Origin of the sequence: Shewanella putrefaciens, from assembly GCF_016406305.1 — a bacterium.
GTDB lineage: Bacteria > Pseudomonadota > Gammaproteobacteria > Enterobacterales > Shewanellaceae > Shewanella > Shewanella putrefaciens_C.
This window is the reverse complement of the sequence record NZ_CP066369.1, coordinates 971543-1086885: the sequence shown is the minus strand read 5'-3', so window position 1 is coordinate 1086885 and position 115343 is coordinate 971543. Positions and strand designations below refer to the sequence as shown.

104 protein-coding genes, 2 pseudogenes and 1 riboswitch (1 of these 107 cut by a window edge) are annotated in these 115343 nt (G+C 46.7%); of the genes and pseudogenes, 50 read left to right on the top strand and 56 right to left on the bottom strand.

Features of this window, described 5'->3' with window-relative positions; all coding sequences use genetic code 11:
* A protein-coding gene (locus tag JFT56_RS04720; protein WP_198782558.1) for a YcxB family protein crosses the window boundary here: on the top strand, positions 1-282 show its 3' portion. It extends 213 nt beyond the left edge of the window; only the last 282 of its 495 coding nucleotides appear in the window; its start codon lies beyond the left edge, outside the window; its stop codon occupies positions 280-282.
* A gap of 126 nt (positions 283-408) precedes the next feature.
* Here JFT56_RS04720 and JFT56_RS04715 read toward each other — a convergent pair whose 3' ends face one another.
* Complete coding sequence (locus tag JFT56_RS04715; RefSeq protein WP_198782557.1) at positions 409-972, bottom strand: acetate uptake transporter; 564 nt, start codon at positions 970-972, stop codon at positions 409-411.
* A gap of 735 nt (positions 973-1707) precedes the next feature.
* Between JFT56_RS04715 and JFT56_RS04710 the strand changes: the two genes are divergently transcribed.
* From JFT56_RS04710 to JFT56_RS04690, 5 genes are all read left to right on the top strand, one after another.
* Positions 1708-1953 carry a hypothetical protein gene (locus JFT56_RS04710; protein ID WP_198782556.1) on the top strand — a complete coding sequence of 82 codons (246 nt, stop codon included), beginning with the start codon at positions 1708-1710 and terminating at the stop codon, positions 1951-1953.
* Positions 1954-2317: 364 nt separating this feature from the next.
* Positions 2318-3178, top strand: a complete 861-nt coding sequence (locus tag JFT56_RS04705) for a MipA/OmpV family protein (RefSeq protein WP_198782555.1) — start codon at positions 2318-2320, stop codon at positions 3176-3178.
* Positions 3179-3183: 5 nt separating this feature from the next.
* Positions 3184-3597, top strand: a complete 414-nt coding sequence (locus JFT56_RS04700) for a DUF3019 domain-containing protein (protein WP_198782554.1) — start codon at positions 3184-3186, stop codon at positions 3595-3597.
* Positions 3597-4310, top strand: coding sequence for a response regulator (locus tag JFT56_RS04695; protein WP_198782553.1), 714 nt, complete (start codon positions 3597-3599; stop codon positions 4308-4310). The genes JFT56_RS04700 and JFT56_RS04695 overlap by 1 nt, the downstream gene beginning before the upstream one ends.
* A 9-nt stretch (positions 4311-4319) precedes the next feature.
* A complete protein-coding gene (locus JFT56_RS04690; protein WP_198782552.1) occupies positions 4320-5588 on the top strand; it encodes an ATP-binding protein in 1269 nt (422 codons plus the stop codon).
* A 100-nt stretch (positions 5589-5688) separates the two neighbouring features.
* On the opposite strand, the gene JFT56_RS04685 is transcribed toward JFT56_RS04690, so the two are convergent.
* Complete coding sequence (locus JFT56_RS04685; protein WP_198782551.1) at positions 5689-5994, bottom strand: DUF1289 domain-containing protein; 306 nt, start codon at positions 5992-5994, stop codon at positions 5689-5691.
* A 164-nt stretch (positions 5995-6158) separates the two neighbouring features.
* Between JFT56_RS04685 and JFT56_RS04680 the strand changes: the two genes are divergently transcribed.
* Positions 6159-6695: a DUF4136 domain-containing protein gene (locus JFT56_RS04680; protein WP_198782550.1), complete on the top strand. Its 537-nt coding sequence runs from the start codon at positions 6159-6161 to the stop codon at positions 6693-6695.
* A gap of 97 nt (positions 6696-6792) precedes the next feature.
* Here JFT56_RS04680 and cysM read toward each other — a convergent pair whose 3' ends face one another.
* Positions 6793-7671 carry a cysteine synthase CysM gene (gene cysM / locus JFT56_RS04675; RefSeq protein WP_198782549.1) on the bottom strand — a complete coding sequence of 293 codons (879 nt, stop codon included), beginning with the start codon at positions 7669-7671 and terminating at the stop codon, positions 6793-6795.
* Between the two features lie 212 nt (positions 7672-7883).
* On the opposite strand from cysM, the gene cysP reads away from it, so the two are divergent.
* The 4 genes from cysP to JFT56_RS04655 all read left to right on the top strand — a co-directional run bounded on the left by cysP (position 7884) and on the right by JFT56_RS04655 (position 11935).
* The gene (cysP, locus tag JFT56_RS04670) at positions 7884-8891 is read left to right on the top strand and encodes a thiosulfate ABC transporter substrate-binding protein CysP (protein ID WP_198782548.1); all 1008 of its coding nucleotides are present in this window, start codon (positions 7884-7886) and stop codon (positions 8889-8891) included.
* Positions 8892-9086: 195 nt separating this feature from the next.
* Positions 9087-9932 carry a sulfate/thiosulfate ABC transporter permease CysT gene (cysT, locus tag JFT56_RS04665; RefSeq protein ID WP_198782547.1) on the top strand — a complete coding sequence of 282 codons (846 nt, stop codon included), beginning with the start codon at positions 9087-9089 and terminating at the stop codon, positions 9930-9932.
* A 9-nt stretch (positions 9933-9941) separates the two neighbouring features.
* Entirely contained in the window at positions 9942-10808 is an 867-nt protein-coding gene (gene cysW, locus JFT56_RS04660; RefSeq protein WP_198782546.1) for a sulfate ABC transporter permease subunit CysW, read from the top strand.
* Positions 10805-11935, top strand: coding sequence for a sulfate/molybdate ABC transporter ATP-binding protein (locus tag JFT56_RS04655; RefSeq protein ID WP_198782545.1), 1131 nt, complete (start codon positions 10805-10807; stop codon positions 11933-11935). Before cysW ends, JFT56_RS04655 begins: the two co-directional genes overlap by 4 nt.
* Before the next feature lie 155 nt (positions 11936-12090).
* On the opposite strand, the gene JFT56_RS04650 is transcribed toward JFT56_RS04655, so the two are convergent.
* From JFT56_RS04650 to JFT56_RS04640, 3 genes are all read right to left on the bottom strand, one after another.
* Positions 12091-13596, bottom strand: coding sequence for an AAA family ATPase (locus JFT56_RS04650; protein WP_198782544.1), 1506 nt, complete (start codon positions 13594-13596; stop codon positions 12091-12093).
* A 105-nt stretch (positions 13597-13701) separates the two neighbouring features.
* Entirely contained in the window at positions 13702-14847 is a 1146-nt protein-coding gene (locus JFT56_RS04645; protein WP_198782543.1) for an HlyD family secretion protein, read from the bottom strand.
* Between the two features lies 1 nt (position 14848).
* Positions 14849-15229 carry a DUF3302 domain-containing protein gene (locus JFT56_RS04640; RefSeq protein WP_198782542.1) on the bottom strand — a complete coding sequence of 127 codons (381 nt, stop codon included), beginning with the start codon at positions 15227-15229 and terminating at the stop codon, positions 14849-14851.
* Between the two features lie 261 nt (positions 15230-15490).
* Between JFT56_RS04640 and purT the strand changes: the two genes are divergently transcribed.
* The 7 genes from purT to JFT56_RS04605 all read left to right on the top strand — a co-directional run bounded on the left by purT (position 15491) and on the right by JFT56_RS04605 (position 24187).
* Complete coding sequence (gene purT / locus JFT56_RS04635) at positions 15491-16666, top strand: formate-dependent phosphoribosylglycinamide formyltransferase (protein ID WP_198782541.1); 1176 nt, start codon at positions 15491-15493, stop codon at positions 16664-16666.
* Positions 16667-16961: 295 nt separating this feature from the next.
* Positions 16962-18686, top strand: coding sequence for an RluA family pseudouridine synthase (locus JFT56_RS04630; RefSeq protein WP_198782540.1), 1725 nt, complete (start codon positions 16962-16964; stop codon positions 18684-18686).
* Between the two features lie 16 nt (positions 18687-18702).
* Positions 18703-20163 carry a DUF3142 domain-containing protein gene (locus JFT56_RS04625; RefSeq protein ID WP_198782539.1) on the top strand — a complete coding sequence of 487 codons (1461 nt, stop codon included), beginning with the start codon at positions 18703-18705 and terminating at the stop codon, positions 20161-20163.
* On the top strand, positions 20153-22432 hold the full coding sequence (locus JFT56_RS04620) for a hypothetical protein (RefSeq protein WP_198782538.1): 2280 nt from the start codon (positions 20153-20155) through the stop codon (positions 22430-22432). Before JFT56_RS04625 ends, JFT56_RS04620 begins: the two co-directional genes overlap by 11 nt.
* A 789-nt stretch (positions 22433-23221) precedes the next feature.
* Positions 23222-23485, top strand: coding sequence for a hypothetical protein (locus JFT56_RS04615; protein ID WP_198782537.1), 264 nt, complete (start codon positions 23222-23224; stop codon positions 23483-23485).
* Between the two features lie 141 nt (positions 23486-23626).
* Positions 23627-23959: a hypothetical protein gene (locus tag JFT56_RS04610; RefSeq protein WP_198782536.1), complete on the top strand. Its 333-nt coding sequence runs from the start codon at positions 23627-23629 to the stop codon at positions 23957-23959.
* A 27-nt stretch (positions 23960-23986) separates the two neighbouring features.
* Complete coding sequence (locus JFT56_RS04605; protein WP_198782535.1) at positions 23987-24187, top strand: hypothetical protein; 201 nt, start codon at positions 23987-23989, stop codon at positions 24185-24187.
* Positions 24188-24430: 243 nt separating this feature from the next.
* On the opposite strand, the gene JFT56_RS04600 is transcribed toward JFT56_RS04605, so the two are convergent.
* The 5 genes from JFT56_RS04600 to JFT56_RS04580 all read right to left on the bottom strand — a co-directional run bounded on the left by JFT56_RS04600 (position 24431) and on the right by JFT56_RS04580 (position 28755).
* Positions 24431-25384: a D-2-hydroxyacid dehydrogenase gene (locus JFT56_RS04600; RefSeq protein ID WP_198782534.1), complete on the bottom strand. Its 954-nt coding sequence runs from the start codon at positions 25382-25384 to the stop codon at positions 24431-24433.
* Between the two features lie 45 nt (positions 25385-25429).
* Complete coding sequence (locus tag JFT56_RS04595) at positions 25430-26083, bottom strand: outer membrane beta-barrel protein (protein WP_198782533.1); 654 nt, start codon at positions 26081-26083, stop codon at positions 25430-25432.
* Positions 26084-26139: 56 nt separating this feature from the next.
* A complete protein-coding gene (gene djlA, locus JFT56_RS04590; RefSeq protein WP_198782532.1) occupies positions 26140-26928 on the bottom strand; it encodes a co-chaperone DjlA in 789 nt (262 codons plus the stop codon).
* Between the two features lie 70 nt (positions 26929-26998).
* Positions 26999-27676 (bottom strand): N-acetylmuramate alpha-1-phosphate uridylyltransferase MurU, encoded by a 678-nt coding sequence (gene murU, locus JFT56_RS04585; RefSeq protein ID WP_198782531.1) that lies wholly within the window; start codon positions 27674-27676, stop codon positions 26999-27001.
* Positions 27673-28755, bottom strand: coding sequence for an aminoglycoside phosphotransferase family protein (locus JFT56_RS04580; protein WP_198782530.1), 1083 nt, complete (start codon positions 28753-28755; stop codon positions 27673-27675). The genes murU and JFT56_RS04580 overlap by 4 nt, the downstream gene beginning before the upstream one ends.
* 116 nt (positions 28756-28871) lie before the next feature.
* Between JFT56_RS04580 and lptD the strand changes: the two genes are divergently transcribed.
* The 7 genes from lptD to JFT56_RS04545 all read left to right on the top strand — a co-directional run bounded on the left by lptD (position 28872) and on the right by JFT56_RS04545 (position 37928).
* Positions 28872-31166 (top strand): LPS assembly protein LptD, encoded by a 2295-nt coding sequence (gene lptD / locus JFT56_RS04575; protein ID WP_198782529.1) that lies wholly within the window; start codon positions 28872-28874, stop codon positions 31164-31166.
* A 241-nt stretch (positions 31167-31407) separates the two neighbouring features.
* Positions 31408-32712, top strand: a complete 1305-nt coding sequence (gene surA, locus JFT56_RS04570) for a peptidylprolyl isomerase SurA (RefSeq protein ID WP_198782528.1) — start codon at positions 31408-31410, stop codon at positions 32710-32712.
* A 6-nt stretch (positions 32713-32718) separates the two neighbouring features.
* Complete coding sequence (gene pdxA, locus JFT56_RS04565; protein WP_198782527.1) at positions 32719-33705, top strand: 4-hydroxythreonine-4-phosphate dehydrogenase PdxA; 987 nt, start codon at positions 32719-32721, stop codon at positions 33703-33705.
* A gap of 15 nt (positions 33706-33720) precedes the next feature.
* Positions 33721-34527 (top strand): 16S rRNA (adenine(1518)-N(6)/adenine(1519)-N(6))-dimethyltransferase RsmA, encoded by an 807-nt coding sequence (rsmA, locus tag JFT56_RS04560; protein ID WP_198782526.1) that lies wholly within the window; start codon positions 33721-33723, stop codon positions 34525-34527.
* A 55-nt stretch (positions 34528-34582) separates the two neighbouring features.
* Entirely contained in the window at positions 34583-34963 is a 381-nt protein-coding gene (apaG, locus tag JFT56_RS04555; RefSeq protein ID WP_198782525.1) for a Co2+/Mg2+ efflux protein ApaG, read from the top strand.
* A 21-nt stretch (positions 34964-34984) separates the two neighbouring features.
* Positions 34985-35809, top strand: a complete 825-nt coding sequence (locus JFT56_RS04550) for a symmetrical bis(5'-nucleosyl)-tetraphosphatase (RefSeq protein WP_198782524.1) — start codon at positions 34985-34987, stop codon at positions 35807-35809.
* A gap of 97 nt (positions 35810-35906) precedes the next feature.
* On the top strand, positions 35907-37928 hold the full coding sequence (locus JFT56_RS04545; RefSeq protein ID WP_198782523.1) for a methyl-accepting chemotaxis protein: 2022 nt from the start codon (positions 35907-35909) through the stop codon (positions 37926-37928).
* 191 nt (positions 37929-38119) lie between these two features.
* Here JFT56_RS04545 and JFT56_RS04540 read toward each other — a convergent pair whose 3' ends face one another.
* From JFT56_RS04540 to rplU, 7 genes are all read right to left on the bottom strand, one after another.
* Complete coding sequence (locus JFT56_RS04540) at positions 38120-38536, bottom strand: DUF3718 domain-containing protein (RefSeq protein WP_198782522.1); 417 nt, start codon at positions 38534-38536, stop codon at positions 38120-38122.
* Between the two features lie 222 nt (positions 38537-38758).
* Positions 38759-39241, bottom strand: a complete 483-nt coding sequence (folA, locus tag JFT56_RS04535; RefSeq protein ID WP_198782521.1) for a type 3 dihydrofolate reductase — start codon at positions 39239-39241, stop codon at positions 38759-38761.
* Positions 39242-39271: 30 nt separating this feature from the next.
* Positions 39272-39745: a threonine/serine exporter family protein gene (locus tag JFT56_RS04530; RefSeq protein WP_198782520.1), complete on the bottom strand. Its 474-nt coding sequence runs from the start codon at positions 39743-39745 to the stop codon at positions 39272-39274.
* Complete coding sequence (locus JFT56_RS04525) at positions 39742-40503, bottom strand: threonine/serine exporter family protein (protein WP_198782519.1); 762 nt, start codon at positions 40501-40503, stop codon at positions 39742-39744. Before JFT56_RS04525 ends, JFT56_RS04530 begins: the two co-directional genes overlap by 4 nt.
* Positions 40504-40530: 27 nt before the next feature.
* Positions 40531-41697 carry an Obg family GTPase CgtA gene (gene cgtA / locus JFT56_RS04520; protein WP_198782518.1) on the bottom strand — a complete coding sequence of 389 codons (1167 nt, stop codon included), beginning with the start codon at positions 41695-41697 and terminating at the stop codon, positions 40531-40533.
* 215 nt (positions 41698-41912) lie between these two features.
* Positions 41913-42167, bottom strand: coding sequence for a 50S ribosomal protein L27 (gene rpmA, locus JFT56_RS04515; RefSeq protein ID WP_007650346.1), 255 nt, complete (start codon positions 42165-42167; stop codon positions 41913-41915).
* Between the two features lie 14 nt (positions 42168-42181).
* Complete coding sequence (gene rplU, locus JFT56_RS04510; protein ID WP_007650348.1) at positions 42182-42493, bottom strand: 50S ribosomal protein L21; 312 nt, start codon at positions 42491-42493, stop codon at positions 42182-42184.
* 274 nt (positions 42494-42767) lie between these two features.
* Here rplU and ispB point away from each other — a divergent pair, with 274 nt between their 5' ends.
* A complete protein-coding gene (ispB, locus tag JFT56_RS04505; RefSeq protein WP_198783494.1) occupies positions 42768-43739 on the top strand; it encodes an octaprenyl diphosphate synthase in 972 nt (323 codons plus the stop codon).
* 74 nt (positions 43740-43813) lie between these two features.
* Here ispB and ung read toward each other — a convergent pair whose 3' ends face one another.
* Positions 43814-44479 (bottom strand): uracil-DNA glycosylase, encoded by a 666-nt coding sequence (gene ung, locus JFT56_RS04500; RefSeq protein WP_198782517.1) that lies wholly within the window; start codon positions 44477-44479, stop codon positions 43814-43816.
* Positions 44480-44649: 170 nt separating this feature from the next.
* Here ung and JFT56_RS04495 point away from each other — a divergent pair, with 170 nt between their 5' ends.
* Positions 44650-45204 carry a type II secretion system protein gene (locus JFT56_RS04495; protein WP_198782516.1) on the top strand — a complete coding sequence of 185 codons (555 nt, stop codon included), beginning with the start codon at positions 44650-44652 and terminating at the stop codon, positions 45202-45204.
* Between the two features lie 75 nt (positions 45205-45279).
* Positions 45280-45603: a DUF3144 domain-containing protein gene (locus tag JFT56_RS04490; protein ID WP_198782515.1), complete on the top strand. Its 324-nt coding sequence runs from the start codon at positions 45280-45282 to the stop codon at positions 45601-45603.
* A gap of 65 nt (positions 45604-45668) precedes the next feature.
* Here JFT56_RS04490 and JFT56_RS04485 read toward each other — a convergent pair whose 3' ends face one another.
* Positions 45669-46283 (bottom strand): LysE family translocator, encoded by a 615-nt coding sequence (locus JFT56_RS04485; RefSeq protein ID WP_198782514.1) that lies wholly within the window; start codon positions 46281-46283, stop codon positions 45669-45671.
* 349 nt (positions 46284-46632) lie between these two features.
* Here JFT56_RS04485 and JFT56_RS04480 point away from each other — a divergent pair, with 349 nt between their 5' ends.
* Positions 46633-47178, top strand: coding sequence for a thioredoxin family protein (locus JFT56_RS04480; RefSeq protein ID WP_198782513.1), 546 nt, complete (start codon positions 46633-46635; stop codon positions 47176-47178).
* Positions 47179-47342: 164 nt separating this feature from the next.
* Here the strand turns inward: JFT56_RS04480 and JFT56_RS04475 are convergent, their stop codons facing one another.
* Complete coding sequence (locus tag JFT56_RS04475; RefSeq protein WP_198782512.1) at positions 47343-49946, bottom strand: TonB-dependent receptor plug domain-containing protein; 2604 nt, start codon at positions 49944-49946, stop codon at positions 47343-47345.
* Between the two features lie 366 nt (positions 49947-50312).
* Between JFT56_RS04475 and JFT56_RS04470 the strand changes: the two genes are divergently transcribed.
* The 3 genes from JFT56_RS04470 (at position 50313) to JFT56_RS04460 (ending at position 55399) form a co-directional block, all read left to right on the top strand.
* Positions 50313-51776 carry a sigma-54 interaction domain-containing protein gene (locus tag JFT56_RS04470; RefSeq protein ID WP_198782511.1) on the top strand — a complete coding sequence of 488 codons (1464 nt, stop codon included), beginning with the start codon at positions 50313-50315 and terminating at the stop codon, positions 51774-51776.
* Between the two features lie 171 nt (positions 51777-51947).
* Positions 51948-53396 carry a cytochrome c oxidase accessory protein CcoG gene (ccoG, locus tag JFT56_RS04465; RefSeq protein WP_198782510.1) on the top strand — a complete coding sequence of 483 codons (1449 nt, stop codon included), beginning with the start codon at positions 51948-51950 and terminating at the stop codon, positions 53394-53396.
* Between the two features lie 407 nt (positions 53397-53803).
* A complete protein-coding gene (locus tag JFT56_RS04460) occupies positions 53804-55399 on the top strand; it encodes an AMP-binding protein (protein WP_198782509.1) in 1596 nt (531 codons plus the stop codon).
* A 71-nt stretch (positions 55400-55470) separates the two neighbouring features.
* Here JFT56_RS04460 and JFT56_RS04455 read toward each other — a convergent pair whose 3' ends face one another.
* From JFT56_RS04455 to JFT56_RS04440, 4 genes are all read right to left on the bottom strand, one after another.
* Positions 55471-57315 (bottom strand): ABC transporter transmembrane domain-containing protein, encoded by a 1845-nt coding sequence (locus JFT56_RS04455; protein ID WP_233095597.1) that lies wholly within the window; start codon positions 57313-57315, stop codon positions 55471-55473.
* A 217-nt stretch (positions 57316-57532) separates the two neighbouring features.
* Positions 57533-58090: a heme utilization protein HutZ gene (hutZ, locus tag JFT56_RS04450; protein WP_198782507.1), complete on the bottom strand. Its 558-nt coding sequence runs from the start codon at positions 58088-58090 to the stop codon at positions 57533-57535.
* A gap of 51 nt (positions 58091-58141) precedes the next feature.
* Positions 58142-58594, bottom strand: coding sequence for a heme utilization cystosolic carrier protein HutX (gene hutX, locus JFT56_RS04445; RefSeq protein ID WP_420136021.1), 453 nt, complete (start codon positions 58592-58594; stop codon positions 58142-58144).
* 149 nt (positions 58595-58743) lie between these two features.
* Entirely contained in the window at positions 58744-60843 is a 2100-nt protein-coding gene (locus JFT56_RS04440; protein ID WP_198782505.1) for a TonB-dependent hemoglobin/transferrin/lactoferrin family receptor, read from the bottom strand.
* A 269-nt stretch (positions 60844-61112) separates the two neighbouring features.
* On the opposite strand from JFT56_RS04440, the gene JFT56_RS04435 reads away from it, so the two are divergent.
* From JFT56_RS04435 to JFT56_RS04405, 7 genes are all read left to right on the top strand, one after another.
* Entirely contained in the window at positions 61113-62093 is a 981-nt protein-coding gene (locus JFT56_RS04435) for an energy transducer TonB (protein WP_198782504.1), read from the top strand.
* A 73-nt stretch (positions 62094-62166) separates the two neighbouring features.
* Positions 62167-62916: a MotA/TolQ/ExbB proton channel family protein gene (locus JFT56_RS04430; protein WP_198782503.1), complete on the top strand. Its 750-nt coding sequence runs from the start codon at positions 62167-62169 to the stop codon at positions 62914-62916.
* Entirely contained in the window at positions 62913-63350 is a 438-nt protein-coding gene (locus tag JFT56_RS04425; protein WP_198782502.1) for an ExbD/TolR family protein, read from the top strand. Before JFT56_RS04430 ends, JFT56_RS04425 begins: the two co-directional genes overlap by 4 nt.
* 10 nt (positions 63351-63360) lie before the next feature.
* Positions 63361-64341, top strand: coding sequence for a hemin ABC transporter substrate-binding protein (locus JFT56_RS04420; protein ID WP_198782501.1), 981 nt, complete (start codon positions 63361-63363; stop codon positions 64339-64341).
* 56 nt (positions 64342-64397) lie between these two features.
* On the top strand, positions 64398-65414 hold the full coding sequence (locus tag JFT56_RS04415; protein ID WP_198782500.1) for a FecCD family ABC transporter permease: 1017 nt from the start codon (positions 64398-64400) through the stop codon (positions 65412-65414).
* A gap of 10 nt (positions 65415-65424) precedes the next feature.
* Positions 65425-66246, top strand: a complete 822-nt coding sequence (locus JFT56_RS04410) for a heme ABC transporter ATP-binding protein (protein ID WP_198782499.1) — start codon at positions 65425-65427, stop codon at positions 66244-66246.
* A gap of 94 nt (positions 66247-66340) precedes the next feature.
* A complete protein-coding gene (locus tag JFT56_RS04405) occupies positions 66341-66703 on the top strand; it encodes a DUF2956 domain-containing protein (protein ID WP_198782498.1) in 363 nt (120 codons plus the stop codon).
* A gap of 66 nt (positions 66704-66769) precedes the next feature.
* Here the strand turns inward: JFT56_RS04405 and JFT56_RS04400 are convergent, their stop codons facing one another.
* Entirely contained in the window at positions 66770-67093 is a 324-nt protein-coding gene (locus JFT56_RS04400; protein ID WP_198782497.1) for a winged helix-turn-helix domain-containing protein, read from the bottom strand.
* A 311-nt stretch (positions 67094-67404) separates the two neighbouring features.
* Between JFT56_RS04400 and JFT56_RS04395 the strand changes: the two genes are divergently transcribed.
* Positions 67405-67956 (top strand): DUF924 family protein, encoded by a 552-nt coding sequence (locus JFT56_RS04395; protein ID WP_198782496.1) that lies wholly within the window; start codon positions 67405-67407, stop codon positions 67954-67956.
* A 128-nt stretch (positions 67957-68084) separates the two neighbouring features.
* Positions 68085-68936, top strand: a complete 852-nt coding sequence (locus tag JFT56_RS04390; protein ID WP_198782495.1) for a substrate-binding periplasmic protein — start codon at positions 68085-68087, stop codon at positions 68934-68936.
* 15 nt (positions 68937-68951) lie between these two features.
* On the opposite strand, the gene JFT56_RS04385 is transcribed toward JFT56_RS04390, so the two are convergent.
* From JFT56_RS04385 to JFT56_RS04375, 3 genes are all read right to left on the bottom strand, one after another.
* The gene (locus tag JFT56_RS04385; RefSeq protein ID WP_198782494.1) at positions 68952-69389 is read right to left on the bottom strand and encodes a universal stress protein; all 438 of its coding nucleotides are present in this window, start codon (positions 69387-69389) and stop codon (positions 68952-68954) included.
* Positions 69390-69600: 211 nt separating this feature from the next.
* Positions 69601-70032 (bottom strand): universal stress protein, encoded by a 432-nt coding sequence (locus tag JFT56_RS04380; protein ID WP_198782493.1) that lies wholly within the window; start codon positions 70030-70032, stop codon positions 69601-69603.
* A gap of 100 nt (positions 70033-70132) precedes the next feature.
* Complete coding sequence (locus JFT56_RS04375) at positions 70133-70516, bottom strand: STAS/SEC14 domain-containing protein (protein ID WP_198782492.1); 384 nt, start codon at positions 70514-70516, stop codon at positions 70133-70135.
* Positions 70517-70728: 212 nt separating this feature from the next.
* Here JFT56_RS04375 and JFT56_RS04370 point away from each other — a divergent pair, with 212 nt between their 5' ends.
* The gene (locus JFT56_RS04370; RefSeq protein ID WP_198782491.1) at positions 70729-72153 is read left to right on the top strand and encodes a coniferyl aldehyde dehydrogenase; all 1425 of its coding nucleotides are present in this window, start codon (positions 70729-70731) and stop codon (positions 72151-72153) included.
* Between the two features lie 271 nt (positions 72154-72424).
* Complete coding sequence (locus JFT56_RS04365; RefSeq protein WP_198782490.1) at positions 72425-73033, top strand: TetR/AcrR family transcriptional regulator; 609 nt, start codon at positions 72425-72427, stop codon at positions 73031-73033.
* A gap of 21 nt (positions 73034-73054) precedes the next feature.
* Here the strand turns inward: JFT56_RS04365 and JFT56_RS04360 are convergent, their stop codons facing one another.
* From JFT56_RS04360 to JFT56_RS04315, 10 genes are all read right to left on the bottom strand, one after another.
* A complete protein-coding gene (locus tag JFT56_RS04360; protein WP_198782489.1) occupies positions 73055-73861 on the bottom strand; it encodes a CsgG/HfaB family protein in 807 nt (268 codons plus the stop codon).
* Entirely contained in the window at positions 73861-74256 is a 396-nt protein-coding gene (locus JFT56_RS04355; RefSeq protein WP_198782488.1) for a curli assembly protein CsgF, read from the bottom strand. Before JFT56_RS04355 ends, JFT56_RS04360 begins: the two co-directional genes overlap by 1 nt.
* A 10-nt stretch (positions 74257-74266) precedes the next feature.
* On the bottom strand, positions 74267-74677 hold the full coding sequence (locus JFT56_RS04350) for a curli production assembly/transport protein CsgE (RefSeq protein WP_198782487.1): 411 nt from the start codon (positions 74675-74677) through the stop codon (positions 74267-74269).
* Between the two features lie 259 nt (positions 74678-74936).
* Positions 74937-76625, bottom strand: coding sequence for a sensor histidine kinase (locus JFT56_RS04345; RefSeq protein WP_198782486.1), 1689 nt, complete (start codon positions 76623-76625; stop codon positions 74937-74939).
* Between the two features lie 52 nt (positions 76626-76677).
* Complete coding sequence (locus JFT56_RS04340; RefSeq protein WP_198782485.1) at positions 76678-78159, bottom strand: sigma-54-dependent transcriptional regulator; 1482 nt, start codon at positions 78157-78159, stop codon at positions 76678-76680.
* Positions 78160-78283: 124 nt separating this feature from the next.
* Positions 78284-79483 (bottom strand): FtsX-like permease family protein, encoded by a 1200-nt coding sequence (locus tag JFT56_RS04335; RefSeq protein WP_198782483.1) that lies wholly within the window; start codon positions 79481-79483, stop codon positions 78284-78286.
* Positions 79484-79493: 10 nt separating this feature from the next.
* Positions 79494-80804, bottom strand: a complete 1311-nt coding sequence (locus JFT56_RS04330) for an ABC transporter permease (protein ID WP_198782482.1) — start codon at positions 80802-80804, stop codon at positions 79494-79496.
* An 11-nt stretch (positions 80805-80815) separates the two neighbouring features.
* Positions 80816-81556 (bottom strand): ABC transporter ATP-binding protein, encoded by a 741-nt coding sequence (locus JFT56_RS04325; RefSeq protein WP_198782481.1) that lies wholly within the window; start codon positions 81554-81556, stop codon positions 80816-80818.
* Between the two features lie 92 nt (positions 81557-81648).
* Entirely contained in the window at positions 81649-81912 is a 264-nt protein-coding gene (locus JFT56_RS04320) for a hypothetical protein (RefSeq protein ID WP_198782480.1), read from the bottom strand.
* Positions 81913-82006: 94 nt separating this feature from the next.
* Positions 82007-83269, bottom strand: coding sequence for an efflux RND transporter periplasmic adaptor subunit (locus JFT56_RS04315; RefSeq protein ID WP_198782479.1), 1263 nt, complete (start codon positions 83267-83269; stop codon positions 82007-82009).
* Positions 83270-83603: 334 nt separating this feature from the next.
* Here JFT56_RS04315 and pyrC point away from each other — a divergent pair, with 334 nt between their 5' ends.
* The 4 genes and pseudogenes from pyrC (at position 83604) to JFT56_RS04300 (ending at position 86101) form a co-directional block, all read left to right on the top strand.
* Entirely contained in the window at positions 83604-84635 is a 1032-nt protein-coding gene (gene pyrC / locus JFT56_RS04310; RefSeq protein WP_198782478.1) for a dihydroorotase, read from the top strand.
* A gap of 130 nt (positions 84636-84765) precedes the next feature.
* Positions 84766-84852: pseudogene (locus JFT56_RS20080) on the top strand (steroid delta-isomerase); the annotation flags it as partial.
* Between the two features lie 183 nt (positions 84853-85035).
* Entirely contained in the window at positions 85036-85329 is a 294-nt protein-coding gene (locus JFT56_RS04305) for a DUF3144 domain-containing protein (protein ID WP_198782477.1), read from the top strand.
* Between the two features lie 259 nt (positions 85330-85588).
* Complete coding sequence (locus tag JFT56_RS04300; protein ID WP_198782476.1) at positions 85589-86101, top strand: hypothetical protein; 513 nt, start codon at positions 85589-85591, stop codon at positions 86099-86101.
* A 209-nt stretch (positions 86102-86310) separates the two neighbouring features.
* Here JFT56_RS04300 and JFT56_RS04295 read toward each other — a convergent pair whose 3' ends face one another.
* The 15 genes from JFT56_RS04295 to JFT56_RS04225 form a co-directional block, all read right to left on the bottom strand.
* Entirely contained in the window at positions 86311-86532 is a 222-nt protein-coding gene (locus JFT56_RS04295) for a hypothetical protein (protein WP_007645213.1), read from the bottom strand.
* 343 nt (positions 86533-86875) lie between these two features.
* On the bottom strand, positions 86876-88378 hold the full coding sequence (locus tag JFT56_RS04290; RefSeq protein WP_198782475.1) for a diguanylate cyclase domain-containing protein: 1503 nt from the start codon (positions 88376-88378) through the stop codon (positions 86876-86878).
* Positions 88379-88594: 216 nt separating this feature from the next.
* On the bottom strand, positions 88595-89554 hold the full coding sequence (locus tag JFT56_RS04285; RefSeq protein ID WP_198782474.1) for a glucosaminidase domain-containing protein: 960 nt from the start codon (positions 89552-89554) through the stop codon (positions 88595-88597).
* A gap of 205 nt (positions 89555-89759) precedes the next feature.
* Positions 89760-90143, bottom strand: a complete 384-nt coding sequence (locus tag JFT56_RS04280) for an MAPEG family protein (protein WP_198782473.1) — start codon at positions 90141-90143, stop codon at positions 89760-89762.
* Between the two features lie 71 nt (positions 90144-90214).
* Complete coding sequence (locus tag JFT56_RS04275; RefSeq protein ID WP_198782472.1) at positions 90215-91042, bottom strand: cobalamin-binding protein; 828 nt, start codon at positions 91040-91042, stop codon at positions 90215-90217.
* Between the two features lie 16 nt (positions 91043-91058).
* Positions 91059-92096: a DUF2235 domain-containing protein gene (locus JFT56_RS04270; RefSeq protein WP_198782471.1), complete on the bottom strand. Its 1038-nt coding sequence runs from the start codon at positions 92094-92096 to the stop codon at positions 91059-91061.
* Positions 92097-92793: 697 nt separating this feature from the next.
* Positions 92794-93141 (bottom strand): hypothetical protein, encoded by a 348-nt coding sequence (locus JFT56_RS04265; RefSeq protein ID WP_198782470.1) that lies wholly within the window; start codon positions 93139-93141, stop codon positions 92794-92796.
* 900 nt (positions 93142-94041) lie between these two features.
* Positions 94042-94665, bottom strand: coding sequence for a cob(I)yrinic acid a,c-diamide adenosyltransferase (cobO, locus tag JFT56_RS04260; RefSeq protein WP_198782469.1), 624 nt, complete (start codon positions 94663-94665; stop codon positions 94042-94044).
* Positions 94666-94680: 15 nt separating this feature from the next.
* Entirely contained in the window at positions 94681-96216 is a 1536-nt protein-coding gene (locus JFT56_RS04255; protein WP_198783493.1) for a cobyric acid synthase, read from the bottom strand.
* Positions 96217-96396: 180 nt separating this feature from the next.
* Positions 96397-97032: a bifunctional adenosylcobinamide kinase/adenosylcobinamide-phosphate guanylyltransferase gene (gene cobU / locus JFT56_RS04250; RefSeq protein ID WP_198782468.1), complete on the bottom strand. Its 636-nt coding sequence runs from the start codon at positions 97030-97032 to the stop codon at positions 96397-96399.
* Positions 97029-97817: an adenosylcobinamide-GDP ribazoletransferase gene (locus tag JFT56_RS04245; RefSeq protein ID WP_198782467.1), complete on the bottom strand. Its 789-nt coding sequence runs from the start codon at positions 97815-97817 to the stop codon at positions 97029-97031. Before JFT56_RS04245 ends, cobU begins: the two co-directional genes overlap by 4 nt.
* Positions 97818-97938: 121 nt before the next feature.
* Positions 97939-98991: a nicotinate-nucleotide--dimethylbenzimidazole phosphoribosyltransferase gene (gene cobT, locus JFT56_RS04240; RefSeq protein WP_198782466.1), complete on the bottom strand. Its 1053-nt coding sequence runs from the start codon at positions 98989-98991 to the stop codon at positions 97939-97941.
* Between the two features lie 78 nt (positions 98992-99069).
* A complete protein-coding gene (locus JFT56_RS04235) occupies positions 99070-100218 on the bottom strand; it encodes a FecCD family ABC transporter permease (RefSeq protein ID WP_198782465.1) in 1149 nt (382 codons plus the stop codon).
* Positions 100215-101096, bottom strand: a complete 882-nt coding sequence (locus JFT56_RS04230; RefSeq protein WP_198782464.1) for an ABC transporter ATP-binding protein — start codon at positions 101094-101096, stop codon at positions 100215-100217. The genes JFT56_RS04235 and JFT56_RS04230 overlap by 4 nt, the downstream gene beginning before the upstream one ends.
* 105 nt (positions 101097-101201) lie before the next feature.
* Positions 101202-101393, bottom strand: a riboswitch (cobalamin riboswitch).
* A 207-nt stretch (positions 101394-101600) separates the two neighbouring features.
* Positions 101601-102338 (bottom strand): histidine phosphatase family protein, encoded by a 738-nt coding sequence (locus JFT56_RS04225; RefSeq protein WP_198782463.1) that lies wholly within the window; start codon positions 102336-102338, stop codon positions 101601-101603.
* A gap of 276 nt (positions 102339-102614) precedes the next feature.
* On the opposite strand from JFT56_RS04225, the gene metH reads away from it, so the two are divergent.
* Positions 102615-106349, top strand: a complete 3735-nt coding sequence (gene metH / locus JFT56_RS04220) for a methionine synthase (protein ID WP_198782462.1) — start codon at positions 102615-102617, stop codon at positions 106347-106349.
* Between the two features lie 935 nt (positions 106350-107284).
* Here the strand turns inward: metH and JFT56_RS04215 are convergent.
* Positions 107285-110140: a choice-of-anchor Q domain-containing protein gene (locus JFT56_RS04215; RefSeq protein ID WP_198782461.1), complete on the bottom strand. Its 2856-nt coding sequence runs from the start codon at positions 110138-110140 to the stop codon at positions 107285-107287.
* Positions 110141-111141: 1001 nt separating this feature from the next.
* Here JFT56_RS04215 and JFT56_RS20075 point away from each other — a divergent pair.
* A pseudogene (locus tag JFT56_RS20075) lies at positions 111142-111876 on the top strand (PAS domain-containing protein); the annotation flags it as partial.
* Between the two features lie 111 nt (positions 111877-111987).
* Positions 111988-112464 (top strand): methyl-accepting chemotaxis protein, encoded by a 477-nt coding sequence (locus JFT56_RS20070; RefSeq protein WP_420136020.1) that lies wholly within the window; start codon positions 111988-111990, stop codon positions 112462-112464.
* A 256-nt stretch (positions 112465-112720) separates the two neighbouring features.
* Here JFT56_RS20070 and JFT56_RS04205 read toward each other — a convergent pair whose 3' ends face one another.
* A complete protein-coding gene (locus JFT56_RS04205; protein ID WP_198782459.1) occupies positions 112721-114814 on the bottom strand; it encodes a hypothetical protein in 2094 nt (697 codons plus the stop codon).
* Positions 114815-115343 lie beyond the last annotated feature (529 nt).

Here is a 115343-nt window from a genome sequence, read left to right as displayed (position 1 = left end):
GTGAAGTACCACAAGGCGTGGTGGCTGATGCGTCAGATGATGAGCAAAGCCGCAAGCAATGAAGTGACATTAACCATTGATGAGCAAGGTATTCGAACTCACTCTCGGTATGTGAATAGCCAAATTCGGTGGACAGACATAAATAAGATCAAAGAAACCGCAAAGGGGTTCTTACTCACCCACAAAGCGGGTACGAGTTATGTCTCTTCAAGTTGCCTAGATGCCGCCACCATTGCCTATATGAGGTCAAAAAACCAAGATTCAGTGTCCAACTCAATTTAGCCGTTATGAACTAAATTAGGCTGGATAAACTCAGTAAAGCAGTGCTCCCCACATCTCACCCACAAAAAAGGCTGATAAGTATCAGCCTTTTGTCTATCGCTTGCCCAGTCCTCAATCATCTTGAGGTTATTTTTTCAATTCACCAACGGGTAAAATGGTGCGGCCATATTCGTTATTCAGCACTTGCGCCATCGCAAAATAAATCGCACTCGCACCACAAATGATCCCTTCAAAGCCCGCTATCGTGCCGATCAAAGCACTGCCGGTAAAATCACGGGCAGCCAGCAAGAAAAATAGCAGAGTCAACGAAGCAAACACAAATTGCTTAGCCCTTGGGTAACGCAATGATCCTACAAACATAAACGCAGTAAAGATCCCCCAAAGCGTTAAATACCATCCCATAAAATAGGTTGGGCTCGCGGCAATGCCTGCATTTGGCATCAAAATTAATCCAACCAAGGTCAACCAAAATAAACCATAGGACGTAAAAGCCGTTGTTCCAAAGGTATCGCCACGCATAAAACACATAATACCCACAATGACCTGGCCAAGACCGCCGTAAAAAATGCCCATCGCCAATATCATGGCATCGATGGGGAAATATCCAGCATTATGAATATTTAGCAGAATGGTCGTCATACCAAAGCCCATTAGACCTAATGGTGCAGGATTTGCCAATTTTGTCGACACTAGAGCTCTCCGAGAGATTTTTAACCAAAATATCAATACGTTACAAAGCGCATTGATACAATAAATTAACGAAAGTGACGCATTCTATTGAACAGTTGAACTATTAGCAATGAAAACATACAAAGTTAAAAATCAAGATTTAAACACAATAAATTCAATAACATAAATTAATTAACTTTTAAAAATTGGCTTAATTCAAATTAGCCATAAAATTAATCTTTTAAGATTCAATAAACTATAAAAAACCTCACTAAAGAGTGAGGCATATCAAGCTTTAGCGGGCAAATTTGCACTAGCTCAAAGTTCAATTATTTGCGCATAAATAAGCTAAGACTAAAGCGCCACAAAAACAGCGTAAATTATTAGCTTCATCCCAATATTGAGAGAAGAGTGAGATAAATCCTACTTTAAACAAATTTTCATCAATATCCCTGAGTTCTACGACATCCCCCATAGCAAGTAATCTCAGAAAGAAGGCCCACTGCAAACTTGGGACAGCAAACTTGGGTATATATCAGTATCAACACTTGAATTAGGCTGAGCGAGCAGAGATTAAAGGGCGGAGGCAAGAGGGATAACTCCTTGCCCGCTATAGGGAATAAGACTTAGCAAACTCACTCGCAATTATTTATATCCAAAAAATAATAGCAGTGATAAATTGCTGCTGTTGACGCAGTAAAATTGAGAAAACAAATCTTAGTCTGATGTTAACAATCAATAACTAAAGGAAATAAAATGAAGACGTTATCTACTATTATCACTCTGTCGGCCTTATCGGCCTTAATCAGTTTTGCAACCCTTGCCGATGAATCGACCCTTCCCCCCGCTCCTGCAAGCGACATAGCGCAACTGACTGAGGTTTGCCAACAGATGGCATCTGAAGATCAAGTCGAAAATGCCGAATTAAAGCAATACGTGCTCGATTGTGTGAATGACCAATTAACTGAAATGGGTTATCAAACCGTAAAAGAACTCAATTAAGACTATTCACCCCATTCCTTTAGCGTAGTCTCCTGCTTCGGTTTTCAGCGCTTTTTGTAACGCCATTCACCTATCGAATGGCATTACTTATTTCAACAATCCTCATTTTTCACATCTTTTCAGTTACACTTCACCGCACACAAAGCCATATAATTAACATTTGCAATTAACCGCACGACAGCCCGCAAATAAAGCATTTAGTGCTTTTTAAGTTGTCTTTCAAATGATTACAGCATCTACATTTCAGCTATTTATATGATATCTGTATCATTTTGCATCCCTTCAGGTGAAAGCACTGTCGAATTCAGCATAAAATGCTAATCTGTTTCCCTCTGATAACAACCTCAATCCCAAACGCTAAATCATGTATCGTATTTTAATTATCTTATTGACCAGCCTCTGTTTGCCTTCTATTGGAATGGCGAAGGACTCCTGTGCGACAAAAGATGAATGTATAGAGATGCGGAATTGGGATTTAGGCGTTGCCGTTGGTTGGGGACAAAAAACTAACCCATTAAGGGATTTCGACGATATTCCCGTCTTTTTTATTCCCTCAGTGGCTTATTATGGCGAACATTGGTTTTTCGATAATGGCAATGTCGGTTATAACCTGACCGAACAAAACGATTTTAGCCTCAACTTAGTGACAAGCTATAGCTTAGATAGAGCCTATTTTTACCGTTGGGATCCCTCCAATATCTTTCTTGCCCGTAGCACACAGGAGCAGGCTAACTTTAAAGCCGCTAGCTCTTTGAGCAGTGAGCCCGATCCGGTATTTAATTCACTCGAGTCGCGGAACTTCACCATGCTTGGTGGTGCCGAAGCCTTTATCTATAGTCAGTTAGGTACAATTCGATTGGCATACACCCACGATATGTTTAATGTGCATAACGGCTCTGAAGCGCAAATAAAGTGGACCTATGTTTGGCACCCTGATCGCTGGATTATCGACTTGTCACTGGTGTTTGATTGGAAGAGTGAAAATGTAGTGGACTATTACTATGGTGTTCGCCCAAGCGAAAACGCCTACTGGAGTGAACAGTACCAAGCGGATTCGGGTTGGAACCAAGGTGCAGAAGTCACGGCACGCTATATATTAACAGACAACTGGGATCTGCTATTGGCAGTTCGCTACACTCAAATTGCCGATGAAATTGCCGCCAGTCCCTTGCTCGATGAAGACTATAGCAGCACCTATTTTGTTGGCGCAGCCTATAGGTTTTAACATTAGTGGCTCATCCTCGTATTAGCTTGCTTTGCGGATTAGGTCTAAGCCTCGGCTTGATGGGCCAAAATGTTGCACAAGCCGCCTCGAGTGATGTTTCCAGTCTTAAGTTAACACCCGAAATATGCATCACAGGCGCCGATGAACAAGCCTGTGAGATCCGAGTCGAATTACGTTGGGAATCCCACCACAACGAACTGATTTGTATCTTGTCAGATAATGCCGATTACCCTAAGTGGTGTAGTGATACACCCGAACAACAAAGCATCAGCTTAAATGTGAGCACCTTGACCGATATCCATTTCGTCTTGGTGAGCAAGGAAAGCAATCAAACCTTGGCAGGTGCAAAACTAAAAATCACGTCAACCTCGCAGCCTCAGGTGCGCAGACGTTACCGTAACCCTTGGAGTTTATTTTAATGACGAACCCACAATCACCCCACAGAGTGTTATTGGTTGAAGACGATGTCCGTCTTGCGAATTTAATTGTTGATTACTTGAAATCCCACGGCATGCACGTTGAAGTGGAACGCCGAGGCGATACAGTATTAACACGCTTACTCAACTACAAACCCGATATCATCTTGCTAGACATCATGCTGCCAGGCATGGATGGCCTTAGCCTATGTGAAAAATTACCCGACTACTTTGCCGGCCCCATCTTACTGATGAGCGCACTAGGTTCGAGTGAGGATCAAATCAAAGGATTAGAACTCGGCGCCGACGACTATGTAGTAAAACCCGTCGATCCCGCACTCTTAGTCGCACGGATCAACAACTTACTGCGCCGCCAAAACCAACCGCCTCAAGCCGAATCCCATTGTTTAACCTTTGGAAAACTGAGCATAGATCCCCACACCCATGCGATTAGACTCGATGATAAAGAAGTCGATTTAACCAGCCATGAGTTCGAATTGCTCTGGTTACTGGCCTCACAGGCGGGACAAGTGCTAAGCCGTCAATATATCTACCAATTACTGCTTAATATTGATTTTGATGGGAAAGATCGAAAGATTGATGTGCGCATCTCAAGACTTCGCAAAAAACTCAACGATAATATTGAGACGCCATTTAGAATTAAAACCGTTTGGGGCCAAGGCTATCTCTTTGCTCCTGAGGCCTGGAATAACTAAGCCACAACAGTGAAACGTCTCTTTATCAGTTTATATTTGTTACTTAGCCTCAGCTTTCTTGGCATAGGGTGGACACTCGACAGCCTATGGCAGAAAAATGTCGATGATAACAATGCACTCGATGCACCATTCGTTGCACTCGCGCAGCTCTTGGCACAGCTACCTCAGGATACTCGTAAAGCGTATCTTGAGGCGCTGCCGGCTAATCCAGAACTGCCTTTAAACCTGCTCGATGCCGACCAAGTTGCCTTAGCCAAGGACCAACAACTCAGTCCAAATCATGTGGTGACCACCACCACGAACGATGCCGAGCAGTTTCAATTTATCATGGTTGGCGATCAAGTATTGATGGCGGGACCTTTAGATATAGATCCTAGGGCTAACCTACGTAACTTATTCACTTTATTCTTTTATCTGTCACTTGCCCTCGTCGCGCTAATTTGGGTTGGCCCCCTTTCTCGGGACTTAAGCATACTGCGTAAGGCCACAAAGGAATTTGGTGAAGCAAAGTGGGATACGCGCATAACCCTGTCGAATCGCTCCCAAGTCAAACCCTTAGCCAGCACCTTTAATGAAATGGCGCGCCATATCAGTGCCCTAATTGAGAACCAAAAACACCTCTCTAATGCGGTATCCCATGAGATCCGGACGCCACTGGCAAGGCTCAAATTCGCCCTTGCACTTATGCCCATGTATTGTCAGCCGGATTCTGACGAACAAAAGCGCCAAGATTTCCTCAATGAGATGCAACTCGATATTAAGGAAATGGAAAATCTGCTCCACGAATTATTGACCTACGCCAGCCTAGAATCCCAGCGGGAAGGAATTCAACTGGATGAGTACGATCTGATCCAACTGGTAAATCAAACCATTAAACGCCTAGAGAGCTTAAGCTCGCTCCCTATTCACCTGCAAACACAGCTCAGTACCTTAGCCCTTATCGGTGAGCCCGCCTTAATCGAGCGCGCCCTGCAGAATTTAGTCACTAACGCTCAACGCTTCGCCCGCACAGGTATCAACATTGAAGTCACCCAAACCCAGCAGAAGGTCAGCTTAAGTGTGAGCAATGATGGAGAACCTATCCCAGAGATCGATTTACCCAAAGTGTTTGAACCTTTTTACCGCAGTCAGTCGGTACAAAATGGCAATAAAGGGCATGGATTAGGATTGGCGATTATCAAACGTATAATGCAACGCCATCAAGGGGATGTGACTGTGGTAAGCAACCCGCAACAAACACGCTTTAGCCTAACGTGGCCGAAGAAGCGCAAATTCTAGTCAGAGTGAGGATGGATCAAGTAACAGCCTGCGATAAATATAACGGGAAATGTAAACGGCGAGTTCAGCGGGTTATCTAACTTAGACGTTACCCAACATCTCAATCTAGCTCGAAGTCACCAAAGTCTAAATCTGTGCTGCTCTCTGGCTCAAAATTCAATTGCGGATTTAATGCCGCCCTCTCCTGCGCTATTTGCAGTTGCTGCGCCTTGATCGCTGCCAGTTGGCGACGACGCTTACGCTGATTACAGAGGCGGATCACATCGTACTTTTGTGCATCGGTGAAACTCAGCCAATTAAAGCGTTCATCACGGCTACGCAAACAACCTTTACAATAGCCCCGCGCATCGGTTGCACACACACCGATACAAGGGCTGGGGATCTCAAAAAAGGCTAACTGTTCCATGATGATAGAGCTTCTCTGCCATAATTCATCTGCATTAATCGGAGCGTATTGAACTTGCCGTTAAATTAACGCTAAAAATTCAACACTCTTATCTAAAGTACTTGCAGGAACAAGCTTAATCAAGGCACATTGAGCAGAGTTTGTACAACTTTTGGAGCAATATCATGGGATATCGACACTTTATTAACCTACTCCTCGCAGTCGCCCTATTAAGCGCTTGCAGCAGTAAACCTAAAAACGATTACGACCTCAATTACGACTTCAGCACATTGCACAACTTCACCCAGCTTACACCAGCGTCAACGGACGATCCCTTAAGTGCTCAACGGATCCAAGTTGAAATCAACACCCAATTGCGCCAAAAAGGCTTTGTCGAAAATCCCTCAGCCCCCGATTTTAACGTTGCCTACGCCCTACTCACCCAAGATAAACCTAAGGATTCGGGCCTTTCTATTGGCTTAGGAACAGGCACCTTCGGCCACTCTGGTGGCATAGGAGTCGGCACTAGCGTCGATGTTCCTATTGGCAGTGATACCGCAAAAATACAAACGATTCAGATAGATATTATTGACCCTAAGACCAACAAATTAATTTGGCGAGGCAGCGACAAATATGACTTCGACGCAGGCGGTAATGAAAAAGCCCAAGACACAGCCAAAGCCGTCAGCCGGATTTTAGCGCAGTTCCCACCGAAAAAATGATCGCGTTTGAAAGGTAAAAATGGGCGTATCTCGCCCATTTTTAGTTATCGATAAAGCACTCATATCAGTATGTATGCTTAGAGAAAAAGTCTATAACTCAGGAAAAAAGCCCCGACGAAAGGTAACGATCGCCCCGATCACAGACAATCGCCACGACCACAGACCCCGGATATTGTTTAGCAATCTCCAGTGCCGCAAACACGGCACCACCCGAACTGACTCCGGCACAAATCCCTTCCTCTCGCGCTAAGCTTCTCGCCATAGCTTTTGCATCTTGCTCTTCAATATCCATCACTAAATCAACCCAGGAAGCATCAAAAATCCCAGGCAAATACGCCTGCGGCCAACGTCGGATCCCAGGAATAGCACTGCCATCGGCGGGCTGAAGGCCAACGATTGTGATATCAGGATTACAACTTTTAAGGTATTTAGACACCCCCATTATGGTACCTGTCGTCCCCATACTTGACACAAAGTGGGTAATTTTACCTAGACTCTGTTGCCAGATCTCTGGGCCTGTCGTGAGGAAATGCGCATGAGCGTTATCTTGGTTATTAAACTGATCCAGCACCTTACCTTTGCCTTCACTTTGTAACTGCAGCGCCAAATCCCGTGCGGTTTCCATATTATCCACCAGCATGAGTTCTGCGCCATAGGCTTGCATCGCATCCTTACGCTCCTGTGTCGAGTTGTTCGGCATAATCAGGATCATCTTATATCCTTTGATTGCCGCCGCCATCGCCAGTGCAATCCCAGTATTGCCACTCGTTGCCTCAATAAGCGTATCACCAGGGCTTATTTCTTGGCGAAGTTCGGCCTGAATGATCATATTGAGTGCAGGGCGATCTTTAACTGAACCCGCGGGATTATTGCCTTCCAATTTTAACAGTACAGTGGAAGTACCACAGTTAAGCCGCTGCAAGCGAACCAGCGGAGTTTGCCCGATGCAGGCTTCAATTGTCGGAAAGTCAGACACTAGGATTATCCTTTACTTGATAAAAACAGCTAAGCGATAGCCTATTCTAAGTCGGTTACCACTGACAAACACGGCGAATACTGCTTATAGCATAAAATAAATCGCTCATAGTTATTCAAATTAGTTCTATTCAATTGGCTTTTTATAAACAATTAGTTCTATTACTCTAGGTGCCATAACGCTGACAAAATTGCCAGATTAAGGAGTTAAAAATGTCCGTAAAATTGATAAAGGCCCTGCTAGGAACCCTCATTCTGGGAACCTCACTCAATGTGACTGCCGCAGATCAAACCCTGCTTAATTCCTCCTATGATATCGCCCGGGAATTATTCAATGCCTACAACCCCGTTTTTGCCAAACATTGGGAAGAGAAAACAGGTAAAACCGTCGAGATTAAACAATCCCATGCAGGCTCATCAGCGCAGGCACGCTCAATTCTGCAGGGATTACCCGCAGATGTGGTGACCTTTAATCAAGTGACAGACGTACAAGTTCTGCACGATCGCGGTAAATTGATCCCGGAAAATTGGCAACAATTACTGCCTAACGCCAGCTCACCTTACTATTCCACCATCGCATTTTTGGTGCGTAAGGGTAACCCAAAGCAAATCAGCGACTGGGGCGATTTAGCTAAAGATGACGTTAAGCTGGTCTTTCCTAACCCAAAAACCTCTGGTAATGCCCGCTACACTTATTTAGCCGCATTAGGTTATGCTCAGAAAAACCATGGTAAAGATAATCAGGCTGAACTGGATCAATTCCTGAAAAAATTCCTCGGTAATGTCGCAGTTTTTGATACAGGCGGCCGCGGGGCGACCACCTCCTTTGTTGAACGTGGGATCGGTGATGTATTAATTACCTTTGAATCGGAAGTGAACAATATTCGCCAGCAGTATGGTACGGACGATTACCAAGTGGTTGTACCAAAAACCTCGATTCTGGCAGAGTTCCCCGTTGCTGTGGTTGAAAAAAATGCTAAGCGTAATGGGACACAGGAACTCGCCACTGAGTATTTGAATTATCTCTACAGTGAAGAAGCGCAGCGCCTACTGGCAGGATTCAACTATCGGGTACACAACGAAAAGGTTAAAGCTGAGTTTGCTAAGCAGTTCCCTACGGTTGATCTGCTGACAGTCGAGCAAATCATCGGTGGTTGGGATAATGCCATGAAAACGCAGTTTGCTAACGGTGCAAAACTCGATGAGTTACTCAAGCGATAATCCCAGCTTGGTATTGTAGAAGATTAACGTTGCAACCCGGGCTAAGTCCCGGGTTAAGCAACTTTAGGGTGTTTATTGGTGTTGGTTCCCAAGCGGTGAAGACGACTGCAATCGCCTTTAACTCAAACAACAGTTTAGTAATGGCAAATGTATCGTATTGGTTTAACGCAATTAACCTGATCGGGTGATTATTCTGTGATTTTTAATAACGGGCGTTTACGCCATAAGCGGGTTCTTCCCGGTTTTACCATCAGCTTAGGTGTGTCCCTGCTGTTTGTCAGCCTAATTCTATTATTGCCGACCACAGGCTTAATCATGCAGACCAGTTCAATGAGCTGGTCCGAATACTGGGGCGTGATTGCCGATCCCAGAGTGGTTGCCAGTTACCGAATCACCATACTATCGGCGCTCGCGGCATCATTATTTAACTGCCTTTTCGGATTATTACTCGCATGGGTACTCGTGCGTTATGAATTTCCCGGCAAACGCATTTTAGATGCCTTGGTAGATTTACCCTTTGCCTTGCCGACCGCCGTTGCCGGTATTACCTTAGCCACCCTTTATGCGGAAAACGGCCAAATCGGTAGTCTATTAGCAGAATGGGGCATAAAAGTTGCCTACACCCCGCTAGGCATAGTGGTCGCGATGATTTTCACCAGTATTCCCTTTGTGGTTCGTACAGTACAACCCGTTCTCGAAGAGTTATCCCACGAGGAAGAAGAAGCGGGAATGACGCTTGGCGCCTCGGATCGTTCGGTATTCTGGCGGGTTATTTTGCCCTCCCTTTGGCCAGCATTAATGATTGGAACGGCACTGTCTTTTACCCGCAGTCTGGGTGAGTTTGGTGCAGTGATCTTTATCGCTGGCAATATGCCTTATATCAGTGAAATCACTTCGTTAATGATCTTTGTCCGCCTACAAGAATTTGATTTTGCAGGTGCCAGCGCCATTGCCTCAGTGGTTCTGATGACCTCGTTACTGCTATTACTGCTGATAAACCTGTGGCAGGCGCGTTATCTGCGCCGCATTCATGGACGATAAGGAGCGAATATGAACTCATTTAAACCCTTAAGAGTCGGTGAAGCGCCCCTGATCAAATGGAGCCTTATTACCCTCGCCGTGCTCTTAGGCTTGCTATTGTTGCTATTGCCGTTGGTGAGTATTTTTCAGCAAGCGTTTGTCGGAGGTTGGGAGCGTTATATTGGCCACCTAACTCAGCCGGATTCGCTGCATGCGATTGGTTTAACGCTGATGGTGGCGGCACTGACAGTACCGATCAATTTAGTGTTTGGCGTCATGTTGGCGTGGAGCGTGACTCGCTTTGAATTCCCCGGTCGCAAATTACTTATCACGCTGATTGATATTCCATTTGCGGTCTCCCCGGTCGTCGCAGGTTTGCTCTATTTGCTGCTCTATGGCAACAGTGGCTGGCTGGGCGAATGGCTCTATGAGCACGATCTGCAGATCATGTTTGCTTGGCCGGGAATACTATTAGTGACCATTTTTGTCACTTGCCCCTTTGTGGCCAGAGAACTGATCCCATTGATGCAACAACAGGGCGCATCGGAAGAAGAAGCAGCAGTGATCCTCGGGGCGTCATGGTGGCAACTCTTTCGCCGCGTGACCCTACCCAACATCAAATGGGCACTGATTTACGGTGTGATCCTCACCAATGCCAGAGCCGTGGGCGAATTTGGTGCCGTTGCAGTCGTGTCTGGCAACATTCGCGGCGAAACCAATACCTTACCTTTACATGTGCAATTATTGTATGAAGATTATCAGGCCGAAGCCGCCTTCGCGAGCGCGTCATTACTGGCCCTGATCGCCCTATTTACCCTAATGCTAAAAGCCGTAGTGGAATGGCGGCAACAACGCAGTTTAACCGCCAATGACAATAAAGAGCAGAGCCAACTATGAGTATTCGTCTTACTAATATTTCCAAGAAATTTGGCCAATTTCAGGCGCTTTCCCCACTTAATCTCGATATTCAAGAAGGGGAAATGATTGGTCTGCTGGGACCATCAGGTTCAGGCAAAACCACACTGCTGCGGATTATTGCCGGTCTTGAAGGAGCCGATAGCGGCCAAATTCAATTCGGCAACCGAGATGTCACCCAAGTGCATGTGCGTGAAAGACGCGTGGGTTTTGTGTTTCAAAACTACGCGCTGTTTCGCCATATGACGGTCGCCGATAACGTCGCCTTTGGACTCGAAGTCATGCCGAAAAAACAAAGGCCTTCGGCGGCAGAAATTCATAAGCGAGTGACACAACTGCTAGAAACAGTACAACTAGGCCATCTCGCACAGCGCTATCCCGAGCAACTCTCGGGTGGACAAAAACAGCGAATAGCGTTGGCCCGCGCACTCGCTACCCAACCAGAAGTCTTGCTACTGGATGAACCCTTTGGTGCCTTGGATGCTAAAGTGCGTAAAGAACTACGCCGCTGGCTACGCAGCCTGCATGATGAATTGAAATTCACCAGCGTGTTTGTGACCCACGATCAGGATGAGGCGCTTGAGCTTTCAGATAGAGTGGTAGTGATGAGCAATGGTCATATAGAGCAGATTAATACACCTGCTGAGCTATACTCACACCCCAATAGTCGCTTTGTGTTTGATTTTCTTGGTAACGTCAATGTCTTTGAAGCCAGTTGGCAACAAAAACGTTGGGAAAATGGTCAAGCATTTTTAACACCTCCAGAACAGCAAACACTACAGCAAGATGGCGTGCTCTATGTTCGCAGTCACGAATTAGCGCTGTCAAATAAGCCCAATAGTCAGGCCAATTTGCCGTTCAATATTGTCGCCATGACCCCCATTGGCGCCGAAGTAAGACTGGAATTAGCCCCACACGGCTGGCATAGCGAAGAGCTGTGGGAAGCCAAATTCACTCACCATAATCTGCAGGAGCTCGGGTTGCAAAAAGGCAGTGTAGTTTACGCTACCCCAAGAACAGCTTACTTCTTTGGTGCCCAGGGTGAGAGTTCACCGACGCGTCTCAACTGGCCATTTCTGGCACCGGGCAGTCTCGCCTTCGACATCTAAATTTCATTCTGAAAGAAATCAGCAGCATTGGCGGTATCACTGGGCAGTGATACCGCTAAGATTCAAACTCATTAGAGAGATATTGTCGCCCAAAACACCAAAGCACTCATGCCAAAGCACTCATATCAAAGCACTTATGGAATGAAGCAGCGCTCTTATTCATGGGCATTAACGGTTCGTCCTGCGGCCCATTGTCTAAGCGCATTAATTTTATCGCTCATGACCACAGATAAAGGCCGAGTCTTACTGAGTTCTTCGAGTAGTAACAGCTGATCGACACCGCGCTCGACACTTCTTGCGGTATACATAGCGGCGATAACAGCTTGCTCGATTTCGGCGCCGGAAAACCCATGACTACGGGCCGATAACTGGGCGAGATCTAAGCTCGCCACATCGATTCCGCGGCGCTGACAGTGAATTAAGAAGATAGCTTTGCGTATCGCTTCGTCGGGTAAATCGACAAAGAAGATTTCATCCATCCTGCCCTTTCGCATCAGCTCTGGCGGCAAAGCTTGAATATCATTGGCAGTGGCGACCACAAAGACTTCAGATTTACGCTCCGCCATCCAAGTGAGTAAAGTGCCGAGTATTCGCGTCGATGTGCCCTCATCACTGCTACTGCCGCTTAAGCCTTTTTCTATTTCATCTATCCAAAGCACACAGGGCGACATCATGTCGGCGAGAGCCAGTGCGTTTCGCAGGTTCTTCTCGGTTTCGCCTATGTATTTGTTATATAAAGCTGCCATATCGAGTCTGAGCAAGGGCCGCTGCCAGACGCCCGCAACCGCCTTAGCCGCTAAGCTCTTGCCACTGCCCTGAACGCCAAGCAGTAATATTCCCTTGGGCATATCCAGCACTGTGGGCACATCCTTGGTATTTGTTAACCCAGTATCATGCTTGACAGCTGCGGTGGGTGAGCGCTGTTTAAGCCATTTTTTGAGATTATGCAGCCCTGCTATCTCGGAGAAATCACTGGTGTCATATTCAAATTGCAGCACGCCATTTAAGTCGAGTAACTGAAACTTAGCTTTATTGATCGCATCGATATCCGACGAGGTAATAGCGCCATCATCGACTATGGCTTTGCGTACTAGACGGCGGGCATCATCTAAAGTCACGCCCCGCAAATTATCGGCTAATTTGACCACAGCAGCATCATCGACCAATAACGGCGTGCCTTGGTTACGAATATTATCGACTTCGAGGTAAATCAAGTTTTGCAATTGCACAGTGCTTGGCAAGGTTAAGCGAAAATAAGCGCAATAACGTTTTATTTCGGGTGGGATTTCAAAGGCATGGCTCACCAGCACTAAGGTATGCTGCAGTGTATCGTACTCGAGGGCGATTTCTTTGAGTAAACGGACATTCTTAGGGGCATCAATCACAAAGGGATGGAAGTCGCACAGCACATAAATCCCCTGCTGTGGCGTTGCCTTAATCTGCCCTAACAGTTCTGTCGGCTCGCTATTAAACTTTTGCGCCGCCATGGGTTTATCGACCCGGGCTAAACCTTGGGTAATACTCCAAGTAAACACTGGCTGATACAGTACATTTGCGACCCGTTTAAGCAGCTCGACTACGCGATATTCTTCATAGGTTTCAATAACCACTATCGGTGTATTAGAGCGCAGCACTGAGGTTAAATCGCGAATATCTTGCATACTTGTATATCCATTAGCTGTGATTAAACGGAAATGTTATATAAAAAAGTCCAGCGAACTGGACTTTACAAAATATACAACCAAATTAACTCAGTTTTTAATGCATTAATGTCCATCAAAAAACAAATAATTCAGCCAACCTTGCATCCTCAGTAATACTTTACGCATCACGGCCACATGGTGGAAATGTTCAGTATAAATAGCAATCTGCCCAGAAACACCGGCGGGGAATTGTTTACGTATCGCATCATCTTCAATATCAATCAGCACTATCACTCGGCCATTTTTAAAAAGCTGATCCGATGATTGCAGCGCGCCGCTCATTTGAATTTCACCTTCAGCCATAGCGGGTAATATTTTCGCCACTTTCCCCTTAAAGATTTGTCCGGGCGCGGCATCCAAAATGACTTCGGCTTCATCGCCCTCCTGCAAACGCAGTAAGGAATTCTGCCAAAACGCCCCCGCAAAATACCGCTCCTCGTCGGGAATAAAGCTCATCACTGGGCGTAAAGGTAAAGGTACGGCCATAGCACCCACACGCAATGCCATTTGGGTGACCATGCCATCGGCCGGTGCACGCACCACGGATTGCGCTAGCTCATAGAGGGCAACGTCTAAGTCCGCTTGCAGGCCAGCCACTTTCGTATTTACACCATCAATATTAGATTCATAGGCTAATCTAACTCGCAGCTCTTCGGCATTCGCGACAGTCAGTTGTGCCTCGGAGGCTAAGTACAATTGACGTCTATTATCGAGTTCCAATTCAGTAAATGGCGAATTCGCACCGCCCTTTTTGCGACCCAATTCATAACGCTCGAAGGCGGATTTATTACGGTCTTTATCGGCCCTTGCACGCTCTACATTTGCCTTGGCCGATTCCCAGGCTGCGGCAAGTTGTGGCACTTCAAGTTCGGCTTCCATCAAAGCGGCACGTTTACGCTTTACCGCGGCTTCAAAGGGAATAGGATCGAGACGAAACAGCACATCACCCTGTTTTACCGGCATATTAGGTTTGACTTCAACCGAAGTGACCAAGCCCTTAACCGCAGGTGTAATCGGAATTGTGGCAAAATACTCACGGGAGAAACGGGAATAAGGGTGGTTATAATTCATCACCAGTAGCAAAGCGCCAATAATGAAGACGCCCCCCAACACCGCCGTAGGGACAGTCCATTTGTTCATTGGAATTTTAAAGACTTTAAAGACAACAATACAAATGGCGGCATAGGTAAGTATGAGTAATAAATCCATGTTATACCTCTACTTTATTGCTAGTTTTAGCATCAACAACCGACGCAGGTGTCGACTCTAACTGCTGCAGGCGGGACTGTAACTCTGTCACTGTTTGCCTTAGTGCCTCAACATCATCCTCTAATGCTTGTTCACGCTTCATAACTGTATTAAATCCCCATCCACGGTCTTCCCGATATAAAGTTGCCCAGATCCATAAAAATGGCCAAATGGCATGCAAGGTAAATAAGCTAACCCAGCCTGCAATATGGAGTGCATCCTGCTGGGGATGATTACGCTTTTTTGCAATTTCATAGGGAATATCATGAATGGCAATCACACCATAAAACATGATAATAATGACAAACAAAAGAACACCTAACGCAAAATAATCTAAGAACATAAAGGCTCCTTGTACTAATAATATTGACTCCACACCCTAGACTAGTGGATGAAAACAAAACTCGCTATAAGTAAATTAATAACCACTAAGTTAATCGTCACAATATCAGATAAATATTTCTATTTTTATTTAGATCTGGCACACAGTTGTCGATTTACACCATGATCATTAAGGTATGTTCAAGCTAAACTAACGCCACGATTGTGCCCTAGAGCGCAGCTATAAAACTTAAAATCCCTACAACCTCAAAGGTGTTTACACATGATAGGTACTCCCTACACTGAGGGCGCCCGGCGCGCCATGTTGCTCGGCTGCGGTGAACTTGGCAAAGAAGTCGCCATTGAACTGCAACGCTTAGGTGTTGAAGTGATTGGTGTTGACCGTTACGCCAACGCCCCCGCTATGCAAGTCGCCCATCGCTCCCATGTGATCAATATGCTCGATGCAAGTGCATTAAGGGCGGTGATCGAATTAGAACAACCGCACTTAGTCATCCCCGAAATTGAAGCGATCGCCACCCAAACCTTAGTGGAAATGGAAGCCGAAGGGGTGAATATTATCCCAACCGCCCGAGCGACTAAACTTACTATGGACAGGGAAGGCATTCGCCGTCTCGCCGCAGAAACCTTAGGTTTACCGACATCACCCTATTTTTTCTGTGATACTGAAACCGACTTTAATCAAGCAATTAGCAAGATTGGTGTGCCCTGTGTGGTCAAGCCAGTGATGAGCTCCTCGGGCAAAGGCCAGAGCGTTATTCGCGATATCACCCTAAGCCATAAAGCATGGCAATACGCCCAAGAAGGCGGCCGTGCCGGCGGTGGCCGCGTGATAGTCGAAGGTTTTATTCCCTTCGATTATGAAATCACCCTATTAACAGTGAGTGCAGTCAATGGCATTCATTTTTGTGCGCCCATAGGCCACAGACAAGAAGACGGCGATTACCGTGAGTCGTGGCAGCCACAGGCCATGTCCGATGAAGTGCTCGCAAAATCCCAAGCCATTGCCAGCAAAGTAGTCGAAGCCCTTGGCGGTTATGGATTATTTGGCGTAGAGCTGTTTGTTAAAGGCAATGATGTGTATTTCTCCGAGGTCTCGCCTCGGCCCCACGATACAGGCTTAGTCACACTTATCAGCCAAGACCTCTCGGAATTTGCCCTGCATGTTAGAGCCATTCTCGGCCTGCCCATCCCCAACATTCATCAGCATGGCCCAAGCGCCTCGGCAGTGATTTTGGCCGAAGGCACCTCAAATAATATCCGCTACCAAGGGATTGGCGCGGCATTAGAAGCGGTTAATACTCAGCTTAGACTCTTCGCTAAACCCGATATCGATGGCCGTCGCCGTTTAGGGGTAGCGCTTGCCCGTGATATCGATATCGACAGCGCCGTGAATAAAGCACTCGATAGCGCCAGCAAGGTAAAAGTGATTTTTTAAACACTTAACCGCTTTACATAGGCTTTAAGCACAAGCAAAAAATCAAAGGGAAATGGGCTGCAACGCCATTTCCCTTTTTCAACACTGAACTGTCTCTAGAACCGTACCAATAAAAAGTGACCCACCCAAACCGACAGAGTAAACTAACGCCCTTGTCTTACAGCCTTCCTTTGCAAGCAAAGCAAGTCTTTTGACCTAACGTTTTATTTAGGCTATTGATTTTTAAGTCCGTAACTTAATTCGAACATCGCCTAAAACTCATCAGTAATAGAAACCAATAGTAGTAGAAACCCAAATGCATCTTCAACCTTCTTGCTTTACCTCTTTTGTTCAAGCCATTGATGCCTATGCCCTGCCGCAACGTTTTACTTTTCCTTTCTATTACGAGCCACATCCGCTGTGCGTTATCGCCGCCGAAGAATTACAACAACACCTTGAGACTCAAAGTGATTGGCAACATAACTTTGGCCTCACGGGTGAGCTAACGGGCGCCATAGGCAAGATGTTTGGGGTGTTGCTGGTGCAAAATCCGCAGGGCGAAGTGGGCTATTTGTCGGCATTTTCGGGCAAGTTGGCCGAGCAAAACCATTGGCCACGCTTTGTGCCGCCCGTGTTTGATATGCTGGCGAAGGATAACTTTTTCCACGCCGAAAACCTGCAAATCAATAAACTCAATCAGCAATTAGCGGCTTTAGAAATTCATCCCGATATTCCTCGTCTTAACGCGGAACTGATCACTAAGCAAACCCAAGCCGAAACTCAACTCGCCGCCCACAGACAATTGATGATAGCAGGCCGTAAGTCCCGTAAAACGCAGCGCAGCCAGCTCGCAAACCAACTGACAAGTGCCCCCAGCGATGAAAAACAGCGTGAAAACGCCGCCATCGAAGCTAAACTCAGCCAAGAAAGCATCAATGAAAAAAATCAGTTAAGGGATATAAAACATTATTGGGATCAGCAGATTAATACCGTTAGCCAAGCCCTAAGTCAACTCACAGATAAGCGCGACGCCTTAAGACAAGAGCGCAAACAGCTCTCGGCGGCTCTGCAGCAGAAGCTATTTGAGCAGTATCGTTTTTTGAATATTCGCGGCGCAGAAAAGAGCCTTAACGGCATATTTAAAGGCACAGTTGAGCTAACGCCGCCCGCAGGCTCGGGGGAATGTGCCGCTCCTAAGTTGTTACATTACGCCTTTAAACATGGCCTTAAACCATTGGCGATTGCCGAATTTTGGTGGGGCGCACCGCCAAAATCGGAGATCCGCCGACATAAGCAGTTTTATCCCGCCTGTCTGCGAAAATGCCAACCTATTCTAGGGCATATGCTCCAAGGGCTCGACATAGATGATAATCCTCTGCTTATCAATCCCGCCGAGGGTAAAAAAGTGGCAATCCTCTATCAAGATGATGCTATGGCGATTGTGAATAAACCCGCCGAGTTTTTATCCGTACCCGGTAAAGAGATTGAAGATTCAGTGTATGCGCGGATGCGCCAAGCCTTTCCCCATGCCACTGGCCCACTTATCGTCCATCGGCTCGATATGTCGACCTCGGGATTAATGGTGATCGCGCTGACAAAAGATGCCCATAAACAGCTACAAAAACAGTTTATCCAGCGTACTGTCACTAAGCGTTATGTGGCACTGTTAGACGGTATTCCAGATCAGGTGGCAGACCTGCAGACGACGGGCCACATATCTTTGCCCCTGCGTGGTGATTTAGACGACAGGCCGAGGCAACTGGTTTGTCAGGAGTTTGGCAAAGTGGCCCAAACCCATTGGGAATTGAACCATATAGATAAAAATACGCGCCAAACCCGCGTGTATCTATCGCCTAAAACGGGCCGAACCCACCAACTCAGAGTGCACTGCGCCCACACTGAGGGGCTAAATACGCCCATTGTTGGCGATGATCTCTATGGCAAGCGCGCCAATCGTCTGCATCTTCATGCCGATTTATTGTGCCTTGAGCACCCGGTCAGCCGTGAACAACTGCGCTTTCAAGTCGCCTCTGATTTCTGATATTGATACTAGTAACATGGGCAATCTGATTAAAAATATTCGCCAAAATCAAGGATTATTATGTGCTTTGTTGAGCGCAATCCTATTCGTGTGCGCCTGCCAGCCAGCGGCGAAATCCAGTAACCTAAACACCAGCCCAAATGCCCGTGACTCTGAGTCCACTTCAGCCCCCATCCATATTCACGCCCAACTCGCACAGGAAGTCTATATCTGGCAGCGCCAATGGCGCGCCGCCAACCAAACTGCCTTAGTGCAAAGCCAAGGGGCATTTCAAGGATTGCGCATTTTAGCCCTGCAGGCCCACCCTAAACCCAATGGCGCGGACATTTGGTTTGAGGTTGCAGTCAATCATGCTTGGCTACAAGCCGATCCTAGGCCTAAAGTCGCCGTGATCCGCTTAGATGGCCAACTCAGCCATTTAAATGACGAAGAGGTGATCAATAAAATCAGCCAACTACTTAACAGTTGGCAGACAAAAGGCACCCACATCGCTGGTGTTGAAATCGACCACGACAGCGCCAGCAGTAAACTCCCCGCCTATCGGGATTTTCTAAAAAAGCTTAAAGCCCAGTTACCAGCAGAGCTCAAACTCAGTATTACCGCGCTGCCCGCCTGGCTGAGTAGCGCCGATTTTCCGCCGTTACTCGGCACTATCGATGAACTGGTGTTGCAAATTCACAGTGTAAGTGATCCGCGCCTCGGACTGTTCGATGCAAATCTTGGCTGGCAATGGGTGCAGCAACTCTCAAATATCAGCACTGTGCCCTATCTTATTGCACTCCCCACCTATGGCTCGGCGGTGATCAGCACAGCTTCAGGTTATCAAGTGGAGAGTGAAACGCCGCTGCGGGATAAGACTCGCTCCCCAGAAACAGTACAAGAACTGCAAGCTAACCCGGCGATTTTGCACGCTTTTGTGCAGCGCCTAGAGACTGCCGCAGATGATAGGCTCAGAGGTATTATTTGGTTTAGGCTGCCCCTTGAAGGTGATAAGCGCGTTTGGCCACTCAACACGCTAATCGCGGTGGCCAAGGGCGAAAAACTCAGTGCCAGCATAGAATTAGCGATTCTGGACGATAACAAAATCGCAGCCCAAGGTGGCACAGCAACCGCAAATCCCCCACAGCTAAGCATAAATACACAGCTTGGTTTAAATACACAGCTTAGCCTGAATACTCAGCCGCGACTCTTTCGGCTCGCCTTAGTAAACAAAGGCAATATTGCAGGCGATCTGCCCAGTATTGTGTCCCTAGCAGCAAAGGCTTGCAGCGGGTATGATGCGCAAAATAGTTACCGAGTCACGCCAAAGCCAGGGCTATTAGAGTGGCAATTAAGAGCTGAAACCCCAGAGCCTTTTGCGCCATCGGCGGCTAATCCAGTTTTAAAAACAACGACTAAACTCAACCCCGGTGGCCAAAGAGTGATAGGCTGGGCCCGTTGTGAGTCATTATCTTTACAGGGAATTTATGCGCAATAAGCCAAAATCATCGTCCACTATCACAGCATCCAATCGGGCTTTTATGCTTAAAAAGACCACCTTCATCTGCCTCAGCCTATTTTCCCCTATGCTCCTCGCCTGCGGCCCCGATTTCCCTTTGCAATTGACCCAGGACAGGCAGAGTCATCTCAGTTATTTACCGCAAACGGCCTTTAGCCAGCAGTTAATGTCCCTCGCAAAACCTTTACCTTGGCAATTCCAAGATGCGCCAGCCGCACAGGAATATCTATGGGATGAAGTGCATAGTCGTTACTTATCCCAAACCCGCGCCTTTGAGCATACTGAACTGAATGAGGCCCATTTGGCCTTAGTCAATGCCCTACGTGATGCCCCTAGCCCGATTGCAGCCGAGCAAATCGCCGCCGAGCTAAATGATGCCCTCCCACAGGCTCTAACATGGTACACCTTAGGGGCGGTCGCTTTTGATGCAAAAGACTACGACAGAGCGAGCCGCTATTTTAGTAAAGTGATTGAATTACCAGAACAAGAGCGTGCCGGACGCAGCCTGTGGGCGCTCTATTCACTCTCTCGTATTGAGCTTATCTTAAGTCAAACGTCAACGGATCCCGAGCATGCTAATCGCGCCACGGCCTATCTGACCCAACTGCAAACTGAAGTCGCTCGGGGCAGCGCCGATCCGCTCCGTTTAAGCCTCGCGAGCCTGGGGGAGCAGGCCTATATTTTGTTGCACCAAGGCCAGCCTTTAATCCAAGTTTCCCCTGCTGAATATGAGCAGCCCAAGATTGAAGTTGCACTAAACCCTGCCAACTTAGATAAGGTCATTGAACTCTATGCAACCCAAGCTGCACAGGGTGACAGTGGTGGCTATGATTCGCTCTTGATGTTAAGTCGCAGCTTAATGGCTAAAGACATTACCGAGCTAAAAATCCTGTTACAACAGGCAAGTGTGCAGCAATTATTGATCGCCTACTGGCAAAGCAGCACTAATGAATTTGCCTTTGACGGCCAACTGTCGGATATGGGCTTAAAGGTGGCCGAGATCCTCAAGGTATTTCCAACCGATGGCATGGTGCTCACCCAGGGTGATACCTTGGCGGCTATCTATTACCAACTCGGGGATTATGCCAGTGCAGAGCGCCTCTTAGCACTCGCTCAGCCGAGCGGCCTCACCTGGTGGCTTAGGGCAAAATTGATGCTACAAAAGGGCGATCAAGCTGAAGCGGCTAAGGCCTATGCAGAGGCTATTCGTCACTTTCCCCAACAAACCGAAACAGGCAAGCCTAAGGGCGATGCTAACCAAACCCAGCAGCAGGCAATTCAGGCCGATACAGAGCAAGCAACCTATTGCCGTATTCGCGCCGAACAAGGGGTATTATCCCTTGAGCGCGGTGAGTATATCGATGCCCTACGCCAGTTACTCGCCAGTGGCGATGAGTACTGGCAAGACATAGCCTATGTGGCTGAGCGCGTACTGACTACGGCCGAGCTTAAAGGCTTTATCGACACACAGGTGCCGTTGATCGCATTTGAATACCCACAGGATAGTGATTGGTACGATAATATCGAGCCTATTAACAATCGCTTACGCTACTTGCTCGGCCGTCGATTATTACGTGAAGGCGCCATCGAAGAGGCGCCAGCTTACTTCCCCAACCCGAGTTTGAACGCCAGTGCCCAACACTATGGCAGAGCGCTCACGACCGCTAAGGCCACAACCGGCATAGAAAGCGCTAAGGCCTATTGGGTAGCGGCAGAACTTGCCCGTCATCAAGGGATGGAAATATTAGGGTTTGAATTGGCGCCCGATTACTCAATCTACCAAGGGGTGTTTGACCTAAGTGATTGGAATGAACCGAGCAAACTGGCCGAACAAGAACAACTGCGGTTAAACGCCAGCCAAGCCATTCCCGATAAACGCTTCCACTACCGCTATACCGCGGCGCAGTTGGCCGATAAAGCCACGGATTTCGTGCCCCATAATAGCCAAGCCTACGCCGCACTGCTTTGCCAAGCAACGGGTTGGATACTATATCGAGATCATGAGCTTGCCACGCGTTACTATCAAAAATACGTCGCCAATGGACCCTTTGTCCCTTGGGCTGAAAACTTTGGCTTACAGTGTGAAACGCCTGATTTTGACAGTGCCGCCAAACGGCAGCGGGCGAATAGCATTGCCAAGTGGAATGCCATCTACCATAAGCTGAAAAAGCCTGCGGCCTTAAGTTTTGCCGTTATCGCAACACTGCTCGGGGTTTACGCATGGCGCAGAAGAAAACGTAAACAGTAATAATGCGAAGCGCCTTTCTTGTATGCCCAAAGAAAGGCGCTGGTACTAAACTCTGAATCGAATAGTTCACCGCGCACATTGCCATTAAACATTTCATTCAGGCATAAAGCTTTTTACCCAAAGCAAGATTTCTGAATAGTATACGACGTTATACACATTGCCACTGTTTCCCCAGTGACACGCCATAAACTCATCCATGAGGGCTCGACGGCGGCATCTGCAACACATGGAAGTGTAAATGCCGCGTTCACATGGATGTGAAAGAGCGGCTATGCCGCCAACGGTCACAGTTGCAACAATGCCAATCTTAACGACTATTGAACTGTTCATCCGGCTAAAAGCTTTTTGCCTCTTTCCTCGTTAGCAGAGTGGCATCTAGTTAACTCCAACATCAGAACATTAACCCAATTTTAGTAATGCTACAGAGTTCTGGGCTTATCAGTTATCCAACCGTAATTACGTAAGCCGATGAGAAAGCTAAAACGATATCAATTGATAGCATTTTCTTTACAATGCAAGGGTTATTGATTACGCATTGGCACCTGTCTCACAACGTGATAATATCTACTTTGTCACATAAAAATGATCACACCAAATTAAGTATATCTAAATTAAGGATAATTAGATGAAGTTACTATCAAAAATTTTTTTACCAGTGTTCTATTTTCGTCTTCTGCATTAGCTATTGATAATTACCATGTCGAGTGTAACTCCTGTGTAACTGAGGCGCAATTTATCCAATCTGCTAAGGATAATGCCATAAATAGAGCAACCATATACGTCAATGTGATGAACTTTGAGAATTATGAAATAGAAAAATATAGAGTCTATAAAAAATCAAAAACAGTATGCGATCCAAATGGTAGAGAACCAGATGGTGAAGGTGGCTTTATTCATGATTGTTGGCTTGAAAAAACTTTGACTGCAGAAAAAATAAATCTAACTAATACTGAGTTAAACTTATTTACAGATTTAGCCGATGGAGTTAACGAACTTAAGAAAGAAATATCACAGAGAAGTATTGAAGTCCCAATAGACGTATTACCTAGTTGATTCGATATTACTGCTGCATCATACAAGGGAGAACGCGTTATAAATTACTACGATTCTCTGTCATACTTTGACAGCTCAATTGCTAGTAAATACTTAATTGCTTTTGATGCATTATTTAAAACGGTTTCAGTAGGCATAACTATGAATGCACCAGCTGTTAAATTTACTTTTCCAGATAAAACTGAGGCTTATGCTGTTTTTGATTTTGTTGATTCTGATGGTGTTGCCCATTTTAAGTTCATAAAAATTATAGGTGAGAATGGATTAGAGATTGACTTAACAAAAGATAATCCATTCAAAAAGAATTATGATGTTTCAGGAATGTCACTCACGTCATGGCAATCGCTTTTAACTGCGTTTAAAGCTTACGGGTTAGCTGTAGATGTTGCAAATACAGCAACTGTTCCTAAAGGCATTATTACAATTATTGATTGTTCTAAAAGCCCTGGACATGAGTGTAAGAACCCAATTTAATTTGCATGAAAACAAAAGGAATTTATTATGATGTTAAGTCCAGTATTATTTATTATGACTGTATTGCCATTTATGATTATAGTCGGCGTGTTGGGTTACTATCTAGGTAGAAGAAAAACAAACACACCTGTTATCACGGCTATTTTGGGTGCTATTGGCGGAATACTTCCACCTCTAGGCCTTATATACCTCATGCTTTTAACACTTAAAAATGATATTGAAAAATAAGTCTGTTTATTACTAAAATAGGTTGACCATTTTTATTAAGCCAGTTGGAATTCCTGACTGGCTTTTTCATGCACTTCGTTTGTTTTTTACTCCCTGCCTCCCCGTAAATGTATTTCATATGTAATATATTTTATATCTAATCTCAATCATCTACGTTAGTTCAATACTCTAACTCGTTAATGTCCAAAAACATGCTGTGTATTCTTTAAAACTTACAGATTACGCTAGTGCCAAAAAGGTGAGTTAGGGATTCACCCAATTAACTCGCTCGCCAGCTAAATAAGCGCTGAAATTTGCCGTCGCAATATTCAATAAGTTCTGCCGCGCTTCCTTGGTCGCCCAGGCATTATGGGGAGTGATACTAATATTGGGTGCATGTAACAGCGGGTTATCCGCACTGGGCGGCTCGGTTGACAGCACATCCACGCCGGCATAGAGCTTACCTCGAGCCAATGCACTGGCTAATGCGGCCTCATCGATTAATCCGCCCCGCGCCGTATTGATCAATAACGCCTTAGGTTTTATCAACCCAAGGGTTTGTGAATTGATAAATCGTTCGGTTTGCGGTGTGAGCGGACAATGCAGCGAAATAATATCGGATCCACCAAGCACAGTATCGCGCTCGGCCCACATGATACCTTGGGGTAAATCGGTAAGAATAGCACGGGTATTCACTAACACCTGCATGCCAAAGGCAAGGGCAATTTTTGCGACCTGCTGACCAATATCCCCATAACCAATTAGGCCCAAAGTCTTCCCCTTAAGCGATTGCAGCGGCGTTAGGGTAAAACAAAAATCCTTGCCATTCGCCCACTGGCCATCGACAACGGCTTGATGGTGGGCGGCAACGGCTTGGGTGTGGTGTAAAATATGGGCAAATACCATTTGGGCGACGGCATCGGGACCGTAGGCCGGCACATTAGTGACAACAATACCGCGCGCCTTTGCGGCCGCTAAATCCACCACATTTGTGCCCGTTGCCAACACACCTATGTATTTCAGCAGCGGCAGTTGGGCTAACGTGTCGGCATTAAGCGGTGTCTTATTGGTAAAGATAACCTCGGCGTCCCCTGCTCTAGGGATAATCTCGTGGTTGGCGGTGCGAGGAAAACAGGCAAAATCCCCCAATTCACTGAGGCCATGCCAACTCAAATCACCGGGATTTAAGGTTTCACCATCAAGAACGACTATCTTCATGCCGCTACTTCTCCTTTAGGACAACTTATACAATAACACGCTCATCTAAAAGCTGACTTTCAGCCCAAGATTGGCCTGCGCCTGCCACATTAAATCCGACGTGACATGCCATAGGCATTCGTTTTCATTACAAAAAAGCGTATTGTCACTGTTAATAAAAGTAGCGTACCCCCGGATATCAGCGAACAACGCAAAATTCGAGGTGAGGTTATATTCAACACCCCCACCGATTCCCATGGAAAAACGCGTTTCGGTTGACCAATCATCAGGCATCATGCGAGTGACCCCCGCACTGGCGGTGATATAGGGCAGCAAATCACCACGAGGGAAATATAAAGTCCCACCTAAGTGGATGTAATCTAAGTCTAATGAGGTTAAAAAATCCGGAGTAAAGAGCCCGCCACTCTTCAGCTCTGAGGATTGACGGCTGTAGAGCAGATACATATTGCCAGGATCATTAGTGTTAATCCCCAGTATAAAGCCATAATGGCTCGACTCTTCGACCCCGATTTCCTGTGTATTGTCAGTCTCTTGGTTATTATCATCGAGTTGATTGATTTCAAACTGGCCGCCCCCAAAACTGTAGCCACCGAAGGGAGCAATAAACATGTCGGTCTTCTCGGTCTTAGCCTCTAACGGCAAGGCGAGCGTGGCAGGAAGTAAACTTGCAATAACGAACAACCAGTTAGCGTATTTCATCTTAAATCCTTATGATTATTAACTATTCCTTACGTCGACAAAAGCTAACCAGATGGCTAACGCATTCCGCGCTCCGATTTCACCCTGTCATACGCAGCCTGAATATCCTGAGCCTTACGATTGGCCAGCTCCATCATCTCCGGCGGCAAACCTTTGGCGATTAACTTATCGGGATGGTGTTCATTCATCAACTTGCGATAGGCCCGTTTCACCTCTTGATCGCTCGCATCTAAGGTGATCCCCAGTAAGTCATAGGCGTCGGTAATAGAGGTTTTATTACCGTTTGAAGTCTGATGGAAACGATACTCCGCCTGCCAACGCTTGAGTAATTCATCCAGCTGTTCACGACCATAACCGAGTTCTTGGGCCACCGTCATTAGGATAGCTTGCTCCGCGGGATCAAGCTCACCATCGGACAGTGCTGTTTGGATCTGGATCTCAATAAACATCTGCACCAGCTCTTTTCGCCCCATGGTCACGGCACGAAATGCCTGTAGGCTGCTGCGCAAATCAAAGTCGCTTGCCTTCCCCTGTCGAAAAGCCTGTTGCGCGTCTTTACGGGCATCACCCGTAAGACGCAATTGATCCATTAACAGCGTCGCGATCCGGATATCGGTTTCTGTGATATGCCCGGATGCCTTAGCGACATGGCCCATCACCGCAAAGGTGGTATTAAAGAAAATACTCTGGCGATTTTTCGCCTGTCCAAGAATGTGTTTAAAACTCCCACCGCCGCTGCCACGCTTATCGTAAAGATGCCCAAGCCATAAACCTAACAAGGCGCCAAAGAACCGACCAAACATAAAGCCAATCACAAAGCCAAAAAACTTACCCCAAAGCCGCATCTTATTTCCTGATTTTAATAATGTATTTAATATCTCTACCCAATATGCTGGGATAAGCTAACCGCTCGATTTACCCGTTATTTTGCAAGTGGGATTCGAGCGCTTGCAGGCGTGAAAGCGTGCCGACATCACACCAAAGCCCCTTAAACATGGCGCCGCTGACTCGCCCCTGAGCCATTTGAGCCCTCAGCAGAGGGCCTAAAGCAAACGCGCCCTCGGGCGTGTCGTTGAACAACCTAGGATGGTAAATTCCCATCCCTGAGAAGGTGTATTTAGTCTCGCCCTGCTCATGTACTCGATTGTCCGCTAAGGCAAAATCCCCATTGGGGTGCTGCTCAGGGTTAGGCACGAGCCAAAGATGAGCTAAGGCATCATCGATAAGTGGTAATAATGGCGGCAAAGCATCGATAAAAACATCGCCATTGATCACTAAAAAGGGAGCATCATTTCCACCTTCACACAACAGGGGTAATGCCCGTTTAATTCCACCACCGGTTTCCAATGCCGTGTCTTCGGCACTGTAACGAATATTCACCCCAAAGGCACTGCCATCGCCTAGGGTTTCAAGGAGTTTATGCCCTAGCCAAGCATGGTTAATTACTATATCGACAATACCTAAAGCCGCAAGCTTTTCAATATGATAAATAATGAGGGGCTTGCCTAATACCGGCACTAAAGGCTTAGGCACAGTATCGGTCAACGGCCTTAAACGCTCGCCCCTTCCCGCCGCAAGGATCATGGCTTTCATCGATTTTCCCCTTCGCCTCTTGCGGCATTAAATGCCGGCAATACCCGTGCCTGCAGCCATGCCGCCAGCGGGGCTAATTCACTATAAGTCTGCGCGATATCGACAATGTAAGTTAAGGTCAGCGGGATATCGGCCATATAGGCGGGTTTATTATCTCGATAATGCAAACGAGCAAAGATCCCCGCCGCCTTGATATGACGCTGCAGCCCCATCAAGTCAAACCAACGCTGATACTGCTCGAAACTGACATCCTGCGGGATAAACCCATGTTCTAGGGCTTGCCGATAATGTTGTGCCATTAAGTCCGCAACCATTGCCTGCGGCCAGCGGACATAACAATCCCGCAGCAGGGACACTGCATCGTAGGTTACGGGACCGATGACCGCATCTTGGAAATCGATCACACACAGCTGGTCATTCTGCAGCATAAGGTTACGACTGTGAAAATCGCGGTGCATTCCCACCTTAGGTTGAGACAGGGCATTATCCACCAAAATATCAAAGCTTTGGATAAGTAAGTCCTGTTCGCTCAAGCTTAATTCAAGCTGCAAATGCTGGCCTAGCAGCCATTCGGTAAAAATACCTAATTCACGGCGAACAAAGGCCTCATCGTATAGCGGCAGGGCCTGATCCATTCCAGTATCAGGGTTTGTGCTATCAACCACAGCGGCAATTTGCGGTAATAATGCCAAGGCGCGGCGATAATAATCGCCGACATTCAACGGCGTTAGCACAGATAACAGCTGGGTATCACCGAGATCGCTGAGCAACATAAAACCTTGCTCGGCATCGGAGGCGATGACTTTTGGCACTGTCAGCCCCGCGCTCGCATAGGCATGAGATAGGGCAATAAAAGGGGCGATAGGCACAAGCTTGGGCGGGGAATCGGCGGCAATGTAGCTCGCATCCGCCGTGGTTATCCGAAAGTAACGTCTAAAACTCGCGTCACCTGAAATCAACACTGGGGTCACATCGCAGGAAAAATAACGGTTCAGCCACAGGTTTAGGGAAATAAATCTCGGATCGGATAAAGTCATTTCATGGCTCTTAAAGAAAAATTGCTTTATTATAGCTGGCATATAATTTGGAAACAGCTAAGAAATTGAGAGATTTATTTAGCGATGTTGCACTTGTATATTGCAACTTTCCCCGTCGATACTTGTCCAGACTAAGAAATCATAATCATTGACCTAAGATGCAGATCCGTTACCTTCTGGCCCTGAGCCTGTTACCGCAATTAGTCCTGGCAGACGAATCTCCAACCGCAACCGCATCCCAATGCATAATCGAACCGCCAGTACCCCGAATCGTATCTCAACCCGGGATGGACGCGGCTGACCTAGATACCATTCGGATTATTTCCGATAGAACTAATGCCGAAATGGGTAAGCAAGCAATTTTTACGGGTGATGTCGTATTTAGCCAAGGCGACAGACACATAGCTGCCGATGAGGCGATTCTCGATCAAGCCACTGAACAATTCGATGCCAATGGCAATTTAGTCTTCCAAGACAGTAACTTCACAGTTACCGCAGAGTCATTACAGGCGCAAATGCGCTCTAATCGCGCCACCCTTAAAGGTGCCCAATATTGGCTCCATGGTCAGCAGGTTCACGGCGATGCCGACAAACTGCAAATTACCATGAATAACAATTTGATCCTCACTAATACTAACTTTACTACCTGTCCACCGGACAATGTCTCTTGGTTGCTTGAAGCCGAGAAAATCAAGATCAATAGTGAGGAAGAATGGGGGGAGATTTGGAACGCAAAGCTGAGGGTCGGCGGCGTTCCGGTATTTTATATCCCCTATATGACAGTCCCTGTATCCGATAAGCGTAAGTCGGGCTTCCTCTACCCAAGCTTTAGCACTAGCACCACCAATGGCTTTGAAGTCTCGACACCCTATTACTGGAACATCGCCCCTGAGTATGATTTAACTTTTACGCCTAACTACATGACAAACAGGGGCTTATTTACAAAAACCGAGTTCCGTTATCTCACAGGTGAGGCCCAGAAAGGTCGATTGAATTTTGAATATCTGGGGAATGATGAACTTATCGATGGCAGCCCGAATCGCTATCTGTATAACTGGCAGCATCAAGGCGCGATAGACAAAAACTGGCGCGTGCAAGCCAACTTTACTGAAGTTTCAGATAACAACTACTTCAATGACTTAAAGTCCGACGTCAACCGCGCCACAGACAACCAATTGTCCCGTATTGGTGAGGTCAGTTACTTTGAGCGTAACTGGGATATCAGCACCCGAGTACAGGATATTAAAGTCCTCGGCGAAGATGAAAAGCCTTACCAAGTCATGCCGCAGGTGAATTTTAATTATCGAGCCGCCGACTTCTGGAAAAATCTCGACTTTGGTTTTAATTCAGAGCTAACTAACTTTTCCCATCAGGATAGCGACGTCAACACGGCGACGCGTATGCACATGGCACCTAGCGTGACCCTGCCCATCCATGGTCCTTCCGGTTCGTTCACTAGCCAAGTGAAACTGATGCAAACAAATTATTGGCAGCAGAATAACGACCCAACTGAAGAGTTAGATGAATCGGTCAGCCGCACTATTCCGCAGCTGCGACTCAACGGCCAGATCAACTTCGAACGTTTTACAGAACTGTTTGAGCAAAACTACCGTCAAACACTCGAACCACAGTTCCAATACCTTTATGTAGGTTATGAAGATCAGCGTGGCATTGGCATCTATGATACCGCCCAATTGCAGGACGACTACTTTGGTCTGTTCCGTGAAAACCGTTTCTCAGGCCTTGACCGTATTGCCGATACCAACCAAGTCACTCTAGGTGTGACGACTCGCCTATTAGACGATCATAGCCAAGAAGTGACTAAATTCAGCCTAGGGCAAATTTTTTATCTTCAAGACAGTAAGCTAGGTTACGAAGATAATATATTCGAGCAAAATCAATCAACATCTGTACTCGCAGCCGAGTTGGATACCCGTCTTAGCCATGACTGGTTCTTAGGTGCTGCCATCCAATACGACACCAATACCAGCGATAACAAGAAGACCGAAGTCACCTTAGACTTCCGCCCAGAAGCCAATAAGTTACTGCAACTGAGCTATCGTTATGTGCCCGATTTATTGAACTCAAATACCAATGATTTAGTGAATATTTCCCAAGCGGGTATTCGCGGTGCGTGGCCAGTGACCGACAACCTCTATTTTGTTGGCAACTGGTACTATGATCTCAATGAAAGCCGCAGTGTCGAAACCTATACCGGCTTCCAATATGAATCCTGCTGCTATGCTGTCCGCCTCAGCTATCACTACCGGATCAAAACCAATTACGATGACAACATAGGCTCGGCCACCATTGATGACAGAGAACAATTTGAAAGCGGTGTCTACTTAAACATCGTCATCAAAGGACTCGGTAGTTCAGGCCCATTAGGCGTGACAGATATGCTCAATGACGGCCTATTTAACTACAGAAAACCGCTTTATCTGAGGAATTAGCAAAGAATTGTGATAGATTGCTGAACCTCAACTAGGACTGAGAGTCCAAACAGGTTAATGAAAGCAGTGCGACGCCCTAGCCAATAGGGAACAAGGCCAAGTTTAACCGCCGAGGTCGCACTCTTTTTGAGTCGCCAGCAAAATAACACTGAGGCAACTCGCTGTAATTTCGATATAAATGGTAAAGTTAACTTAAATAAGCCGTCGAACCTGACCTTAGAATGTGCCAAGGATTTTGTGGATGAAACCCAGTAAACATCTGATTTTTGCTTTATTTGCACTCGCCATCAGCCAACCTACATTGGCCGCGCCACAGCAACTCGACCATGTTGCGGTCCAAATTAATGACGGTATTGTGCTCGAAAGTGAAATCACTAACATGATCGACACAGTTAAAGCCAATGCCAAAGCGGCAAATCAGTCGCTACCGTCCGACAGCGCTTTACGTACCCAAGTTATTGAGCGCTTGATCTTAACTCGCCTACAACTGCAAATGGCGGATCGTATCGGTCTGCATATTGGTGATCTACAACTAGACCAAGCCATTGAAAACATTGCCCGCGAACAAAAAATGTCCGTGGCACAGATGCAGCAGAAGATCGAAAGTGAAGGCTTAAGCTTTAGCCAATACCGTGAGCAACTACGCGAGGAAATCACCCTAGGTGAAATTCAACGCATTCAAGTACAACGCCGTATTCAAGTTTCACCACAGGAAATTACTAGCCTAGTTAAACTTATCCAAGAACAAGGTATGAAGGATGTGGAATACCAAATCGGCCACATTCTGATTGACGTGCCAAGCAATCCCACCAGTGAACAGCTGGAAGCCTCAAGCAAACGTGCCAACATCGTCTTGGAACGTTTAAAGGCAGGTGAAGATTTCCGTCGTACCGCTATCGCATCTTCTTCGGGCCCTAAGGCACTGGAAGGCGGTATTTGGGATTACATGAACATCAACGAAATGCCAACCCTGTTCGCTGAAGTGATCAACGGTGCGAAAACCGGTGACATTATAGGCCCAATCAAGAGTGGTGCGGGTTTCCATATCATCAGGATCATGGATGCACGTGGTCTACAAACCAAAGAGATTGAGGAAGTCCGAGCCCGTCATATTCTGCTCAAGCCATCCCCAATTCTGTCTGAAGACCGCGCTAAAGCCATGCTGGAGCAGTTCCTAAAACAAATCCGTTCGGGTGAAGCCAAGTTTGAAGACTTAGCCCGCCAATACTCAGAAGATCCCGGTTCTGCAACCAAAGGTGGCGAACTGGGCTGGGCGGAGCCAAGCATTTATGTGCCTGAATTTGCGCAAACGCTCAATAGCTTAAGCCCAGATCAGATCAGTGAACCCTTCCGTACCACCCACGGCTGGCATATCACTCAGTTAGAAGAGCGCAGAAAAACCGATGCCACGGATCAGTTCAACAGCAACCGTGCGCACCAATTGATCTTCCGTCGCAAATTTAATGAAGAACTGCAAAACTGGCTAGACGAAATGCGTTCTGACGCATACATTGAAGTCTTTGCGCCTGAGACCAACCGAGGTTAAGTAGAATTGACCACTAAACGTATTGCCGTTACCCCGGGTGAACCTGCTGGTATCGGCCCCGATTTAGTCGTACAACTGGCTCAGCAGGCTTGGCCCGCTGAGTTAGTCGTTTGTGCGGATCCCGAATTATTGGCAAGTCGTGCAAAACGACTCGGCCTGCCAGTGGCTTTTCGTCCCTATCTGCCAGATCAAGCGCCAAGGCCCCAAGAGGCCGGCACCTTAACCATAGCGCCATTCAAATTAGTCAGCCAGGCTATATGTGGTCAACTCGATGAGCAGAACAGTGCCTATGTAGTTGAAACCCTTCGCTATGCCGGTGAAAAAAACATGAGCGGCGAGTTTGATGCCGTTGTCACTGGCCCTGTACATAAAGGGATTATCAATCAAGCAGGCATTTCCTTTAGCGGCCATACGGAGTTTTTTGCCCACCAAGCAAATTGCCCCGATGTGGTAATGATGCTGGCGACACCGGGATTGCAGGTAGCGCTAGTCACCACCCATATTCCGCTGGCCTATGTGGCAAAGGCGATTACACGTCAAAGATTGCACCATATTATCAAGATCTTACATGCCGACCTTATTAGTAAATTTGGCATTAGCTCACCTAAAATCTATGTCTGTGGGTTAAATCCCCATGCGGGTGAAGACGGACATTTAGGGCGGGAAGAAATCGATGTGATCATTCCAGCACTGAATGAGTTAAGGGAAGAGCATCAAATGAATATTGTCGGCCCATTACCGGCCGATACCCTATTCCAACCTAAATATCTACGGGACGCCGATGTCGTTTTGGCCATGTACCATGACCAAGGGCTTCCCGTTCTCAAGTCACAGGGATTTGGCAAATCGGTAAACATCACCTTAGGTTTACCCTATATTCGTACCTCGGTTGACCATGGTACGGCGCTCGATCTCGCGGGTACAGGCAAGGCCGATATCGGTAGTTTTGTCTGTGCTCTGAATAAAGCCATTGAGTTATCCTCAAAAAACTAAACGATTACATTATTAATGAGCAACAAAGTACATTTAGGCCACACGGCCAGAAAGCGTTTTGGACAAAACTTCTTAACCGACGGCAATGTGATTAACCGCATTGTGGGCGCTATCGCCCCCGATAATGACCATGTGATGGTGGAAATCGGCCCGGGCCTTGGCGCCCTAACGGAGCCCGTCGCACTCGCAGTCGATAATTTAACCGTAGTGGAATTAGACCGCGATCTGGTTGAACGCTTGCACCAACATCCGGTTCTTAAGGATAAGTTGACCATTCACCAAGGCGATGCCCTGCAGTTTGATTTTAGTCAGCTCAGCGTTCCTGGTAAAAAACTCAAAGTTTTTGGTAACTTGCCCTATAACATCTCAACACCTCTAATGTTTCACCTGTTCGAATTTGCCGAGCAGATTGAAACCATGCACTTTATGCTACAAAAGGAAGTCGTCCTACGCTTATCGGCAAGCCCAGGTTGCAAAGCCTACGGCCGTTTAACTGTTATGGCGCAGTACTTTTGCCAAGTTGTGCCCGTACTGGAAGTCCCGCCCCACAGCTTTACGCCAGCCCCTAAGGTGGACTCTGCGGTTGTACGCCTTTTACCCTATGCAGAAAAGCCTTTCCCATGTAAAGATGTGAACGTGCTGCGCCAGCTTTGCACTACTGCATTTAACATGCGCCGCAAGACGTTACGCAATAACCTCAAACATATGCTGAGCGATGCAGAATTTGAGCAATTAGGCATAGATCAAAGCCAGCGACCAGAGCAGATCAGCGTCGAGCAATATGTGGCGATGGCAAACATGGTATGTGATAAAAGAGCTTAATTAGGCTAAGAATGTTGGGCACAACTGAGTGCCCAACCTCATTGCAGGAATGAAAATGAGCGCATTGGATACCTCTATTCGAGTCGAAGTCAAAACTGAGTATATTGAGCAACAATCCTCCCCCGAGGATGAAAAGTACCTCTTCAGTTACACCATCACCATTATTAACCTCGGCGATCAAGCGGCAAAACTTGAAACCCGCCATTGGATCATCACCGACGCCAATGGCAATATCAGTGAAGTTCAAGGTGCAGGCGTTGTGGGTGAAACCCCAACAATTCCCCCGAATACTGCCTATCAATACACCAGTGGCACTGTGCTGGATACGCCCCTTGGCATCATGCACGGCACTTATGGTATGGTCAGCGAATCGGGTGAACGCTTTCAAGCGATCATTAAACCCTTCCGTTTAGCAACGCCTGGTCTATTACATTGATTTAGCTGTAGAAAGGATATTGTGGCCCATTATTTTGTTGGTGATGTTCAAGGCTGTTTCGTCGAATTACAGAGATTACTCGCCAAAGTCGACTTTAACCCATCCCGAGATGAACTCTGGGCTGTGGGCGATCTTGTTGCGCGGGGCCCAGACTCCTTAGCCACCTTGCGCTATTTTCAATCCCTCGGCGATTCGGCCAAAACCGTATTGGGCAACCATGATCTGCATCTGCTCGCCCTCCATGGCAAATTAAAACGGGATAAACCCAGCGATAACCTCACTCCCCTGCTCAATGCACCCGATATCGATGGTTTGGTTGATTGGCTGAGGCAACAACCGCTCATGCGGGAATTACCCGAACAGCGAGTCATTATGACCCATGCGGGCGTTCCGCCTCAGTGGTCACTCGATATTCTCAGGCAAGAATCGGCACTGGTCAGCCATGCCCTCAAACAAGCTGATTACCTTGAGGCTTTAATAGGTCAAATGTATTCAGATATGTGCGATCGCTGGGACCCGACGACATTAGGCCTCAACCGATTATGTTTTTGCATTAATGCGCTCACCCGCATGCGCTATCTCTATGTGGATGGGCACTTAGACTTTGCCTGTAAGCAACCCCCTGAGGATTGCACGAACCCACAGTTACGCCCTTGGTTTGAATTTACATCGCCGCTACGTCAAAGCCACACACTCGTCTTTGGCCACTGGGCTGCCCTGATGGGGAAAGTCAACGATCCCCAATTAAAAGCGTTAGATACGGGGTGCTGCTGGGGTGAACACCTCACCCTATGGCATCTTGAAAAAGACCAAAAAATTACCCAAAAAAGGTTAAAAAAGAGTTAAACTAAAGCCGGCTTTGGTCGATAAACGACTGTGCGCCTAAGTCCTGAATTTTATAATCTTTTCATTTGGAAAAATATAATAATAACCGGAGTATCCTATGAAAGTTAATGTAGCCACCAGAGTTATTGGCGGGTTTAGCATTGTTACGCTTTTACTTGTGTTGTTAGGATTTACTTCCTATCTAACCAATATAAGCCTCAAAGATAGTTCGGCAATGATGCAAGAATTAAGCTTGCCAGCGCTTAAGGCGACTAACCATCTCACCGAGAGTTTAAGTGAGCAACAGCGTCAGGTTCTTATCGCCTATCACGCCCCCAAAGCGGCTAATATTCCCGATATTCGTCGGGTATTCGATGACCATAGCAGCCAATTTAAGAACGAGATCGTCAATCTCACCCAATTGGTCAAAAGCCAAACAAATTTACCTTCCCTTATCTCGCAACTGAGTGACAGCTTCTCCGCCTTCGAGCGCGATAGCCTAGCGATGTTCACCGAACGCGAAGCGGCCCTGAGCAAGCAAGAACAATTGATTGGCTTGAAGAAAAAACTCGAGAATGCCGCAGATGATGCCTCCTCGGTTCTCCTCGATGTGATCGATCTTGAAACCAGTCAAAATCCAGATGCCCAGAGCCTTGCGGCATCGGCAAGTGCTATGGACACTAGCCTTGGTAATCTCATTACCACAATTGCCGATTTAGTCAGCAACGATGAAATAAGTAAGCATGAGCTGATTTCAAAGGAACTCGAATACACCCTAGGCGAAACTAAAAATAGGCTCGAATATGTTAATCGCCATGCCGAGGGTATCGTTGATACCGAGACCTTAGAATCCATTAACCAAGATATAGGTAAAGTGCTGGCCCTCTTCGAAGGGCCAAACTCGATGCTGCTACTGAAATCAAGCCAATTAAAACACACTCAAACATCGAACAATCAACTGAGCGTCATTGAAAAAGATGTAAAAACCATCAACCGTAATATGGAAGATGTCAGTAATAACATCGAGTCGGTTGCCGCCAATATGAGCCAAGAAACCATAGCTAAAATTGATACGGCAAGTTTTAGAACCATTATCGTGGTGTTGATCGCGATAGTCGCAGCCATTATTATCAGTATCGCCGTGGTTAACCCATTAAAACGCTCACTAAATCAAGTGAATAATGCGCTTAATGTCTTAGCCTCCGGTAATTTAACCCACAAGCTAGACGACTCTGGCCACGATGAGTTTGCAGAACTCGCTAAAAACTGTAATCGCCTGGTAGATAGCCTACGTGGGTTGATTATTGGCATCCTAGATCGCTCGAACCAACTGGCCGCGGCAGCAGAGCAAACCTCAGCCATCACAGCGCAAACCACCTCTGGCATCCAAGAGCAAAAGAGCCAAGTTGACCAAGTCGCTACGGCAACCACAGAGCTAAGCTCGAGTGCACAACAGGTTTCATTAAGTGCCGATCAGGCGCTGGAACAGATCAAACAAGCCGATCAAGAAACCCAGCATATGCGCGCCATCGCCGAAGAGAACAAACGCACTATCTTGGCCCTCGCCGACGAAGTAGCCAAAGCGGGCCTAGTGATCAACAAAGTACAATCCGACAGTGCCTCCATAGGTTCGATTCTCGATGTGATCCGCGGTATTGCCGAGCAGACTAACCTGCTAGCACTCAATGCGGCGATTGAAGCGGCGCGAGCCGGTGAACAAGGACGCGGCTTTGCCGTGGTGGCAGATGAAGTACGAAGCCTTGCCTCTCGCACCCAAGTCTCTACCCGTGAAATCCAGCAAATGATTGAAGTGCTGCAACAGGGGGCAGAGCAGGCCGTAGCCGCCATGGACATGGGACGCGCCCAAGCAAACGCCTGTGTGGAAAAAACCGAGCAGGCCAACTTAGCCCTGGAAACCATCAGCCAGTCTGTGCATAAGGCCTATGATTCGGGCACCCATATTGCCCATGCGGCGCAGGAACAAAACCTTGTAAGTCAGCAGGTATCCGAGAAACTGGAGCATATTGCAGCCATTTCCGAAGAAACCGCCATAGGTGCCGACCAAACGGCTCAGTCGAGTCATCAGGTCGCCAAATTAGCCGAAGAGCTGCAAGCCTCAGTCGGTGAGTTTAGAGTCTAACCACTACTATCAAAGAAGGGCCGCGATGCGGCCCTTCTTCTTTAGCCACTCGCATTACCGAACACCAGACCTTTGTGTGTTTTTCAGACATAAAAATGCCGAATAAAGATTCGGCATTTAATTAAGATGGTTTTAACAGGCCAATAACCGGGTAAAGATATCGATGGCTTGTCTATTCGCAGGGATAGCGATTATTCTTCTTCGCCACCCGCAGCGGCACCTAAACGTTCTTTAATAGCCGCAGTGATTGGGCTAGCGCCATGGCCATTACCCTCTGCCCAGGCTTGAATCGTCATACCGTCCGCTTCGGGAACACTCAGTTCAGTAACCGACAGACGCTTCGCCACAAACTCACCGGCATCGTTTGCATTCGCGCCATAGGCTGTACGCAACAGGCTCTGACCATCACAGCTGATACCGCTATAAATCTGACGTAATTTTACGCGGCTTTCTTTTAACTTTTTACGTAAACGGTTTTTATCGTTCGCTTTTACATAGTCGCAGATACTGGCGACTAAGGGATCAGCTTCAGCGGCTTTTGCCGTTGCTGGAACAGAAACATAGCTAAAACCGATGAGTGCAGCCAAGGCTACAGGCATAAGACGCATCCGATACTCCTTAAATACTTTCTTATAATTTTGTTATCAATTTTGTATGGTCTACATAGATATCTAACGGATATTAGTCTCGTTGGTATTAGTATTTGGCGCTTAACCTAGATAACCCAGTTCAGTTATTCCGGTTTTACCGATACTCAATGCCCAACAACATCTAATACCTTAGACATATTGACAATCCATACGCACAGGGTACACAACAGAGCAGCTAATTTAACATTTTTTTGTCAAATTGATAAAGCGATATTCCAGCCCATCGGCATTTATACTCGATAAGGATTCCGTTTCCTGCCAATGCTCCTCATTCCATTCAGGGAAATAGGTATCGCCTTCAACCTCTAAGTCAATTTGAGTTAAGTAGAGGATATCAGCCTGGGGCAACACTTCGGCATAGAGCTGTCCACCGCCGATCACAACTAATTCTTCACAATCACCTGCAGCTTGCTTTGCCGCCTCGAAGGACGTCACACAAGTGACCCCTTCAATCACGAGGTCAACTTGACGCGAAATCACTATGTTATGTCGTCCAGGAAGGGGTCTACCTATGGATTCAAAGGTTTTGCGCCCCATCACCACGGGTTTGCCTAAGGTCATTGCTTTAAAGTGGCGCAAATCTTCTGGAAGATGCCATGGCATTTTATTGTTTTTTCCAATGACTCGATTGTTTGCCATCGCGGCTATCATAGCAATGCGCATGCTCACTCCTGTGTTGTGGGGATATTAGAATTATTGAATAACGGGACGGGTCCTAAAATACAGCAAACTCGGCAACGCGAGCCCAACCGATAAAGCACCCAAAATAAAGACAGTTTTTAAACCATTACTGATCACTTGCCCCGTCAACTCTTGACTCACCTGCGACTGGGCCGTCAACTGCACTAAGGCAATCACAGTATTAAAGGCGTAAGTACCAGGGATCATTGGAATAATGGCCGCGACAGCGTACATCAAAGGGGGGGCCAGATGACGCTTTGCAAATCCGATAGTGATAGTGCCTATGATCGCCGCAGCCGCAAAGGTTGCCCACTCAATAGGCAGACCAAATTGCAGCATTAAGGTACGCGAGCTGTGTCCTATCGCTCCGGCTAAGGCACAGTAGGGTAAAAAACGCTTGGGCACATTAAAAACCATGGCAAAACCCACGGCCGGAATAGCGGAAAAGAAAGCGTCATGGAGCAGTATCGTCAACAATTCCATCATAGAAAAATCCCGCCAAGTTGCATCGCAATGGTAATGCCAATCACGGATGAAACCGTCAGCAAGGTCGCGTGCCCCCAGCGGGAGATACCTACGTTCATATGCCCTTTCACCATATCCGAAATCGCATTAATCATCGGAAAACCCGGCACTAGCATCAACACACTGGCGGCCATGGCGGACTGCGGAGTTTCGCTTAGGGAAAACAGATACCCAGTTTGAGCAATTAAACTTGTCACAAAAGCGGTGACCGCAAAGTTGACCAGTAAATTAAAGTGACGTTTAGCAATCGCGAGACGAACCGACATCCCGACTGCCGAGGCAAAAAAAGTGATCACACTTGCCGCGATATCACCGCCAAATAGGTGACAAAAGCTCGCACAGGATAAACCTATCATAACGATGACGAGCAATGGAGGGTAAGTTTTAGGCTCAATGCGGGCAAGACGCTTACGGACCTCATTCGGCCCATATAAGCCCTTTTCGGCCAATAAGCAGATGCGTTGCAATTCACAGACTATAGTCATGTTAATACCATGCTCACGAATACGCCGGGTTGTTGTGATGCAACGACCGTGAACCAAACTGGTTAACACAAGGGAATTTGAAGAAATGGAAAGCTCAACGCTGGCAAGGCCCAAAGCCTGACCTAGGCGCTGACTGATTTCTTCAACTAAATCAGATTCTGCACCGTAGGCCAGTAACAGTTGTGCTACGCGCACAACCTGCCGAGTAATATCATTTTGAGTATCAGCGTACACGGCGTTCTCAAAACTAAGACATGAGTATTATCTTTGGTAGATCACTTCTACATCGTAGTCGTCATCATCAAAGTCGTCATCGAAATCATCATCATAATCTTCATTAATGGAATCAAGATTGGCTTGATGATAATTATCCCACTTGAACTCGACTTCATCGTCAGGATTAACTTCATTGTCTTCAGGTGGAAGACTCATAATATAATCCAGTAACTTCAAGGCTAGCTCTTTGGTGCCTTCGCGGTTATAGGCAGAGATAGTATAAACATCGCCTTCCCACTCTAGCTCTTTAACGATGCGCTCAACCTTCTCTTGCAGCTCTTCTTCGAGCAGCAGATCGGTTTTGTTAAAGACCAACCAACGCGGTTTACTCGCCAATTTAGGGGAGTACTTTTCAAGCTCACCCACAATGGCACGCGCCGATTCAACCGGATCGGTTCCATCGATGGGTTCAATATCAATGATATGCAGTAAAATGCGGCAACGCTCAAGATGCTTTAAGAAGCGAATACCTAAACCCGCACCTTCGGCCGCACCTTCGATAAGACCGGGAATATCGGCAATCACAAAACTCTGGCCAGGACGCGGATTGACCACACCTAAATTGGGGACCAAAGTCGTGAAGGGATAATCGGCAACTTTAGGCGTAGCACGGGACACGGCACGAATAAAGGTCGATTTACCCGCATTAGGCATACCGAGCAAGCCCACATCGGCAAGCAGTAATAGCTCAAGCTTTAAGCTACGGACCTCGCCGGGTGTACCTAAGGTCTTTTGCCGCGGGGCACGGTTGGTACTGCTCTTAAAACGAGTATTACCTAAACCATGGAAACCGCCCTTAGCCACTAAGAGTTTTTGGCCATGGGTGGTCAAATCACCGAGCACTTCCTCAGTATCATGGTCAATGGCACGGGTTCCCACAGGGACCTTTAAGATCAGATCTTTACCGCTGTGACCAGTACAATCACGGCCTCGACCATTTTCACCGCGCTCAGCCATGTGAAAACGTTCGAAGCGGAATTCGATTAAGGTGTTGAAGTTTTCATCGGCCTGCAGATAAACACTGCCGCCATCACCACCGTCACCACCATCAGGACCACCATCAGGTACATATTTTTCGCGTCGAAAACTTACGCAACCGCTACCGCCGTCGCCCGCTTCGACCCTAATTACTGCCTCATCGACAAACTTCATACTTACTCCTGGCATCGCTGAATGAGGGAATTATACCGTCTAACTTCATCGGTCGCCAAAAAACTCGAGATACTTTGCTCCCAATCTTACCTGCCAACACCCTCAATCCGGTAATGATTTACCAAATTCACCATTGATGCAGTGTAAATAGAAGCATAAAAAACAGAAAGCCCCACCAATGGCGGGGCTTTAACAGTATAAGCTAGGTTCGAAAATTAAGCTTCGATGCTAATAAACTTACGGTTATTAGGACCTTTAACTTCGAATTTCACTTTACCGTCGGTCAGAGCAAACAGAGTGTGGTCACGACCAATACCCACGTTTACACCAGCGTGGAATTTAGTACCACGTTGACGAACGATAATGTTACCAGCTAGAACTGATTCACCGCCAAAGCGCTTAACACCTAGACGTTTACTTTCTGAATCGCGGCCGTTACGAGTAGAACCGCCAGCTTTTTTATGTGCCATGAGTTAGACTCCTATTATGCGTTGATAGCAGTAATTTTAACTTCAGTGAACCACTGACGGTGGCCCATCTTCTTGTCGTGGTGCTTACGACGACGGAACTTAACGATAGTTACTTTCTCGCCACGACCATGACTTACTACTTCAGCAACGACTTTACCGCCAGCTACTAAAGGAGCACCAACGTGCACAGTTTCACCGTCAGCGATCAATAAAACTTGATCGAATTCAACAGTTGAACCAGTTGCAACTTCTAATTTCTCTAAACGAACTGTGTGGCCTGGGGCTACACGGTGTTGTTTACCACCACTTTGAAAAACAGCGTACATAGCTATTTTACTCCGATATTCCTAACACGCTGGCTCGCACTTTGGGGAGGCAGGGCGCTACAAAAACTTTATTGACAATGGGCGCGGAGTTTACGCGAAGAATCTATTTCTGGCAAGCCCTAATTAGGAAAGAATAAAAAAAGGCCGGAATAACTCGCACATTAGTAGTGCTAGTGCTGTCATATGTCGGAATTTTAGGTAAAATTCATTCTATATAACACGTGAGCCTAAAATAGAGGCCGGGTACGTAATGGCCCCACAACCAGAGTCTATTATGGATTTAAACGCTATTCGTCAACTGGCTGACACTGATATGCAAGCAATCAATCAGCTGATCTATAAACAGCTTGAATCAGATGTCGCCCTGATTAACCAGCTAGGTTTTTACATTATCAATGGTGGTGGTAAGCGTCTTCGTCCTCTACTGTCGGTACTCGCTGCCCGCGCAGTGAATTACGAAGGCGAAGCACATTTAAAACTCGCTGCCATTATTGAGTTTATTCACACTGCATCTTTACTACATGATGATGTGGTCGATGAATCAACCCTAAGACGTGGCCGTGAAACCGCCAATGCCTTATTTGGCAATAGCGCCAGCGTATTGGTTGGCGACTTCCTCTATACCCGTTCATTCCAGATGATGACCGAACTCGATAGCATGCGAGTGCTGCGGGTATTAGCCGATACCACCAACGTACTGGCTGAGGGTGAAGTGTTGCAGTTAATGAATTGCAATGACCCAGACACGACTGAAGCTAGCTATATGCGGGTGATTTACTGCAAAACGGCCAAGTTATTTGAAGCGGCCACTCTGCTTGCGGGCGTGTTGGCGGGTGCAACAGCAGAGCAAGAAACCGCCTTAGGCGACTACGGTAAATATTTAGGGACCGCCTTTCAGCTTACCGATGATTTACTCGATTACACCGCCGATAGTGAAGAGCTAGGTAAAAATATTGGAGACGATCTGGCCGAAGGTAAGCCAACGCTGCCACTCATCTATGCTATTGCCCATGGTACAGACGAAGAGAAACAGCTTATCCGCCACGCTATCGAGCAGGGTGATGGTACCCAAGCGATCGATAAAATTGTGGCCGCATTACATCACTGCGGCGCATTAACTTATACTCAGCAAAAAGCCATTGAAGAATCTGAAAAGGCCATTGCGGCACTCGCCGTATTACCGGACAGTGATTTCAAAGAGGCGTTAGTTTCCCTCGCCAAGATATCGGTTGATCGTAATCATTAATCAACACGCTTTAGCTTAGTCACATAAAAAGGCCTTGCTGAGCAAGGCCTTTTTATTATTTTGTTTTCTGGGTTTTAAACTTGCCACTCAATGGGCGCTTCTCCCCTGGCAGCCAGCAACTGATTCACTTTGGAAAAATGGCCACAGCCAAAAAAACCACGATAAGCGGATAGTGGTGATGGGTGCGGCCCCGATAACAGCTGGTGCTGAGGCGCAGTGATCACTTTGCCTTTTTTTATCGCATGGCTTCCCCAGAGCACGAAAATAATCGGCCGTTCCTGCGCATTAAGCAGCTTTAACGCTTCGGTAGTAAAGGTTTCCCACCCCGCATTGGCATGGGAATGGGCTTGGCCCTGCTCAACGGTTAATACCGTATTGAGCATTAAGATCCCCTGCTGTGCCCATTGGGTTAAATCACCATGGTTGGGAATATGAAACCCGGAAATATCATTGGCCAATTCTTTGTACATATTGGCGAGTGACGGTGGCGGTTTAATGCCTCGTTTCACCGAGAAACACAGACCGTGGGCTTGATTAGGGCCGTGGTAAGGGTCCTGACCAATCAGCACTACTCGCACATTTTCTAAGGGTGTTGTTTTAAATGCATTAAAAACATCTTCCTTGGGAGGGTAGATCACTTTACCCAATTGCCGCTCTTGATTTACAAATGCAATAAGCTGCTGGTAATAGGGTTGAGCGCATTGATTTTCAATAAAATCATGCCAAGTCGAAAGAGTCACCGTTATCATCCTCAAATTTCAATGTGCTTAGCTTAAAAGTCAGTGGCGACAATGACAAGCCAAGCGTTATTTTATTGTGGGTTCTCAATCAATAAGAGATGATTTTGATTTAAAAACAACAAGATTAAATGCTATAGTGCCGCCAACTATATATTGTCAATTTGTATCGTATGTCCACTCCAAAATTGAGCCAGCAGTATCAATCGGGTTTCACCTTAATTGAACTCGTAGTGGTGATCATAGTCCTCGGCATTTTGGCCGTTGTTGCTTTGCCTAAATTTATCAATGTGCAGCAAGATGCTCAAATCTCGACAGTAAAAGCCACAGGTGGCAACTTTAAATCGGGAATAAATTTGGCACACTCAGTCTGGGCTGTAAAAGTCGGCTCAGGCCCTAAAGAAGATTTACCCGTATTTGGCACAGCGCAATCCGAACAAGTCGATTTCAACAGCTTTGGCTGGCCTGCACAGCATTATATTTACGGGAATGAAGCCTCACCCGCTTTGGACAATGTAGAAGATTGCATCTCAGTATGGGAAGTGCTATTCCAAAACGCCCAGCCCAGCGTCTCGCGCCTTAATGAGGATGTCGCAGAAACCGACTACAAAGCCAGCTATATCAACCCACATCAATGCACTTACTTTTATCGGGCCAATGACAAACTGTCAGTCTATTACGACTCTAGAACGGGCACAGTAACAACCGACCTAGATCCCAATAGTTGATACTTAGCGATTCCTTCTTAGATTAATTAAGATAGAATCGTCCATCAGAATGTATTAATTTTCAGAGTGAGCACTATGACGGACGCGAGCAACACCACCATTTTTGAACTTGCCGATCAATTTATTGCCTTAGCCAACCAACTAAGCCAGCAGGAAGGAGATGTAGGTAAAGTCGGCACTGCACTGCGTTTTGCGGCGGCACGTTTTAATGCCTTCGAAGCGGCAATTAAATCTGCGGATTTAGGCGCAGAAAAAGACAGTGCCCTAGAATGGTTTAGCGGTGAATACCGCGAAATGCTCAATGATAATCTGGAAGACCATATCGCCAACCCACCCGTGATGCAGGATACATCGGCTAGCGCAGTCAACGATGATTCAGTACAAATGTTTAAGAGTTAATGGGCTTTCCCCTATACCGCAACATACTAACCTAAACGCCATCGATGGTGGCGTTTAGGTGCATATCAAAGGGTATAAACGACCCTTAACGCCAACAATATCAATACTATCCCCGAAAGCTTATCGATAAGCCCCGCTTTTTCCCGCAATTTAGGCAATACACTCGAGTGGGACAAAACTAATGCTATTAAGGTATACCAGAGCCCATCGACCACTAGGGGCGTTAACACTATAAGTGCTTGTCCGGTAAAACTATCTGCCACCATCACAAACTGGCTAAACAAGGCTAAAAAGAACAGCATAATCTTAGGATTGAACAGCGAAATAGCAATGCCATCACGGGCGGCGGTCAGTGTATCCGTGGCCTTCCCTGCGGCAAGTTTTGCCTGCATTCCACCGTTTGAGCGCAGCGCTTGGATCCCCATCCACGCCAGATATAAAGCGCCAAGAATAGCGATACCATTGAATATCAAGGGTGCTTTTTTAAGGACAACCGCAAGGCCCAATAGGGTCACTAGGGCATAAATTCCAATCCCAATGGAATGGGCCCAAGCGCAGACTATGCCCTTGCCCCGCCCACCACCTAAGGTATGGCGCACTACCATAGCTAAACTCGGCCCGGGTGACATAGCCCCCAGGCAACAAATAGCCAATAACCCTAACCAAGTACTAAAACTCATCCATATGCCTTTAAGAAATAAAAGTGCCTTTAAGGAATAAAAAGGCCCTCCAAAGGGCCTTAAACTAGGTTGCTATTCTAACATCGCCCCATCGAAGCGTTAACTCTAATCGGCGCAGTCTGTCGTCAATAGCGCTATTGGGGATGATAAAAAATCCGGAGACCTTTATTTTCACGCTGTACCTGCCCAAGCTTACAAAGAGTGCGCGATAGGCGCAAAAGCACAATTGCAACTGAATGCGTCAAAGGACTGATGGGCTCTCATCTGCGAATAATCCGATAAATTCACGCAGATTTAAGCTGTTAGCGACTAAGATAGCGCTTAGGCTATGGCAATTCTATGGACATTTATGGGCACTATCACTCTTATCAGTCTGGTTATTCTCTGCTTATTACTGGGCGCAATTCTATTACTGCTCTGGCAGCGACAAAAAGGCAAAGCCATTCCCCTAGCCGTGGTGTTTGTGTTGGGATTTTTTGCCCTAGGGCTCGGCGCTATCATTGGATTTGTAAATAAAGGCGAGGATTATCAAGCCTATCAAAAACTAAAATGGCACAGCCTAGCGCCGGAGAAAATCGCCCCTCTGGTTGCCCAAGGCTATACAGTGTTTGTCGATATCACCTCTGATTGGTGCACTATTTGTCAAACCAATAAAGCCGAAGTGACCCACAGGGAACAAATTGTCAATGCCTTGATGGCCGACAACATTATCCTGATGCAAGGCAACTGGAGTGAGGCCAACAAAACGATTGAGAACTATATGCGCCATGAGGGTATCCCCGGCACACCCTACAATAAGGTTTATGGCCCGGCGGCCCCCAATGGCATAGTGCTTCCCTCCAAACTCACCATTGCCGACGTACTCAATGCCATAGCTGCGGCAAAAGCTGGCTAACTTGCAATAAAAAAGGCTGCAGGGCAGCCTTTTTTGCTTACTTCACTTCAAATTTATAAAAGCGTTATTTCTAGAAAGGTGGGTTAGAAATTGCCTCTATAAACGGTTCTCACTTAAAAACAATTCGCACTTAGAAACGGTTTGTACTTAGAAACGGTTTGTACTTAGAAACGATAGTTCACTCGGCCATAGTAGTAGCCGCCGTTATAATCGAATGGTCCACTCTCATAGTACACACCACCCAATTGACCATAGGCGTAATCATCACCCATTTTTAGCTGTTGTGCTTCTTGGTCGAATAGGTTGTTAGCCCCCAACGCCAACGTTAGCCCATCGAGTAGTTCATAACTGACTTCAAGATCAACCGTCACAGCGGCATCAGCGACCTCAGAACCCCAATCAGAGGTATCATCGGCATGGGTTGCATAGTATTCGCCATAGTAGTTTCCACGCAGTGACACAGCTAACTTATCCCAAGACTGGACCCAGGTTAAGGTTGCACGGTGGGCAGGAATACCATCCTCCAATCGACGCACTTTGCCTTCATCTGTGGTCTCAGGATCGTATTTATCAACGCTAGTATCGGTCCAGCCATAGGCAAGACTGAACTTAGCATTACCCGACAACATTTCCGCATCATAGGAGGCTACGATATCAATACCTTGAGTTGTGGTATCGAAGTCGTTGGTGTAATAACTCACCCCTTGGATTAACTCAGGAAACTCAACCCCCGCCGCTCGCAGTGCATCATAATCTTCTGCTTTTACATCGATTTTGCTCGACTGGGCAATACGGCCCTCAACGGCAATGTTGTAGTAATCGACGGTTAAGAAAAAGTCTTCATACTCGTATACTGCGCCTAACGCATAGCTGACAGACTCTTCGGGCTCTAACACTTCTCCGCCATAGAATGCCGCCAATGGGTCTGTGGGTGGAGCGATAAAGGTTTGGATCAATTCGCCCTCAATAATCGATGTCTGTGTATTGATGACATTTTCTTGTCCCACTGTTGGCGCTCTAAAGCCCGTACTGTGTGAGGCGCGCAGTGACAATGCATCCGTTGCAGCATACTGGGCTGTCAACTTGTAATTTAACGTGTCACCGAAGGTCGAAAAGTCTTCATAACGCAGTGCGACCCCCACTAACCAGTCATCGCTGAGATAGGCTTCTAAATCCGTATAAATACCAATATTGTGACGGGAATTTTTACCGGCAGACTCAGGGCCAAAACCTTTAAATCCATGCGCACCAATGTTGAAACCTTGATCGGCATAGGGTCCGGCAATCCATGAGGCTTCATCACCTTGGGTTATCTCAAAAGATTCATTACGCCATTCAAAACCAGAAGCAAAGCTAATGTCTTCGATTCCACCTAAAGTAATAAAACGCGAGAAGTCGAGGTTAACGGTAGTTTCAACTTGCTCATAGGCACCAGTGTCGAAATCGATTGGGGTGTTTAAGCCTAATGATGGATTTAACGAATTTTTAAGACCGAAGCTGGCTTTGTTGCCGCCTGTACCAGCACTGAAATCGTAATTCCACTCACCGATATCGCCCTTTACACCAGCGAAGAAGGACATATCTTCAATAGTTCCAGTGAACTGCGGTGTATAACCACCGGGGAAAATTTGGTTCATGGCAAAACAATTTGGATCGGCAACCATGGCCTTATATGCATCAGTATCTAAGACGTTACCATCCGCATCGGGAATACCATCACCGTTAGTGTCAATCTTAGGAATGGGAACCACCCCACAGCTGGATTGATCTCCATTGACGGCACCGACTAACAGGGTTTGGCCACCATCGTTGGAGTACACATTACTGCGGTCCTGTGGATAACGGTAATAGAATCCCCCCACCGCATCGCGGGATGACAGGTTGCCGAAGGCGTAGGCGTGCATATTGGCATTAATGTCTAAGCCTGAATTGATAAAGACCGAATAGTCATCATTAATTTCAGGATTGCCCCACACTTGAGCGGGATCATTAATGGCGCTATTACCTTGTTCGGCTAAGTTAGCCGCATCGGGACGCTGCACACTACGGCTAGTCGCATCGGCATTTTTATATTGAAAGCTTAAGTTAACAAAACCATTATCGGTCAGCGGTAAACCAACATCGCCTTCTACCGTTGTCGTCGCACCATCACCTTCGTAATACTCACCCTGAGTCACTGTGATAGAGCCACCCTCGGAATTATCTTTTAAAACAAAGTTCATAACCCCGGCAATCGCATCCGAGCCGTACTGCGCAGCAGCACCATCTCGTAGCACTTCAACTTGTTTCAATGCTGAACCAGGAATAACAGAAATATCAGGGCCTTGGGCGCCATCGTTAATCCCACCACCCTGGAAGGCAATCACAGCAGCACGGTGGCGACGCTTGCCATTGACTAACACTAAGGTGCTGTCGGATGGCAGACCACGTAGGTTAACGGGACGAACTAAGGTTGCGGCATCGCTGATAGGTTGAGCGCGCGAATTGAAAGAGGGAATAGAAGTGACCAACATGTCTATCATATCGGTCGAGCCATTCTTCCTAAGATCGTCACTGCTAATGATATCAATAGGCACGGGGGAGTCACCGATCGAGCGTGGAGCCGCACGGGAACCTACAACCGCAATTTTCTCGACATTGTCATTTTTAACTGCGGTATCATCTTCTTCTGCCATTGCCTGCGGGCTTATCAAACTACCAGACAGTGCCAGGGTGATTGCCAGACTCACTGCACTCAGTCCAAACTTTTGCTTTTTTGAGGTCATCATTCTTCATCCCAACTGCTTATTATTTTTAGAATAACTGACCTGCTCGCCCCAATTTTGATCCCTAAAATCGGTAACTGCGGTCAATATACGTTATTTACATAACGGAAACATTCTTATAACAAAAGAAAAACATTCTCCAGCGAAAAATACAACCTTTGGGTAGTTGAAAATTTATTTTGTTTGATATCAATAACCTAAAGTCTAATATTTTTTACAGTCAGCAACCCCGTAAATGTTTTTAGCTCAGGATTACAAAGCAACTCACCGCATCCAGGATAAGCGCTATAAAACCAATCGATCGCGATATATCGCGAGTCGCATCAGCAGCGTATACTCATGCAGTAATCCACAACTTTGGTCCACCCCATGACGCCAGCATACGAACCCAAGCAAGCACTGGATAAACATTTTCTGCCGGAGAACCAATTACTGCTCAATGCCGTAGGTGAAGGTATTTATGGTTTTGATTTAAATGGAAATGCTGTCTTTATCAATCCGGCAGCCGAGCGCATGACAGGCTGGAAGAATGAGGAGCTACTGGGTAAAAACATCCACAACTGCCACCACCATAGCCATGCCGATGGCAGCCATTATCCCCAAGAGGATTGTCCGATTTACAACACCTTGAAGGATGGTATTACCCGTGAAATTACCCATGATGTGTTTTGGCGTAAGGATGGCAGCAGTTTTCCCGTACATTACAGTTCAACCCCGGTTTACCGTGATAATAAGCTCATTGGCGTAGTCGCGATATTTCGTGACATTAGCATTCAAAAACAAACCGAGCAGTCACTACGTCAAGCTCTAGCCCAAGTACAGGCACTCTCGGAACGACTCGCCTCTGAAAATCATTATCTACAAGCAGAGTTGGCAGACAAAACGGGTGATGTGGATATTTCAGGCAATAGCGCCGTCATTCGCCATATGATCCAACAATTGCATATGGTCGCGAATACCGACAGTACAGTGTTGATTTGCGGCGAAAATGGCACAGGAAAAGAGTTAGTAGCCCGCAACTTACACCAACTCAGTCGCCGTAAAGATAAACCGATGATCAGTGTTAACTGCGCCGCATTTTCGGCCTCCTTACTGGAAAGCGAGCTATTTGGCCACGAGAAAGGGGCATTTACCGGCGCCACGAGTCGCCGCAAAGGTCGCTTCGAGCTGGCCCACCAAGGCACCTTGTTCCTCGATGAAGTGGCCGAATTAAGCCTAGAAGCCCAATCTAAATTACTCCGAGTCATCCAAGAACAATCCTTCGAACGCCTTGGAGGCAGCGAAACCATCCAAGTGGATATTCGCTTAGTCGCCGCTAGCCACCATGATCTGCTCAAGCGGGTCGAACAGGGATTATTTCGGATGGATCTCTACTACCGCTTGAATGTATTCCCAATTCAAGTACCGCCGCTACGCTCTAGGCTCGATGATATCCCCGAACTCGTCGGCCATATACTGCATAACCTCAATCGAAAACTCGGTAAAAAAATTCTCGGCGTCAGCCAAAAGGGATTACAACAATTGATGGCCTATACTTGGCCAGGTAATGTGCGCGAACTGCAGAATATTCTCGAACGCGAGGCCATTCTCTCCCAAGGGGAGATACTGCATATTCATACTATGCCCACGGGCAACGTCACAGCAAGCCATTCACATCTTCAGCCACAGACTCTAGCGGAAGCAGAAGCGCTCCATATAGAACAAACGCTTAAGCGATTAAACTGGCGAATATCTGGCCCAGCGGGCGCCGCAAATGTACTAGGTGTGCCGCCGAGTACCTTAAGATCTCGAATGAAAAAACTGGGGATCCAGCGCCTATCGAATAGCAATTAGCTCACATCTATTCACACATCCACGATATATCGCCATTTAGCGATATATCGTGACAATTCAAAAGAATAAATATCATTTTATCGCTAAATATCAATAAATTAAGTTAATTTCATTCTTGGCCTGCCACTTGCTATAGGGGTTAAATCTTATTTAAGTCGTTAGGACCTCGATATGCCAAAGAGTGAAATAACCCCGAATGCGAACGCCACCCCTCCCTCAGCCAAGCACTATATTCCGATAAGGGACATATCAGCTCCACCCAACACAGCAGTGAATCACTCAAGTCGCATTCATTTCCGTGAGCAAAAAGGCTACTTTCAACGTCTTAGAACTATGATGAACAGCCTATTAATAGTGCTGTTTTTTGCATTGCCATTTATCTCCATCGATGGCCGCCAAGCGATACTCTTAGATGTGGACAAACAGCAATTCTTCTTTTTTGGGATCACACTCTGGCCACAGGACTTTACCCTGCTAGCGTGGATTTTTATTGCTGCCGCCTTCGGCCTGTTCTTTATCACAGTCTTCTGGGGCCGAGTCTGGTGCGGATATCTTTGCCCGCAAACCGCATGGACCTTTATCTTTGTGTGGATAGAGGCCCGTATCGAAGGCAACAGCAATAAGAGAAAACAACTCGACAAAGCGCCTTGGTCTGGCAGTAAAATCGGCAAACGCAGTGCAAAGCACTTACTCTGGGGGCTCGCCGCCCTGCTCACGGGCTGTGGTTTTATTAGTTATTTTATTCCTGCCCGCGAACTCTATCTGGATATATTCACCGGCAATGCCAGTTTCTGGGTCACGGCTTGGGTGTGGTTTTTCGCCCTTTGCACTTACCTCAATGCGGGTTGGATGCGTGAGCAAATGTGCTTACACTGCTGCCCATATTCACGTTTCCAAGCCGTCATGTTCGATGCCAATACTAAAACCGTCACCTATGATGCACAGCGCGGTGAGACCCGTGGCCCCCGAAAACGTAAACAAGAAATCCATCCCAATGAGCATGGGCTAGGTGATTGTGTTGACTGCAATTTATGTGTGGAGGTTTGCCCAACAGGCATAGATATTCGCAATGGCTTGCAATACGAGTGCATCAACTGCGGTGCCTGTGTCGATGCCTGCAATGAAACTATGTTGAAATTCGATTACCCACAAAATCTGATTGGTTATATCAGTGAAAACGAGCTTAAGGGGGGTTCCCATTCCTATTGGCGTTCACCGCGTTTTATCGGTTATGGTGCAGCCGTTATCATAATGCTGGTTGTTATAGGCTTAGACTTAACAAGCCGCAGTGAAATTCAACTTAACGTTATTCGTGATCGCCAGAGTCTCTACCGCGAAACGGTGGATAATAAAGTCGAAAATACCTACCAACTGAAAATTCGTAATAAAACGCAGCAAACCAAGCAGTATCAAGTCGCAGTGCTGAGTGAAATGCCCTTTAGCCTGATTGCCGAACCTATTATTACCTTGGCCGCAGGCGAGCAGTCTGAATATCCAGTAACAGTATTGGCGGATAAGGCGGCGATTCCCTCTGGGCGGAAAATAATCCAATTCTCAGTGACGGATATTCAAGAACCAAAGCAACAGGTTAGCCAAGAAACCGGATTCTTTAGCCCCTAGCACTAACTCCAAACAATCCAGATTAACCTAAATCGGCGCTTGGGGAATAAACCTAAGCGCCGTAAACCTAAGATCCATAAACCTAAGCGCTGTAAACCTAAGCGCCGTAAACTCAAGCACAGATTTAACTCAGCATTAACTTCGTATCTGCACCGTTCCTATAAAAAATCCCCGTAAAACCGCGACTAACCCCACTTAACAACACGTCAAAAAGCTCAAACTTAAGCTATAGTTAAGCCCTAAGCTTTAGAGTAAAAAGGCTATTTGTTACAAAAAGATACCATTATTGGCATAGTGAATTTTTTCACGATAAACGTTGACCTCTAGTCCCAACAGCCTCTAATCTAAACATCTGTTTAATTCCAAAATAATAACAATTAATAAACATCATTTTGAGGTAGTTCAGCATGGCATACGATCAAGACTCCCAACTCAAACTCAACTACTCATCACTCGTCGATCTGATCGAGAAAACCAGTCTGCGTTATGGCGATAAACCCGCCTATGCCTGCCTTGGTAAATCCAGCAGCTTTAATGAGATAGAACGCGATTCGCGTTACTTTGCCGCCTATTTACAGAATAAAACCAACCTAAAACCCGGCGATCGTATTGCCATTCAATTGCCCAATATCACCCAATTTGTCATCGCGGCCTACGGCGCACTCAGGGCGGGCCTTATCCTAGTTAACACTAACCCACTCTATACAGAACGTGAGCTTATCCATCAGTTCAATGATTCAGGAGCTAAAGCCTTAGTCGTGTTATCCGATCTATTGCCCACCCTAGCTAAGGTCATCGACAGCACAACAATAGAGTTCGTTATCTCAACCCACCCGCTGGATTTGATCGACCCACATGTACAACCTAAAACGGGCCTTAAGAATGTGGAGTTTTGCCAAATCTTAAAACAAGGGGCCGAACTGCCCTTCACCCGTTTAGCCCCTAAGCTCGATGATCTCTCAGCCCTGCAATATACAGGGGGCACAACCGGGTTATCCAAGGGCGCCATGTTGACCCACGGTAATATGCTTGCCAATGCCGCCCAGGTAAAATCCCGCATTGGCAGTGTGATCACCGAAGGCGAGGATATCTTTGTTGCTCCGCTGCCGATTTACCATATTTACGCTTTTATGGTGAATTTAGTGCTGTATTTCGAGTGTGGCGGTTGCTCGGTGTTAATTCCAAATCCGCGAGACATTGGCGGCTTAGTGAAAACCCTGGCCAAATATCCCTTCACTGGGTTTGCTGGCCTCAATACCCTGTTTGTCGCCCTATGCCACCAACCCGAATTTAAGGCATTGGACTTTAGCCACTTAAAAATCACTATCTCGGGCGGCACCGCACTCACGGCCGCGGCGGCCAATGTTTGGCAACAAACCACGGGCAATATGATCAGCGAAGGTTATGGATTATCTGAAACTTCACCGGTCATTTCACTCAATGCCCCCGGTTACCAGAAGCTTGGCACTATTGGTAAACCTGTGATTGGCACTGAGGTTAAACTCTTAGATGAAAACGACGTTGAAGTGCCCTTAGGTACGGCAGGGGAACTCGCCGCCCGCGGCCCTCAAGTGATGCTGGGATACTGGAATAATCCGCAGGAAACCGCCAATGTCATGACCGCCGACGGTTTCTTTAAAACCGGGGATATTGCCATTGCAACCGCTGAAGGTTTCCATCAAATTGTTGATCGTAAAAAGGATATGATTATCGTCTCAGGCTTTAACGTCTATCCCAACGAAGTGGAAAACGTCCTCGCTAGCCACCCAAATGTGATCGAATGTGCCGTGGTGGGAGTCAAAGATGAACACTCGGGCGAAGCGGTCAAAGCCTTTATCGTACTCAAGGAAAATAACCAAGATCAGCAACAGGCTAAGGAGGCCATTTTAGCCTATTGCCGCGAGCAACTAACGGGTTACAAGATACCTAAAATGATCGAGTTTATGGCGCAATTACCTAAGAGCACCGTCGGTAAAATTCTACGCCGCGAACTTAAAAACTAATGGCACTCCTACCCAGTAAGCGGCTCATTTGAGTTAACTCAGAATCCTAGCTTACTGGGTTTCATTTACGCTCAATCATTCAAAACGTTGCCTGTGGCCTCTTCGGTCAGTAGCTGTAAATTGGCAAACTCACGGTATAACGCATTGGTTTGCATCAACTCTTGGTGGCGACCGCAGGCAACAATCTCACCCTTGTCGAAGACAAAAATCCTATCGGCATTGATTACCGTCGATAGGCGATGGGCAATAATCAAGGTGGTTTTACCCGCCATCAAAACATCCAGCGCTTGCTTCACTTTTTGCTCGCTCAGGGCATCTAAGGCGCTGGTCGCCTCATCGAGTAATAATATGGGTCTGTCGGCTAAAATCGCCCGCGCTATGGCAATCCGCTGTTTTTGTCCACCAGAAAGTCGCACGCCACGCTCGCCTAAATAGGTTTGATAACCCTCAGTAAATTCGCTAATAAACTCATGGGCACGGGCCGCAATACAGGCATCAATCACCTCCTGCTCGGTCGCATCGACTCGGCCATAACGCACGTTTTCAAGTACGCTGGTCGCAAAGATCACTGAATCCTGCGGCACTAAGGCAAATTGCGCCCGTAGGTCCTGCGGAGTTAAGTTCGCAATATCTATGCCTTCCAGTCGAATACTGCCAGCACTAGGCACATAAAAGCGCTGCAACAGCTGGAACAAAGTGCTCTTACCCGCGCCACTTGGACCGACTAAGGCAACCCGCTCCCCCGCAGCAATGGCCATATTGAGCTGTTTTAGCACTAAGGCATCCTGCTCTGGATAGGCAAAATTGAGTCCTTCAATGACTAACTCACCACTCACCTTGGCGGGTAAAGTCACAGGATGTGCCGCAAGGGGAATATCCACTGGGGTTTCCGCCAATTCGATTAAACGTTCCGCGGCGCCCGAAGCCCGCTGGATCTCGCCTATCACTTCACTAATGGTCGCTACAGCGCCCGCGACCATCACAGCGTAAAACATAAAGGCCGATAGCTCACCGCCCGTCATCTTACCCGCCATCACATCGTGGGCACCGACCCAAGTCACCATGGCAATCGCGGCGATACTTAAAAACATCACGGATGAAATCAGCAAAGCACGGTAACGAATGCGGCCACTTGCTGCGGACATCACATCTTCGACGCGGGAATGGAATAAACTGCGGTCTTTATCTTCATGGCCATAGGCTTGTACCGTATGGATTTCATGGAGTGTTTCATCGACATAGGCACCGAGATCCGCAACCCTGTCTTGGCTTTCACGAGCTAAAACACGTACCTTGCGCCCGAAAAATCCCACAGGCCCCAGCACTAAGGGCACAGCCAAGAGCACTAATAGCGTCATCTTAACGCTGGTTATGCCCATCATCACTAGGCCACCTATGACTGTCACTCCCGAACGCAACGCCATGGAAAGGCTGGACCCCACCACGGTTTGTAATAGCGTTGAGTCAGCGGTAAAACGGGAGATCACCTCCCCTGTGCGTACTTTGGCATAGAAGGCGGGTAATAACTTAAGCATCTGATTATAAACAGCGAGGCGAATGTCTGCACTGACCCGCTCGCCCAGCCAAGTCATCAAATAGAAGCGGCAAAACACAGCGGTGCCGCTGACGGCGGTAATGACCAGCACTAGGAGGATAATTTCATTGAGCCGCTGCGCGTTATCCCGCACAAAGCCCTCATCGACCATCAAACGCACGCCTTGCCCCAGGGACAACCAAGCGAGTGAGCCAATCAATAGGAATAGCACTGCCGCGGCGACTTTCCATTTGTAGGGTTTAAGAAAGCCTGCAATCCAAGGTAGTACGGCTCTTTGCCGCGCCGAGGTAGCGAGTGTTGGTTTAAGGGAACTATCAGGCAAAGCGCTAGATAATGGGTTATCCGCCTGTGATGGCTGCATTTTGATGGGTTCGGGTGATTTTACTCTTGGCTCGGCCACTGTGACATCCTTTAGGGGTAATCGTAAAGCCGCTAACCATGCCGCTTTATGGTTAACATGCGACCTGCTGCGGTTAAATTCAAGGGCTCAGGCGGGTGTTACTGAAGAAGGATAAAATAAACCCGCAGCGAATGCGGGTTTATTTAGCTCGCTTAAGCGAGAAACTTAAGTGAAAAACTTAAGCGACTTGCACATTTTCTGGGGTTTTGGGTGTGCCATGGTGACCGTCACGCTGCCAATTTACATCGAGCAATTCGGCGCCAGTTAAGCTAAAGGCTTGACCAAAACCTTTAACATAAAGCCCCTTGTGTGGTGCCAGTTTGTAGAGGTTAAAATCGGTCAATGTCGCAAGGTTGTCCGACATTTCTCCAAAGCGCGCCGATAGCACATTCACACCCTTACTAAAGGCTGGCGTGCCGCGGGGAATCGCCTCGGCCACGGCATCAAAGGTCAACCGCTTACGAGCAAATACTGTTTTTGCGGCGGTTTCATCTTCGACTAACATCACAGAGACCTTAGATGAGAGCTTTAAGTTATGGCCATGGCGGGCAAGATCGCTCACCAAAATATAGAAACCATCATCGGCCAGTGCGAAGGGCGCATAACTCGCATTGGGTTGACCTTCGGCGTCTATGGTGGCCAGTTGCAGGGTTTCGCGCTGTTGCTTAAAGGCTTCAATTTCGGGTAGTAACTTGTCCCTTAGGCGCTGTTCCTGCTCGGTGATTTCAGGCTTCATTGGTTATATTCCTTAAAAACAATACGTTAATGTTTCAATTTAGAGAGCGGCTTATACCGCGGCAAAGGTGGTTGCAAGTGCCTTAAATTGGCGAACCTGTTCAGGGAACAACGCTCTTTGCTTATCACGGCCCAAATACACTTTGAACACCACCTCACCTTCGCTGCCGAAGAAGTTGATCGAATGGCTCTCGCTCCCCCTAAAAGGACGGCTGATCAAGGCGATACCCCGCATCCCCTCTAATTTGAGGTGGCCATGCAGACCATCTCCCTTGCTGTAGAGGTTGTAATAACCGTGGGCATATTTCCCCTTAGGAAAATCTCCTTTAAATTCAAATACACTGCCAGAAAGCATCACTATTGTGGTAAGCGTCCCCCACTCGGGTAAGGCTTGCAATAATGTATCTAGCTGAGTTAAAGGCACAAACACTACTTGCCCCGGCGGCAATGCGGCAACCACTTCCATCTCTGGGAGCCCTAGCTCGCTGGCAAGCTGCGCTGGCATTAAATCGGCTTGTAACTCAAACTTTTGCCTCAGCTCTGCCTGTTTTTCAAGCTGGGCTGGGGGTACATTGGGATTTTTCGGCGCACCAAGTTCGGGTTCTGCCCCAGTATCTTGTATCGTCTGCATTCGTTTTCTCCTGATGGCTTGGCCTAGAACATATAACGTGCCGATAATTTCATATTACGGCCCGGTTGATACAAGGTTTGCCAGGCCTGCTGATATTTCTCATCACCAATATTTTCAATGGCAAAATCGACTCTCACGCCGGACATCACGCCCATTGTGGGTTCCCAGGCAAGGTAGACATCCCAGAGGGTGTAATCATCGTACTCTGCCACGCTATGGCCATCGGGGGTGTTCGACTGCGTTGCCACATAGGTCACCCGTGTGCCCAGTTTCATATCGCCATCCATAATGCCTTGGGATAAATCGACATTAAATTTATTGGCAGGTATGCCTTCGATAGCATCGCCCGATTGACGGTCTTCACCATGGGTTTGTCCGTAGTTCATCGCTAGGCGAGTCTGGCCTATACGGTAACGCCCGCTCACCTCAAAGCCCGTTAACTGCGCATCTTCGACGTTATTCCACGAGGTTGTTTGCTCAAACCCTGGAATACCATGCCAAGGATTAGACACTTGCTGCACAATAAAATCGTCCACGTCGTTGCGGAAGATATTGAACGTTAACGCCAGCTCATCATCGCCAGCGAGATCACTGAAACGCAGATCCGCTTTGATTTCTTTATTCCGTGCGGTTTCAGACTTTAAATCTGGATTGGTCGCAAAGGTGTTACACAGACCTTGGGGTAAAAATCCGGGAATGGGTGGAATACAGTAATGGGTCCCACTTGAGAACATCTCTTCCACCGTTGGCGCTCTAAATGCTTGATCATAACGCGCGCTTAGGGTCAACCAAGCTTGGGTCTGCCAAATCAGTCCGAGTGAGGGGGATAACTCATTGTCATCGGAGGATAAGTTCAAATTATTACTGTCAGTCTTAAAGCTGTCGTAACGCAATGCTCCATCGAGGCTCAAGGTCTTAGTCAGCTCGATATCGGCCCGGGTAAAAGCGCCCCAAACCTGGGTCTCACCATCGATATTCCCCGGACGCTGACCCGCCTGCCCCTTATCGTCACGAACGGTTTCGATAGTATCGCGGTAGCCATCAACACCATAGGTCAGCTTAATATTCCCTACCTGCGAGCTGTTATTTAAGTTAACACCAACGGTGCGATATTCAGTGCTATCTAGTTGATTTTTAGTGACTCTGTCTTCATCGTAGTCGGTGCTGTTCCAGTACACTTGCACCTTAGTATCTAGGTACGGATTGTTGACAGGATGCAAACTGTAGTTAAGGGTCACGTTTTGATCGTCAGTCTTACGACGCACTAAGGGCACAGAGCTACTCACGGCAGCCGAGGGATTGCTGGGCACTAATTCATTGGACTTGTTCACCCTTGCCGACAATTCCAAGCGCGAAGCCTCATCGGCCTGCCAACCAAACTTGGCTAAACCACTGCTGCCTTGGGAAGCACTGTTATTTAGGGTTTCGTCATTGCCGGTTTTGATGTCGTTGGAGTCGTAATAGGAACCATTAAGCAGCCAATCGATAGTGGCTTGCTGACCGTAAATGGCGCCACTGGTTTTAGTACGATCGCCATTAGTTTCATAACCTTGCTTAAGATAACCGCCGAAACTTTCCTCTGGGGTTAAAAAATCCTGCGCCGACTTAGTATTCTGGGCGACGACGCCCCCAAGGGCACCGCTGCCCCACAAACTGCTAGCGGGACCACGCAGCACTTCGATGGACTTGAGTAATTCAGGGTCCATAAAATAGGAACCTCTGTGGCCTGAACTGGTATTTTGTCTCGCACCATCAATCGTTTGGAGGACTCTATCACCACTTAAACCACGGATCTCAACTCCCTGGGATGATGCCCTAGGTCCATTGGTGACATTGATATTAGCCTCATTCTTAAGGGCATCGGCCACGGATGTGGCTTGAGCAACGGTGAGCTGTTCTTCGCCGACGACGGCGACGCTACGACTGGTTTCCGAGGCTTTTTCGCTGATCCTAGTTGCGCTGACTAACACTTCGTCAAACTCGGTTGCCACGGTTTTATTATCCGCCTCCTGTTGAATAACAGGTTGAACACTTTCCGCTGCCGCTAACGTAAAACTTAACGCCGTAAAACTTAGCGCCGTACCACTCAGTGCCATCGCGATCACTAACGGCTTTTTTCTCATCTCTTCATCCTCAAGTGATAATTTGTAAGCTCAAACCAATTCAATTGCGCACCACTTTGCCTAGGTATCAAGCTCTCAAAGTAATGCTACTGAATGACTTTGCTGTTTTTTTAAGCGCCCATTCGAGCAATTGAAGGCACTCTACCTGAGACAATTAAATAGATCAAATAGAAATCATTATCATTTGCGATCTTATTTATATTGCAGTATCTTAATTAGCAAAATGGCTTTAAGCGTCGATAGGCCGATTTTCAGGAGAAGAGATTGCAGTGACACCGAAACGATATCTGGCCTTTGGCGTATTAACGATTGCCATCCAAACTGGGGTTATCGCCTCGCAGCCTGCTACAACGCTGCTAATGTCTGACTCGCCTATGACGTTACAGAGGGTGATGTTACAGAAGGTGACGTCACAGAGGGCTGCGTTACAGGACACAGGCATCAATCGCGTTAGCGTTAATTTTGCCACCGCAGTCAAACAGGCCACACCTCAAGCCAGTGTGGCTCCCATAGCGCAGACTAAGCCGCAAGTGACAGCTATCTTCCACGCCAAGGCAAAAGCGGTACTTAAACCAGAGGCCAAACCCACACCTAAACCTGAAGTGAAAACTGCACTTAAATCTGAGTCTAAACCTGCACCTAAGCCAAAAACTAAGCCAGAAACTAAGCCAGAACATAAGCCCGAACATATGCCTGAGCCTGTCGATAACGCAGCGAACAGCGGGATAAAACCGCCTAAAGAATTAAGCGCAGCGGCAACGGTTCAACTAGCTGATATCGCTGAGGTTAACAGCCGTTCTGCAGATAAAGAGTTAACGCCAAGCCCTGTGGCAACAGAGACGTTAATAACTGAGATAACAGAGGCGCTAATAACTGAGACAACAGAGACGCTAATAACTGAGATAACAGAGGAGCCCCCCATTAGCCAAGCCGCAGTCAGCAGTGCCCAAACCCAGAGTCTAAAAACTCCCATAGTCGAGTTGGCTAAGCCAGTGTTTACTTCACCACCTCCCCAACCCACTTACCCACGGATAGCACGCAAAAAGGGATTAGAAGGCACGGCGACGATTGAGGTGATGTTCAATGAACTCGGTGAGCAACTGGCACTCAAGTTAGTGAAAAGCTCAGGTTTTAGCCTGCTCGATCAAGCGGCGCTCGATGCGGTAGAAACCTGGCAATTTGAAGCGCCAGCCCCAAGGCTAGCAAGCCACTACAAAGTCAGAGTCCCGATTCGTTTTGCACTCAACTAGCCTGACTTAGCAATACTTTTTTGCCCTTAAAACGAGTAATCAAACTGAAATAACCCATGATTGGAGAGGCTTAATGCCCATGACAGATTTTTCTTCTTTACATTCACAACTTGGCGTACTGACTTGGCCGCTATTGTTATGTGCATTTCTGGCACTCATGATCTGCCTCGAGCGAAGTGCACTTTTCTTGCACCAAAGCGCACTTGTTATCCTGCCGAAAAAACAGGCTTGGGTAAAAAATCTACGCAGTTCAACCTCACTGCCCAACACCGACAGCGTTAACGCTTTGATAGCGCAAACCAGTGCCCAGCAGGATCTGCTCGCCCGCGGCGCCACCCTGTTATTGAAACAAGTCCACCAGCCCAAAATATTGCGGGAAGAATTACTGAGCCTATGGCTCAACAAACAGCAGCGGGATTTACAAGCTGGTTTAAAGCTGTTGCAGGTGATAGGCATTATTAGCCCATTACTGGGCCTGCTCGGCACAGTATTAGGACTGATAGATATGTTTGCCGAGCTTGGACAATCCGAGGGCCCTGTAACCCCTGCACAACTGAGCGCCGGGCTAGGACTTGCCATGAATACCACTGCGGCTGGACTGATTATTGCCGTTCCCGCAATTACCGCCGCCCATCTATTTGGGATCTGGGCCCAAGGTCAATGCCAACGCGCCGCCCATGTACTCAATCAGCTCAATCTTTGGTTAGCGGGTGTAGAAGAAGTGTCACTCGATTCCAATCATTATCAGGCCTTCGCTCGCATTGACAAGGCAAAGGCTGAGGGCCCCACAGCGCTTAAGACCAATATAGGGTCACAGGCATGATAAGCACCGATAAATCCTCCTTTTCTCGGGCGGGCATAACTCCGGCAGAATCGTTACCGAGTATCGATTTAACCGCATTAATCGACATTATTTTTATCGTATTAGTGTTTCTACTCCTAACGGCAAACAGCCAATTACTGAGTCTGCCCGTTGATGTGCCCCAGAGTTCGAGTGCCGCTATCACGGCCCTAGAGAACAAGCCTTCTATTGCCATCAATATCATGGCGACCTCGCCCCATTGGGCGATTGATGGTGAACCCTTTAGTGACTTAGCCAGCTTTGGCGCCGCATTTGAGCAGCGTTTCAAATCCATGCCAGAGGCCAGCATCATCATTGCCGCAGATAAAGCCGCGCCCGTGGAGCCCTTGATGCAATTGCTTGCCCTATTACAGACACAGGCCATAGGCCAGACTCAAATTTTAATGGAGCATTAGGAGTTTAACTATGTTGTTTCAAGCGATCCGCTTCCCCTTAAACAGAACCTTAAGAGCCCTTAGGGATATGTCTACAAATAATATTAATCCATTGAAAAAATGGAAATTAACCATAGCTATTATCGCAGTATGTGTATCGGCTAATACCTTTAGTGCAGAATCTAATACCTTTAGTGCAGAATCTAATACCAGGCTCGTTAGCGCAGGCGCTGGGGTGACTGAGCTAGTGCTGGCCCTCGATGCTGGTAGCCAACTCGTCGCCATAGACTCCACCAGCCTTGTCCCCGAAAACTTGGGCCATATTGCCAAGCTTGGTTACCATAGAATGCTCTCCGCCGAGGGGATTATCGCCCTCTCGCCAACGCTGGTGATTGGCTCGGATGTGATGGGGCCAGAAACCACCCTCAAGGTGCTGCAGCAGGCACAAATCCCAGTAGTGCAATTACCCGCGACCAAGGATGAAGCCCAACTCCTAAGCAATATCGATACCTTAGGCGACCTACTCCAGCGCCAGCAAAACGCCACTAAACTAAAGCAAGATCTTCAGGGGCAGTTGCAGAATTTAGCGCTGAAAAAACAACAAATCAGTGGTTCCAACCATCAACCCAAAATCCTCTTTATGCTCCTGCAAGAGGGCCGAGGTGCGCGGGTCGGGGGCAAAGGCACCGCCGCTGACGCCATTATTGCGCTTTCAGGGGCAAGCAATATCGCCGACTTTGATGGCTATAAAACCCTATCCCAGGAAGGCATTTTGTCTTTACAACCCGATCTGATTTTACTGTCAAAGCGCAGCGATAAACCGGACGAGCAAAGCAGCCAACAAATAGCCCAAGAATTGCTGAAGGAAATGCCGCTACTCGCCCATACCCCTGCGGGTAAAAATGGTCATATTCAAACCCTGACACCGCAAGCCTTACTCGGTGGTTTAGGGCTCAGCGCCATTAACGCCGCCGACACCCTTGCCAACAACCTACTCAGTCAAGGCCAGTAATTTATGCTGGCAATAACAGTACAAAACCATTCGCCCCATGGGAAAGGATAACTAAGATGTTGCTCAATCGCTGGCTCTGGCCCAGTCTACTTGCACTGCTCGGCTTAAGTTGCCTTCTCTCGGTCAGTACTGGCCCCGTAAGCATTAGCCTAATCGACGCCTTAAGTGCGGTGTTTAACTGGGCCACCCAACAAAATGTTGGCAATATTGCCCCCCATGAACAGCTAGTGATCAACAATGTCCGCTTACCTAGAACACTCTTGGCAATGGCGGTCGGAGCCACACTCGCCCAGTGTGGCGCGGTAATGCAGGGGCTTTTTCGCAATCCCTTGGCCGATCCCGGCATTATAGGCGTGTCATCCGGCGCGGCACTGGGCGCCGCCCTTTGTATTGTGTTGCTGCCCAATGCCAGCCCATTAATGATCCCCATGAGCGCCTTTGCCTTAGGGTTAATCACGACTCTGGTCGTCTATCGCCTCGCCAGCAGTCCAACGGGTACCTCGGTCGTATTGCTATTATTGTCAGGGGTCGCCATAGCGGCACTGGCGGGTGCGGGCATAGGGGTTTTAACCTATCTTGCCAGTGATATAGCGCTGCGTGATTTAACCCTTTGGCAGATGGGGACAATTGCAGGGGCACAATGGATCTATGTCTGCCTATCTTTAGTCACCTTAGCCCTGATCAGTTGGCGCTTTCGCCAAGATGCCACTGCGCTCAATGCCTTACTCCTTGGCGAGGCCGAGGCCAGACACCTAGGGATAGATGTGGACAGGCTTAAACTAAGGCTGATTTTACTCTGCGCCTTAGGCGTGGGGGTGAGTGTGGCCGCTACCGGGATTATCGGCTTTATTGGCTTAGTTGTACCGCATTTAGTGCGCATGATGTTAGGGCCCGATCATAAACGACTCTTACCTACCAGTGCACTTTTAGGCGCAGCCCTCTTAGCGCTGGCCGATATCGGCGCCCGCGCCTTCTTGCCCCCAGCGGAGTTACCCGTCGGACTTGTAACCGCACTCCTTGGTGCACCTTTCTTTATTTATTTACTGCTACAACAACGTAGCAAGTTAGTCTGAGTCTCTATTTATGATAACCACCCATTCAAGTCGAGCACATTCAGCCATCAATCCAGCGCCCGACCTTAAGCTCAGTGTCTGCGGTCTTAATATTTCTATTGGGCAAAAAAGCGTGCTTAGGGATATTAATGTTCAATTTCAATCTGGGGCTGTCACGGCCTTGCTTGGCCCCAATGGTGCGGGAAAATCCACTCTACTTAAGGCATTGTGCCAAGAGATAAAAGCGCCCTCTTCGAGTATAAAACTGGGTGATATTCCCTTAGGTGATTGGCCAAGGGCGGTGCTGGCAAAATCCTTGGCAGTACTGCCGCAGCACGCCAGCCTTACCTTCCCTTTTACTGTGTCAGAAGTGGTGTCCATGGGTTTGTATCCCTTAACCCTCAATCACCAAGAGGGTGAAACTCTCGTTGCCGAGCAACTCGCAAAAGTGGGCTTAACTCATCTTGCTAAGCGCAGTTACCCAACCCTATCCGGCGGTGAAAAACAAAGGGTGCAGCTAGCGAGGGTATTAACTCAACTTAGCCAATCGCCCTTTCCCCCCATACTGTTACTGGATGAGCCAACCTCGGCATTAGATCTTGCCCAGCAGCACAGAGTGCTGGAATTGGCCCAGCGGTTAGCCAATGAACAGGCTTATACTGTGGTCTTAGTGCTGCACGACCTTAATCAAGCCGCCCGTTATAGCGATCAAATTCTGGTGTTAAAACAAGGGCAAATAGTGAGTGAAGGCAAGCCTAGTGAGGCATTATCGGTTAAGACCATACGCCAAGTTTGGGATTACGAACCTGTGTATGTTCCCGCTCCCAAGGGGGGACATCCGCTAATTTTTTAGTGAAATGAAGATATTGGCCCTGAGTTTTATCTCAGAATACGGCTATAATCGGCGCGAGTAGACTTTTAGCCCTTAGCGCCCAAGTAGAAAGTAGATGAAACCCAATATCTCAACCGAAACTCAGCAAGAGGCCTTAGCCGCAGCCAAGGCCACCCAAAAACCGGGGCAAACTAAAGAACAAACTAAACTCATCGCCCAAGGGATTGAAAAAGGCATAGCCGAATACAAGAAACTTCAAAAAGCCAAAGCCCGCGAACGGGATAAGTTCCGTAAACAACAGTTAAAAGCAAAATCGCGCACTGCAGTTGAAGACGAAGATGGGAATACTTTTACCGAACATCTTGCTCCCCAAGGCCAGTTTACCCGCGCTACTTGGGTTGCCATCGCACTCTTACTCTTAAGTTGGATTGGATTTGCAGCATATTACTGGATGGCAAACCCCGCCACGGGCGGCTAGCCAAGCCTCAATAGCTGTTCCTAATTACGCTACGTCGCAGGCACGCCATTAACTCTTCCCTAACGGTTAGTTATTGGCGGTTATTCCAATAAGATCAGCAATCTCTGCCATATGGGTGTCAACCCAAGCACTGCTGATCGGCCCCCAAGTCACCACTCGGTAGTAGCCCGCATTATTACGATTCCCCTCCTGCACAAATTCGACACTGATACCTATATCCTCAAACGCCGCAATGGCATCCTGTAATGTACGCCGCGGCATACCCGTTAACTTATTGAGTGATAATAGATTATGGCGGTCATCATCCATTAAATGCGCTAAATAGAGCTTACGCAAAAACGCCTTATGTTGCTTTGAAACCTGCGGTGAAACTGGCTGAGAAAGTGGCATAGGATGACTCATTAAAAAACCAAGGGAACTAGCATTAAAACTACTTGATATTCAGTCAATAAGGCAATAGCCAGCATTAAATTGTTGCCCTTTTTTCCATAGTAGATACATACAATTCATACCTACAGCGAATCCATACAACTTAACAGTTTGCGACACTCACATTAGGCGCCGGGTGTTCACTTAACAAAGCTTCGCTCGTCCAATAAAACAGTCTATGACTCCGAGGGGAAATTTTAGCAAAAGCTTGTATTCTCCCCCCAATCGCTGTTATTCATAGGACAAGTCTCCCGGGTAGAAAGAGTACTAACATGAACCAGACCATCACCGCAGATCAAGTGCTTAGCTTTTGGTTTGAGGAAATCCCTGCCAAATATTGGTGGATAAAAGACGCCGACTTTGATGCACAGATCAAAGCGCGTTTCGAGGGCGTTCTGCAACAAGCCAAACGGGGCGAGCTCGCGCATTGGCGTATAACGCCACAGGGGCGATTAGCCGAGATTATCGTGCTAGATCAATTCTCACGTAATATTTACCGCGATACCCCCGCCGCCTTCGAAGCCGATGCCATCGCCTTAGTGCTCGCCCAAGAAGCCGTCGCCCAGCAGGCCGATTTAGCCCTTAAACCTAAGCAGGTTCCCTTTCTCTTTATGCCCTATATGCACAGTGAATCGGCTGCCATTCACCAAGTGGCGGTAAAACTTTTTAATCGTGAAGCGGCGCAGGCTAACCTCGAATTTGAACTTCGCCATAAGGCAATTATCGATAGATTTGGCCGTTACCCCCACAGGAATAGCATTTTAGGCAGAGAATCGACTGCCGCTGAACAGGCCTTTTTAACTGAACCAGGCTCATCCTTTTAATGCTGAATATTTGAATAAATTGAGTTGAGGCACGCCTATCACGCTACACTTATCCAAGTGAGCCAAGGAAAGGCGTAGCGAGTCTCAAATACAGCAGCTTCTGAGCCCCGTGGAGGTGTTAGTCATTTATGTTCCATAATAAAGTTATCTCCAATCGCTCAAATATTTCCCCTAATTATTACAAATTGCTAGGGTTACTCGCCCTATTCAATTATCACATTAGCCAAGCGACCGAACTTAAAATTGGAGTGAGTCTCTCCATTCCCCCCTATGTGATCCAAGAGACTAACAGTGGGCTCGAACTCGAGCTGCTCCATCAAGCATTTGCCGTCAAGGGGCATAACGTTTCAATTCAATATCTCCCTCTTGCCCGCACTTTCCATGAATTAAAGGAAGGAAAACTCGATGGCATTATCAATATTAAAGAGGGCATGATAGATAAGGTCTTTTACTCGGATGTCGCCATCACCTACCAAAACTGTGCCATCGCCCTTGAAAATAAAAACTTTAATATTAATAGCATAGATGATTTACATACCCTAAAAGTGGTCGCTTTCCAGCGTGCTTCATTTATGCTCGGGGAAGAATTTTCCCGCATGGCTAAGGCCAATAGCAGTTATCAAGAACAGGCACGGCAAATACAACAGGTATATATGTTGATGAAACATAGGGCCGATGTGGTTGTGATGGATAAAAATATTTTCAAATACTATTTAAAACAGGCCTACCTTCAAGGAAAACTGACCGAAAAGGAAATGAAGCAAGTTGCTGTATGCAATAAAATATTCCCGCCAACTGAATATCGTTTCGCCTTTTTAGATGCCCATATTCGGGATGATTTTAATCTGGGTCTCAAACAAATAACGGAGAATGGTACGTTAGCCGCGCTGCAGGCAAAGTATCAACGCCTACTGTCCCTAGACAATGAGGCGTCAAGCACGGTAGTGGATCGTGCCATCCTTAAAAATGACCCGCTCTAAGGGCTAGTAAATCATTTATTTAACAACCAGAACCGGGCATTTGGCCAATTTGACTATGTCTTGACTTACATGGGGCTTAAGAAAATCGGCTAACCCACTACAACCATGGCTAGCAATCACCACCATACCCACATCGGCGGATTCAGCCAAAATTTCCTCGCTCACATCACCATGGCGAATAACGGTTTTAATGCTTAGTCCTGCGGCTAAATCCCGTTGCATTTCCTGTTGTAATGTCTGCATTTTAGCCTCAACAAACGTCGCCAAAGCCTCTTCTAGTGAGGCTGGTGTCTCCACGGCAACTCCGTAAAAATGCGCACTTCGAGACGGGCTAGTCACATGTAACAATCGAATATTCACTTGATAAAAGTTAGCCATTTCAACAGCATATTTAAGTGCATGGGCAGCGGTTGCTGAAAAGTCCGTAGGGCATAACACTTCTTGAGTACGCATAATCATATCCATCCGGTGAGTTGTTAAGTTGGCCAATCCTAGGGATAGAACCTGTCTATTTTGCACAAAATAGCACTCTTTTATAGCAGTAAGCTAGGTTTCCCACTCGGACGCATCGATTAGTTATTCTTTAGTAATCAAAAACAAAGGGCGCTTTAGCGCCCTTATACTATCGATATCCACTACAAAAGATATCCGCTACAAACTCGTTTTATTTAACAACGAGCACTGGGCAGGCCGCACTGTTTGCTACCGCTTCGGCAACATTAGTGTGTAGAAAGTGGGAAAGCCCGGTACGGCCGTGGCTTGCAATCACCACCATACCAACATCTTTGCCCTTCGCCTCCTCCAAAATTTGCTCGACGGGATCGCCCCGACGGATCAAGGTGGTAATTGGCAGTTCAGTTTTCAGCCCCGCGAGTAACGCCTGCATCTTAGTCGCAGCAGCCTCTTCCATACTCTTAGCAAGTTCCTCTGGGGTGATAGATAAAATCATAAAATTCTCATCACCCATAGGTTGTTCGACCACGTGTAAAATTTTTAGCCCTACATGATATAGATTTGCCATTTCAATAGCATATCGCAGAGCATGGGCCGCAGTTTCAGAGAAATCTGTGGGCCAGAGTATTTGACCTGTACGCATAATCTTGACTCCTTCTATGGCGCTAATGGAATGCCGAGTTGTTTGCTGTTAAGGGATTCAGTTAAAGAGCCCTGTAAAGGGGCTCAATTAAAGGGATTCGCTAATCTTTTAACCAAGCGACCGCATCACCTTTATCCACAAAAAACTTCACCTCGGCGGGCGTAAACCAATTTGCCAATTTCGCCATGACTTCCTGCAGGGTTGTCTTACCGACTATGGCAATTTTCTCAAAATGACGAACGTGCTTCACTCCTAATTTTAGATCATCCCAAGCTGCCTGTAATTCCCAGCCATCGAGCTCAGTCACATCCACTAGGGCATAAATATCAGGGTCTTTCACACCTTCCAGTGCGGACTCTAGCACTGGCACCATCATCTCGTAATCTTGATGGGTTAACTTTCCGACGGCCTTAAAGGCAACAAAAAAATCATCATCACCATATCGTTCGATACCGATAGAAATTCCGTGTTTTAACAATGTCATAGATACTCCTTGTCTAACAAATTACTCCATAAGTGTAGAAGCTAAGCCCCTGAAAAGTTGTGATCTTGTTCATAAATGCACCAGATAGCTTGCACTGACTCACTAAGCCAGTTAGGATAAACCGACTAATCAGTCGGTTTATCCATTGAACCGATACACAGTTAAATTGTGCATATTATTTGCCGCTCACCCCGATATCTGGAGCAACCACAATGAATATGGCCAGCAACTCTGCTAATGTTTCGCCGCTCACAGCGTTACTCCAGCATCAACGCCTAAGTTACCTCACGAACCCCAATCCCGATTATGACACCCGCCATGGGCAATTAACTCGACTGAAAGCGGCGGTACTAAAATATCAAGTCCCTCTAGTGACGGCATTGAGCCAAGACTACGGCCATAGATCCCAAGATGACAGCCTGATCTCGGATATTATGCCTGTGATCAACAATATCAATTACAGTTTGAAAAACCTCAAAAAATGGCTCAAACCTAGTGCGCGCCATGCGGGAATTTTGCTCGCCCCAGCAAGGGTAACAGTGCACTATCAGCCACTGGGGGTTGTCGGTATTATTGTGCCGTGGAACTTCCCCGTTATGCTGTCAATTGGCCCGCTCGTCACCGCCATCGCAGCGGGCAACCGTGCCATGCTTAAATTGTCAGAATTTACCCCGGCAACCAATAAGGTGATAACGCAATTACTGGCCGAGGTGTTTGAAACATCCCATGTGGCTGTGGTCGAAGGTGAAGCCGATGTCGCCGCGCAATTTTCAGCCCTGCCCTTCGATCATTTACTCTTTACCGGCTCCACCACAGTCGGTCGCCATGTGATGCGCGCCGCGGCCAATAATCTCACCCCAGTGACACTCGAACTCGGTGGAAAATCCCCAGTCATTATCGCCCCCGATATGCCGCTTGAGATAGCAGTTGAGCGAATGATTTATGGCAAGTGTTTGAATGCAGGACAAATCTGTGTAGCCCCAGATTATGTTCTATGCCCTAAAGCCAAAGTGCATGAGTTTATCGCCGCCTACAAAGCTAAATTTAATGCCATGTACGGCGCAATTAACCACAACAAGGACTACGGCAGCATTATTAATGCACGTCAATTTGATCGCCTGATGACAGTGCTAGAGGATGCTAAGGCCAAGGGAGCCAGTATTATCTCGGCGACGGATGAAACCATAGACAGTACTAATCGCAAGCTCGCTACCCAGTTAATCATCCACACCAGCGAAGATATGCTATTGATGCAAGAAGAAATATTCGGCCCCTTATTGCCCATTATCGGTTATGACTCGCTAGATGAGGCGATTGAATATATCAACCAAAGGGCAAGACCCTTAGCACTCTATGTGATGAGTTTCGATGAGCCAAGCCAGCAAAAAATCCTCAAGCAGACCCACTCGGGTGGCGTTTGCATTAACGAAACCGTGTTCCATGTGGCGGCGGATGACGCGCCCTTTGGCGGCATAGGCCCATCGGGCATGGGGCACTACCACGGTAAGGAAGGTTTCTTAACCTTTAGCCACGCCAAAACTGTGCTCAGCCGTGGCCGCTTCAACACGGGTAAATTTGTGCATCCACCCTATGGCACTTTTATCCAACGTATGCTGATGAAACTGTTCCTGCGTTAATCCACCTAAATAACTGCTCCTAAGTATGCTACATCGCAGGGTATCGCACGCAGGCACGCCATGAACTCTTCCCTGAGGGCTCCACCGCGCCAAATGCATCCATACACAAAAGCCAGTTCGCCCTCCATGGCTCTCGTTCGCAGCATATCGCTATGCGATGCTCACCATGGCGCAGAGGGCCTGCTTAGCGACACCCTGCTCGACCTATAAAGTCACCCACAATTCGAAACGGCTATTTAAGAATAAAAACCAGCCGATAGTGAGAAAGCCAATGCCGGATAACCCATTAAAAGTAAAAATAAATAAACCCATAACGGATAAGCGACAGGCGATACTCGATACCGCCTTGGCGCTCTTTGTCAGCCAAGGGTTTCATGGTACATCGACCGCATCCATCGCTAAACTTGCGGGGGTGGCAACGGGAACCCTGTTTCATCACTTCCCCACCAAAGAAGCCCTAATGGAATACCTATTCCTAGCAATAAAACAAGAGTTTGCCGATGCCTTGCTGTTAAACACACCCACAAGCACGGATCTGAAACACAATGCCCATCAGCTATGGCAAAGTGCCATTGATTGGTCGCTGGAAAATCCAGTCAAACAGCTGTTTTTTCAACAATATTCTATGTCGCCCATGATTGCCGCTAAGGTGCGCGATCAGGCGATGAATAGCATCCTTGGCTTTATTAGCGAACTGATAAAACAGGGGCAATTGATGGGGTTAATTGCCTATTATCCTATTGAATTAATGTTAGAAAATTGCCATGGCCAATATCTAGCTGCAACACGTTTCTTTATCGATAACCCGCACCTAGGCGCCAACCCTGTGTACCGCGATGCCAGTTTTGAACTCTTCTGGAAAGCGATGGGAGCGGATTAAAACCAACTGAACTCTTGCACGCTAGCTCTGGCTTAATTCCAGTGCTTTTTCGGCTGGCTGCGCCATTTGGGTTGGGCTCCAGTAGCCTTGCTTAATGCCCTTATCAATCAGCTCAGCAACTGCTAATTCAATGGCTTGCAATACACAAAATTGTACAGGTTCATTTGTCGTGAAGCCCACTTCGGCCTCGGCGAGTCGGTTTAAACTGGTGAAACGGAATAATCCTGCGCGCATTTCCTGGGATAGGACCCGCTTACTGGTTGAAACTGACATCATCACTTTCCCCGTGTGCACATCCACGGCCCGCAGGTAAATAGTCACCAGATCCTCGCGGTACATTTCCGATGCGCTAATACCGTAGTATTCAACGCCGGCGCCGCCCGTACTCGTGTTAGTCTCATAACTGATAATCCCGCCTTCAAGCAATAATCTTGCGGTAGATAACACGGGCACTTCATCTACCTTAGTCCCGTTCTGCTTGTTACTTATCTTGCGCTCTGTGAGTAGATTCTGTAACCCTTCACGCTCGACCGGGGTAAACCATTTTGAATCGAGCAACGTCTGGATCAACATAGATGTCGCCCCCTGAGTCACTGCGGTGGAGAATGAGCTCACATTCGCCTGTGGCTTATATTGACCAGTTTGATCGCGAAAGGAATACACGGCCACAGGAATAGGGAACTTAGGGCCAGGCTGGGTTTGCAGCCCACGCATAACCTCGCTCACCGGATTGACCTCGGCGGTGGTGATATTGAGATCGGGCTTGGGGATCAAGCTACAGGCCGACATGCTTAACAGCAGCGAGGCAATCAACACTAAGCGCGCCATTAGTTTCCCCCCCCAAATGTCGGCATTTCTATCACTGTGACTTCCCCAGTTTCGATGTTGGTGATCGTCAGCATCACACCATTACCCGTCGAGGCGACTTCGATGCGAAAATCACCGGTGTCATAAACCCCATCGGTAATTTCACCATCGGCAACCCCTCGGGTAATCGAGTTGATAATGTTACGCTCTAGGGATTCTTTAAAACGAGTGACAAAGTCCTTCTCGGTCGAGCTGGCTTGATTATCATTCTGTGCTTGGGCTTTATTCAGTAGGAAGGCGCCATTCAATGGATTACCGCCAAAGCTGGGATTCACTGGGGTGTAAATCAACTCAGTGGCTTGGCCACTGCCTACCACACAGAGTGCGGCAAGGGTAAGTAACGTCCTGTAAGTCATTATTATTATCCTAAAAGTCGTCCGATGTTCCTGAAAAATCACCTGTTATTGCATTGGCTCGCACTTGAGCTAAATAATCAATCGTCAGCAGAATCGCCTGCTCCGCACTCTCTTTTATCGGGTTTGCACGGCGGCCAAAATGAGTGCTGTAGATCCGAGTCCCGTTCACTTCCAAGGTTAAAACCGTCCCCGCCTGTGGAAACACAGTCTCATACAAGGTCACGTTAAAGCCCTGGGTAAAAGGTAAATCACGCCAGTAACTCGAGTAATAAAAACCAAAGTCTTTACCGAATCGAGTCAAGGTTCGATCTATCACTAAACCACTAATTTCAATGTCGTTATCGGCAAAAGAGCTAGGAGAGGCCAACAGCAGGAATGGGCATAAAATGCAGATCAGTAAACACTGTTTTAAGGATTTCACTTGCCCCTCCCTTTAACCCCTGGGTCATCCTGATTTGAAAATGAAGGCTAGGAGAAACGGCTCAATCCCTACACACATTTTCGATAACGCAGGTTAACAGGGTTAAAGATCCTTAGTCATTATGCCTAGGGGAAAATTAGCCCGAAGAGCTAAGATAAAAAGGCCAAAATAGCCCATTTGGGTAATACGCTAGGGGACGTTCGCTAGGTTGTTATGCCTTAACGAATGGATAAATAGACACTCGGATATTGCGACTAGATTATTGCGGTAGCCATAACTGCACTGAAAGCCCGCCACCACTACGATTATGCATGCTAATACTGCCATCGTGTGCCTCGATAATCTCCCGGCAAAGGGGTAAGCCTAATCCAGTACCCGATTGTTTTGTCGAGTAAAATGGCAATAGTGCCTGCTCTAACACTTCACCGGACATGCCAGTACCACGATCTTCAATCTTAATACTAAAGCCGACGCCATCGGTTAAGCTTTGCAGCCGAATCGACAGGCTGACGTCTTCGGGGTTTGAACCCGATTCATGGGCATTTTTCAGCAAATTTAACAGCACTTGCTCCAACTGTCCCCGGTCGAAATAACCATCCTCTTCGGGTAAGTCATGGGTGAGTTTAAAGGGATAATGCTGGGTTAATTGGCTAGTAAATTGCGCCCAATTCACACGGCTGCGTTGGGGGAATGGCAACTTAGCGAAGCGCGCATAATTGAAAATAAACTGACTTAAATGATTGGTGCGATTCTCAATCGTATCGAAAATCAGCTTAAGCTTAGGATTGTCCATCTCTTTGGTGAGCAGCCGCCCCGAGTTGACCATAGAAGCGATGGGCGCCACCGAATTGTTGAGTTCATGGCTAATAATGCGGATCACTTTCTTCCACACGGCCACCTCTTGGCGATTGAGTTCTCGGGTCATCTGCTTGAGCAGGATTAAGTTATGCTGTTGGTTATTCAGTAAAAATTGACCACGACTCAGATACCAAGTATCGACTTCATCCTCACCCATGGCAAAGAGGCCACTCTTTTCATGCTTAAGGGCTAGGGCAAGTTCTTCGGGTAAACCCACCAGCAATTCATCTAGGCTTAGCCCCTCCATTTTTCCTTTAATATGAAATAGATGACGCGCGGCATCGTTAGCGTAAATCAGTTTTTGATGATCGTTGAGTAATAACATCACATTGGGGGAGCTTTGGATGACTTTATCGAGCAATAACTCCCGCTGGTAAATGTATTGCCTTTCCTGGCGCAATTTTGCCGCAGAACGATTAAATAACTGGGCTAAGGTGTGGAGCTGACCTTCACCATGCTCTGGAATACTCACGCTAAAATCATTATCACTAAAGTTCAGCAGACCTATTTCAAGTGAGTCCAAGCTGCGACCAATATGCCGCGTTAACCAAGCGATACTAAGACCACAAACACCGCAGGCGAGCAGTAACACCATCACACCTTCCCCTAAGGTCAAACTCGAGACACGCTTGTCCTGTGGGATCTCGACGGGCGCCACAGTAGATACGGGGGCTTTAGGCGGTAAAATGGATAGCGGCTCGACACGTAAAGGCTCGACAATATGAGGGAGTGAATTAAACGGCCCTTCTTTAAGCTGTTCTAACTTGAAGAGTTTTATCTGCAATTGCTCTTGTTTAAGTTGTTCGAGCTTTTGCAGTTCAGCCTTAATTTGCTCGGCCCTCTGGCGCGCTTGCATCGCCGCCGCCAACTGCAGTTGTTCGGTATTTTTAAGGGCAAGTTCGATGGAAGCGGCGGTATTTTCCAGCTCTGCAAAGTCGAGCTGCACATTCACATCAGGGATTTCAATCACGCGAGGCGTGGAGGCAACCGGTGCCTCGGGTGATAAATATTTCACCAAGGCAAAGCTAAGCAAGACGCCAAAGGCGCAGCAAGCCATTGAATAAATGATAAGTTTAGTTCGAATTAACACTCACATTCCTTAATCGATAGCCTGTACTTATACCCTAGCACCAGCGCTTAGCCTATGACTTATCTAACCCAAACTTATCCATGCGTCGATACAACGCCTGACGACTGAGTCCCAGCGCTTTTGCGACTCTGGCAATCACGCCATGATACTGTTTGAGCGCCGCTTCGATATCTTCTCGGCTCACCTCTAACGCCTCATGGGTGGATAGCCCTTGGGCACGGGCAGCGTCATCAGAAAATGCGGCATTCGCGGGAGTCGAAACCGATGCATAAACGGGCTGAGGAACAAACTGTGCTTGTTCGAAACGTCGCGGCTCAGATGCGGCCGCAATATGGGACGTCGCCGATCTTACCCCGTTCACAAACGCTGCCAAACCAAAGTCAGTTTCAGTCAACACATGGCTTTGCGCCAACAATACGGCTCGCTTGCAGGCGTTTTCAAGCTCGCGCACATTGCCTGGCCAACGGTGCTGCAACAGCGCCTGCTGTGCGGGTTTACTCAGGTTAAACTTAGGTCCAACAAAATGTTGTACTAAGGGCAAGATATCATCGGTGCGTTGATTGAGCGGCGGCAAGGCTAGCTCAATCACATTTAAGCGGTAGAATAAATCCTCACGAAAACGCCCTTCGGCGATATCTTGGGCTAAGTCGGCATTGGTCGCGCTGATCACCCGCACTTTCACTTTTTGAGTTTTATGGCTACCTAAACGCTCAAACTCGCCGGTTTGTAGCACTCGCAATAACTTCACTTGGCCAGATAGGGGTAAATTACCGATTTCATCTAAAAACAGTGTGCCGCCGTCGGCCGCTTCGAAGCGGCCAATACGCGCCTTGGTCGCGCCGGTAAAAGCCCCCGCCTCGGCCCCAAACAACTCGGCCTCTAACAAATCCATAGGCAAGGCACCGACATTGACCTTGATAAAGGGCTTGTTTTTTAAGGGCGAATTAGCGTGGAGAATATCGGCAAGTTTATCTTTACCCGCACCATTGGGGCCGGTGATCAATACCGACACATCGGAGCGCGCCAGTTGCAGGGCTAAATCAATACAACGCTGCATAGCGCCGCTGCCAAAGACAATTCCACAGAGATCCGCATCGGCGATCGCCACTTGGCGTTGATGATTAACCCGCTCTAAACGGTGGTTAGCGCGGGAGAGTTTATAGAGTGAAATTAGATTTTTGATGCTATTGAGCAGCTTAGCGTCATCCCAAGGTTTGCCCATATAATCGGCTGCGCCCGCTTTGACTAATTCAACCGCGGTTTCGAGTTGGGTCCAAGCCGTCATTAAAATGATCGGTAAATTCCCTTGGCGTTCACGCAGGGCGTAAAACAGCTGCCGACCTTCCTCACCCGAAGTGGTATCCCGGGTAAAGTTCATATCTTGGATCACTAAATCCACATCTTGAGTCGCCAATAATCCAAGGGCATCCTCTGGGCTGTGGCAAGTCAACACCCGATAATCATTAAGCTCTAGCATCAAAGCTAAGGCTTGGCAGATGGCATGATTGTCATCGACGATAAGGATGGTATCCATAAGTATGCGTTCTATCCTAAGTAAAATCCGTTAACCGTAAAGTAACAAAAAGTGCAATAACATCCTATTGTTATCGCACTTTTATCCTACTTTCATCCTAGTTTGAGTGACGCTCAATTTGCCGCTATACGCTGCGGGTTGCGGTCGCCGGCGAAATATTTGCCGCCTTGCGCGCCGGTAAGTAAACCGCCAGCGTGGTCACCACAAATAAGCCTGCCACAGTCAATATTGGATAACTTAACGCCAACATAGGTAAGCTATAAATTTTCATTAACTGTTGCCCTAGCTGTATCGCTAACAAGCCGCCCAGCACGCCTCCCGCGAAGCAAATCAGGTAATTCTCTACGAGGAAGTAACTGATAATATCGCGCTTTTTGGCCCCCAGTGCCCGGCGAGTGCCTATCTGCTTAGTGCGGCGCTGGATATTAAACATCACCATACCCGTTAAGCCGAGGGAGGTGATAAGCAGCAGCAACACCACCATCATAGTCAACACTGTGATCATCAGTTGATGGTCGCGGTAGGAACTCTCCTTTAAAGCCTCGATTGACTTAAATCGGTCGAGCACTCGATTAGGATTTTCAGCCAGTAGCGCCGCCGTTATCGCCGTTTTCAGCTCCGCATGGTGCTCAGGTTTAGCGCGCACCATATACGAACTGCCACCATAATCCACATTTTGGATAATGCTGTTTTCAAGATCAGAACTGTCAATCCACGCGCCTTGCAGTTTATCGACTACGCCAATCACAGTGATCTGCGCATCCTTACCCTCGTACAACACTTTGCCCAGTGCTGATTCATCAGGCCAAACGGCCTTAGCTAACGCGCTGGAGATGATGGCTAATCGACTCGGGCTATCGAGATTGTCTTTAAGTTCATGGGGATAAAAGTTACGCCCCTCAATCAACTTAAGGCCTAAGGTCTCAATGGTGTGATCTGTCCCTAAATACATGGCAAATTGCGGTGTCGACTTAGCGCTATCCGGATCTGGGCCTAGGTTTAACGTGCTAGACCAGCCACCACCGCTCAACGGCAACATGTTGGTTGAGGTCGCAGCAATCACATTGGGTAAACCCCGTAAAATTTGCTGATCAATTTTATTTTGCGCGGTTTTATCAATCGAAGAATCGAAATTGTACAAGCTAAGGGTTAAGACTTCTGACTCTTTAATCCCCGAATCACGCTGCATCAGGGCTAAACGTTCCTGAATAATAAAACTCGCATTCGCCACTATCGCCACGGATAGAATAATCTGAATAAGCAGTAGGATTGGGCCGCTTTTACTGCGCAATAAACTGCTAAAAATAGGTTTAATATGCAACATAATGAGTCCCTTACTGGCTTTTTAGATAAACGCTAGGTTTAGTACGACACACTACCCATGCTGGGTACAGGCCAGCCAACAACGCTGTGCCAACCGCAATACTCGGGGTGATAATCCACATACTTGGCGATAAATGGGTTAAGCCCTTGGCAACATTAAACTGAGCCGATAAGCCGTAAAGAGAGGCGTAGGCCCAAACCAGTCCCAGCAAGCCACCCAATAAGCCAATCATGCCCACTTCCACCATATACTGAGCGAAGATTTGGCCGCGGCTAGCACCAATGGCACGGCGGACTCCCACTTCGGGTGCGCGCTTGAGAAACTTAGTCAGCATTAAACCTAATATATTTACTAAACAAACACTTAAAAACAGTACGCTCAAACCAACCAAGATTTTATTGTCTTCGGGCACTACATTATTGTATTCAAGCCAGGTCGCCACATCGGAGATTTTGACTGAGTCGGCGGCGGATTTATTATCGGTAAAACGCCCCAGGGCTTTTTGTTCAGCCACATAATTGCTCAGCCAAGTACGATAGCTGGCCACAGCCTCTTTATTTGGCAAATCAACCCAATACAACAACCACACTTTTTCAGAGTTAAGCCGCTCGCTGTAACTATTCGCCGACTCAAACTTCCAACCAGAGGTGTTACCCCACACATCAAACTCTTCGATAGGCGTTAGCGAAAACGGCACAAAAATTTGTTCAGTATCGTTAAAAGCACCATTGGTGGGATCGTAGTATTTAGGCTTGGGATCCCAGTTTTTTATCACCCCAACCACTTGATAAGGCTTGCGATTAAGATAGATAACTTTACCGACACTGTTTTGGCCCGCAAACAGCTTTTGATTGAGATTATCGTTAATCACCACTTGATAAGCAGGCTCAGTATCGACGGATTTATCCCAAACGTTGCCGTATAAAAATGGCACATCAAACATCTTGAAAAAGTCGCTGTCCGTCACCCGAATGCTTTCTAAAATAGGGGCGAAATTAACATCATCCGTTTGTACCGCCATCCCAGAACGAAACATTACAGCTTGGCGTTTAGGTAAGGTATTTTTGCGTAAATTCATCGCGTCTTGGTAAGTCACTAACGAGTGAAACTCATCCCAAGAATCGGGCCCTTGGCTCCAAAGCTGCACCGCATTCAACTCATCAGAACGCTCACCCGCAGGGTTAAACGCCATCATCTTGTACACGTTTAACGTAGTGATAGTGATACCAATACCAATCGAAATCGCCAACACCATCAACAGCGACAACACTGGGGTTTTCTTAATGCTGCGCCAGGCTAAATCAACATAATAAAAAAACATAATGCGTATCCTTAGTCAGCGTTCGCGACAAGTTTGTCTAGTGGATCTGTCGTCGCAATTTGTGCGCTGCCACGGGGCTGATACATAGTAAAGTCACACACTTGGCCGTCGACAATTTGAATATTGCGCTGGGCGCGGCGAGCGAGTTCTGGATCATGGGTCACCATGATAATGGTCGTGCCCGCTTGGTTGATATTTTCAAGTAATTCCATCACTTGACGCGCCATTAAGCTGTCGAGGTTCCCGGTCGGTTCGTCGGCGAGCAGGAAGCGTGGCTCACCCGCCAATGCACGGGCAATCGCCACCCTTTGCTGTTGTCCACCCGATAGCTGAGTCGGAAAATGCTTGAGGCGTGAGGCCAAGCCCACTTGTTCTAATGCCTGCTGTACGCGGCGTTGGCGTTCCTTGGCATTAAAACCGCGGTAGCGCAGCGGCACTTCGATATTTTCAGCCAAATTAAGGTCGGGAATTAAATTAAAACCTTGGAAGATAAAGCCAATTTTCTCGTTACGGATAGCGGCGCTCTTGTTATCGCTTAGGTTAGAGACATTAATCCCATCGAGAAAATACTCGCCGTGGGTAAAGCCTTCGAGCAAACCGGCGATATTTAAAAACGTCGTTTTACCTGAGCCAGAAGGACCCGTTACCGCGACAAATTCGCCTTCATTCACGTCGAGGTTAAAATCGCGCAGGGCGTGGGTTTCGACTAAATCCGTTTTAAAAACCTTGTTCACACTCTTCATAGATAACATGCTAATTTCCTTAAAATAATCAAATCAATTTTACGATCTAACTCTGCGTCTAAACGGCTCGATTCCTAGTCGCAGGATCAGTAGCCGCAGGATCAGCCAAAAAATGGCTCAACAACAGACTCTAAAAGCCATACAAAAGCGCCCAATATCAGGTCGGCGCTCTCGAGTGAAACCTCACCCACTTGGTGAACCTCATCTAAAGGATTGGTCCATTCCAATAAATTGAGTCCAAGAAAAAACCAGCTATTGGCCTCACCGATACCGAGTTCTACCGCTATCACAAGTAACACTAAGGCCAACACGCCGCACATTTTTGATGACATCAACTCACGAATATCAAAGTCTTGATTGCGCATATCTAGCTCCTATTTCCTATCGCAGTATTGCTCGCCATTGGCGTTAGCCACTGCGGTGTTAAATCCCTTAATTGGGTGTTGGCTGGGCCAGTTATCAATGGATTCTGACCTGTTCGGCATTATTGAAAGGGTTAGTGCTTGAAATGACCCACTCATCGCCGGCTTTGCCGCCATCGAGTACTTCGACTTGACTCAGGCTAGTGCTGCCGAGTTTGATAGTGCGTCGACTGGCTAAGTCACCCTCTATTTGGTAAACCTCATTGCCACCGCCGCTGGTCATAAAGTCACCACGTTTGACCATCAGCACATTAGGTCTGTGCTCTAACAATACCCGGGCCGAGATACGTTGGTTCTGACGCAATTTTAAGCTGTCGCTTTGTTCAAACTGCACCCGGGCGGTCACTTCACGATTACGCACTTCGGGGGAAATGGACGATAACTTACCCATTAGCTTCACGCTGCCGAAACTCAGCTCGACTTCCATGCCTAAACCCAAATCGTCGGCGTAGGACTCTGGCACGGCAAGTTCGGCCTCATAGGCGCTTAAATCGACGACGGTTAAAATAGGTTGGTTGGCGCTCAAACGCGTTTTTTGCTCGGTGAGCCAGTTGCCGATAATGCCAGCAACGGGAGCCTTGATATTCAAGGCGTCGACCTGACGCTCGAGCTCTTGCACCGCAAGACTTTGGCGCTCGACTTCTAACGCTTTGTTTTTGATTTCAAAGGTGAGCGTATCTTTGGTGAGTGCGACTTCCTGCTGGGCATGGGCAAACTTAAGCTTAGCCTTGTGTAAATCATCTTTGCCCTTCTCATAGTCAATCTGGCCAATCAGCTGGCTTTGAATAAGCAACTCACCGCGGCGGCTCTCCCTATCGGCAGCCTCAAGGTCGACCGTTGCCATATCTAAGGTTTGATACGCCTGCAACTGGTCACGTCTGGCATCCAACTTAGCGCGCTCTAATGCACTCTCCATACTGGCTAATACTGACTTAGCCTGCTCTAACTGATTACTGAGTCTTGGGCTATCGAGTTTAGCGACCACATCTCCTTTATTGACCGTATCGCCAGGATTACTCAGCAGCGTCACTGTGCCTTCCTCTGTGCTATACAAAATCGGCGCATTGGCCGCTACAATTTTACCTGTGGTCGCCACATCGCGAGTGAGGGTTCCCACATATAAAGTGGCGGTTGTGATATCGCGACGATTTAAGGATTTACTCACGTTATCAGTGCCAAAACTTGCCCACACTAAGGCACTCACCAATAAAGTGCAGCCCGCAATAATCATGGGAGATTTGAGACGTTTAGTGGTCGATGGCACAAGGAGGGTATCTTGGCCGCTGGTATCTTTAATCATACTGTTACTCGCTTCCCTGTCTGGATCATCAGTGCCAGCAAGATTAAGCGGACACTATTGGAAATCTATGTGATGAAAATAGCAAAGCCTATGCCAAACTAATTAACCATTTGTTTTTAAATGAATTAATAGATTTAAAACGACAAAGTGTCCGCGGACACTGGGGCTTAACCTCAAAAGTGTCCGCTGCTGTTTACTAAAAAGTGTCCGATTGAGGAATGTGGTTCCTAGCACTAGATTTATTCGCCAAACCGTCGAGTTTCCCTTTACAGTAAAATCCCTGCCACATAAGATCCCGCCACCCTCGCAGCAAAAACGATCAGAAGAAAAGCCTATGACTACAATTACAATCACTCGCCCAGACGACTGGCATATTCATTTAAGGGATGGCGCCCAACTTAAAGATACAGTGCGCGATATCAGCCGCTATATGGGCCGCGCTATCGTGATGCCAAACTTAGTGCCACCCGCTATCGATACCGAAACCGCGCTAACCTATTACGACCGCATTAAAGCGCAGGTGCCCGCTGGCTCACAGTTTGAACCTTTGATGGTGTTGTATTTAACCGACAAAACGAGCCCTGATGAAATCCGCAAGGCCAAAGCCTCGGGTAAAATTGTCGCGGCTAAACTCTACCCAGCGGGCGCGACGACCAACTCGGATTCCGGCGTAACCGATTTGAAGAACATCTACCCCGCCCTCGAAGCCATGCAAGAAGTCGGCATGCTGTTTTTAGTCCACGGTGAAGTCACAGATTCTGCGATTGATATTTTCGACCGCGAGCGCGTCTTTATCGAAAATATCTTAAGCAAAATCGTCGCCGATTTCCCAGCGCTTAAAATCGTGCTTGAACATATCACCACTAAAGATGCGGTCGATTTTGTCACCCAAGCCTCTGATAATGTGGCAGCAACTATTACGGCCCACCATTTGCTGTATAACCGCAACCACATGCTGGCTGGCGGTATTCGCCCACATTTTTACTGCCTGCCGATTTTAAAACGCAACACCCATCAGCAAGCGTTATTAGCCGCCGCAGCAAGCGGTAGCAAGAAGTTTTTCCTCGGTACAGATTCGGCGCCCCACGCTAAAGATAAGAAAGAAGCCGCCTGTGGCTGCGCGGGTTCCTACACGGCCCACGCGGCGATTGAGCTCTATGCCGAAGCGTTTGAGTCGGTGAATGCGCTGGATAAACTCGAAGCATTCGCAAGCTTTAACGGCCCAGATTTTTACAGTCTGCCACGCAATAGCGATACCATCACGCTAGTGAAAACCCCATGGAATGTCCCTGCAACTTACCCGCTGGGCGACACGAGCGTTGTGCCGATCCGTGCAGGTGAAGTGATTGATTGGCAAGTTAAATAAGTAATTGAGTAAACCAAATTTCTCTAGCCAGTTCTAAATCAGCACAACTACCCTAAAGCCGCATCTGCGGCTTTATTTTTAACCTCCCTAGTACACAGCTCTCTGCTGGAATTAAGACGTTGTATAAAGCATTAAGGATGAACCGATTGAAGTGATGGTTGTTTTTGAGGTGTCTGACGGGCTCATCCAAACCATGTGGAGTTTTGCTACTCGCTGAAAAGTGTTACACCTATCTCAAATTCAGTTTCGTCGCATTGTTTTGGCGTGATATCAACGCATTCTGTGAGATAGGCGACTGTCCCTTAGCCGTAAAATATCTTAGGGTAACTGCTAATAACCCAAAGGGCGAAAGCACAACGCTCCTTTTTATAACCACTTTGCCCAACAACAGGAATTGCTAATGTCTGATAACGAACAAGCCTTTTACGCCCGCGCCACTGAGTTGATTAAGCTCGCGAACCAGCAGAACCAGAACACAGAGATCCAAACCGGTGAGGTCAGCGCTTCCTTTATGTGGGCCCTCGCCCGCTACAACGCTTGGTTTGGCTCCACCAGTTTTGAAACCAAGGAGCAAATGCAGGCCAAAAAGCAGGAAATGATGGACTATTATATGGAGCGCTATAAAGAGATGCTCGACACCCATCTGGAAGATTATATCGAGAACTTCGACCACTACCGCGCAACACAGAAGTAACGACCAAAAAAACACCCCGATAATCAAATATTTTCGGGGTGTTTGATTTGCAATCCTGAGCCTAACACAGAATGTTGAACAGCCTCCTAGCGACCGTCTGAGGCTTCGCTTCCCTTAAGATCTTCTCCCTTCGGCTGACCAAATTTTTACCGACATTAGCCTAAAACGACTAAACTCATTGCATTAGTTCACTATATCGATCTGTCAAATGGCTTAATCTAGCTTTTTATGATCAGCCATTAATACTCAGGAGCGCACAATGAAACACATTTTATCCTTCGCTGTTATCGCTGCAGTCACTCTCAGCCCAATTTGCTACGGTGCTCAGTACGTTTTCCCCGCACAAGGGCAAACACCAGAAACACAAAAAGCAGATGAAGCAGCTTGTATTGCTTGGGCAACCGCACAAACAGGTTACGATCCCGCTACGGCGACAGCGGCTGCACCAGCGACCCCGGCACCCGTAACCACAGAATCAACAGCAGCAACGACGGAAAAACAAAGGGGTGGCGCGCTTAAGGGAGCTGCCATCGCATCTGGTGTCGCGGCCATTACGGATAACGATAAGAGTGACGCCGCCGCTGCGGGGGCCGTCGTTGGGCTGGTAGGACAAAGATCGAGTAATCGCCGCGCCGAGAGAAATGCGACAGAGACTGAGGCGCAACAACCACAAACTGCACCAGCGCCTGCCGCCGCCCCAACGGCATCTGCCGCCGAATTTGAAAAAGCCAACGCCGCCTGCTTAACTGGCAAAGGCTATACGGTACAATAATGCCGCTATTATTGTTTCCATGGAATTGGGCATAGGTTCCCTTAAGGTAGACTGACCTATGCCTTTTAAACGCTGTGCCTTTTTAAACAAAAGCAACCTAAGTGTGCCACCGTTCTAAAGCCCCCTGATCCTAGGGCTCCTAAAAAGCGACCACGAAATCACTTAGCCTCTTAAAATCACTTGGTCTCTTTAAGGCTTAGCGATACGACTCAGTTAGTACATGTCTTTGTGATACTGCAATCTACCACATTTATCTTTGCTTGCTGGGCATACTGCTCACGGGCAGCCTTAGCTTTTCGCTCTTCAACCTTATGCTGCACGGTTGCAATAAATGACTTATCAATGGTTTCAACGCCAAAGTAAGCAGAAACATCTTGGTAAATAAACCAAGATGCAGAAGCAACTAAACCGAAGATCAGCGGACGTAACATGATTTCTAAACCTCAACAAGTGTATCAACCACGTGACTATAGCTGAGGTTTTTAGTAAAGAAAACTGTCAATTTACTGGCTTAAAATCGTCAAATAACCAACTGATTTCAATAGGATAGAATAAAGCAAAATCCTTATACATCATCACTTTAGCAGTTTCAAAACGAATCCGTATTCAAGACGCCAAAAATCAATACTAAAGACGCTAAAAGCAACCTTATTTGACGGAGTTTAATGGGCGCCAATAAATCATGTATGGCTTAAGTAACGCCAGAAAACTGGCGAAAAAATCAGCTATTTTATTTTTTGACGTTCCTACTACGGCATTAAACTCACCAGAGGTTTAACCTATATGCCAACAATCCCGGCCTGCATTTTTACTGTGGTATAGCGCCGTATCCGCGGCTTCAAATAGTTGTTTTGGTTCTTTAGGTCCAAATGCCACCCCAATACTTAAAGTGACTTTGCATGCCTTTTCACGCCAGTGCTGCTGCCGGATATATTCCAATAAATGCTCTAGATGGTTTATCAGTTCAGTCTGTTCATTAACGGCCAATAAACACGCAAACTCATCGCCACCGAATCGATATACCCGTTCACGTCCAAAGATCAATGCCAGCGCCTCTGCAACGCGACGTAGAACAGAATCACCAAACTGGTGACCAAAGTTATCGTTTATCAATTTGAACTTATCTACATCGATTAAAACCAAGGCATAACTTTGTATACCTAATGCCCATTGCTTCATGTCTTCATCAAAAACTAGGCGATTACCAATACCCGTTAACGGATCTTGCCTAAGTTTAAGGCGTTGATTCGCACATTGGCTTTTTATTTTATCCAGACTGTGATCAACAAACCAAGCCGAATCAATAGAATTCCTGTTGATAGTTTCATTATTTAGTTGTTCTATTTCCATTTCAACAAGCATCAATTCTTGACGAAATATTTTAACCAATGAACGGATCCCCATAGCAACAACGACACAAAAGGCACCAACCGGTAATATGAGTATAATTAACTGTGTGAGTAACGCCTTTCTAAATCTTGATGATGGGACGTAAATACCAATATCCCAATCAACATAAGTCAACTCTTTAATGAATAAAGCACCATCAATCAAACCATGAAAACTGCCATAATTTTGTTCTGATTTAAGTCTATCAATCTTTAACAATTCTTGATTAACGACTGAAAGCATTTCATGGCTATGCCTGTCACGAATAAATACCGATATATCTAAGCTACTAGACATTCGTTTTAATACTTTCCCTAAGCTTTCAAGTGACATATCGACTAGCATTACACCGAGCACGTCACCATTATCAGCGATAACCTTCTGCCCTAAACTTAGCACAAGATCCTGACTGTTATACTCTTCGTACGGTCCAACCCACATAGGATTGTTATGTTCTTGCTGTATCACTGTATACCAAGGGCGAGTGGTTGGATCAAAATCATCCCCCCGTTCCCAGTAGGGATAGCTATCTATATTTCCATTAATAGCATTATAGAAATAAATATAGTGATCCTCTTCCATTTTTATTTTATGGGCGATTGACCAGGATGAATTATAAACCGACTCTCCACGTTGAATAGCATCTTTATCAAGTAATGAAATCAATACTGAATGTTGTTGCTCATTTTCCTTTACAAGCTCATACACATAAGTGCTTTCCAATACATTCAGTATTTCCTCATAACCAGCAACTCTCAAACGCACATAATTATGGTAATTCAGTATAGCCATAATTAAGGTAAGAATGACAATACCAATACCAGCAAAAAAGAACATCTTAGTAAGCAAATAATTTTGTTTAAGCAGTGATATATTCGTCTGTCGCATTGATTACTCTTAGCCTAAATACATGTAATCATTTTACTGCTTTCTACAATTTCATTTATTGACGACTATCAAACTATCTGTTCGACCCGTTTAAATCGCCTCAATAATTAAACACAATTAACACACTTGCCAACACTTGTATTAATGGTGATTAGGCCAAAATTTAAATAATAACTGAAAAGTGCTAAATAACGGCTTTTACGCTAAAGCCCCCCTTTAGATTTGACTGGGACGTGTTAATAAATGCAATGGTGCACCATCGTTTAAATAAACTTCATCTGCCAAATACAACTTATTGGTGCGGATCATCTGCCGAATCGCCTCAACATAGGCATGCCCACGCTCAGAATAGCGGTCTAACGTGCCAGCGAGTGCTGCGCCTGTCACAGCTTGTTTCGCTTGCCTTGATTGGGCACGCAGTGTGCGCAACTTTTGATAAGCATTATGGGTATTTAAATTAAACAAATATCCTTCAACGGATGCCAAAGGTGTCTCGAATCGCGCTAGACCATAACGGCCTAAACCAGGTCGTTTTTGCTTAGGCTCCATGCCATTTCCGTTAAAATCCCACTGGCCAAACAATGCATTACCTTCAAGGGTAAAACGAGATGTGCCCCAGCCACTCTCCTTTGCCGCTTGGGCTAACACTAAAGATGGCGGTAGTATATCCACCCTTTCAAGCAGCATTTGTCTTTGGGATTCTGATAGCGATCTATCGGCACTGCCTATGACTTTGTACTTTATCCCTAAGGCGATTAATTCAATGTTATCAAGGGAAGCCGACATAATAACTTGCCTTTCTTGCAGAATTTTCTCATTCGCCAATAGCACTAAGGGCGTCATCAATCTAAAAAACACCATTTTCTTTTGCTTCACAGGGATCTGACTTGACACTGAACTCCAGCCTTGTCCCACGGCATCAAAGGTCAACCTAGGTATCGATTTATTGCCTCGATGGAAATTTTCAGGCGTGTAATTGAGTGAATCAAATAGAAGCATAAGTTCATCAAGAGAACTGATATTGAGATGCAAAGGTTTAGACTCAGCCATATCAAATAATATGTCATTTGAAATCAGCTTGTTAACCTGCGCCTCTTGCGCATACGCCAGAGGGTCTAATGCAGACAAAACAAGGAGTACGGACAGCGCTAAAAAAGGCTTAAGCTTTATGAACATGGTATATCTCTAACTGAGCAAACGGTAAATAGTGGGATTAGCCAATACATAGGGCGCGTAAGGTAACAATAACAAGCTGACGGTTTGCTTAATCGATATATAAAATGACCCAGACTAAGGTCATTTTATTTTGGCTGGATAAGGTTGAGATAGCTAACGCGAAGCCGCCATTCTAGTTGGCAGCCGCTAAACATAGGGAATGGCATTAAAATGCCCGAAAGAAAATCCCAAAGGCGCTGAAGATGGCGACAAACCATGAAAGGGATCTTAAGGTGCCCTTATTGGCAAGGTACAAAATGTGATACACAAAACGGGCCGCGACATGGGTGATCGCAAGCCACTCGGCGGTGGGATCCACTTTGCCCGTCGCGATAACCACCAATACCGCAATGCCGAACACCAACAGCGACTCGAAGGCATTCTGATGCCCAGCTAAAGCGCGAGCACCAAAGCCAGTTAACTGTGCCTGTTGAGTGCGAGGGTGGTTATTGTCATAGCCGCCCGCCTTTGCCATTGCCCAAGCGACAGGGCCTTTGGCGAGATAGGGTAATAACATGGCGATAAACAAACAGATTAATAGGGTATTCATTGGGCTTCCTTGTTTTTATTCATAGTGTGGCTATCTATCCTCTCGGTGGTTATGCCAAAAGTAAAGATAGGTTAACGCGCCTTATCCAAGGCATCACATAGGGCTTGAACACCGAGTAAGGCCCTCGGGGTCGCGCGGTGCAATAAATCGGCATTAATTTGAAAGATCTGTTGTTTTTTAACCGCAGGGATCTCGGGCCATTGGCTCCAATCAACTCCCTTCACATTGCCTTCCTCTTGGCTTTGCAAAATCACCTCGGGCATTGTCAGTAACACATTTTCTAAACTCACCTGCGGGTAATCGCTATCGGCAGCATAAAACACATTTTGCCCATGACACACATCGATAATCTGCTGGATCCAACTGTTTTTAGAGACTGTCATCAAAGGCGTCGACCAGAGTTGATAAAACACTTTAGGCTTAGTTTTTTCAGCATTTTCAAGGCGTAATGCCATAAGTTGTGCGCGATATGCTGCAGCGGATTTACGCGCCTCTTCGGTATGTCCCGTTAATTCACCTAATTCCTCAAGCTCCTTGGCAACCCCTTCTAAGGTTTTAGGATCGCTCCCATAAAGAGTAAAGCCCAGCGTCTTCAACTGCTGAATATCTTCGGCCTTATTACCAGAGTCCCACACGACGATAAGATCGGGATTAAGCTCTAACACGCGCTCCATTTGAATGCCGTAATAACCGCCAATGCGGGGAATGTTCTTAGCAGCCTCGGGATAATCGGCAAAATCGGTCGTAGCGACTATCGCCTCCCCTGCGCCTATGGCGTATAGCATTTCAACCGCATGGGGCGAGAGGGCGATAATGCGTTTAGCCGGTTGGGCCAACACAGTAGTCGAACACAAAAAACATAGCCCGAAAAATAGCCCCATAACACCTTGTTTGTACATATTATTCCTTAAGTAGTTAATTGATTAGCTCAGTCGGCCAGCCATAGTTTTCTAGGTAAGCTTGCAGATTTTTGGGCCGATATTGAGGGTCCTGCTCCCAACGCTCTTTTACCGAGCGATGCAATAATATTGGCGCTTTACTGGGGTCGAGTGGGCGTAAATAGACCTGCTTTATTCGATAAAAATTACGCCGTGAATCATGCAGAGTCGCCAAAGAATTGGGTCGCAAACTCGCCTGTAAATGGGGCTCAAGACTTAAGTTGAATCGCTGCGCCTCATTTATCATCCACATAAGCGCGTTATCCGATAACAGGGAACCGTCCCTGTCGGGTTTATAACTACCACCAATATTGCTATGGGCGCCCACAAACCACACCTGCTGCATATCCATATTCTCACGTACTTGCCAGATGGTCGGTTCAAAGTCACTGCGATGCTCATCTAGGGCTAAGGCATGGCGGGCAACGCGCACATTGCGGCCGATTTTGGTGTCGTAAAATTCGTCTTTATCTTCAAATAAGCCGAGGAAGGAAATCGGGATCCCCATGGCGCCCACCGTGTCCCACACCCCAACAAACTTTATCTCCCGCGACTCATGGCTATACTTTTGCCTAAACTCAAGGGATTTATCACCGCTTGGGGCAAATGGCGCGCTGCTTTTTTTATAATGGTCAAAGGCTTGCTGGATAAGCCGAGCATCGGGGCGCTTAAGTATGCCGCAGTTATTGATTAAACCGCACAGACAGCGCACTGTGTAAGCGCCGCGGCTAAAACCAAACAGATAAATCTCATCACCGGGAGAGTAGTTTTGCACTAAGTAGCGGTAACCATCCATGATGTTTTTATGCAGTCCCCGCCCCGTCGCGCCGCCAATCACTTCATCGTAATAGGAGCCGACGCCCCAGTCGTAAAACACTTGCTGTGGTTTACCATCGGCCGCAATCGGGCTAATGGCTCTCGCAAGGCGCAGCACATTGGTGGGGAAATCGACCTTAAGGTCTTTCTCGGGCCGATTCCAAGTGCCATCGGCACAAATCACAATACGTTTATTCATCGCATCATCCTTGAGGCACCTATGCCCAATCTCGATGGTAAAAAGCTGCCAATATAGACGTTAAAGGATTTTACCAAGGAACACCCTCGATGGCCCTATGTTACTGACGGTTCGAGGATTTAAAACTTACCTTGCTTAACATGCTTATGTCGCAGGAACCCTATACTGACATAAAACCATAAGCTGACAAATTGGAACAATGAAATGCAACTACAGTTTGCATGCGCAATTTTCTTACGAGAGAGGATTAATGCTTTCTTTAACAAGGATTTGGACAGAGGAACGTTAAATATGGAAGGGCTAATATCACTAAATGAATTATTGCTTGGTTCTTAAATGCAGGCCCCTATTGAAGGGCGAACCATGGTATTCGCTCACCGACACGGTGAATAGAAACCTAGGGTTTCTACGTTTATGAACGAGAGCCATGGACGGCGAACTGGCTGTTAAACAGGGACGTTGTTCAAGTCCCTCCCTGGATGCTCGCTAATCACCATGGCTCACCTGTTTAGCATCGACGTAGCCTGTAAGTTTTAAATAAATACTCAGCAAGTTTTTGGACATTTCCGAGTCAGACTTTTAGTTCGGATTAGTTAGTCTCGGATTAAAATTTCTATGGGTAACGATTTGCCTATGGAGATTTTAGGAGCGCTTTTCCAGCGAGTAAAATTTCCACTATGATGCGCTTGTTATGTGCTTATAAACTTTCATAGTAACTAATTAATGATTCCAGTACCGAAACGTCTTTTATGGATGCCTGATAGTTGGCTTTATGCAGGCCGCCAGAAAATACTCTGCCAAGTGCCGTTGATACATCCTTCCCGGAAATACGTTCAACGTTCTCAACACCAGCAAAAACTGGAGGTTCGCGATCAATCCGGATAAACAGGCCAGTTTTGGTATTAGGGTCAAAGGCAAATTCCGTTTTTTTAGCTGATTTTATTTTGTAACTCCAAAACTTATCAGTGTTATCTTTTTTGAACAGTGAAACTCTATCTTCGATAGTAGATAGAAAAACAACGGCCTCTTTTCCAGTAATACTCATGCTTTATAAATTACTCCGATTTCAAATTGGCACATAACGTCTTAGTATTTATGCGCTGCGCTGTTTGCAGGGCATAAATCGCTTGTTGACTCAATCTTAAATATGGCCGCTGCCACATCCATGTCAATTGGTATAAATGATGCTATAGGAATTTGCTTTTTTGCGGTAGCGGTTTTTCATACAGTTTGATGGGTAATCACTTGATATCGTTTTAGCTTTCTCATTTTTCGCGCTTATTTTTGCTGATGAATCGCTAACTAACGACTCAAAACTCCAAGGAATACACCTCCCCTCGGAGTTGCCGCAGGGCGAATAGAGCTCTTGATTTAATAAAGAGTGCGTGAGTTCGGTCATGGATGACCGACTAGCTTTCGCAGGTGCAGGGACGCATCCTTCGGAAGCGATAGCAAATTTGGCAATGAGCACAAGGAGCTTTCAACTCCGTTGGGGGCGTCTTGGAGCATCCAAGGAGGATAGGACGAGCAGTCCTCCTTGGTCGGGTGTGGGGTGAAGCACCACGACTTTGATTTTGATTAAAGCATTCAAACTACGAAACACACTTTGGGGCAAATATCATTTTAGCTAAACGGACAGTGTAAGGGGTAGTTAAGATTGCCATTGTTGCACCAGTGACCTTCTAAAACATGTATGTTTTAGTAGAGCCCTCAGGGATGAGTTCACGGCGTGTCACTGGGGAAGCAATGTCAATTAATGCGTAATGCGTGTAGCTTAACTGTCTTGCTTTGGGGCAATATCATTTTAGCTAAACGGACAGTGTAAGGGGTAGTTAGGATTGCCATTGTTGCAACAGTGACCGTTGGCGGCATGGCCGCCATTTTATCTCTGCCCCATATGGGTATAGGAAATGTCGCTTTATGGCTATAGCGACACACGCTCTGCTTAATAATCAAACCCAGGCTGTGCTTTTATTCCGGCGTCAAAAGCATGTTTTATCGGTTGCACTTCACTGACGGTATCGGCCAGTTCGATAATGGCGCGATGGCAGGCGCGGCCAGTGATGATCACATGCTGCATGGGTGGACGATTTTTAAGTGCACTGAGCACCCGCTCTACGTCCAAGTAATGGTAACTCACCATATAGGTCAGCTCATCGAGCATAAGGCAATCGATAGACTCATCTTGCAGCAGTTTTTCGGCGGCTTCCCATGCAAGCTCGGCTGCGGCGGTATCTTTTTCTTTATCTTGGGTTTCCCAGGTAAATCCGGTGCCCATCACATGAAATTCAACCCCTGCACCTTCGAGTAAGTTACGCTCACCGCACTCCCAAGTGCCCTTGATAAACTGCACCACGGCGGCTTTTTTACCGTGGCCAACAGCGCGGGCGACAGTACCAAAACCTGAGGTCGACTTGCCTTTGCCATTGCCGGTTAAGACTAACAAAATGCCCTTTTCATCCTGGGCGGCGGCAATTTTAGCGTCGACTCCCGCTTTGAGTTTTTGTTGGCGTGCCCTGTGGCGTTCGGCCTTTAATTGCTCTTGATTATTATCGTTTGCTGTTGTCATGGTTTGATGTTCATCCTACGACTTAACTGATGCGGTTAAGATTATCTGTAATTGTGGTAAGTCTAGATGTTCGGCCAGTACATCGGCCAAACGATCCAGTTGTTGTTCTCGAATGGCATTAATATCAATGGTCTGGGCATCTTCTAATCCCGCCCAGCGCAGGATTAACTGGCACGCCTCAGGGCTATCGAACAGCCCATGCAAATAGGTCCCCAAAATTTGTCCATCGTCACTCAAACAGCCATCGGCAAAGGAGTTATCCTGCTGTTGGTCAAGACAATTCTCACTTTTCAGCCATAATGGGGCTGGTTTGTCGGCCATACTTGAGCCTAGATATTGGGACTCGCCGCAGTGGATCTCATAGCCTTTTACCTCAACATTCTGCCCTTGCAGTGCTAAATGGCCTGTGACCCTACGTAGCTGTTTTTCAGCCTTAAATTCGGTGGCTATGGGCAAATATCCCAGCCCTTGGCTCGTACCGAGGGAGTCTTCAATCCCCATGGGATCGGCAATGCTTTGACCTAACATTTGATAACCGCCGCAAATCCCTAACACTTTACCGCCATAACGCAGGTGTTTTGCGAGCTCTTTATCCCAGCCTTGCTGGCGTAGAAAGGCCAAATCGGCGCGCACATTCTTACTGCCGGGCAAAATCAATAAATCGGCGGCAGGCAAATGAGTGGTGTGTTCCGCGGTTTGGGTCTGCAGTGACACATAATCAAAATCAATATCGGGATGCAGCCTAAGCGGATCAAAATCCGTGTGATTGCTGGTGCGCGGATACACCAGCACCCGCACTTTAAAACGACTCTTCGCCTGCTTATTTGGCGAATCTATCAGCGCATCTTCGGCATCCAGATGAAGATCATGCAGGTAGGGCAGCACGCCTAACACGGGCTTTTGGGTATAGGCTTCGAGCCAATCGAGCCCTGATTGCAACAGGCTAATATCGCCCCGAAAACGATTGATCACAAAGCCCTTTACCCGCGCCTGCTCCGACTCGGATAACAAAGCTAAGGTCCCGACTAAATGGGCAAATACCCCGCCCTTGTCGATATCGGCAATGATAATCACGGGGCAATCAACCGCTTCGGCAAACCCCATATTGGCAATATCGCCCTCACGCAGGTTGATCTCCGCCGGGCTACCCGCACCTTCGACCACTATGGTTTGATACTGGGCCTTCAATCGCGCGAAGGAGTCCAGCACAGCACCGAGTGCCATCGCTTTGTAATCTTTAGATTTAGGGCCAAAAAAGGCCGAGGCTTCGAGCGTCGTTAACGCTTTACCCTGAACAATAATCTGCGCGCCCGTGTCCGAACTTGGCTTAAGGAGAATGGGATTAAAATCCGTATGAGGCTCAAGATGACAGGCCGCGGCTTGCAAGGCCTGTGCGCGGCCAATCTCGCCGCCATCGATTGTAACTGCGCTATTAAGCGCCATATTTTGCGGCTTAAAGGGCGCAACCTTACAGCCCTGACGGACAAGCAAACGACAAATACCCGCCACCAGCGTACTTTTGCCCGCATCCGAGGTAGTGCCCTGCACCATCAGCACCTTAGCACTATGGCCAAGGCTTATCTGGGCCGGGTGATTAAGTACGCGGGCTTTGTCTGGGTTGGGAATGGACATAGATTAACAACTGATTCTCGTTGACGAATATTAAGCAAGCAGGCTTAACTCACCTCAGCCAAGCCTATACTGCCTTTAAATGCTAAATGGGCTTTAATGCTAAACAGGCTTTAATGCCAAGGGTAAACCCGCCACCACTAAGGTGACATTGTCGGCTAAGGCCGCAACGGCTTGATTGAGCCAGCCCGCCTCGTCGACAAATTGCCGGCTTAACTCACCTAAGGGCACTATGCCAGAGCCGACTTCGTTGCCGATCAAAATCACCACACCTTCGAGTTCGGCAAGGGAATCGATAAAAGCGGTTTTTTCTGCCTGCCAATTCGCCAGCGCATTATTGCCAGAATTTGCTGTTTTAAAGTCAGTTGAGAAGTCAGTCGCAAAGTCAGTTGCTGCATGCCACTCGGTCGGAGCTGGTTCATCATACTTAGGATTAGAGGCGAGTAATTGATTGGTTAACCAAAGGGTTAGACAATCGACTAAAATCACTCGCCCCGGTTTTGCCAATCGCTTTAGCAGTGCCGTTAGGGCTAGCGGTTCCTCGAATAGTTGCCACTCGATATCATCCCCTAAGCGCTCCTTTTGATGCATGGCGATGCGTGTCACCATTTCAGCATCCAATGCCTGCGCCGTCGCCACATAGCAGGCATCGAACCCCAGCGCTGTATATTGGCGCACAAGGGATTCACCGTAGCGGCTCTTACCACTACGGGCACCGCCTAAAACTAAGTGGATCACAGTATGCTACCTACGACCAGCAGCACGAAATAACACACTATTTCAGATATTTGCTGCGCGGCGCCTAGGGTGTCACCGGTATAACCACCAATCTGACGCCTAAAAATAACCACAAATAATCGACGTAAGCCTATCATCACTAATAAGAGTGACAGTGCGGCTAGGCCCTTAAGGAAAAGCAACACTAACACACCGCTGGAAACTAGGATAAATAACTCATTAACACCTTGATGTTGCGATAATGGCTTAGACTTGCTGGTCTCATCGTCGCGCACATACTTTTCGGTAAAGATAATACTGGCGGCAACCACGCGGCTCACGGTATGCGCCACAATCAATGCCGATCCCGCGACCACAGGATCATACAGCGCCAACTCGACCAATAACTGCCATTTCAGTAGCAACACTAACATCAAGGCCAGAGCGCCATAGCTACCGAGGCGCGAGTCTTTCATAATGCGTAGCTTGTCTTCGGCCGTCCAACCGCCACCGAAACCATCGAAGGTATCGGCTAATCCATCCTCGTGGAATCCGCCGGTGAGCAAGACGCCGGTCACCATAGCCAGGAGCACAGACACCCCCGCAGGCAGCCAGTTCTGCGTCAGCCAAAATACAATGGCGCTTAACAGACCGACCAACAAACCGACGAGACCAAAATAACGGCTCGCCTTGTTTAATTTATCCGCATCGACCTCCACCCATTTGGGCATAGGAATGCGGGTAAAATAGCCCATGGCAACTAAAAATAAATCTATCTCTTTGTGCCAGCTTTCGCGTTCTGACATAAAGCATCCTTAGTGAGTTAACACTTGCTGCAAGGTTTAAGGTTAAAACAGTTGGCTAAAAGTTATTGTCATTATTTTAAACAAGTTAAATAAGTTAAATAAGCGACTTAACTGGCACACATCATACAACAGCCTCAATACCTGCATCACTAAAACTCGCCATTTGATTGTAAAAATTTACTGCAGCTTGGATAAGCGGCAATGCCAAGGCGGCCCCAGTCCCCTCACCTAATCTCAAGCCCAGGGACAACAAGGGCTTAGCCTGTAAATGGGCCAACATGCGCTGGTGCCCTTGCTCCTCGGACTGATGGGCAAATATCAAATAATCACGCACATTAGGGGCAATTTGTACTGCGACTAATGCCGCGGCGGTAGCGATAAAACCGTCCACGACCACCAGCATATTACGTTCGGCGGCAGCCAGCATGGCCCCGGTCATCTGCACTATTTCGAATCCGCCGAGGCAGGCTAACACCGCCCTTGGGCCCGTTAAGGCACTTTGATGCAGTAACAGGGCTAACTCAATTAACATCAGCTTACGTTCTAGGGTTTCACTGTTAATGCCCGTGCCACGGCCAACGCATTCCGCCACATCGAGCTGCATCATCGCCGCCATAATGGCAGAGGCGGCAGAAGTATTACCTATGCCCATTTCACCAAAGGCGACCAAATTACAGCCACTTTGATGGTGGCGCTCAATAAGATCCCGCGCCATGGCAAACCCTTTATCTACGGTTTCAAGCGCCATAGCGGGTTCTAAATGAATAGCGCCAGTACCGGCGCCAAGTCGTTGATCGATAATGCCTTCAACCCCTTCAAGCGGCGTTAAAATACCGCAGTCAATCACTTCGAGCTTAAACCCCACCTGACGGCAGAACACATTGATGGCCGCGCCGCCATGGGCAAAATTTTGCACCATTTGCCGGGTCACTTCGCTGGGCGCAATCGACACCCCTTCTGCCGCGATGCCATGATCCCCCGCAAACACTAACAGAGTAGGATTAACGATTTTTAGCTGCTCGGCGCCCTGTATACGGGCAATTTGCAATGCTAAGGATTCGAGTTGCCCGAGGGCGCCGGGCGGCTTAGTCTTAAGGTCTATTTTCTGTTGAATTGTCTGATCTTGTACTTTGCTCACAGGGCTTATTTGAAACGAAACGGCTGATTGAGACATTCACACTCCAGTTGCTAATCCAAATTGAATCACTACGACGCATCCCACGTCGATTTTCCATACGTCTTAAGCATTAAATTAACTGGCCACTTTTCGCCGACGCAGAATAAGTAAGAAGAAAAAACTCCCGAGGGCGGCGGTGATAATGCCCACGGGTAACTCTTGATTACCGAGTAAACAGCGGGCGAGCACATCTATCCACACCATAAATAATCCCCCCACCAAGGCGGTTAACACTATGGGCTGCCGACCGGGAAATAATAATCGTACCGTGTGGGGGATCATCAATCCGACAAAGCCAATACCGCCACAGGTAGCGACTAAAATCGCCGTAATCAAAGAGCAGAGCAGCAGCATATTGAGTCGCAACTTAGGCACATTCACTCCTAAGGTATGGGCGGTTTCGTCCCCGGCTTGCAACGCCATAATTTGCCGTTTCATCCCTAAAATAATCAGCAGGCTCGCGCCGACGACTAAGGTCGGTAAAATCAACAACGACCAACTGGCCTTGGCAAAACTGCCTAAACTCCAAAAAAGTACCGATGCCGTTGCCTGCGGGCTAGCAAAATACAATAACAGGCTCGTCAAGGCGCCAAACATAAAAGAGGTCGCCACACCGGAAAGCAGCATGCGCTCCACTTGGCTGTTGAGCCCAAGCCCCGACAAGGCAAGCACAATCAGCACAGATAAACTGGCACCAATAAAGGCACCAAAGGGCAAGCTAAACCACAGTAAACCTGCAAATACCCCGGAACCACTGAAGATCCCCGCATTGGCGACAACCCCGGCGCTCTCAAATAAACCTGATCCCGTGAACAGGGTTAGCATAACGACCGCCCCAAAGGAAGCGCCAGAACTAATACCGAATAAATAGGGATCGGCCAGTGGATTGCGGGTCACGGTTTGCAGCACACTCCCCGCTAGGGACAGACCCGCCCCCGCCACAAAGGCGAGTAAAATCCGTGGCAGCCTAAGCTCCATCACAATCCGCTCTGTAATGCCATTCACAGTCGTTGGGTTAAGCGTGTCAAAACTCTGGGGCAGCTTAGTGATAAACACATGTAATACATCTAAAAAACCAATAGTTGCCGCCCCAAAACTCGCCGCAGCGATTGGCGTTAATATCCCTAGAACCACTAATCCTAGGATCAACCATTGCTGTAGCGTTAACGGGGTCAAAATACGATTAACCATACTACCGAGCATATGTGTCATTGCGTGCTTCATTCATTCCCCTCAAGTTCGCTGGGGTAAAGTTTGGGGGGCTGCGACTCGTGTAAGCTCTGATTCGGTTGATAACCGTAAAAGTAGCTTATTAAAGGATTGCCATGTTGCGGGTGACTCGATACCTGCGCGCAGACACCAAAGACATCGGCGATACGCGCCTCGGTTAACACTTCAGACGGGGTGCCCATGGCACTCACAGATCCCTTATCGAGCAATAACAAACGGTCACACAGGGCGCTGGCTAAATTGAGATCGTGGATTGAGGCTATCACGCTAATACCAAGACTCCTTACTAATTCAAGGATTTGGATCTGATAACGCACATCAAGATGATTGGTGGGCTCATCCAAAATCAACAATTGCGGCTGCTGGACTATGGCGCGAGCGATCAGGGCTCGCTGCTTTTCGCCGCCGGACAAACGCTCATATTGTTGATGTAGTTTTTGGCTTAGTCCCACCTTTTCCAGCGCCTTAGCAATCCTTTGGCTGTCGCCACTAGAATTGGTGTCGAACATGCCCTTATGGGGCGTTAATCCCATTGCCACCAACTGTTCGGTCGTCATATCAAAATAATGGGGCGTATCCTGCTGTACAACGGCAACTTTGCAGGCGAACGCCTTGGGCGATAACTGCTCAATATTTTGATTAAAAAGGCTAATACTGCCACGGCTTGGGCGTACAAAGCGGTAAATACAACGCAGCAGACTCGACTTGCCCGCACCGTTAGGGCCAATAAGCCCCAGCATCTGGCCACTTTGCAAAGCAAAATTAATATCCGCGAGAATGGTTTTCCCCTCGATAACCCAGCTCAAATCGCTCACCTTGAGTGCGGTATCTGGGATAGAGGTTTTGATTGGTTGTAATGGCGACGGCTTCACTGAGACACTGCCCCCGCGTAAAAACAACCCTTTGCCCAAAAGGCCAATATAGTGATCATCGTATTCTGCTCCCCCGAGTTACCCGCTCGAGAACTAAAGCTGCACGCAGCGATAACAGCAATAGGCAGGTCTCCTGACTTGTAGGGGAAGAAGGTTCTAGGTTCTAGGTTCTAGGTTCTAGGTTCTAGGTTCTTCCTTTACTACTCACAGTTGCGGGTACAGTTCGGGCTAGCTGATAGGCAGCGCCCCGATTCCCTATTATGTATGGGTTGATATGCTCGTGGGATATCTGCATTTTGCACCATGTGGCGCAGTCGCAAAATAGCCTAGAGTACATTCCCAACACCTATTGCTGCGATGTTTCCGCTTAAGCAGACCCATCAAGAAAATGCATTATCCTATATCTAGCTTGTAAGGCAATGCTGTTTAAATGATAAAACCCTGATATTGATTGTGTTAACAATCAACGGCTCCAAGCAAAGGCTCTGCCACATCAAGTGTAGATTAGCCAGCGCTTGGCCAGTCTACACGCCAATAATGCTCACCGAACGTATCTTCGAGCACATTGATACTCACCACTGCGGCCTCTGGCAGTGTCAACTGACTATAAAAACCTGGCACCTGCACCGCCCCAAGCGCCCTTGCCATTAAATGACGGAGCACGCCGCCATGGCTAATGATCCAAATAGTGGCGATTTGTGCAGTATTCGACTCGGCGCTTAGCGTTATACCTGACTCAACTGGGGTGGCCTCAGCCGGGGCGACTGGACTATTCTGTGCCATTTGAGTAAAAGCTTGATCCAAAATTCCCTCGATGGCGGCATTTATCCGCTGCTCAAAACTCGCCATTGATTCCCCTTGGGGTGGCGCTGCAAGCCATGGATTTTGCCAATAGGCAGCCAGTCGCTCTCCCTCTTGTTGGTATAGTTCCTCGAATGTGCGCCCATCCCAATCCCCAAAATCGAGCTCCTGCAAACTATCGAGCAGGGTGACACTCAAGGGGTGAGAAACATGTGGATCTTGTAGCTTCTCGGCCACAGTGTCGGCAAACGCCTTAGCAAATTCGGCGCAGCGCCTCGAGGTTGAGCTATAAATCCCCTGGAAAATCCCCGGCCGCGCCTCTACGGCCGCAAACATTTGCCGCCAACCCTTTTCACTCAGGGGCACATCGACGCGACCACGTAAAATCGCCCCGCCTTCGCATTCCCCATGGCGCAACAGTAATAATCGAACTTCTCTCATATATGCCTTTAAAAACTTAGGGCCTAGAGTATAGGTGCTAGGAACCAAAGCTAAAGCCTAGGGCCTAGACTCTAGATTCTAGATTCTCGATTCTCGATTCTAGACTCTCGCTCCTAATGACTTTCATCTTGCCCTGACAATCCGATGTCGCGTATTATGGACGTCTATACGTTTAAATGTCCAAAACAAAACGAACGACATCCAATAATAAAATGCAATTTGTCACCGGATTGCGTACTTTGGACTCAACTTAGCTGTAGTAAAGGTAATCATTTTATGGCGATATCACCCCATCGAGCAGGCCAAATACTGGCAGACATTCGCAATCAACTGTCGAAGCGCATCCTGATCTTAGACGGCGCCATGGGCACTATGATCCAAGGCTACAAGCTGGAAGAAGCCGATTATCGCGGCGAACGTTTTAAGGATTGGCATACTGATGTTAAAGGCAACAACGACCTTTTAGTCTTGTCCCAGCCGCAGATCATCAAACAAATCCACACCGACTACTTAAATGCCGGTGCCGATATTATTGAAACAAATACCTTTAACGCCACCACCATCGCCATGGCCGACTACGATATGCAGTCGCTGTCCGCCGAAATTAACCGCGAGGGCGCGCGCCTTGCCCGTGAGGCCTGTGATGAAATCGAGAAAGCCACAGGCATTCCACGCTATGTCGCCGGTGTGTTAGGGCCCACTAACCGCACTTGCTCGATTAGCCCAGATGTGAACGACCCAGGCTATCGCAACGTCAGCTTCGATGAGTTAGTGACCGCTTACAAAGAATCTACCAAAGCGCTGATCGAAGGCGGCGCGGATATCATTATGGTCGAGACCATTTTCGATACTTTGAACGCCAAGGCCGCGCTGTTTGCGATTGAATCAGTCTTCGATGACTTATTTGGTGCCAATTCATCAGCGCGTTTACCCGTGATGATCTCCGGCACTATTACCGATGCCTCAGGCCGCACCTTAACAGGCCAAACAACCGAAGCCTTTTATAATTCCCTGCGCCATATCAAGCCCTTATCTATCGGTCTTAACTGCGCCCTCGGGCCAAAAGAACTGCGCCCCTATGTGGAGGAATTATCCCGCATCGCCGAGTGTTATGTGTCGGCGCATCCGAATGCGGGCCTGCCGAACGAGTTTGGCGGCTACGATGAAACCCCAGAGGACATGGCGAATGTGATCGAAGATTGGGCACGCGAAGGTATGCTCAACATTATCGGCGGTTGCTGTGGTAGCACGCCGGAGCATATTCGCGTTATCCGACAAGCGGTTGAAAAATATGACCCTCGCGTATTGCCCGATATTCCCGTTGCCTGCCGCCTTGCGGGTTTGGAACCACTCACTATCGACGCCCAAACCCTGTTCGTTAACGTCGGTGAGCGCACCAATGTCACAGGCTCGGCCAAGTTTTTAAAGCTGATCAAAGAAGGCAAGTTCGAGCAGGCACTCGATGTCGCCCGTGAGCAGGTTGAAAGCGGCGCGCAGATCATCGACATCAACATGGATGAAGGCATGCTCGATGGCGTGGAGATCATGCACAAGTTTTTAAACTTGATTGCCTCCGAGCCCGATATCAGCCGCGTACCTATTATGATCGACTCCTCTAAGTGGGAAGTGATCGAAGCTGGCCTCAAATGTATTCAAGGCAAAGGCATAGTTAACTCGATTTCCCTCAAAGAAGGCGAAGCCAAATTTATTGAGCAGGCGACCTTAGTCAAACGCTACGGCGCGGCGGCCATTATCATGGCATTCGACGAGCAAGGTCAGGCCGATACTAAGGCGCGTAAAATCGAAATCTGTACCCGCGCCTACCGCGTGCTGGTCGATAAGGTCGGCTTTCCGCCCGAAGACATTATCTTCGACCCCAATATTTTCGCCATCGCCACAGGTATCGATGAGCACGATAACTATGCCGTCGATTTTATTGATGCCATTAAAGCGATTAAGGCCACCCTGCCCCATGCAATGATTTCGGGTGGGGTATCGAACGTGTCGTTCTCCTTCCGCGGTAACAACCCCGTCCGCGAGGCGATCCACGCCGTATTCCTCTACCACGCGATTAAAGTCGGCATGGATATGGGGATTGTCAACGCAGGCCAGTTAGCGATTTACGATGATATCGACCCCGAGCTTAAAGAGCGGGTCGAAAATGTAGTGCTTAACTTACCCTGCCCAGTCGAAGGTTCGAGCAATACCGAGCAGCTACTTGAAATCGCCGAAAAATTCCGCGGTGATGGTTCCACAGCCGCCAAAAAAGAAGATTTAGAATGGCGCTCTTGGCCAGTTAATCAACGTTTAGCCCACGCGCTGGTTAAAGGCATTACCGAATTTATTGATGAAGATACCGAAGCCGCCCGCCAAGTCGCCTCCCGTCCGCTGGATGTGATTGAAGGCCCGCTGATGGACGGCATGAATGTGGTTGGCGACCTGTTTGGCTCGGGCAAGATGTTCCTGCCGCAGGTGGTGAAATCGGCGCGGGTGATGAAAAAGGCCGTGGCCTATCTCAACCCCTATATCGAGCTGGAAAAGGTCGAAGGCCAATCTAACGGTAAGATTTTGATGGTGACGGTAAAGGGCGATGTGCACGATATCGGTAAGAATATTGTCGGCGTGGTACTCGCCTGTAACGGCTTTGAGGTGTTCGATCTCGGTGTGATGGTGTCGGTGGAACGTATTCTTGAGGCGGTGAAGGAGCATAATATCGACATTATCGGCATGTCTGGCCTGATTACTCCGAGCCTCGATGAGATGGTGCATAACGTCAAAACCTTCCACCGTGAAGGCCTAACGATCCCTGCGATTATCGGCGGCGCGACTTGCTCGAAAATCCATACCGCAGTGAAAATTGCGCCCCATTATCCCCACGGCGCCATCTATATTGCCGATGCGTCTCGCGCCGTGCCTATGGTCAGCAAACTGGTGAATAACGAAACCCGCCAAGCGACCATAGACGAAACCTACGCCGAATATGACGATATGCGCACTAAGCGTTTATCTCAGGCAAAACGCAAAGAAATAGTCTCACTCGAAGCGGCCCGCGAAAATCGCTGCCAACACGATTGGGCCAACTACACTCCGTTTACGCCAAAGGTGCTCGGTCGCCAAGTGTTTGATGATTATCCATTAACGGATTTAGTTGAGCGTATCGACTGGACACCGTTCTTCCGCGCCTGGGAACTCCACGGCCATTATCCCGAGATTTTAAGTGACAAGATTGTCGGTGAAGAAGCGCAAAAGCTGTTCGCCGATGGTCAGGCCATGCTTAAACAAATCATCGAAGAAAAGTGGCTCACCGCCAAGGGCGTGATTGGGTTATTCCCCGCCAATACAGTCAATTACGACGACATTGAGCTCTATACCGATGAGTCGCGCACCCAAATTGAAATGACTACCCATCATCTTAGAATGCAGCTTGAGCGTGTCGGTAACGACAACTTCTGTCTCGCCGACTTTGTGGCGCCCAAAGACAGCGGCGTTGCCGACTATATGGGCGGCTTTGCGGTCACCGCTGGCCATGGGATTGATGAGCATGTCGCCCGCTTTGAGGCCAATCACGATGACTACAACGCCATTATGCTCAAGTGTTTAGCCGACCGTTTAGCAGAAGCCTTTGCCGAGCGGATGCACGAGCGAGTACGTAAGGAGTTTTGGGGTTATGCCGCCGATGAGCAATTGGATAACGAAGCCTTAATCCGTGAAAAATACAAAGGCATACGCCCAGCACCGGGCTACCCCGCCTGCCCCGATCACACAGAAAAAGGCCTGCTGTGGGAACTGTTAAAGCCGAATGAAACCATCGACTTGAACATCACCGAAAGCTACGCCATGTTCCCCACCGCCGCGGTATCCGGCTGGTACTTTGCCCATCCAAAATCCCGCTACTTTGGCGTGAGTAATATCGGCCGCGATCAGGTGGAGGATTACGCTAAACGTAAAGGGATGACAGTCGCAGAGACGGAGAAGTGGCTGGCGCCAGTGCTTGACTATGATCCTGAATAATCAGGATTCTGAGTAGGGAGTGATCCGGAGTAATCCTAATCGGGCTTACGCTAACGCTAACGCGATATAAGATCGGTCTTGCGACCAAAAGGTCGTGGGGCTTCACCCCCTGATTTTTAATCAAGAGTCGACCAAGGAGGACTGCTCGTCCTATCCTCCTTGGATTCTCCCTTGACGAACAACCTCCATGTCTAACTGCCAGTTCGCCATCCATGGCTCTCGTTCGTAACGCTGCTACGCAGCACTCACCCTAGCGAAGTTACATGCATTGATTAGTGGCTTCGTGCTTATTCGAAAATAGCTAACGCTTCCGATGGTACCGCTTTACATCCATGTAAAGCCCTCCAGTTCGGCAGTCCCTGCCTCTCGCTCATAAGCGCGAAAATCATCGATTTTCATTCGCCCCCGTCCCCGAAAGCTACGCAGACGTCCTGTCTGCGTCACGCTCTATCCTTTTAATAGAAAGTCTTCAACGCCCTTCAGCAACTTCGCAGGGGATCGGTGAACTTCTGTGGCATTAGAGTTAACTTTTCGCATTCAAAAGCTATGCATGTCCTGTCTCTTATCAATGACCGGACTCACGCAATTTATTCCAACGCCCCGCGGCAACTTCGCAGGGGATGGGTGAACTTCTGCTACTTTTGTGTTGCCTCTAGCCATGCAAAGCAAACCGAGTAATCTTTACTACCAATTTTAGAATTTAACAATGGATGGCTCATTAAACCTTATTTGTAAAACTGATTTCATCCCTAACTTCCAAAGTCCATTACTATTCTGAATTGTTATTTTTTAATCAGAGAACATAAATGCTACGGGATACACCAGAACAGGCATTGTTGCACCAGTGACTTAGTGAAAATGGGAGGATCATAGAAATTCTGACCTCCCAATCCTGTGCTATACATCCCTGCATAACGATTAAGAGTTATGCCTTATCAGTTAAACTTGAACTCTATTGCACCAATATCAATGACTTTTGTTCCATTGTTATCACCGTCAATTGGTCTTGCTACACCATATAGATCGACATCTACGTTTAACGACACACCAGCATCAATTACCGGTGAGTTACTAAAAGGATATCCCTTACTATCAAGTAAAGGGTCGGCAAAAAGAGTATTCACTTCAACTTGTTGATCCTGCATATCTACATACAAGTCCCTAACCTCATTAACTATATTATTACTTAAGTTAATATTGGTTCCAGGAGCAAACTTATACAAAGTACTAGCATACGAAGCATTATCAATTAACGTTCTAGATTTTGAAACGATATTATTATCGATTGATATTTTATAATATGGCTCATCAACCCCATGATAAATAAGCTTCACCACAGACTCCAAACCAAAAAATGTATTATTATAAACTTCTAATTCAGAAGACATACTTGCATTAATAAACTGACATCCAAAATATAAATCTTGCGCATCCAAAAGATTACCAAAATATATATTATTCACTAGTCTAGCCTTAGTATTTTGTGCAACTGCATAATTACCGCTTTCAATCCTAGGGCAATGGTAATCATCATCCAAATTACTAGATACGTAACCATTATCGAGAGCCTTACCTATCAATACATTTTGTTCAAAAAGCATCTCTCCGCTATTTAAAACGTATACTGAAATGAGGTTACTTGCTGTACCATCGAATAAATTACGTGTAATAGCACCTCCACTACCCCCTATCTTTATATAGTGATTAGCTAAGGTAAAACCATTTACACTACTGTTTTTATCAATAATTAAACTGGGTTGCCAAAATGAAGTTTCGCTGCTATAAAGCTTAGCATCTTTAGATTCAGCCTCTAATATATTTTGCTTTTTAGACAAATCTAAATCACCAATGTAAATTCCTGCCGGGACATTAATCTTTTCACCATCGGTCGCCATATCAATCTGTTTTTGTAATGCTTCTGTAGATTGACCAACCACTATTGGAAATGGTATTGAAGATAACACCTTATCACCAGTTATAGAACTGAGTGAATTGAATACTAACTTTCCTTCTCCTTGACTATCTCCCCTAATATCAAGTGTAAAACTATAAGCCTGTTGATAGTCTTTAAAAACAATTTCGTTTCCCATCAAACAATTATACTTTTCATGACTATTAACACATTCGGCACTTAACAATGTGATATTTTCAGGTATGTCCAGTCTAATTTTGTTGCCAGTTACAGGATCAAAGCCACCAAATTTAGATTCTTGTTGATGAATTATAAACGCTAACTTTTGTGAAGTACCAACTAACTCCATCATGTACTCTTGACGGTTATCAATCCACAATCGATAAGATACATCTGCAGCATGTCTTGCAACATCAATTGTTGCTTGGTTATTCGAAAAATCCTCATCATGTCCAAGATGCTGTATTTTTGCAGTGATAACACTCTTAATCTCTGATCCATTAGCTGAGTCAGCATTTAAATAGATCTCTTGAACAGCTTTATATCCTGGAGATATATTATCCCATTTACAGGTCAGTTCGAGTAGATTATCAGATAAAGTACAAAAATTTGAATGAGCATAACTATCGCTATCAAAATAAATCGGAAGAGATGTTGAATAGGTCGTCAACACTGTTCCGCTATCAGTTGATTCTACATCACTTTCGACTTCAGCTTTTACGATAATTTTTTTAGAATAGCCTTGGGTTTCATGGGATAAAGTAACTCCGAGGTCAGCAATTTTAGGAAGTATTTTTTTATCGTTAGGATGACCAAAAGATAAGAACTCTTGCAAATTAGTAAAACCATCACCATCTAAATCTTGAGTTGCATCCAAAGCCGATGTTGGATTTAAACCAAAAGCCAACTCCCAACCATCAGTTATTCCATCGTTATCCGCATCCTCAAACGAGGTCAATATGGAGGGTTTATAGTATTCCTTTAAAAAAGCATATTCTTTATTTACCATGCCACTATGTAGCATAATTTTATAATAGGTATAATTAGAGTTTACGTTTCCTCTTAACTCCTTATAGAATTCAACTGAAAATGTAGCTTGACTACTGTTACTTCCCCTAACAACAAACTCACCACTTTCTTCATAGGCATGTACCATAGTGTTAAGTTTAAATAATTCATTCGTTTGGACATCCCAGAACCCTAAAGATGAATCGAATACGCGACCTTGTATCCTAAAACCGTCATTTCCACATAACACCATCTCATTACCAGTTCTAATAAATTTAAAATTTGAAAATAAGATTTGTTTTTTATTATTTACATCTGAAAACATTAAATTATATGTTGTTTCAGTTTTTGCACAAGTTAAGTCCTGCTCCACATATTGTGCAGTACCAGCAAGTAAACTGTGACCTAAAGTACCTTTTACATCAACATCCTCAAAAATCACGATACTATCAATAAGTATTCCATCGGAGGAAAATCGGTTTGCTCTCACAGTAGCTTTACCGTTAGTTGTCATGCCATCTTCAACGCAATTACTGAAAGCAATATTTTTTTCTTTATCTGAGCTCCCACTAGAAATTTTAATCGTTCCACCACCAGAACAAGTCGAACCTAGTTCGCCACTTTGATCGTTATAATCCGGTAGTATTTCAGGAATGAGTGTAAAGATGTATTTGTACACTTGGCCTAATGTTTCTGTGTTCAATGGCGCTGCAGACTCAATGCCTGCATATTGGTCTTTAATATTGATAAATTTAGACAAGGGGTCTTTGGTGACAGGAGGTGGTGTTGGCGTTTCTGCTGAAGAATCTTCACCACCACCGCCGCATGCTGAAAGACATAAACATAAAAGGGGTACAAGTGCATATTTCATATCACAACATCCATTTAATTGATTTTATTAAGTAATTTAAAATGTTCGGATAGGTATAACTGTTATTTGTTTCAACTGACGACGAGGTTACCAAAGTTCATCATCCCCCTCGGAGTTGCCGCAGGGCATTTGCGTTCGTTGCGTGAGCGAGGCATGGATGCCGAGATAGCGTCAGTCGAATCAGGGACGAGCGTCTGACGCGGTAGCATTAGAACGCTTAATGCCCAAGGGGCTTTCAACTCCGTTAGGGGGGCGGCAAGGGAGATCCAAGAGGGAATTGCTGTTGATCCCCTCTTGGTCGGGTGTGGGTTGAAGACCCACGACCTTGATTCACCTCGGCCGTTAGGCCGCAAAATGACCAGTTCACTACTTTGTGAACCGACAAAGCTTTCCCCATGGCTACCGCACTTGGCCAACACCCATTAGCCAAGGGATTGCACTGCTGTAATGCTTTTATAGATTCTAGGTTCTAGGTTCTAGGTTCTAGATTCTAGGCCCTAGGTTCTTGCGCCTTGCGCCTTGCGCCCAGAGACTTATCGCATATTGTTCAGGAGGTGTTTCTTGCGAAATAAAGACACATCTTCCTGATGCAAGTGAACTTAACCACGGTCACGATTAAGTTTCATCCTTGTTAAAACTTAAGATAGCGTTCTGATTAAATCATGTCTACTACTTTAACATTAAAAATTAGATAGTTAAGTAGTGGCTAATTTGGTAACTACCTTGCCAATCTAGGCTAATAACACCTTAACCAAAGGAGATAGATGAACTTCTGTGGCATTAGAGTTAACTTTTCACATTGAAGGAGTTATGCCTGCCCGGTGTCTTTGGCTTCTTGTCCTATCTTTCCACGAGCAAGTGGCCCAATAAAAGTTACAATAGGTGGCACAAGAATTTGATCTGTTACACCCGTTTGTACGTACTTAAGAACACCTATATACCAACTATACTGTGCAACATAGCAGCAAAAAGTGCCCCCATGATCCGCAGTGGAAACCAATATGATCATATTTAATAAGCGTTTGAAAGAGGAAATCGAGCAGTTGAAAGAGGAATTACTTTCAATGCAACAGGTAAGGGAAAGCCTAGACAACGAGATGTTAGCATTAACACTTGATTCAAAAGGAAAAATTACCGCCGCAAACGCGCATTTTACTAATGACATGTTGTTTCAGAGAAACTCACCCGTAGGTCGAGAGCTCACCGAGCTTGTGCCATTACGAGCCAGAAATACTAACCACTACAAGCTAATGTGTAATGCATTAACCCGCGGTGAGCATTGGGCTGGCGCTCTGCAAATCATAAAAGGTGACGGTGAAGAGGCATGGCTACGGGCAATTGTGCAGCCAGTAAAAAACGCTAAAGGCCAAGTTAAACATATATCCGTATATGCAAACGATCTGACCCGTACCATCAAAAACTCCCAGGAACATGAAGACTTAACCCAAGCATTGCAGCGCTCTACGGCAGTGATTGAGTTTAATTTGGAAGGTATAGTCCTCGCGGCTAATGATAATTTTTTACAGGCTATGGGTTATAGCAAAAGCCAAATTATTGGTAAGCACCATAGGATGTTTTGTGAACCTGAAGATTATAATTCACTGGAATATAAACAGTTTTGGGAACAACTTCGCCAAGGTAAATATGTTGCAAATCGCTTTAAACGTATTGACAGCTATGGACGAGAGGTTTGGCTAGAGGCCTCCTACAATCCGGTTTTTGATAGCTATAAAACACTCTATAAAGTCGTGAAATTTGCCACTATCATTACCGAGCAGGTCACTCGAGAGCGAGCCATATCCGAAGCTGCCGATATCGCCTACAGCACCTCAAAACAAACGGATGATATGGCACAAATGGGCAGCAAAGTGTTGCAGGAAACCGTTGGAGCTATGCATAAACTGGCCGACCAAATGGACATCGCCGCGCAAGGCATTGCCGCCTTAGATAAACAATCACAAATGATTGGGGCGCTCGTGCAAAGTATTAGCGGCATTGCGGATCAAACCAATCTACTGGCTCTGAATGCGGCAATTGAAGCGGCACGCGCGGGTGAACAAGGCCGTGGATTTGCAGTCGTTGCCGATGAGGTTAGACAACTCGCCTCTCGCACCAGCAAAGCGACGGAGGAAATCGTTGAGGTTGTCTTGCAAAACAAAAAATTAACCGAAAATGCAGTTAACATGATCGAAGAAGGGAAAAAACAAGCACAACACGGATTAGTACTTTCCACCCAATCTGGCGAGGTCATGTCAGATATCCAAGATGGTGCACAAAAAGTCGTAAACGCCGTAGGGCAGTTCACAAATCATCTAACTAATTGATTTTAATTGAATAACCATCAATTAAAACATCAAAACGATTAAGCTCACATTAGCTCAGCACCTCGCCCCTTTATATCCACTAAAGGGGCAAGGCCGCAGCATAACTTTTACAAAATCGAGTAAAGACTCCTAAACCACACGATTTAAAATGGTGGCTGATTTTTTTGTACTTAATCTCGTTAATTCCCGAGTATACCTGTCGCTAAATTTAACAATGGATGTCTCAATAAACCTTTTGATTTAAAATCTAAAGAAACTATTCTGATGTAAACTCTCCATTCAAATATAACTGACCATTAACTGTTAATGAAAAGTATGGACGTTTCAATACTTCCTCTCGCTTTATAAAATCATAATGTTTTATCTTACTATTATTACCAATACTGTGGTTAATTGACTGATAAGGACGATCCAGCTCATCACCTAAGTCAGTGGCAGTTAAAGAATCTTTATTATTTAAAGCATTTAATATTTCATACTCTTTCATTGGAATTTTTATGTTGCTTTCTATTTTAACCCGCTGACTATCATCTATTATCGATCTTAAAACCACTTCACCATTACATTTAAGACATGGTATTTTATGGGTAATAAAAACATCTTTCTTAGCTATATCATATAGTTCACAACAACTTAAACATACTAATTCCTGTGAACTTTTCATCCAATCAGCAACTAACTTATTAAAATCAAAAACCCTTTCAACCCTAAATTTCCTGTCACTTTTATCATCAAAAATTATATTATTTTCAACACATAACCCATAATTTAAAGAAAAAACACTAACATTATCACCATCTTTATCTTTTTGCTGAGAGAATTTAGTAATAAAAAAATTAAACTCTAACGTCTTTAAAATATCCTCCATAGATTCAGATATATAAAGATAATTTGATGGAGCTGTATTAGTTGTATATTGAGAAAATATTTTTGCAGTTGAAACACCTACATGCTTCTTATTGTTAATGGCTTTTAAAATAATTTTATTTAACAAATCCAATAAATGAAATTTTTCAAACGCTTCATTATAACTTTTGTATTCAATATACTCACTTTTTGTTAAAACGAACTCGATATCATTTTTATAATGCTGTCTAGCTGATTCTTGCAATATAGCTTTATTTATTTTCCTTTCAAATCCATTAGTCTTCTGCAAGGAAATCTCCAATATCTTTCCAATAATTCTAGGCACATTGGAACTAATTTGAAAAACAATCTTATAATAATCATTCATAGAATCAACATTTGAAAGATCGAAGAACTCACTTAAACCTATCCCCTCAAAATAATAATTAAATCTTCGTTCCAAAAGCCTTCTAGTATATTTAATTGCAGAATCTTCAACTTTATCAACACTTCCTGCAGAATATAAATCATAATAATCTAAACAATATGTTTTAACCTTCTGCCTGTCTATTGATGGCAAATAATCCCTACCAGGATAAAGGGATATTTTAAACTTAAAAAATTCATCAGACAAATTATTCAATGGCCCAACAATAAAATCAGTAAAAACCTCCATTGATTCTTTGTCAATTTCTGACATATCATCGAGACAAATAAAAACAGTATCAATAGGGATTTTTTTAAGTAGTTTCTTCAAATTATTCATAAAACCAATAATATCAAAAAACCGACTTAAAACCTGTGTAAACTGCTTTGATTCCAAGTCTTCAACATAAGAAGAATCTTTAATTCCTCCGTTCACGCTTTGCTTCTGAATGTTAAACTCAAAACCCAAATTTGAGTCTTTAGCCCTAGAACTTTTTCCAGTTTCATTTTTAATTATCTGATTACATGCAGTTACATCTACAAACAATGGTTTCTTAACGCCTTTGAATAGTATATCAAGCTGTTTATTAAACTCTTTCTCCGTTAAACCATCTTGTATAAAAAATCGTTTAAATCTAGACTTAAATACACTAGCTTTTATTTCATCCTGTATTTCTGATATGATTTTTTCAATAAAAAACACATACAAACTCAGACGATCTAAACTGTCAGGAGTTAATTCTATATCTAATGATTGCAAACTGAAGTATGATTTCCTAGCTTGTTCAAACAAAGCTTTAACGTCGATATACAATGACAGTTTATTCTCTGACTTACGAATTTCATGTTGAAACCTGTTAATAATTGTGGATTTTCCAGTACCTTTCCTCCCCATTAATAAGGTGGTATTTTCCTTAAGCATGGACTTTAAAATCAGATCATTTTCTAGTGGATCGACATAAAGTTCTTCTATTAAATTATTACCATCACCGTCTTTTAAATCTGCACGACGATACTTACTTAACGAATCAGTCATTGATAAAAAAGTATCAGATAAGCTACCCACATTTAAAGACATATTCACTCCAATTTAAATATAAACACAAAAGATCGGAACAAAAGATCGCAAAAGATCGGACAGGCACATTTTTATGCTTTAGCAATCAACCAATATCTCCTGAGCCCAAGGAATACACCTCCCCTCGGAGTTGCCGCAGGGCATTTGCGTTCGTTGCGTGAACGAGGCATGGATGCCGAGATAGCGTCAGTCGAATCAGGGACGAGCGTCTGACGCGATAGCATAAGGACGCTTAATGCCCAAGGGGCTTTCAACTCCGTTAGGGGCGTCAAGGAGCATCCAAGGAGGATAGGACGAGCAGTCCTCCTTGGTCGGGTGTGGGTAGAAGACCCACGACCTTGATTCAACTCGGCCGCTAGGCCGCAAAACTGCCAGTTCATTACTTTGTGAACCGATAAAGCTTCCCATGGCTACCGCACTTCGCCAACATCCGTCAGCCAAGCCATCAATCAAAACAAGGTTGCATCAACTCAAAACGTCCACAGCTGAACATTGAGCAAAATGCCAATAAGCACTGTGGCAATAAGCA

Bases quoted from the DNA above. Each gene is read 5' to 3' on its own strand.
- JFT56_RS04710 (WP_198782556.1), top strand. From the start codon at position 1,708: ATGAAGACGTTATCTACTATTATCACTCTGTCGGCCTTATCGGCCTTA.
- JFT56_RS04705 (WP_198782555.1), top strand. From the start codon at position 2,318: ATGTATCGTATTTTAATTATCTTATTGACCAGCCTCTGTTTGCCTTCT.
- JFT56_RS04695 (WP_198782553.1), top strand. From the start codon at position 3,597: ATGACGAACCCACAATCACCCCACAGAGTGTTATTGGTTGAAGACGAT.
- JFT56_RS04685 (WP_198782551.1), bottom strand. From the start codon at position 5,994: ATGGAACAGTTAGCCTTTTTTGAGATCCCCAGCCCTTGTATCGGTGTG.
- JFT56_RS04680 (WP_198782550.1), top strand. From the start codon at position 6,159: ATGGGATATCGACACTTTATTAACCTACTCCTCGCAGTCGCCCTATTA.
- cysP (WP_198782548.1), top strand. From the start codon at position 7,884: ATGTCCGTAAAATTGATAAAGGCCCTGCTAGGAACCCTCATTCTGGGA.
- cysW (WP_198782546.1), top strand. From the start codon at position 9,942: ATGAACTCATTTAAACCCTTAAGAGTCGGTGAAGCGCCCCTGATCAAA.
- JFT56_RS04655 (WP_198782545.1), top strand. From the start codon at position 10,805: ATGAGTATTCGTCTTACTAATATTTCCAAGAAATTTGGCCAATTTCAG.
- JFT56_RS04650 (WP_198782544.1), bottom strand. From the start codon at position 13,596: ATGCAAGATATTCGCGATTTAACCTCAGTGCTGCGCTCTAATACACCG.
- JFT56_RS04645 (WP_198782543.1), bottom strand. From the start codon at position 14,847: ATGGATTTATTACTCATACTTACCTATGCCGCCATTTGTATTGTTGTC.
- JFT56_RS04640 (WP_198782542.1), bottom strand. From the start codon at position 15,229: ATGTTCTTAGATTATTTTGCGTTAGGTGTTCTTTTGTTTGTCATTATT.
- purT (WP_198782541.1), top strand. From the start codon at position 15,491: ATGATAGGTACTCCCTACACTGAGGGCGCCCGGCGCGCCATGTTGCTC.
- JFT56_RS04630 (WP_198782540.1), top strand. From the start codon at position 16,962: ATGCATCTTCAACCTTCTTGCTTTACCTCTTTTGTTCAAGCCATTGAT.
- JFT56_RS04625 (WP_198782539.1), top strand. From the start codon at position 18,703: ATGGGCAATCTGATTAAAAATATTCGCCAAAATCAAGGATTATTATGT.
- JFT56_RS04620 (WP_198782538.1), top strand. From the start codon at position 20,153: ATGCGCAATAAGCCAAAATCATCGTCCACTATCACAGCATCCAATCGG.
- JFT56_RS04615 (WP_198782537.1), top strand. From the start codon at position 23,222: ATGAACTTTGAGAATTATGAAATAGAAAAATATAGAGTCTATAAAAAA.
- JFT56_RS04610 (WP_198782536.1), top strand. From the start codon at position 23,627: ATGAATGCACCAGCTGTTAAATTTACTTTTCCAGATAAAACTGAGGCT.
- JFT56_RS04605 (WP_198782535.1), top strand. From the start codon at position 23,987: ATGATGTTAAGTCCAGTATTATTTATTATGACTGTATTGCCATTTATG.
- JFT56_RS04600 (WP_198782534.1), bottom strand. From the start codon at position 25,384: ATGAAGATAGTCGTTCTTGATGGTGAAACCTTAAATCCCGGTGATTTG.
- JFT56_RS04595 (WP_198782533.1), bottom strand. From the start codon at position 26,083: ATGAAATACGCTAACTGGTTGTTCGTTATTGCAAGTTTACTTCCTGCC.
- djlA (WP_198782532.1), bottom strand. From the start codon at position 26,928: ATGCGGCTTTGGGGTAAGTTTTTTGGCTTTGTGATTGGCTTTATGTTT.
- murU (WP_198782531.1), bottom strand. From the start codon at position 27,676: ATGAAAGCCATGATCCTTGCGGCGGGAAGGGGCGAGCGTTTAAGGCCG.
- JFT56_RS04580 (WP_198782530.1), bottom strand. From the start codon at position 28,755: ATGCCAGCTATAATAAAGCAATTTTTCTTTAAGAGCCATGAAATGACT.
- lptD (WP_198782529.1), top strand. From the start codon at position 28,872: ATGCAGATCCGTTACCTTCTGGCCCTGAGCCTGTTACCGCAATTAGTC.
- surA (WP_198782528.1), top strand. From the start codon at position 31,408: ATGAAACCCAGTAAACATCTGATTTTTGCTTTATTTGCACTCGCCATC.
- rsmA (WP_198782526.1), top strand. From the start codon at position 33,721: ATGAGCAACAAAGTACATTTAGGCCACACGGCCAGAAAGCGTTTTGGA.
- apaG (WP_198782525.1), top strand. From the start codon at position 34,583: ATGAGCGCATTGGATACCTCTATTCGAGTCGAAGTCAAAACTGAGTAT.
- JFT56_RS04545 (WP_198782523.1), top strand. From the start codon at position 35,907: ATGAAAGTTAATGTAGCCACCAGAGTTATTGGCGGGTTTAGCATTGTT.
- JFT56_RS04540 (WP_198782522.1), bottom strand. From the start codon at position 38,536: ATGCGTCTTATGCCTGTAGCCTTGGCTGCACTCATCGGTTTTAGCTAT.
- folA (WP_198782521.1), bottom strand. From the start codon at position 39,241: ATGCGCATTGCTATGATAGCCGCGATGGCAAACAATCGAGTCATTGGA.
- JFT56_RS04530 (WP_198782520.1), bottom strand. From the start codon at position 39,745: ATGATGGAATTGTTGACGATACTGCTCCATGACGCTTTCTTTTCCGCT.
- cgtA (WP_198782518.1), bottom strand. From the start codon at position 41,697: ATGAAGTTTGTCGATGAGGCAGTAATTAGGGTCGAAGCGGGCGACGGC.
- rpmA (WP_007650346.1), bottom strand. From the start codon at position 42,167: ATGGCACATAAAAAAGCTGGCGGTTCTACTCGTAACGGCCGCGATTCA.
- rplU (WP_007650348.1), bottom strand. From the start codon at position 42,493: ATGTACGCTGTTTTTCAAAGTGGTGGTAAACAACACCGTGTAGCCCCA.
- ispB (WP_198783494.1), top strand. From the start codon at position 42,768: ATGGATTTAAACGCTATTCGTCAACTGGCTGACACTGATATGCAAGCA.
- JFT56_RS04495 (WP_198782516.1), top strand. From the start codon at position 44,650: ATGTCCACTCCAAAATTGAGCCAGCAGTATCAATCGGGTTTCACCTTA.
- JFT56_RS04490 (WP_198782515.1), top strand. From the start codon at position 45,280: ATGACGGACGCGAGCAACACCACCATTTTTGAACTTGCCGATCAATTT.
- JFT56_RS04485 (WP_198782514.1), bottom strand. From the start codon at position 46,283: ATGAGTTTTAGTACTTGGTTAGGGTTATTGGCTATTTGTTGCCTGGGG.
- JFT56_RS04480 (WP_198782513.1), top strand. From the start codon at position 46,633: ATGGGCACTATCACTCTTATCAGTCTGGTTATTCTCTGCTTATTACTG.
- JFT56_RS04475 (WP_198782512.1), bottom strand. From the start codon at position 49,946: ATGATGACCTCAAAAAAGCAAAAGTTTGGACTGAGTGCAGTGAGTCTG.
- JFT56_RS04470 (WP_198782511.1), top strand. From the start codon at position 50,313: ATGACGCCAGCATACGAACCCAAGCAAGCACTGGATAAACATTTTCTG.
- ccoG (WP_198782510.1), top strand. From the start codon at position 51,948: ATGCCAAAGAGTGAAATAACCCCGAATGCGAACGCCACCCCTCCCTCA.
- JFT56_RS04460 (WP_198782509.1), top strand. From the start codon at position 53,804: ATGGCATACGATCAAGACTCCCAACTCAAACTCAACTACTCATCACTC.
- JFT56_RS04455 (WP_233095597.1), bottom strand. From the start codon at position 57,315: ATGCAGCCATCACAGGCGGATAACCCATTATCTAGCGCTTTGCCTGAT.
- hutZ (WP_198782507.1), bottom strand. From the start codon at position 58,090: ATGAAGCCTGAAATCACCGAGCAGGAACAGCGCCTAAGGGACAAGTTA.
- hutX (WP_420136021.1), bottom strand. From the start codon at position 58,594: ATGCCAGCGCAGCTTGCCAGCGAGCTAGGGCTCCCAGAGATGGAAGTG.
- JFT56_RS04440 (WP_198782505.1), bottom strand. From the start codon at position 60,843: ATGAGAAAAAAGCCGTTAGTGATCGCGATGGCACTGAGTGGTACGGCG.
- JFT56_RS04430 (WP_198782503.1), top strand. From the start codon at position 62,167: ATGCCCATGACAGATTTTTCTTCTTTACATTCACAACTTGGCGTACTG.
- JFT56_RS04425 (WP_198782502.1), top strand. From the start codon at position 62,913: ATGATAAGCACCGATAAATCCTCCTTTTCTCGGGCGGGCATAACTCCG.
- JFT56_RS04420 (WP_198782501.1), top strand. From the start codon at position 63,361: ATGTTGTTTCAAGCGATCCGCTTCCCCTTAAACAGAACCTTAAGAGCC.
- JFT56_RS04415 (WP_198782500.1), top strand. From the start codon at position 64,398: ATGTTGCTCAATCGCTGGCTCTGGCCCAGTCTACTTGCACTGCTCGGC.
- JFT56_RS04410 (WP_198782499.1), top strand. From the start codon at position 65,425: ATGATAACCACCCATTCAAGTCGAGCACATTCAGCCATCAATCCAGCG.
- JFT56_RS04405 (WP_198782498.1), top strand. From the start codon at position 66,341: ATGAAACCCAATATCTCAACCGAAACTCAGCAAGAGGCCTTAGCCGCA.
- JFT56_RS04400 (WP_198782497.1), bottom strand. From the start codon at position 67,093: ATGCCACTTTCTCAGCCAGTTTCACCGCAGGTTTCAAAGCAACATAAG.
- JFT56_RS04395 (WP_198782496.1), top strand. From the start codon at position 67,405: ATGAACCAGACCATCACCGCAGATCAAGTGCTTAGCTTTTGGTTTGAG.
- JFT56_RS04390 (WP_198782495.1), top strand. From the start codon at position 68,085: ATGTTCCATAATAAAGTTATCTCCAATCGCTCAAATATTTCCCCTAAT.
- JFT56_RS04385 (WP_198782494.1), bottom strand. From the start codon at position 69,389: ATGCGTACTCAAGAAGTGTTATGCCCTACGGACTTTTCAGCAACCGCT.
- JFT56_RS04380 (WP_198782493.1), bottom strand. From the start codon at position 70,032: ATGCGTACAGGTCAAATACTCTGGCCCACAGATTTCTCTGAAACTGCG.
- JFT56_RS04375 (WP_198782492.1), bottom strand. From the start codon at position 70,516: ATGACATTGTTAAAACACGGAATTTCTATCGGTATCGAACGATATGGT.
- JFT56_RS04370 (WP_198782491.1), top strand. From the start codon at position 70,729: ATGAATATGGCCAGCAACTCTGCTAATGTTTCGCCGCTCACAGCGTTA.
- JFT56_RS04365 (WP_198782490.1), top strand. From the start codon at position 72,425: ATGCCGGATAACCCATTAAAAGTAAAAATAAATAAACCCATAACGGAT.
- JFT56_RS04360 (WP_198782489.1), bottom strand. From the start codon at position 73,861: ATGGCGCGCTTAGTGTTGATTGCCTCGCTGCTGTTAAGCATGTCGGCC.
- JFT56_RS04355 (WP_198782488.1), bottom strand. From the start codon at position 74,256: ATGACTTACAGGACGTTACTTACCCTTGCCGCACTCTGTGTGGTAGGC.
- JFT56_RS04340 (WP_198782485.1), bottom strand. From the start codon at position 78,159: ATGGATACCATCCTTATCGTCGATGACAATCATGCCATCTGCCAAGCC.
- JFT56_RS04335 (WP_198782483.1), bottom strand. From the start codon at position 79,483: ATGTTGCATATTAAACCTATTTTTAGCAGTTTATTGCGCAGTAAAAGC.
- JFT56_RS04330 (WP_198782482.1), bottom strand. From the start codon at position 80,804: ATGTTTTTTTATTATGTTGATTTAGCCTGGCGCAGCATTAAGAAAACC.
- JFT56_RS04325 (WP_198782481.1), bottom strand. From the start codon at position 81,556: ATGTTATCTATGAAGAGTGTGAACAAGGTTTTTAAAACGGATTTAGTC.
- JFT56_RS04320 (WP_198782480.1), bottom strand. From the start codon at position 81,912: ATGCGCAATCAAGACTTTGATATTCGTGAGTTGATGTCATCAAAAATG.
- JFT56_RS04315 (WP_198782479.1), bottom strand. From the start codon at position 83,269: ATGATTAAAGATACCAGCGGCCAAGATACCCTCCTTGTGCCATCGACC.
- pyrC (WP_198782478.1), top strand. From the start codon at position 83,604: ATGACTACAATTACAATCACTCGCCCAGACGACTGGCATATTCATTTA.
- JFT56_RS04305 (WP_198782477.1), top strand. From the start codon at position 85,036: ATGTCTGATAACGAACAAGCCTTTTACGCCCGCGCCACTGAGTTGATT.
- JFT56_RS04300 (WP_198782476.1), top strand. From the start codon at position 85,589: ATGAAACACATTTTATCCTTCGCTGTTATCGCTGCAGTCACTCTCAGC.
- JFT56_RS04295 (WP_007645213.1), bottom strand. From the start codon at position 86,532: ATGTTACGTCCGCTGATCTTCGGTTTAGTTGCTTCTGCATCTTGGTTT.
- JFT56_RS04290 (WP_198782475.1), bottom strand. From the start codon at position 88,378: ATGCGACAGACGAATATATCACTGCTTAAACAAAATTATTTGCTTACT.
- JFT56_RS04285 (WP_198782474.1), bottom strand. From the start codon at position 89,554: ATGTTCATAAAGCTTAAGCCTTTTTTAGCGCTGTCCGTACTCCTTGTT.
- JFT56_RS04280 (WP_198782473.1), bottom strand. From the start codon at position 90,143: ATGAATACCCTATTAATCTGTTTGTTTATCGCCATGTTATTACCCTAT.
- JFT56_RS04275 (WP_198782472.1), bottom strand. From the start codon at position 91,042: ATGTACAAACAAGGTGTTATGGGGCTATTTTTCGGGCTATGTTTTTTG.
- JFT56_RS04270 (WP_198782471.1), bottom strand. From the start codon at position 92,096: ATGAATAAACGTATTGTGATTTGTGCCGATGGCACTTGGAATCGGCCC.
- JFT56_RS04265 (WP_198782470.1), bottom strand. From the start codon at position 93,141: ATGAGTATTACTGGAAAAGAGGCCGTTGTTTTTCTATCTACTATCGAA.
- cobO (WP_198782469.1), bottom strand. From the start codon at position 94,665: ATGACAACAGCAAACGATAATAATCAAGAGCAATTAAAGGCCGAACGC.
- JFT56_RS04255 (WP_198783493.1), bottom strand. From the start codon at position 96,216: ATGGTGCAGGGCACTACCTCGGATGCGGGCAAAAGTACGCTGGTGGCG.
- JFT56_RS04245 (WP_198782467.1), bottom strand. From the start codon at position 97,817: ATGTCAGAACGCGAAAGCTGGCACAAAGAGATAGATTTATTTTTAGTT.
- cobT (WP_198782466.1), bottom strand. From the start codon at position 98,991: ATGTCTCAATCAGCCGTTTCGTTTCAAATAAGCCCTGTGAGCAAAGTA.
- JFT56_RS04235 (WP_198782465.1), bottom strand. From the start codon at position 100,218: ATGAAGCACGCAATGACACATATGCTCGGTAGTATGGTTAATCGTATT.
- JFT56_RS04225 (WP_198782463.1), bottom strand. From the start codon at position 102,338: ATGAGAGAAGTTCGATTATTACTGTTGCGCCATGGGGAATGCGAAGGC.
- metH (WP_198782462.1), top strand. From the start codon at position 102,615: ATGGCGATATCACCCCATCGAGCAGGCCAAATACTGGCAGACATTCGC.
- JFT56_RS04215 (WP_198782461.1), bottom strand. From the start codon at position 110,140: ATGAAATATGCACTTGTACCCCTTTTATGTTTATGTCTTTCAGCATGC.
- JFT56_RS20070 (WP_420136020.1), top strand. From the start codon at position 111,988: ATGGCACAAATGGGCAGCAAAGTGTTGCAGGAAACCGTTGGAGCTATG.
- JFT56_RS04205 (WP_198782459.1), bottom strand. From the start codon at position 114,814: ATGTCTTTAAATGTGGGTAGCTTATCTGATACTTTTTTATCAATGACT.